This is a genomic window from Neorhizobium phenanthreniclasticum, assembly GCF_040066075.1.
Lineage (GTDB): Bacteria > Pseudomonadota > Alphaproteobacteria > Rhizobiales > Rhizobiaceae > Neorhizobium > Neorhizobium petrolearium.
In genome coordinates this window covers 1-100781 of record NZ_JBEAAL010000028.1, presented here as the reverse complement: position 1 = coordinate 100781, position 100781 = coordinate 1, and the positions used below count along the sequence as shown (strand labels likewise).

At 61.7% G+C, this 100781-nt stretch carries 100 protein-coding genes and 1 tRNA gene; 52 read left to right on the top strand and 49 right to left on the bottom strand.

The window, feature by feature from the left end:
- Positions 1-405 precede the first annotated feature (405 nt).
- Both ABK249_RS27265 and ABK249_RS27260 read right to left on the bottom strand, forming a co-directional pair.
- Positions 406-1269: a prephenate dehydratase gene (locus tag ABK249_RS27265; protein WP_348864595.1), complete on the bottom strand. Its 864-nt coding sequence runs from the start codon at positions 1267-1269 to the stop codon at positions 406-408.
- Positions 1270-1281: 12 nt separating this feature from the next.
- The gene (locus ABK249_RS27260; RefSeq protein WP_348864594.1) at positions 1282-2037 is read right to left on the bottom strand and encodes a 3-deoxy-manno-octulosonate cytidylyltransferase; all 756 of its coding nucleotides are present in this window, start codon (positions 2035-2037) and stop codon (positions 1282-1284) included.
- Positions 2038-2188: 151 nt separating this feature from the next.
- Here ABK249_RS27260 and ABK249_RS27255 point away from each other — a divergent pair, with 151 nt between their 5' ends.
- The gene (locus tag ABK249_RS27255) at positions 2189-2773 is read left to right on the top strand and encodes a c-type cytochrome (RefSeq protein WP_037151623.1); all 585 of its coding nucleotides are present in this window, start codon (positions 2189-2191) and stop codon (positions 2771-2773) included.
- A gap of 87 nt (positions 2774-2860) precedes the next feature.
- Here the strand turns inward: ABK249_RS27255 and ABK249_RS27250 are convergent, their stop codons facing one another.
- The gene (locus ABK249_RS27250) at positions 2861-3805 is read right to left on the bottom strand and encodes an AEC family transporter (RefSeq protein WP_348864592.1); all 945 of its coding nucleotides are present in this window, start codon (positions 3803-3805) and stop codon (positions 2861-2863) included.
- A gap of 366 nt (positions 3806-4171) precedes the next feature.
- Here ABK249_RS27250 and ABK249_RS27245 point away from each other — a divergent pair, with 366 nt between their 5' ends.
- A complete protein-coding gene (locus ABK249_RS27245; RefSeq protein WP_227704902.1) occupies positions 4172-5164 on the top strand; it encodes an adenosine kinase in 993 nt (330 codons plus the stop codon).
- A gap of 18 nt (positions 5165-5182) precedes the next feature.
- Here ABK249_RS27245 and ABK249_RS27240 read toward each other — a convergent pair whose 3' ends face one another.
- Positions 5183-5722, bottom strand: coding sequence for an SH3 domain-containing protein (locus tag ABK249_RS27240; RefSeq protein ID WP_037151613.1), 540 nt, complete (start codon positions 5720-5722; stop codon positions 5183-5185).
- A 155-nt stretch (positions 5723-5877) separates the two neighbouring features.
- Between ABK249_RS27240 and ABK249_RS27235 the strand changes: the two genes are divergently transcribed.
- Entirely contained in the window at positions 5878-6882 is a 1005-nt protein-coding gene (locus tag ABK249_RS27235) for a 2-hydroxyacid dehydrogenase (RefSeq protein WP_037151610.1), read from the top strand.
- Here ABK249_RS27235 and ABK249_RS27230 read toward each other — a convergent pair whose 3' ends face one another.
- From ABK249_RS27230 to recF, 3 genes are read right to left on the bottom strand one after another with little or no spacing between them, the layout of a single operon-like run.
- Complete coding sequence (locus tag ABK249_RS27230) at positions 6883-7356, bottom strand: GNAT family N-acetyltransferase (protein WP_348864591.1); 474 nt, start codon at positions 7354-7356, stop codon at positions 6883-6885.
- Positions 7353-8123: a molybdopterin-synthase adenylyltransferase MoeB gene (locus ABK249_RS27225; protein ID WP_348864590.1), complete on the bottom strand. Its 771-nt coding sequence runs from the start codon at positions 8121-8123 to the stop codon at positions 7353-7355. Before ABK249_RS27225 ends, ABK249_RS27230 begins: the two co-directional genes overlap by 4 nt.
- Positions 8124-8159: 36 nt before the next feature.
- On the bottom strand, positions 8160-9284 hold the full coding sequence (recF, locus tag ABK249_RS27220) for a DNA replication/repair protein RecF (RefSeq protein WP_037151602.1): 1125 nt from the start codon (positions 9282-9284) through the stop codon (positions 8160-8162).
- Positions 9285-10077: 793 nt separating this feature from the next.
- On the opposite strand from recF, the gene ABK249_RS27215 reads away from it, so the two are divergent.
- The 3 genes from ABK249_RS27215 (at position 10078) to ABK249_RS27205 (ending at position 12382) form a co-directional block, all read left to right on the top strand.
- Positions 10078-11577, top strand: coding sequence for a globin-coupled sensor protein (locus tag ABK249_RS27215; protein ID WP_348864589.1), 1500 nt, complete (start codon positions 10078-10080; stop codon positions 11575-11577).
- A 72-nt stretch (positions 11578-11649) separates the two neighbouring features.
- Positions 11650-12183 carry a cupin domain-containing protein gene (locus tag ABK249_RS27210; RefSeq protein WP_037151596.1) on the top strand — a complete coding sequence of 178 codons (534 nt, stop codon included), beginning with the start codon at positions 11650-11652 and terminating at the stop codon, positions 12181-12183.
- A complete protein-coding gene (locus tag ABK249_RS27205; protein WP_037151594.1) occupies positions 12176-12382 on the top strand; it encodes a SlyX family protein in 207 nt (68 codons plus the stop codon). The genes ABK249_RS27210 and ABK249_RS27205 overlap by 8 nt, the downstream gene beginning before the upstream one ends.
- A 5-nt stretch (positions 12383-12387) precedes the next feature.
- On the opposite strand, the gene ABK249_RS27200 is transcribed toward ABK249_RS27205, so the two are convergent.
- The 4 genes from ABK249_RS27200 to ABK249_RS27185 all read right to left on the bottom strand — a co-directional run bounded on the left by ABK249_RS27200 (position 12388) and on the right by ABK249_RS27185 (position 19622).
- Entirely contained in the window at positions 12388-13569 is a 1182-nt protein-coding gene (locus ABK249_RS27200) for a low temperature requirement protein A (RefSeq protein ID WP_348864588.1), read from the bottom strand.
- 317 nt (positions 13570-13886) lie between these two features.
- On the bottom strand, positions 13887-15026 hold the full coding sequence (gene dnaJ / locus ABK249_RS27195; protein ID WP_037151876.1) for a molecular chaperone DnaJ: 1140 nt from the start codon (positions 15024-15026) through the stop codon (positions 13887-13889).
- A gap of 95 nt (positions 15027-15121) precedes the next feature.
- The gene (dnaK, locus tag ABK249_RS27190) at positions 15122-17023 is read right to left on the bottom strand and encodes a molecular chaperone DnaK (RefSeq protein ID WP_348864587.1); all 1902 of its coding nucleotides are present in this window, start codon (positions 17021-17023) and stop codon (positions 15122-15124) included.
- 205 nt (positions 17024-17228) lie between these two features.
- Positions 17229-19622, bottom strand: coding sequence for a transglycosylase domain-containing protein (locus ABK249_RS27185; RefSeq protein WP_348864586.1), 2394 nt, complete (start codon positions 19620-19622; stop codon positions 17229-17231).
- 211 nt (positions 19623-19833) lie between these two features.
- On the opposite strand from ABK249_RS27185, the gene ABK249_RS27180 reads away from it, so the two are divergent.
- The 5 genes from ABK249_RS27180 (at position 19834) to ABK249_RS27160 (ending at position 21806) form a co-directional block, all read left to right on the top strand.
- A complete protein-coding gene (locus ABK249_RS27180) occupies positions 19834-20007 on the top strand; it encodes a hypothetical protein (protein WP_210050373.1) in 174 nt (57 codons plus the stop codon).
- A 130-nt stretch (positions 20008-20137) separates the two neighbouring features.
- Positions 20138-20320 (top strand): hypothetical protein, encoded by a 183-nt coding sequence (locus tag ABK249_RS27175; protein ID WP_037151584.1) that lies wholly within the window; start codon positions 20138-20140, stop codon positions 20318-20320.
- Between the two features lie 130 nt (positions 20321-20450).
- Positions 20451-20666 carry a hypothetical protein gene (locus tag ABK249_RS27170; protein WP_348864585.1) on the top strand — a complete coding sequence of 72 codons (216 nt, stop codon included), beginning with the start codon at positions 20451-20453 and terminating at the stop codon, positions 20664-20666.
- A 513-nt stretch (positions 20667-21179) separates the two neighbouring features.
- Positions 21180-21380, top strand: coding sequence for a hypothetical protein (locus ABK249_RS27165; protein WP_037151578.1), 201 nt, complete (start codon positions 21180-21182; stop codon positions 21378-21380).
- A gap of 78 nt (positions 21381-21458) precedes the next feature.
- Positions 21459-21806 carry a hypothetical protein gene (locus tag ABK249_RS27160; protein WP_037151575.1) on the top strand — a complete coding sequence of 116 codons (348 nt, stop codon included), beginning with the start codon at positions 21459-21461 and terminating at the stop codon, positions 21804-21806.
- A 78-nt stretch (positions 21807-21884) separates the two neighbouring features.
- Here ABK249_RS27160 and ABK249_RS27155 read toward each other — a convergent pair whose 3' ends face one another.
- On the bottom strand, positions 21885-22373 hold the full coding sequence (locus ABK249_RS27155) for a YbaK/EbsC family protein (protein ID WP_037151873.1): 489 nt from the start codon (positions 22371-22373) through the stop codon (positions 21885-21887).
- Between the two features lie 467 nt (positions 22374-22840).
- Between ABK249_RS27155 and ABK249_RS27150 the strand changes: the two genes are divergently transcribed.
- Positions 22841-23050, top strand: coding sequence for a cold-shock protein (locus ABK249_RS27150; RefSeq protein WP_037151572.1), 210 nt, complete (start codon positions 22841-22843; stop codon positions 23048-23050).
- Between the two features lie 435 nt (positions 23051-23485).
- Here ABK249_RS27150 and ABK249_RS27145 read toward each other — a convergent pair whose 3' ends face one another.
- Both ABK249_RS27145 and ABK249_RS27140 read right to left on the bottom strand, forming a co-directional pair.
- Entirely contained in the window at positions 23486-24874 is a 1389-nt protein-coding gene (locus ABK249_RS27145) for a dipeptidase (RefSeq protein WP_348864584.1), read from the bottom strand.
- Between the two features lie 169 nt (positions 24875-25043).
- On the bottom strand, positions 25044-25475 hold the full coding sequence (locus ABK249_RS27140) for a MarR family winged helix-turn-helix transcriptional regulator (RefSeq protein WP_348864583.1): 432 nt from the start codon (positions 25473-25475) through the stop codon (positions 25044-25046).
- Positions 25476-25891: 416 nt separating this feature from the next.
- Here ABK249_RS27140 and polA point away from each other — a divergent pair, with 416 nt between their 5' ends.
- Complete coding sequence (gene polA / locus ABK249_RS27135) at positions 25892-28882, top strand: DNA polymerase I (protein ID WP_348864582.1); 2991 nt, start codon at positions 25892-25894, stop codon at positions 28880-28882.
- Positions 28883-28893: 11 nt separating this feature from the next.
- Here the strand turns inward: polA and ABK249_RS27130 are convergent, their stop codons facing one another.
- From ABK249_RS27130 to phnG, 15 genes are all read right to left on the bottom strand, one after another.
- Positions 28894-29196, bottom strand: a complete 303-nt coding sequence (locus ABK249_RS27130) for a hypothetical protein (RefSeq protein ID WP_037151559.1) — start codon at positions 29194-29196, stop codon at positions 28894-28896.
- 79 nt (positions 29197-29275) lie between these two features.
- Complete coding sequence (gene phnN / locus ABK249_RS27125) at positions 29276-29869, bottom strand: phosphonate metabolism protein/1,5-bisphosphokinase (PRPP-forming) PhnN (protein WP_348864581.1); 594 nt, start codon at positions 29867-29869, stop codon at positions 29276-29278.
- Positions 29869-31008, bottom strand: coding sequence for an alpha-D-ribose 1-methylphosphonate 5-triphosphate diphosphatase (locus tag ABK249_RS27120; protein WP_348864580.1), 1140 nt, complete (start codon positions 31006-31008; stop codon positions 29869-29871). The genes phnN and ABK249_RS27120 overlap by 1 nt, the downstream gene beginning before the upstream one ends.
- On the bottom strand, positions 31005-31718 hold the full coding sequence (locus ABK249_RS27115; RefSeq protein ID WP_348864579.1) for a DUF1045 domain-containing protein: 714 nt from the start codon (positions 31716-31718) through the stop codon (positions 31005-31007). The genes ABK249_RS27120 and ABK249_RS27115 overlap by 4 nt, the downstream gene beginning before the upstream one ends.
- 110 nt (positions 31719-31828) lie before the next feature.
- Positions 31829-33334 (bottom strand): phosphonate ABC transporter, permease protein PhnE, encoded by a 1506-nt coding sequence (gene phnE, locus ABK249_RS27110; RefSeq protein ID WP_348864578.1) that lies wholly within the window; start codon positions 33332-33334, stop codon positions 31829-31831.
- Between the two features lie 12 nt (positions 33335-33346).
- Entirely contained in the window at positions 33347-34306 is a 960-nt protein-coding gene (gene phnE, locus ABK249_RS27105) for a phosphonate ABC transporter, permease protein PhnE (RefSeq protein WP_037151546.1), read from the bottom strand.
- Between the two features lie 77 nt (positions 34307-34383).
- Positions 34384-35289, bottom strand: coding sequence for a phosphonate ABC transporter substrate-binding protein (phnD, locus tag ABK249_RS27100; protein ID WP_348864577.1), 906 nt, complete (start codon positions 35287-35289; stop codon positions 34384-34386).
- Between the two features lie 85 nt (positions 35290-35374).
- Positions 35375-36232: a phosphonate ABC transporter ATP-binding protein gene (phnC, locus tag ABK249_RS27095; RefSeq protein WP_227704919.1), complete on the bottom strand. Its 858-nt coding sequence runs from the start codon at positions 36230-36232 to the stop codon at positions 35375-35377.
- 115 nt (positions 36233-36347) lie between these two features.
- The gene (locus ABK249_RS27090; RefSeq protein WP_227704920.1) at positions 36348-36965 is read right to left on the bottom strand and encodes a DapH/DapD/GlmU-related protein; all 618 of its coding nucleotides are present in this window, start codon (positions 36963-36965) and stop codon (positions 36348-36350) included.
- Positions 36962-37672 carry a phosphonate C-P lyase system protein PhnL gene (gene phnL / locus ABK249_RS27085; RefSeq protein ID WP_348864576.1) on the bottom strand — a complete coding sequence of 237 codons (711 nt, stop codon included), beginning with the start codon at positions 37670-37672 and terminating at the stop codon, positions 36962-36964. Before phnL ends, ABK249_RS27090 begins: the two co-directional genes overlap by 4 nt.
- Before the next feature lie 11 nt (positions 37673-37683).
- Positions 37684-38460 (bottom strand): phosphonate C-P lyase system protein PhnK, encoded by a 777-nt coding sequence (phnK, locus tag ABK249_RS27080; protein WP_227704922.1) that lies wholly within the window; start codon positions 38458-38460, stop codon positions 37684-37686.
- A 229-nt stretch (positions 38461-38689) separates the two neighbouring features.
- Positions 38690-39571 (bottom strand): alpha-D-ribose 1-methylphosphonate 5-phosphate C-P-lyase PhnJ, encoded by an 882-nt coding sequence (locus ABK249_RS27075; protein ID WP_348864575.1) that lies wholly within the window; start codon positions 39569-39571, stop codon positions 38690-38692.
- Positions 39568-40674: a carbon-phosphorus lyase complex subunit gene (locus tag ABK249_RS27070; RefSeq protein WP_348864574.1), complete on the bottom strand. Its 1107-nt coding sequence runs from the start codon at positions 40672-40674 to the stop codon at positions 39568-39570. Before ABK249_RS27070 ends, ABK249_RS27075 begins: the two co-directional genes overlap by 4 nt.
- A 93-nt stretch (positions 40675-40767) precedes the next feature.
- Entirely contained in the window at positions 40768-41370 is a 603-nt protein-coding gene (phnH, locus tag ABK249_RS27065; RefSeq protein WP_227704925.1) for a phosphonate C-P lyase system protein PhnH, read from the bottom strand.
- Positions 41370-41843 (bottom strand): phosphonate C-P lyase system protein PhnG, encoded by a 474-nt coding sequence (gene phnG, locus ABK249_RS27060; RefSeq protein WP_037151521.1) that lies wholly within the window; start codon positions 41841-41843, stop codon positions 41370-41372. The genes phnH and phnG overlap by 1 nt, the downstream gene beginning before the upstream one ends.
- Before the next feature lie 83 nt (positions 41844-41926).
- Here phnG and phnF point away from each other — a divergent pair, with 83 nt between their 5' ends.
- Positions 41927-42667 carry a phosphonate metabolism transcriptional regulator PhnF gene (phnF, locus tag ABK249_RS27055; RefSeq protein ID WP_037151518.1) on the top strand — a complete coding sequence of 247 codons (741 nt, stop codon included), beginning with the start codon at positions 41927-41929 and terminating at the stop codon, positions 42665-42667.
- A 62-nt stretch (positions 42668-42729) separates the two neighbouring features.
- Here the strand turns inward: phnF and ABK249_RS27050 are convergent, their stop codons facing one another.
- From ABK249_RS27050 to mepA, 7 genes are all read right to left on the bottom strand, one after another.
- Positions 42730-43365: a 2,3-bisphosphoglycerate-dependent phosphoglycerate mutase gene (locus tag ABK249_RS27050; protein ID WP_227704926.1), complete on the bottom strand. Its 636-nt coding sequence runs from the start codon at positions 43363-43365 to the stop codon at positions 42730-42732.
- Positions 43366-43387: 22 nt separating this feature from the next.
- On the bottom strand, positions 43388-44209 hold the full coding sequence (gene dapB / locus ABK249_RS27045; RefSeq protein WP_348864573.1) for a 4-hydroxy-tetrahydrodipicolinate reductase: 822 nt from the start codon (positions 44207-44209) through the stop codon (positions 43388-43390).
- Between the two features lie 23 nt (positions 44210-44232).
- The gene (locus ABK249_RS27040; RefSeq protein WP_348864572.1) at positions 44233-46017 is read right to left on the bottom strand and encodes an ABC transporter ATP-binding protein; all 1785 of its coding nucleotides are present in this window, start codon (positions 46015-46017) and stop codon (positions 44233-44235) included.
- Positions 46018-46203: 186 nt separating this feature from the next.
- A complete protein-coding gene (locus ABK249_RS27035) occupies positions 46204-46551 on the bottom strand; it encodes a hypothetical protein (RefSeq protein WP_348864571.1) in 348 nt (115 codons plus the stop codon).
- Between the two features lie 61 nt (positions 46552-46612).
- Positions 46613-47635 carry a glucokinase gene (locus tag ABK249_RS27030; RefSeq protein WP_348864570.1) on the bottom strand — a complete coding sequence of 341 codons (1023 nt, stop codon included), beginning with the start codon at positions 47633-47635 and terminating at the stop codon, positions 46613-46615.
- A gap of 8 nt (positions 47636-47643) precedes the next feature.
- A complete protein-coding gene (locus ABK249_RS27025) occupies positions 47644-48024 on the bottom strand; it encodes a methylglyoxal synthase (RefSeq protein WP_037151501.1) in 381 nt (126 codons plus the stop codon).
- Between the two features lie 119 nt (positions 48025-48143).
- Complete coding sequence (mepA, locus tag ABK249_RS27020) at positions 48144-49199, bottom strand: penicillin-insensitive murein endopeptidase (protein ID WP_415926491.1); 1056 nt, start codon at positions 49197-49199, stop codon at positions 48144-48146.
- Between the two features lie 197 nt (positions 49200-49396).
- On the opposite strand from mepA, the gene ABK249_RS27015 reads away from it, so the two are divergent.
- The 7 genes from ABK249_RS27015 (at position 49397) to pncB (ending at position 58094) form a co-directional block, all read left to right on the top strand.
- Positions 49397-51235: an extracellular solute-binding protein gene (locus ABK249_RS27015; RefSeq protein WP_348864569.1), complete on the top strand. Its 1839-nt coding sequence runs from the start codon at positions 49397-49399 to the stop codon at positions 51233-51235.
- A 146-nt stretch (positions 51236-51381) separates the two neighbouring features.
- The gene (locus tag ABK249_RS27010; RefSeq protein WP_348864567.1) at positions 51382-52464 is read left to right on the top strand and encodes a microcin C ABC transporter permease YejB; all 1083 of its coding nucleotides are present in this window, start codon (positions 51382-51384) and stop codon (positions 52462-52464) included.
- The gene (locus ABK249_RS27005) at positions 52464-53609 is read left to right on the top strand and encodes an ABC transporter permease (RefSeq protein ID WP_037151483.1); all 1146 of its coding nucleotides are present in this window, start codon (positions 52464-52466) and stop codon (positions 53607-53609) included. The genes ABK249_RS27010 and ABK249_RS27005 overlap by 1 nt, the downstream gene beginning before the upstream one ends.
- A 4-nt stretch (positions 53610-53613) precedes the next feature.
- Entirely contained in the window at positions 53614-55242 is a 1629-nt protein-coding gene (locus ABK249_RS27000) for an ABC transporter ATP-binding protein (protein ID WP_348864566.1), read from the top strand.
- A gap of 17 nt (positions 55243-55259) precedes the next feature.
- Entirely contained in the window at positions 55260-56210 is a 951-nt protein-coding gene (locus ABK249_RS26995; RefSeq protein ID WP_227704932.1) for a 2-hydroxyacid dehydrogenase, read from the top strand.
- A 79-nt stretch (positions 56211-56289) separates the two neighbouring features.
- Positions 56290-56622: a flagellar basal body-associated FliL family protein gene (locus ABK249_RS26990; RefSeq protein ID WP_052182868.1), complete on the top strand. Its 333-nt coding sequence runs from the start codon at positions 56290-56292 to the stop codon at positions 56620-56622.
- A gap of 164 nt (positions 56623-56786) precedes the next feature.
- On the top strand, positions 56787-58094 hold the full coding sequence (pncB, locus tag ABK249_RS26985; RefSeq protein WP_037151859.1) for a nicotinate phosphoribosyltransferase: 1308 nt from the start codon (positions 56787-56789) through the stop codon (positions 58092-58094).
- Positions 58095-58127: 33 nt separating this feature from the next.
- Here the strand turns inward: pncB and ABK249_RS26980 are convergent, their stop codons facing one another.
- Entirely contained in the window at positions 58128-58685 is a 558-nt protein-coding gene (locus ABK249_RS26980; protein ID WP_037151478.1) for a methyltransferase family protein, read from the bottom strand.
- A gap of 148 nt (positions 58686-58833) precedes the next feature.
- On the opposite strand from ABK249_RS26980, the gene ABK249_RS26975 reads away from it, so the two are divergent.
- From ABK249_RS26975 to ABK249_RS26965, 3 genes are all read left to right on the top strand, one after another.
- Positions 58834-59691 (top strand): alpha/beta fold hydrolase, encoded by an 858-nt coding sequence (locus ABK249_RS26975; protein ID WP_348864565.1) that lies wholly within the window; start codon positions 58834-58836, stop codon positions 59689-59691.
- A gap of 96 nt (positions 59692-59787) precedes the next feature.
- Positions 59788-60183: a response regulator gene (locus tag ABK249_RS26970; protein WP_348864564.1), complete on the top strand. Its 396-nt coding sequence runs from the start codon at positions 59788-59790 to the stop codon at positions 60181-60183.
- A 97-nt stretch (positions 60184-60280) separates the two neighbouring features.
- On the top strand, positions 60281-61288 hold the full coding sequence (locus ABK249_RS26965; RefSeq protein ID WP_348864563.1) for an NAD-dependent epimerase/dehydratase family protein: 1008 nt from the start codon (positions 60281-60283) through the stop codon (positions 61286-61288).
- A 41-nt stretch (positions 61289-61329) separates the two neighbouring features.
- Here ABK249_RS26965 and ABK249_RS26960 read toward each other — a convergent pair whose 3' ends face one another.
- On the bottom strand, positions 61330-62757 hold the full coding sequence (locus ABK249_RS26960) for a mannose-1-phosphate guanylyltransferase/mannose-6-phosphate isomerase (protein WP_348864562.1): 1428 nt from the start codon (positions 62755-62757) through the stop codon (positions 61330-61332).
- 16 nt (positions 62758-62773) lie between these two features.
- On the bottom strand, positions 62774-64216 hold the full coding sequence (locus tag ABK249_RS26955; RefSeq protein ID WP_348864560.1) for a phosphomannomutase: 1443 nt from the start codon (positions 64214-64216) through the stop codon (positions 62774-62776).
- Between the two features lie 294 nt (positions 64217-64510).
- On the opposite strand from ABK249_RS26955, the gene ABK249_RS26950 reads away from it, so the two are divergent.
- Positions 64511-64840 (top strand): hypothetical protein, encoded by a 330-nt coding sequence (locus tag ABK249_RS26950; RefSeq protein WP_037159626.1) that lies wholly within the window; start codon positions 64511-64513, stop codon positions 64838-64840.
- 54 nt (positions 64841-64894) lie between these two features.
- Here ABK249_RS26950 and ABK249_RS26945 read toward each other — a convergent pair.
- Positions 64895-64984: transfer RNA gene (locus ABK249_RS26945), tRNA-Ser, on the bottom strand.
- A 223-nt stretch (positions 64985-65207) separates the two neighbouring features.
- Between ABK249_RS26945 and ABK249_RS26940 the strand changes: the two genes are divergently transcribed.
- The 9 genes from ABK249_RS26940 to deoA all read left to right on the top strand — a co-directional run bounded on the left by ABK249_RS26940 (position 65208) and on the right by deoA (position 73946).
- Positions 65208-65534, top strand: a complete 327-nt coding sequence (locus ABK249_RS26940; protein ID WP_037159624.1) for a hypothetical protein — start codon at positions 65208-65210, stop codon at positions 65532-65534.
- Between the two features lie 258 nt (positions 65535-65792).
- Positions 65793-66785 carry a BMP family lipoprotein gene (locus ABK249_RS26935; RefSeq protein WP_348864559.1) on the top strand — a complete coding sequence of 331 codons (993 nt, stop codon included), beginning with the start codon at positions 65793-65795 and terminating at the stop codon, positions 66783-66785.
- 74 nt (positions 66786-66859) lie between these two features.
- Positions 66860-68383, top strand: a complete 1524-nt coding sequence (locus ABK249_RS26930; protein WP_348864558.1) for an ABC transporter ATP-binding protein — start codon at positions 66860-66862, stop codon at positions 68381-68383.
- Positions 68384-68459: 76 nt separating this feature from the next.
- Positions 68460-69566, top strand: coding sequence for an ABC transporter permease (locus ABK249_RS26925; RefSeq protein ID WP_227704941.1), 1107 nt, complete (start codon positions 68460-68462; stop codon positions 69564-69566).
- 15 nt (positions 69567-69581) lie between these two features.
- Complete coding sequence (locus ABK249_RS26920) at positions 69582-70553, top strand: ABC transporter permease (protein ID WP_037159611.1); 972 nt, start codon at positions 69582-69584, stop codon at positions 70551-70553.
- Positions 70554-70556: 3 nt separating this feature from the next.
- Positions 70557-70949 (top strand): cytidine deaminase, encoded by a 393-nt coding sequence (locus ABK249_RS26915; RefSeq protein WP_227704942.1) that lies wholly within the window; start codon positions 70557-70559, stop codon positions 70947-70949.
- The gene (locus tag ABK249_RS26910; protein WP_037159606.1) at positions 70946-71734 is read left to right on the top strand and encodes a purine-nucleoside phosphorylase; all 789 of its coding nucleotides are present in this window, start codon (positions 70946-70948) and stop codon (positions 71732-71734) included. Before ABK249_RS26915 ends, ABK249_RS26910 begins: the two co-directional genes overlap by 4 nt.
- A gap of 120 nt (positions 71735-71854) precedes the next feature.
- A complete protein-coding gene (deoC, locus tag ABK249_RS26905) occupies positions 71855-72625 on the top strand; it encodes a deoxyribose-phosphate aldolase (RefSeq protein WP_348864557.1) in 771 nt (256 codons plus the stop codon).
- A 10-nt stretch (positions 72626-72635) separates the two neighbouring features.
- Positions 72636-73946 (top strand): thymidine phosphorylase, encoded by a 1311-nt coding sequence (deoA, locus tag ABK249_RS26900; RefSeq protein ID WP_227704943.1) that lies wholly within the window; start codon positions 72636-72638, stop codon positions 73944-73946.
- Here deoA and ABK249_RS26895 read toward each other — a convergent pair whose 3' ends face one another.
- The 7 genes from ABK249_RS26895 to ABK249_RS26865 form a co-directional block, all read right to left on the bottom strand.
- Positions 73947-74459, bottom strand: coding sequence for a TIGR02281 family clan AA aspartic protease (locus ABK249_RS26895; protein ID WP_037159597.1), 513 nt, complete (start codon positions 74457-74459; stop codon positions 73947-73949).
- A gap of 118 nt (positions 74460-74577) precedes the next feature.
- The gene (upp, locus tag ABK249_RS26890) at positions 74578-75207 is read right to left on the bottom strand and encodes a uracil phosphoribosyltransferase (protein WP_037159594.1); all 630 of its coding nucleotides are present in this window, start codon (positions 75205-75207) and stop codon (positions 74578-74580) included.
- Positions 75208-75268: 61 nt separating this feature from the next.
- The gene (locus tag ABK249_RS26885; protein ID WP_037159590.1) at positions 75269-76273 is read right to left on the bottom strand and encodes an adenosine deaminase; all 1005 of its coding nucleotides are present in this window, start codon (positions 76271-76273) and stop codon (positions 75269-75271) included.
- Positions 76270-77490 (bottom strand): phosphopentomutase, encoded by a 1221-nt coding sequence (locus ABK249_RS26880; protein WP_348864556.1) that lies wholly within the window; start codon positions 77488-77490, stop codon positions 76270-76272. Before ABK249_RS26880 ends, ABK249_RS26885 begins: the two co-directional genes overlap by 4 nt.
- A 108-nt stretch (positions 77491-77598) precedes the next feature.
- Entirely contained in the window at positions 77599-78195 is a 597-nt protein-coding gene (locus ABK249_RS26875; protein WP_348864555.1) for a TadE/TadG family type IV pilus assembly protein, read from the bottom strand.
- Positions 78195-78806, bottom strand: a complete 612-nt coding sequence (locus ABK249_RS26870; protein WP_037159583.1) for a TadE/TadG family type IV pilus assembly protein — start codon at positions 78804-78806, stop codon at positions 78195-78197. Before ABK249_RS26870 ends, ABK249_RS26875 begins: the two co-directional genes overlap by 1 nt.
- 99 nt (positions 78807-78905) lie before the next feature.
- Positions 78906-79340, bottom strand: coding sequence for a pilus assembly protein N-terminal domain-containing protein (locus ABK249_RS26865; protein WP_081953035.1), 435 nt, complete (start codon positions 79338-79340; stop codon positions 78906-78908).
- A gap of 401 nt (positions 79341-79741) precedes the next feature.
- Here ABK249_RS26865 and ABK249_RS26860 point away from each other — a divergent pair, with 401 nt between their 5' ends.
- From ABK249_RS26860 to ABK249_RS26820, 9 genes are all read left to right on the top strand, one after another.
- On the top strand, positions 79742-79930 hold the full coding sequence (locus ABK249_RS26860) for a Flp family type IVb pilin (protein ID WP_037159579.1): 189 nt from the start codon (positions 79742-79744) through the stop codon (positions 79928-79930).
- Positions 79931-80045: 115 nt separating this feature from the next.
- Positions 80046-80570, top strand: a complete 525-nt coding sequence (locus ABK249_RS26855; protein WP_415926490.1) for an A24 family peptidase — start codon at positions 80046-80048, stop codon at positions 80568-80570.
- A 114-nt stretch (positions 80571-80684) separates the two neighbouring features.
- Complete coding sequence (gene cpaB, locus ABK249_RS26850; RefSeq protein ID WP_037160135.1) at positions 80685-81500, top strand: Flp pilus assembly protein CpaB; 816 nt, start codon at positions 80685-80687, stop codon at positions 81498-81500.
- Between the two features lie 58 nt (positions 81501-81558).
- Complete coding sequence (locus tag ABK249_RS26845; RefSeq protein ID WP_265105900.1) at positions 81559-83067, top strand: type II and III secretion system protein family protein; 1509 nt, start codon at positions 81559-81561, stop codon at positions 83065-83067.
- A gap of 6 nt (positions 83068-83073) precedes the next feature.
- Positions 83074-83799 (top strand): CpaD family pilus assembly protein, encoded by a 726-nt coding sequence (locus tag ABK249_RS26840; protein ID WP_348864554.1) that lies wholly within the window; start codon positions 83074-83076, stop codon positions 83797-83799.
- 21 nt (positions 83800-83820) lie between these two features.
- Positions 83821-85116, top strand: a complete 1296-nt coding sequence (locus ABK249_RS26835; protein ID WP_037159573.1) for an AAA family ATPase — start codon at positions 83821-83823, stop codon at positions 85114-85116.
- 3 nt (positions 85117-85119) lie between these two features.
- Positions 85120-86619, top strand: coding sequence for a CpaF family protein (locus ABK249_RS26830; protein ID WP_037159570.1), 1500 nt, complete (start codon positions 85120-85122; stop codon positions 86617-86619).
- Between the two features lie 19 nt (positions 86620-86638).
- A complete protein-coding gene (locus tag ABK249_RS26825; protein WP_037159567.1) occupies positions 86639-87652 on the top strand; it encodes a type II secretion system F family protein in 1014 nt (337 codons plus the stop codon).
- Between the two features lie 9 nt (positions 87653-87661).
- Positions 87662-88639, top strand: a complete 978-nt coding sequence (locus ABK249_RS26820) for a type II secretion system F family protein (protein ID WP_037159563.1) — start codon at positions 87662-87664, stop codon at positions 88637-88639.
- Positions 88640-89003: 364 nt separating this feature from the next.
- Here the strand turns inward: ABK249_RS26820 and ABK249_RS26815 are convergent, their stop codons facing one another.
- Positions 89004-89606 (bottom strand): dual specificity protein phosphatase family protein, encoded by a 603-nt coding sequence (locus ABK249_RS26815; RefSeq protein WP_320443045.1) that lies wholly within the window; start codon positions 89604-89606, stop codon positions 89004-89006.
- A gap of 21 nt (positions 89607-89627) precedes the next feature.
- Positions 89628-90458, bottom strand: a complete 831-nt coding sequence (locus ABK249_RS26810; RefSeq protein ID WP_348864598.1) for a tetratricopeptide repeat protein — start codon at positions 90456-90458, stop codon at positions 89628-89630.
- 150 nt (positions 90459-90608) lie between these two features.
- Between ABK249_RS26810 and ABK249_RS26805 the strand changes: the two genes are divergently transcribed.
- From ABK249_RS26805 to ABK249_RS26765, 9 genes are all read left to right on the top strand, one after another.
- On the top strand, positions 90609-92003 hold the full coding sequence (locus tag ABK249_RS26805) for a leucyl aminopeptidase family protein (protein WP_348864553.1): 1395 nt from the start codon (positions 90609-90611) through the stop codon (positions 92001-92003).
- Between the two features lie 68 nt (positions 92004-92071).
- Entirely contained in the window at positions 92072-92422 is a 351-nt protein-coding gene (locus ABK249_RS26800) for a MarR family transcriptional regulator (RefSeq protein WP_037159557.1), read from the top strand.
- Positions 92423-92428: 6 nt separating this feature from the next.
- Positions 92429-93277: a C40 family peptidase gene (locus tag ABK249_RS26795; RefSeq protein WP_348864597.1), complete on the top strand. Its 849-nt coding sequence runs from the start codon at positions 92429-92431 to the stop codon at positions 93275-93277.
- Positions 93278-93379: 102 nt separating this feature from the next.
- Positions 93380-93745 carry a hypothetical protein gene (locus ABK249_RS26790; protein ID WP_348864552.1) on the top strand — a complete coding sequence of 122 codons (366 nt, stop codon included), beginning with the start codon at positions 93380-93382 and terminating at the stop codon, positions 93743-93745.
- 144 nt (positions 93746-93889) lie between these two features.
- Positions 93890-95038: an isovaleryl-CoA dehydrogenase gene (locus tag ABK249_RS26785; protein WP_348864551.1), complete on the top strand. Its 1149-nt coding sequence runs from the start codon at positions 93890-93892 to the stop codon at positions 95036-95038.
- The gene (locus ABK249_RS26780; protein ID WP_348864550.1) at positions 95038-96645 is read left to right on the top strand and encodes a carboxyl transferase domain-containing protein; all 1608 of its coding nucleotides are present in this window, start codon (positions 95038-95040) and stop codon (positions 96643-96645) included. The genes ABK249_RS26785 and ABK249_RS26780 overlap by 1 nt, the downstream gene beginning before the upstream one ends.
- Positions 96646-96655: 10 nt before the next feature.
- A complete protein-coding gene (locus ABK249_RS26775; RefSeq protein ID WP_348864596.1) occupies positions 96656-98650 on the top strand; it encodes an acetyl/propionyl/methylcrotonyl-CoA carboxylase subunit alpha in 1995 nt (664 codons plus the stop codon).
- Positions 98643-99500 carry a hydroxymethylglutaryl-CoA lyase gene (locus ABK249_RS26770; RefSeq protein ID WP_037159542.1) on the top strand — a complete coding sequence of 286 codons (858 nt, stop codon included), beginning with the start codon at positions 98643-98645 and terminating at the stop codon, positions 99498-99500. The genes ABK249_RS26775 and ABK249_RS26770 overlap by 8 nt, the downstream gene beginning before the upstream one ends.
- The gene (locus tag ABK249_RS26765; RefSeq protein WP_037159539.1) at positions 99500-100291 is read left to right on the top strand and encodes a crotonase/enoyl-CoA hydratase family protein; all 792 of its coding nucleotides are present in this window, start codon (positions 99500-99502) and stop codon (positions 100289-100291) included. The genes ABK249_RS26770 and ABK249_RS26765 overlap by 1 nt, the downstream gene beginning before the upstream one ends.
- Positions 100292-100781: the final 490 nt, after the last annotated feature.

Sequence of the window (100781 nt, the reverse complement as noted above, 5' to 3'; positions counted from 1 at the left end):
TCCCGTTCACCCCCCCCCTTTCAACCCAGGCCTACAATCTTCGCGTTCCGTTTCGGCTACACCGGTTCAAGCATCGCCGGCGAGATGGGACCGGTGCCCTTTCGGTCTGCCGTTGATGCAGGCGGGTCGTCAGGGGCTGCGCAGAAAATGGTTCCCCTCTCGCCTCAAGGCGGGGCGTGCGTGTGTCGCACACAACCCGGTATGGCATCCGCAAGGACGTAAGACCATATCGCCGCAGAGGAACCGGAGTTGCGCAGCACAAGAACACTGAACGGGACACGTCTCGTGTCATTTATAAAAACTCAAATCGAGGCACCCGACGTGTCCCGGCCGAACTTGAAATTCCAACCATCGCCAAGGGGGGAATCCGTCCTTTGTCATGCGCGAGTTCACGCCGAACCGTTATTACCCCTTCTGCAGCGCCCCGCGCATCGGATGGCCCTTGTAGGTCCCAAGGATGCGGACCTTTTCAGAGAAGAACCTGAGCTCTTCCAGCGCCCGGCGCACCGGAGCGTCGTCCGGATGGCCTTCGATATCCGCATAGAACTGGGTGGCCACGAACTTGCCGCCGAGCTGATAGCTTTCGAGCTTGGTCATGTTGATGCCGTTCGTCGCGAACCCGCCGAGCGCCTTGTAGAGCGCGGCCGGAATATTGCGGACGTTGAATACGAACGTCGTCACGATCATATCGGTCGGATCGTTGCGCTGCACCCATTTTTCGTCGCGCGACAGGATCACGAAACGGGTGATGTTGTCTTCCGTGTCCTCGACATTCTCGGCCATGATTTCGAGGCCGTAGAGTTCCGCCGCAAGCCGGGGCGCGAGCGCGGCCATGGAGCGGTCGCCCTTTTCCGCGATCAGCTTGGCAGCACCGGCCGTATCGCCCGCCACGACCGCCTTCCATCCATTGGCGCGGATGATCTTGCGGCACTGGCCGAGCGCATGGATATGACTGTGGACGGTGCGGACTTCCTCATGTTTCACACCCGGCAGCACCATGAGCTGGAAGCGGATCGGCATGAAATATTCGCCGACGATATGCAGCCGCGATTCGGGCAGCAGATAGTGGATGTCGGCGACGCGGCCCGCGATCGTGTTCTCGATCGGGATCATCGCCAGATCGGCGTCGCCGTTTTCGAGCGCCTGGAAGGCATCCTCGAAGGTTGCGCAGGGCAGCGGTTCCATGGTCGGGAACATGTCGCGGCAGGCCATGTCGGAATTGGCGCCGAAGTCGCCCTGGAAGGCGATGCTATTGGTGGGAGCGTTCATGGGAAACATCCGTCAGGAAGCGCGGGCGGAAAGGATCGCGCGCGCCTTTTCAAGGTCGGCGGGAGTATCGACACCCAGAGGCATGGAGTCAACGATTTCGGCGTCGATGCGCATGCCCGCTTCGAGCGCCCGGAGCTGTTCGAGCGATTCTCGCTTTTCGAGCACCGAAGGCCCGAGCGACACGAATTTTTCGAGCGCGGCGCGGCGATAGGCATAGAGCCCGATATGGTGATAGAGCGGGCCGTTGCCGTATGGGGCCGTCGCGCGGGTGAAATAAAGCGCCCTCAGCCGCGTGGCGGAAAGCGGAGAGCCGACGATCTTGACGACATTCGGATTGGTTTTCTCGTGTTCGTCGGTGATCTCGACCGTCAGCGTCGCGATATCGGTCGAGGAATTTTCGAGGGGGCGGAGCGAGGCACGGACCGCCTCCGGTTCGATCGTCGGCAGGTCGCCCTGGACGTTGATGACGAAATCCATCTTCGCGTCCGGATCGGCCTTCTGGACGGCTTCGAATATGCGGTCGGAACCGGATTGATGATCCTGCCGGGTCATCACCACGTCGAAACCGGCGGCCGCCACCGCGTCGTAGACGTCCTGATGGTCGACCGCGACGATGATTCGGCCGGCTTCCGCTTCCTGGGCGCGTTTTGCTACCTGGACGATCATCGGCAATCCGGCAATATCAGCCAGAGGTTTTCCTGGCAGGCGCGTCGAGGCCATTCGGGCCGGGATCAGCACCAGCGTTCGGTCAAAAGCCGAATTCTTCATGGGGGACCCTTCTGTCCCGGCGGGAAAAGTGTCAAAAAGTCTCACGCGCGGGATGAATATCGTGTTGCAACAATGATGCAAAAGACATAGGTTCCGCGCAATTTCAAGATGGCTCGCCTTAGGACAGGCGGTTGCGAAGGAGCGGTTGCGGATGAACCCCTACGTAAACATGGCGGCAGGCGCCCTGCTTGCTACGGTCTTCGTCATGATGTCGGTGTCGATTGCCTCGGAAGGCATTTTTCATTCACCGACCCCTGAAAAGGAAGGCTTTGCCATTGTTGCGGCCGAGGAGCCTGCAGGGGGCGAAGCGGCTGAGGCGGCGCCGGCGGCAGTTCCGGTCGGACAGCTTCTTGCAAGTGCCGATGCAGCAGCCGGCGCGACGGTTTTCAAGAAGTGTCAGAGCTGTCATTCGATCGAGAAGGGCGGTCCGAACAAGGTCGGCCCCGATCTCTGGGGCGTTGTCGACCGTCCGGTCGCTTCGCATGAAGGCTTCGCTTATTCGGCTGCCATGAAGGATTTCTCCAAGGGCGGTTCGGAGCACTGGACCTTCGACAACCTCAACCATTTCCTGACGGCTCCGAAGAGCTTCATCAAGGGCACCGCCATGGGCTTTGCGGGTCTCAAGAACGATACCGAACGGGCCAACCTGCTCGCTTATCTGCGCGAACAATCTGACAGCCCGGCTCCGCTTCCGGACCCGAATGCAGCGCCGGCCGCTCCGCCTGCGACGAACTGATCGGTTCAGGCATGTTTTCCAATGAAAATGCCCGGCTTCGCCCGGGCATTTTGCGTTTGTGGTTGAGGGTCTCCGATTTGGGGCTGCTCAACTCAGCAGCCAGGCCCAGAAGCTGACGGTAATCACGCCGAAGGCCGTCGTGATGCTGATGACCGACGCCGCAAGGCTGTGGCCGGAACGGAAGCGCTGGGCAATCAGCCAGGCATTGATGCCGGTAGGCACCGAGGAGGTCAGCACGAGTGCTGCGGTCCAATCCTGTGGAAGACCCAGGAGATGGCTCATGAGAAAGACGACGGCCGGCAGCAACGTGAGCTTCAGGACGGCCGACATCCCGGAAAGCCCGATATCGCCGCGGATCGGATATTTCGTCAGCGCCATGCCGATCGATATCAATGCGACAGGACTTGCCGCTGCGGAAATCTGGTCCACGACCACGGCAACTGCCTGCGGCAGGTGCAGGCCGAGCAAATTGAAGGCCACGCCGACAAAAAGCCCTATCACCAGCGGGTTGCGGGCAAGATTCGAGCCTATCTGCACCAGGATGGCGGGAATGCTGCGTTTCTCCCCTCCATCGACCTTCGAGGCGGCACCCTCCATCAGGATGGTGCCGGCCACCATCATCAGCGGCAGATGAATGGCGAGCAGGATCGAGATCGCCACCAACCCATCTTTCCCGACGATGTGGGCGACGAGCGGCAGGCCGATGAAGACGTTGTTGGCGAACGAGGCGGACATTCCGGCAATGACACCGACTTTCGCATCACGCCGGAAGATGCGCGTGGCGATGAGATGGCCGGCCGTCCAGGTGACGGCGACGGCCAGGAAATAGGCCGCCCAGAGCCGGAACGGCGAAGCGCCTTCAAAATGCGCATCCGCCAGCGTCCGGAAGATCAGCATGGGCACGGCGATCTTGAAGACGAATTCACCGAGCGCGTCGCCGGTCTCCTCCTTCAATATTCCGGTTTTCGCCGACATCCAGCCGATGAGGATCAGGACGAAGACGGGCACGACATTCACGAAGACGGAGGACACGAAGGAGGCTTTCGGCAAAGGGAGGTTTTATGCGTCTAACGCATGTCGCGGGTGAGGACAAATGCGTTTACCGCAGAAGAGCCTTTCGAGGGAGGAAATGAGACGGCCTGGGTGCCAAACAAAAAAGCGGGGCAATCCCCGCTTTCGTTCCCGGTCTCATCCGGGATTCCGGAAGTCTGCCGCCAGTTCATCCGTGGTCGGCAACGCAACCGGATGGGCAAACACATAAACGTGGATCGTGACAGGGAGGTGACAGATGGAGGAAGGCCTGGTTTTGCGGGCATTGTCGTTATTTTCGCTTCCAATCACGTCAAAACCCGAATACCGGTTTTCGCGGACTAACCTGTTGAAGAGGATCAAGACCGGATGCCCAAATTCGACGTGCTGACCATCGGTAATGCCATCGTGGATATTCTTGCCCGGTGTGAGGACAGTTTCCTGAGCGAGAATGCGATCATCAAGGGAGCGATGAACCTGATCGATGCCGAGCGCGCCGAACTTCTCTATTCGAAGATGGGGCCGGCGGTGGAAGCCTCCGGCGGTTCGGCCGGGAACACCGCGGCCGGGATTGCCGGTTTCGGCGGCAGGGCTGCCTATTTCGGCAAGGTCGCCGAAGACCAGCTCGGCCAGATCTTCCAGCACGACATCCGTGCCCAGGGCGTGCACTACCATACAAGGCCGGAAGGCACCAATCCGCCGACCGCCCGTTCGATGATCTTCGTCACGCCGGACGGCGAGCGCTCGATGAACACCTACCTCGGCGCCTGTGTCGATCTCGGTCCGGAGCATGTCGAGGCGGATGTGGTGGCCGAATCCAAAGTCACCTATTTCGAGGGCTACCTCTGGGACCCGCCGCGCGCCAAGGAGGCGATCCGCGAATCCGCCCGCATCGCCCATGCGAACGGTCGCGAAGTCTCGATGACGCTCTCCGACCCCTTCTGCGTCGACCGCTACCGTGCGGAATTCCTCGACCTGATGCGTTCCGGCACGGTCGACATCGTCTTCGCCAACCGGCAGGAAGCGCTCTCGCTTTACGAGACGGATGATTTCGAGCTGGCTCTCGAAAAGATCGGCAAGGACTGCAAGCTTGCTGCCGTCACGCTCAGCGAGGAGGGCGCGATCATCATCCGCGGCGCCGAGCGCGTGAAGGTCGCTGCCTACCCGATCCGGGAACTGGTCGATACGACCGGTGCAGGCGACCTTTTCGCCGCCGGCTTCCTCTACGGCTATACCCAGGGACGCTCGCTTGAAGATTGCGGCAAGCTCGGTTGCCTGGCAGCCGCCATCTGCATTCAGCAGATAGGCCCGCGTCCGATGGAATCGCTCAAGGAAGCGGCGGCAAGCGAAGGCCTTGTTTAAGGCCTCGCCGGGAAAGCCTTATTTGAAGGCCTCGCCGGGATAGGCGCCCCAGACCTCGCCCTGTGCGATCCAGCCCTCGGTGCCGCTCGCTTCCGCGTGGCACCAGTCGCCATTGCATTCGTTGATCTTGAGCACGACGCCTGGCTCCAGCTTTGCGACGATGGCGGCGCTGTTCTGCGGGTCCCGGCGCATGTTGACGTAGATGTCCTTGCCCTTGCCGCGCATCCAGGGTGCCGCGAGTGCGGTGCGCTCGCCGGAAAGCAGCGCCTGGTTCACCCAGCCCTCGGTGCCGTCGGCATCGCGGACGCGCCGCCAGTTCTCGTACTCCTGGATGACCTCCATCGGCGTGCCGGATTTCATATACATCCATGAGACGGCATAATCCGTGCTCGGACCGATACGGATATTCACCTTCTTCGATTTGAGGCTGACGAACCGGGGGAGCGGCAGGCCGCTAGGCCCCTTCGCGCCTTGAGCGTAAGCTGGCGCGGAAACGGACAGGCAGGCGGCAAGACCGAGAGTCAGGGCAATGAAGGAACGAAGGATAACGCGGCGCATGGGTTGGTTCCGGCTGAAAGACCGTGGGGCGCCACGCGGACCCTGCGAGGTTTTGTTTGTCTTCGCCGACGGGTCTGGTAGAAAACGCCCTGGATGAACCGAATATCGCGCGACTTGGTTAAGGACATCCTAAAGGGCGCCGGATAGCGAAACTCATGACCGCAAAGAAAAAACCCAAGGTCTATATCACCCGCAAGCTGCCGGATGCGGTGGAAACCCGCATGCGAGAGCTGTTCGATGCCGAGCTCAATATCGACGATACGCCAAGGACGAGGGACGAACTGGCGGCCGCGATGAAGCTTGCGGACGTGCTGGTGCCGACGGTCACGGACAGGATCGACGAAGCGCTGATTGCCGAAGCCGGGCCGCAGCTCAAGCTGATCGCCAGCTTCTCCAACGGCTTCGATCATATCGATGTGGATGCGGCCGCAAAGCGGGGCATCACCGTCACCAATACACCGAATGTGCTGACCGAAGATACTGCCGACATGACCATGGCGTTGATTCTCGCGGTCAACCGGCGGCTGGTCGAAGGTTCGCGCGTGCTCACCGATCATCCGGGCGACTGGGCGGGCTGGAGCCCCACCTGGATGCTCGGCCGCCGCATCTGGGGAAAGCGCATCGGCATCGTCGGCATGGGTCGCATCGGCACGGCCGTTGCGCGTCGGGCCAAGGCCTTCGGCCTGTCGATCCACTATCACAACAGGAAGCGCGCCAATCCCGCGACGGAAGAGGAATTGGAGGCGACCTATTGGGACAGCCTCGACCAGATGCTTGCCCGCGTCGACGTCGTCTCGGTCAACTGCCCCTCGACGCCGGCGACCTTCCACCTGCTTTCGGCTCGCCGGCTGGCGCTGATGCAGCCGAGCTCGATCATCGTCAATACCGCCCGCGGCGACATCATCGACGAGGCGGCGATGATCCAGCTTCTGCGCGACAACAAGATCGCCGGCGCCGGCCTCGACGTCTATCAGAACGAACCGGCGGTGAGCCCGAAGCTCATCAAGCTTGCCCATCAGGGCCGCGTCGTGCTCTTGCCGCATATGGGCTCGGCGACGATCGAGGGGCGGATCGACATGGGCGACAAGGTGATCATCAATATCCGCACCTTCTTCGACGGCCACCGTCCGCCTAACCGGGTGCTGCCGGGTCGCAACTGATCATGCAAGCCGCTTCTGCATCTCGATCGAGGTGACGCGGTCAAAGCCCGGATGGGAATTCTCGGCGGTTCTCGAAAAGCCCCATCTGGCGAACGTCGCATGGTTGCCGGCGAGTTCGATGCGGGTTTCGAGCCTGAGCGATGGCAGTCCCTCTTTTCGGGCGACATCTTCGGCAATTGCCAGCAGCCGGCGGCCGAGACCCTTGCCCTGACATTCCGGCGCGATAGCGAGCTTGCCGAGATAGAGGAAGCCGGGCTCCGGTTTCAGGAAGACGCAGCCCGCGAGCTTGCCATCCTCGACGGCGCCGAAGGCGATTTCATCTTTCGCCTTTTCGGCCAATGACGCCAATGTCAGCCGATGCGCGGAGGAGGGCGGGTCGATGACGCCGTCCATATAGGCGAAGGAGGAGAGGATGAGCGCCAGAAGTTCGTCGAAGCGGCCGAAGTCTTCCCCAATGCGGATGATGTCGGTCATTCGGCGGCAGCCCTTGCGGTGCGGCGTTTGTATTTGATGATGTCGAAGCGGGCGACAAGCGAATCGTAGAGCATCAGCCTGCCGACCAGCGGTTCGCCGATCCCGACGATAAGCTTGATCGCTTCCATGGCCATCAGCGAGCCGATGACACCGGTCAGTGCCCCGACGATGCCGGTCTCGGCGCAGGAGGGGATCAGTCCTTCCGGCGGCTTTTCCGGGAAAAGATCGCGATAGGTGGGATTAGGCGCACCGTCCGGGCCGGTCTCATAGGGTTTCAGCACGGTCAGGGACCCGTCGAAACGCCCGACGGCGCCCGTCACCAGCGGGATTTTCGCAAGTTCCGCCGCGTCCGCCGCCGCATAGCGTGTGTCGAAATTATCCGAGCCATCGATGAGGAGGTCGAAGCGGGACAGGTTCCGCGACGCCCATTCGAGCGAAAAGCGCTCCTCGAAATCCACGACGCGCACATGCGGGTTGAGCCGCGCGATCGCCTCGCGGGCACTTCTCGTCTTCATCTCGCCGATCGTGCCGGTATCGTGGATCACCTGCCGCTGCAGGTTTGAGAGCGAGACCAGATCATCGTCGACGATGCCGATCGTGCCGATGCCGGCCGCGGCGAGATATTCGAGGACCGGTGTGCCGAGCCCCCCGGCGCCGATTACCAGAACGCGCGCGTCCTTCATCTTCTGCTGACCGGTGCCGCCGATTTCCGGCAGCAGGATGTGGCGGCGGTAACGTTCGATCTCGTCAGGTGTCAAGGTTTCCATGAAGGCATCATATCATCGCGAGACGAGGCGTGTAACTCAGGATGTGACGCTGCCATGGGCGACAGTAAAAAACTGCGCCCGGTCGGCGAGAGCGGAGAACATGCTTTTGTCCGTGCCGGTCATGAAGGACTGGCCGCCGAGCCCGTGGACAAGATCGAACAGCGCCGCGCGCCGGCCTTCGTCGAGATGCGCGGCGATCTCGTCGAGCAGCAGGATCGGCGTATGACCGGTCATGTCGGCGGTGAGACGGGCATGGGCAAGCACGAGGCCGATCAGCAGCGCTTTCTGTTCGCCGGTCGAGCAGCGTTCGGCTTCCATGTCCTTTTCGCGATGGCGGACAAGCAGATCGGATCTATGCGGCCCTTCCAGCGTACGACCCGCAGCAGCGTCGCGCCCGCGGCTATTCCGCAGCATCTGCAGGTATTCGTCCTCCAGTTCGGCGGCGGGCCGCTCCGTGGCGTGATCCATGAAGCCTTCGAGCGCCAGCACCGGTGTGGGAAAGGGCGTCTCGCCGGAACCGGCCGACAATGTCCTGAGGAGGCCGAGCATCTCCTGTCGCGCAGCGGCCATGGCAATGCCGAGGCTCGCCATCTGCGCTTCGATCGCGGAAAGCCAGGCGGGATCGAAACGGCCTTCGGAGAGCAGGCGGTTGCGGCTTCGCATGGCGCGCTCGAAATCGCTGGCGCGGCGGCCATGGGCGTGGTCGAGCGACAGTACAAGCCGGTCCAGGAAGCGCCGCCGGTCGGCGGCGGGGCCGGTAAAAAGCCCGTCCATGGCCGGCGTCAGCCACAGGACGCTCAGGTGGTCGGACAGTTCCTCCGTTGATTTCGCAGGCGTCCCGTTGATCCTGAGCTTGCGGGTGACGTTCTCGCCATCGGCAGGTTCGATGCCCGTGCCGATCGAGACTTCGCCTTCCATCCCGTCGACATCGGCGAAGATCGTGAAGCTGCCGGCAGCGCCGACGCGGGCGACATCGGTCAGGACCGCACGGCGTAAGCCGCGGCCCGGCGAGAAAAAGGAGACCGCCTCCAGGAGATTGGTCTTGCCGGCGCCGTTTTCGCCCGCCAGCACCACGTGGCGCCCGTCGAGAACGAGCGTCGCTTCCGCATAGTTGCGGAAATCGGTGAGCTTGAGCCGGGAAAGAGAGGTTTTCTGCGCCATCGGGAATCTTGGGTGTCGTTGTACAGGAGCTAAGGTTTTGGAGCGAGGAAGGCAAGCTTCGTCTGTAGATACCCCTCCGGCCAGGCGCCCTCCCAACGTTTCCGTCCACGCGCAGTCTCCTGCCGTGGTTTCAAAGATCGGAGAGCCCACACGAATGCGGCACCTCATTGGAATTGTATAAAGTGGCTCCGCATTCGCGTGGCCTTCGGCGTTCTTTCGGGGCTTCCGGCCCCTACAGGTGATCATCTCGCCTCGCTGCGTGGTCTCGTTCACGCTCGTCTTTTCGGGACAGGCTCACCACTTGCACGGCTCAACCGAACCGGACATGGCTGCCCGGGGGAGGCTTGATAGGAAGCGATCGGGTTTGTGGCCCGCTCTCTTCCATGGCTTTCACCTCTTCCACCTTTCCCGCACGTTACGGTTCCGATGGAAGCGCCGGCTCCCGCCTGCACGCGAACGTCTCGCGAAACACTCCGGCGACGGAAGCGAGGAGATTGTAGACACGGGTTGGAAGAGCGTGAAAGCGAAGGGGCTCAAGACATTGATGTCATTGGAGGAGGGGAGCGTTTCGCGCCTGCTTTGCACATTTCAGGTACGCCGACTGGCTGCATGCCTGCGCGGTGATCAGAGGTTCTGTTTTCCGGAGAATCAGTGCTTTTCAAAAGCAATGCTAATTTATGCATGCTGAAAATTCAGGGGGCATGGCTAACAGCGCGTTAAAACTCGATGACGAAAAGTAGCAATCAGCCAACCCTGTTTGGAACACCCCTTATCTCGCCGTCTCGGAGCCCCCATGACCGATCCAAACTTTAGCGCCGACTTGAAAGACCGCCTGGAATTTGCAGGTCTTGGTGAGGAAGAGCGACGTCACCTTGCCAATCTCCAGCCGATCATCAAGCAGGCCGTGGGAGGTTCGCTTGATGCCTTTTACCACAAGGTCAAAGCCAATCCTCATACAGCGAAGTTCTTCTCCAACGATGGCCACATCGCCCATGCGAAAAGCCGGCAGGCCAATCATTGGGCAGTCATCGCGTCCGGCAAGTACGACGGCGAGTACGTAAACGCCGTCTCTGCCATCGGCCGCGTTCACGCGCGCCTCGGCCTCGAACCACGCTGGTATATCGGCGGCTATGCGATGGTTCTGGACGGCCTTGTCCGCGCGGTGATCAAGGAGGAAATGAAGGGATTTTTTAAGGACAGGAAGGCAAAGGCCCTTTCCGAAAACCTCACGGCCATCATCAAGGCCGCGCTGATCGACATGGATTACAGCATCTCCGTCTACCTGCAGGCGCTGAATGAAGAACGTGAAAAGGCGGAGGCTGAGCGCGAAAAGGCGAAGGCCGAACAGGACACAGCGCTGGCCGCGCTGGACGGGGCGCTGAAGAGCCTTGCCGACGGCGATCTCACGGCGGAACTCTGGCAGGAGCTGGCGCCGCATTTTTCCGCCCTGCGGCAGAACTTCAACTCTTCCGTCGCCGAACTGGATACCGCCATGCGGGAGGTCAATACCTCGGTCGAGCAGGTGCGTGCCGAAGTGGGCGGCATTTCATCTGCTGCCGATAACATGGCCAAACGCACCGAACAGCAGGCATCGGCCCTGGAACAGACCGCGGCGGCGCTCGAAGAGATCACTACGATTGCGACTCAGTCGGCCAAACGCACGCGGGAGGTCCAGACGATCGTTCGGGAGTCGGCAACGGAGACCGTTCGCTCGGGCGAGGTGGTGGAAGAGGCCGTTGCCGCCATGGGCGACATCGAACAATCTTCCCAGAAAATGACGCAGATCATCGGCGTGATCGACGAAATCGCCTTCCAGACCAATCTGCTCGCCTTGAATGCGGGTGTCGAGGCCGCCCGCGCAGGCGAACAGGGCAAGGGTTTTGCGGTCGTCGCCCAGGAAGTGCGCGAGCTTGCCCAGCGCTCGGCCGCCGCCGCCAAGGAGATCAAGGAACTCATCGACCAGTCCTCGGCCGACGTGCACCGGGGCGTCGATCTCGTCAACCAGACGGGCCAGGCCCTTGTAGGCCTTGGAGGGCGCGTAAAGTCCATCGACGAACATATCAACTCCATCGCGCAATCGGCGCAGGAGCAGGCGTCGGGCATCAACGAGATCAATTCCGCAATCCGCAGCATGGATCAGATCACCCAGCAGAATGCCGCGCTGATGGAAGAGACCAATGCGACGGCCCAGAGCCTGGTCGGCATCAGCAACCGCCTGGCTTCGCTTGTCGCCCGTTTCAAGACGAAGGGCGCCCGGGACATGCGCGTGGAGCGGCCGCGCCTTCGAGCCTGATCTTCGAAATCCACATGGACCGCCCGGTCCCGGTCGGTTAGTGTCGGCCAATTTCCAAGGGGAGATTGCGCCATGACCGACAAGGACCGACCTTCCTGCATCGCCCATTGGGCCGAAGTCGAAAAGCCGACCGAGGGGCATTATCGGGGCGATGACGAACTGATGGGCTTTGGTGCGGCACTTGCCCGGCATTTCGGCCTGACCCGGCTCGGCATCCATCACGAGCGCCTGCCGCCCGGCCGCCGTTCCTCCTTCCCGCATGCAGAGAGCCTGGAGGAGGAATTCGTCTACGTCATCGAGGGCACGCCGGATGCCTGGCTGGACGGCGAGATCCATCGGCTGAAACCCGGCGACTCCGTCGGCTTTCCAGCGGGCACGGGGGTTGCTCATACTTTCATCAACAACACCGAAGCCGAAGTGCGGCTGCTGGTGGTCGGGGAAGCCAGCAAGCCGGAGAATCGTATTTTCTATCCGAAGAACCTGGACATGAAGCCGATCCGCTCCGACTGGTGGGATGATGCACCGGTACGCCCGCTTGGGAGGCATGACGGCATGCCCGATGCGGTGCGCGCCTGGAAGGCGGCGAAGGAAGCCAGCGATGAGTGACGAGGAAAGGCTGGTGAAGCTCGAGGAGCTTGCCGCCCATCAGGCCAAGGTGATCGAGGAACTGTCCGACCAGGTCGCCGGCCAATGGAAGGCGCTCGAGCAGGCCCGCATCAAGCTCGACCGGTTGACGGAGCGGTTCCTGGAGCTGGAGGAAGCCTCGAGGGAAGCGGCGCCGGTCACCAGGCCGCCACATTACTGAGGCGCTCAGGCGGCGGCGCGGCGAAACCGTTTCAGCGCCACATATTCCCATAGGGCGACGACAAGCAGGATCGTGCTCGCGAGTACCTGCGTGAGGAAATTCGCGATGAAGGGAACGAGCAGGAAGCAGGCGGCAAGCAGGATGATGCCGGTGACGTGCGAATAGGGGACGTAGCGTGAGGCCATGGTCTTCATCAAGGTCGTGCCGCCGAGAAACAGGATAGGGCCGCCGAGCAGCGCGAGAGCATGACTATACGATCCCGTTTCTTCGGGATGCGACAGGCTGAAATCCTCGCCGACCGCCGTCAGGATGATCCCTGCGACGATTGGCAGATGGCCGTAGGTGAAGAGCTGCTGGGCGATGATCTGCGGTTCGGCCGTCTCTTCCGCCTTGTCGGCGGCACGCTCCTGTCCGTCGTGGAAATAGATCCACCACATGAGCACTGTGGACAAAAATGCGCAGAGCAGGACCAGCGACGTGGCTTCGATCTCCAGATGGCCGGAGGCATTCTTGCCGGTGGTGATGATGGTCTCGCCAAGCGCGATGATGACGAACAACGCGCAACGTTCGGCGAGGTGTTCTCCGCTGATATCAAGCGTTTCCTGAGGCGAGGGACCGAGCCTCGGCAACCAGTAGCGCAGCACCGGACCGATATATTCGATGGCAAGTGCTGCAATCCACAGGATGACGCGCAGGCGCGGTTCCGAAAGACCGCCGGCGATCCAAAGGACGCTCGACAGAAAGAGCCAGACGGTGATCCTGAGGAGGGTCATGAACGAGGCGGTATCGCCCGCCTGCCGGAAGGCATAGAGCGCGAACAGCGAGCGGCCGATCTGCATCGCCGAATAGGCGAGCGCGAAGGCAAGGCCCATATCGGTAAAGGCGCGGGGAAGCGTGATCGCCAGCACGATGCCGAGGAACATCATGGCAAAGAGCAGCAGCCGGACCGGCGTGATCTCCGTGTTCAGGAGGTTAGTGATCCATGTCGTGTGAATCCAGACCCACCATAGCGCGAAGATGAAGAGAAGCGTCTCGGCGGCGATGCCGAACGTGAAATCGGCGGCAAGCGTCTCGGAGAGCTGGATCAGCGCGAACACGAAAACCAGATCGAAGAAGAGCTCCGGAAAGCTCGCCCTGGTGGCTTCCTGGTCGTCCTGCCGAAGCCATTGTTGTCCGCTCTCGGTCATGCGAGCTCCCTGCGCTGGATAACCGAGGTAGATAGGGCGCTGGGCCCGGACACAGGAGGGGCAACCGTGAAAGTCGAAACGATTGACCAAGGCCAACGAGGAAGTGCCTGGATATCTGGAGATCGAAAACGCGTTGGAACAGGCCACCAGCACGCTGATGGCGCTCGGAGGTGACGCCTGCAGCTGGGCAAGGCGCGGCCGCCTGCCTCTTTCTCTTCGCGATGGTACTCGCGAGTTCGTCCATCCAGTCGCCGGCATGAACGGAAAACGCCGGCCCTTTGGGGACCGGCGTATTTTCTTCGGCTCGGGCTCCGAACTCAGTTGTCGAAGAATTCCTTCATCCTGGCAAAGAAGCCGGTGGATTCCGGATTGTTCTCCTTCGACGAGAGGGATTCGAATTCCTGCAGGAGTTCGCGCTGCCGCTTGGTGAGCTTTTGCGGCGTCTCGATCTGGATCTGGATGTAGAGATCGCCCGTCTGGCTGGATCTCAACACCGGCATGCCCTTGCCCTTCAGGCGGAACTGCTTGCCGGGCTGCGTGCCTTCCGGCACCGTGACGCGGGATTTCGTTCCGTCGAGCGTCGCCACGTCGAACGTGCCTCCAAGGGCTGCCGTCGTCATGGAGATCGGCACGGCGCAATAAAGGTCCGCCCCGTCCCTTTGGAAGAACTGATGCGGCTTCACCGACAGGAAGATGTAGAGGTCCCCCGCGGGACCGCCGCGCGTGCCGGCTTCCCCTTCGCCCTGCAGGCGGATGCGGGTGCCGTCTTCGATGCCGGCCGGGATGTTGACCGACAGCGAACGTTCTTCCGTGACGCGGCCCTGGCCGTGGCACTTGGTGCAGGGATCGGTGATCGTCTGGCCGCGGCCGTGGCAGGTCGGGCAGGTGCGTTCGACCGAGAAGAAGCCCTGGCTTGCGCGCACCCGACCCGAGCCCTGGCAGGTGGGGCAGGTCTTCGGCTGCGTGCCGGGTTTGGCGCCCGAGCCGGAACAGACGTCGCAGGTGATCGAGGTCGGAACCCTGATCTGCGCCGTCTTGCCGGTAAAGGCTTCTTCCAGCGAAATTTCCATATTGTAGCGAAGGTCGGCGCCGCGCTCGCGACCGCCGGCCGAGCGCCGGGCACGCCCGCCGCCCATCATCTCGCCGAAGATGTCTTCGAAGATATCGGAGAAGCCGCCGGCCGAGGAGAAGCCGGCCCCGCCGCCGCCGAAGCCGCCGCCCATTCCGCCCTGCTCGAAGGCGGCATGGCCGAATCGGTCGTAGGCCGCGCGCTTCTGGGGATCCTTCAAGGTCTCGTAGGCCTCGTTGATCTCCTTGAACTTCTTTTCGGCCTCGGCATCATCCGGGTTCTTGTCCGGGTGATACTTCATGGCAAGCTTACGGAAGGCGCTCTTCAGTTCCTTCTCGTCAGCCGTTCTGCCGACACCTAGCGTTTCATAAAAGTCTGCTTTTGCCATGGAGGTAACCGGCTCCGGAAAGGATTCCGGCTGCACGAAGGCAGCCGGATACACTGTCAACTATGGTCGAGGTCTTGCCATCAGGCAACCGGCTATCAGGCGGACTTCTTGTCGTCCTTCACTTCCTCGTAGTCGGCATCGACGACGTCGTCGTCCTTGCCGCCTTCGGAGGAAGCGCCTTCCGCCTGCTGAGCCTCATAGATGGCCTGACCAAGTTTCATGGACACTTCCATCAGGGTCTGCGTCTTCGCCTGGATGTCGTCTGCATCCGGCTCGGAAGCCTCGACGGCAGTCTTCAGGGCAGCGATGGCGTCCTCGATGGCCTTGCGGTCGGTTTCGGAGACCTTGTCGCCGTATTCCGAAAGCGACTTTTCGGTCGAATGGATCAGGCTCTCGGCCTGATTCTTGGCTTCGACCGCGGCGCGGCGCTTCTTGTCGGCTTCGGCGTTCGCTTCGGCGTCCTTGACCATCTTCTCGATCTCGGCGTCGGAGAGACCGCCGGAGGCCTGGATGCGGATCTGCTGCTCCTTGCCGGTGCCCTTGTCCTTGGCGGAAACCTGCACGATGCCGTTGGCGTCGATGTCGAAGGTGACTTCGATCTGCGGCATGCCGCGCGGAGCCGGCGGAAGACCGACGAGGTCGAACTGGCCGAGCAGCTTGTTGTCGGCGGCCATTTCACGCTCGCCCTGCGACACGCGGATCGTCACGGCCTGCTGGTTGTCCTCGGCGGTCGAGAAGACCTGGGACTTCTTGGTCGGGATCGTCGTATTGCGGTCGATCAGGCGGGTGAAGACGCCTCCAAGCGTTTCAATTCCGAGAGACAGCGGGGTCACGTCGAGGAGCAGAACGTCCTTGACTTCGCCCTGCAGAACGCCGGCCTGGATCGCGGCGCCCATGGCGACCACTTCATCCGGGTTGACGCCCTTGTGCGGCTCCTTGCCGAACAGCTGCTTGACGACTTCCTGCACCTTCGGCATGCGGCTCATGCCGCCGACGAGAACCACTTCGTCGATCTCGGCGGCGGTGACGCCGGCATCCTTGAGCGCTGCCTTGCACGGAGCAACGGTCCGCTGGATGAGGTCGTCGACCAGGCTTTCGAACTTGGCGCGGGTGAGCTTCATCGTCAGGTGCTTCGGACCGGAAGCGTCGGCCGTGATGAACGGCAGGTTGATTTCGGTCTGCTGCGAGGACGAGAGCTCGATCTTGGCCTTTTCGGCAGCTTCCTTGAGGCGCTGCAGGGCAAGCTTGTCGTTCTTGAGATCGATGCCGTTGTCCTTCTTGAACTCGGCTGCGAGATATTCGACGAGGCGCATGTCGAAGTCTTCACCACCGAGGAAGGTGTCGCCGTTGGTGGACTTCACTTCGAAGACGCCGTCGCCGATTTCCAGCACGGAAATATCGAAGGTGCCGCCGCCAAGGTCGTAGACGGCGATCGTCTTGCCGTCCTTCTTGTCGAGGCCATAGGCGAGAGCAGCCGCGGTCGGCTCGTTGATGATGCGCAGAACGTCGAGACCGGCGATCTTGCCGGCATCCTTGGTGGCCTGGCGCTGGGCGTCGTTGAAGTAGGCCGGAACGGTGATGACGGCCTTTTCGACCTTCTCGCCGAGATAGGATTCGGCGGTTTCCTTCATCTTCTGAAGAACCATCGCGGAAATCTGCGACGGAGAATACTTCTTGCTCTGGGCTTCGACCCAGGCGTCACCATTGTCGCCCTTGACGATATGATAAGGAACCAGGCCCTTGTCCTTTTCGACGGTCGGGTCTTCGTAGCGGCGGCCGATCAGGCGCTTGACAGCGAAAAGCGTGTTCGTCGGGTTGGTGACTGCCTGGCGCTTTGCCGGCTGGCCGACGAGGCGCTCGCCATCATCGGTGAATGCGACCATGGAGGGCGTGGTGCGTGCGCCTTCAGCGTTTTCGATCACCTTCGCATCCTTGCCGTCCATGATGGCGACGCAGGAATTGGTGGTGCCGAGGTCGATGCCAATTACTTTTGCCATTTCTTCTCTCTCCTTTAAGCGAACCGTCGGAACCCCGTTCAGGCATTCCCTTGACAGTTCCTCGACTGGGATGGTCTTTCAGATTTCGCAGCACCAGCTGCGGTCATGCCGCGTATATAAGGACGGGTTTTTCCGACTGCAAGGCGAGAAATCGCCTGTATCTCAGCAAATATAAGACTTTGCTCCATCCTTTTGCGAGCGCGCTTCACTGGCCCATGAGGATGTCGAAGAGCGTCGTCTGTCGCGGCTGGCCGGTGGAGCCTGTGGCGCCGACCTCACCGGGTGGAACGGGGCCGCCGCCGACTTCCCCGGGTGGAACGGCAGCGGGCGCGTCATAGGGGCCGCGATACTGACGGTAGTCGCGCCCCGGCACATCGGCAGGCGGCACGAGATTGCCATAGGTGGGGTCGTTGTAGGGGGTGCGCTCGACGGAGGCGGAGTCCTGGGCGGGAGGCCTTGGCGCCGGCGGATAATCGGGAGGAAGTTCCTCCTGCGCACGGCGGGCGGATCCGGGAAGGATGCCGGAAATAATGTCTCCGATCGTCGTCGGCTCGGACGCCGGCTGGGCTGCGGGAGGCGGCAGGACAAGCCCGCGGCCGGTGCCGAAGAGCGGCGTCGGCGTATAACCCTTCATCGCCGCCGTCATGTATTCCTTCCAGGCCCTGGCCGGCAAGCCGCCGCCCGTCACCTTCTTCATGTATGCGCCGTCATCGTTGCCGAACCAAACGCCCGTCGTCATGATGCTGGTATAGCCGACGAAAAGCGCGTCACGGAACGATTGGGTCGTGCCGGTCTTGGCGGCGGCCTGCCATCCGTCCAGCCGCGCTGCTCTGCCGGTGCCCTCGTTGATGACGCGATTCATCATGCTGTTCATCGTTGCCGCCACGGGTTCGCTCAAGACGCGCGGCGGATTGGTGTAATCGGCCTCGTACAAAACCTTTCCGTCGGTATCGAGAATGCGTTTGACGATATGCGGGGTCGCCTTGTAGCCGCCGTTCATGAAGGAGGCGTAAGCCGAGGTGAGCTCGACCAGCGACACTTCCGATGTGCCGAGCGCGATCGAGGCATTGGCCTGCAGGTCGGAATCGATCCCCAGCCGATGTGCGAGGCTCACCACGTTCTCCGGTCCGACTTCCATGACGAGCTGCGCGGCAATCGTATTGAGCGACTGCGCAAGCGCCGACGCCAGCGTGACATCACCGCGATATTTCTCGTCGAAGTTCTCAGGCGTCCATTTGCCAATCTTCACCGGCGCGTCGTTACGGATGGAATCCGGCCGGGCGCCTGCCTCCAGTGCCGCGGCATAGACAAAGGGCTTGAAGGCCGAGCCCGGCTGGCGCTTCGCCTTGACCGCGCGGTTGAACTGGCTTTCCGCATAATCCCGGCCGCCGACCAGCGCGCGGATCGCGCCCGTCGCATCGACGGAAACGAGGGCCGCCTGCGATGCGTTGAGCTTGCCGCCTTCCTTCTTCAGGACATCGTTCAATGCCTTCTCGGCGGCTTCTTCAAGCCTGAGGTCGACCGTGGTCTCCACGACAATGTCGACCTTCGGTTCACCGATCAGGCCCTTCACTTCGTCGACGACCATGTCGGCTGCATAGTGCTGCGCGCCGGACCAGTAGCTTTTCGCCTTGGCCGGCGGTTGCGACATGGCGGTTTTGAGGTCGCTGTCGGTGATATACCCTTCTTCGCGCATGGCGCCGAGCACGACCTGGGCACGGGCTTCCGCTGCCTGCGGATCGCGGGCAGGCGACAGGCGGGAAGGCGCTTTGAGAAGGCCGGCGAGCGTCGCGGCTTCGCCGAGATTCACGTCGCGGGCGGATTTGTTGAAATAGCGCCGGGAGGCTGCTTCCACGCCGTAGGCATTCGAACCGAAGAAGACGCGGTTCAGATACATGGCAAGAATCTGGTCCTTGCTGAACTTGTGCTCCAGCCAGAACGAGAGCAGCACTTCCTGTATCTTGCGCTCGAAAGTGCGCTCCGGCGACAGGAAAAGGTTTTTGGCGAGCTGCTGGGTGATGGTCGAACCGCCCTGGATCGGCTGGCCCGTCAGGTTGTTGACAAGCGCTCGCGCAAGGCCGAACGGATCGACGCCGAAATGCGAATAAAAGCGCCTGTCCTCAATGGCGATTACCGCCTGCGGCAGGTAGGGCGACATTTCCTCGAGCGCCAGCGCCTCGCCGCCGGTCGAACCGCGGTTGGCGATGACGGAGCCGTCGATCGCCGTGATCTTCATGTTCGGTGGACGGTCCGGGATCGACCATGTGCTGGCGGCCGGCATCTGTGCCCCATAATAAAGGACAAGGCCGCCGACGCCTATGCCGCCCCAGATCGCAAGTACGATGCACCAGTAGACGAGGGAACGCAGTGGGCCGAAGAAGCCGCCGCCTCCCCGACGTTGAGACGCCTTCCTGCGGGAGGGGCGAGGACGTTCCGGGCGCTCGGCGCGGTCGTCTTCTCTTTCCGCTTTCGGCGGACGTCTGACAGGCCGTCCCGTGCCCACCATGCGCTCGTCCGCGTCGAGACGGATATCGTCACGCGCCCGCGGGCCCTCGAAGGACGGTTCAACGCGCCTGTCTGATCTGCCTCTGGCTGCCATGATGAGCCGGCGTACCCCCGTTACTCGCCTGTCAAAACAGGCCGTTACTCGATTGTCCGATCGCCCGGGCCTTCGCTGGACTCTAAATGCGGCGATTTAAGGAGGGGTAAAGGAAGGTTCTTTCACCACTCCAGCCATGAGAAGCTTGACATCGGTTCCGATTTATGAGAACAAAAAGAGAACAAAGGAGTTGCCGCAAAGGAAATCAAGGATGACCAGAGCCGAACAGGTGATTGAGCGCGCCATGGCCGCCGTTGCGGCATCCCGGGCAATCCGCGAGGCGGAGGCGGAGCGTCGGCGCGAGATATTCCAGAAGATTCAGGTCGCCAGCCAGCGTAAACCGAATATTCCGAAAGGTATCCAGCTTCCACTGGACCTGCATTGAGGCATCCGGGAGTTGTTTCCGGGTGGAGGTTCGGAGTTTTACTTCCCTCACCTTAAAAAAGCCGCTTCTGTATGGAAGATGCGGGCAGGGTCCGTGTTGTGATGGACTCCGCCCTGGAGGAGGGGAGGAAATGTACAAGATCGTCGAGGCGGTCGTCCGCAAAGGGGACGAGTTTGTTCCCGTTGGGCTTGTCAGTATCAAGCAGGCTCTTGAGATGCCCGAAAAGCCACCGTTTGAATTCAGCCATCCGGCTTATGAAGCCGGAAAGACGAATATATTCGTGAACCGCGAAACTCTTTCGAAATTGATGTAATTGGCCCGGCGTGAGCGACGGAGCAGGGAAAACGGCAGGATAATGGCACTCGAAGACGAAAATTCGTGATTTCGGGTTCATTGCATTGCGGGGTAACCTGCTCTCGCAATCACAGCGAAAGGAGAGTGACATGAAGACATTTCTCGTAATCGCCGCAGTGCTTGGTCTGTCGTCATCCGCAGCCCTTGCGGAATGCCCCAACCATAATGTGACGGCCTCCGCGAAGGTGGACAGGGAGGTTACCACGGCGAGCATCGCAATTCCGGCAACGGGCGCGCGCAATGAGCAGGCTGCGGTGCTGAAGCGCCGGCAGGCCGAAGGACAGAAGACCGAAGCCACCGAATAGTCGCCGCCCGCGCCGGCCCCCCCGCACGGCGCGGGTTCATCGTGCTTGCGGGAGAAACCGGCCGTCCCGCCCGGGTGCCGTCTCCAAAAGGAGATGGCCATGGGCAGAAAATCCTCGCGATGCCGGCTTGACGCAAGCAGGGCCGCAGAGCATGCCGCGCGCAAAAGTGTGCAGCGGTTTGCGATAACGATAGGCGGAAAACGGGGAGCTGAAGCGGGTCAAGCGAATCTGGAAGATCGCGGCGTGCTCTAGGTAGAAATCCCTACGCGTCTACCCTAATAATCTACCCCTCTTTAATTGTCGTTGCCAATTTATTAGGAAAGTCTCACGTTAGGCGGCCTTCGGTCGGAGACCTTGTCGCTCCTCGGGTGGCGGCAAGTTCGACGCAAGTCTGTCGCAAAAAGCCGCCGATGATCGTCTCCGGTTTTCTTGCGAAACAGGCCGAAGGGATATGTTTGCCGATCGGACGAGATGTAGCGAGGTCCTATGTCTGCACATTCGATGTCTACACAAATGATCCGCAAGCCTGTCAATCCGGATCAGCTCAACCTGCTGCAGCAGGTTTTTGACCAGGCCTGCGCTGAGCACCGGATCGACAAGACCAGCCCCGACGCCGAAGCGCTCGCGCTGATCCTCGTGAACTCCCTGCAAAAAGGCTCGGATGACAAGGAAAAGCTGGCGGCATTAGCCGAGGCCCTGGCCAAAAGCCGGTAGGCTCTTTTCCTGAAAAGAGGAACCTATCCGGCCTTCCGCAGTTGACCGATCTCTCGATCAACCCACAAGGAGGCCGGTATGGCAGAGCCAGTCAGAAATAGGTCGTCTTTCGACCACGAGCCCAGCGAAGACTTCGGCAACGAGATTGCAACCCTGCGCTCCGAGATCGCCAGCCTGCGCGAGCTTTTCGCTGAAAAGACCGGCATGGCCTACGGCAAGATCGCAGAACGTGCCAGCGGTGCGGCAAGTTACGTCCAGCACGAGGCCTCTTCGGTCGCAGGCACGATCAGGGAACATCCTGCCGCCACGACCACCCTCTTTACTCTGATCGGCGCGATCGGCTTTGCGATCGGTTATGTCGTCGCGACCGCCGCGGCCGACAGCAAACAGGCGTGGTACCGTCGTTATATCAACGACCGCTTCTAGCAAAAGAGGAAGTCGTTTCCGGATGGCAGGTGCGGAAAGACCGGAAACTGAAAGCGTGGCCCGTGACGCGGCGCGCTTTCAGGAGGTTGCTTCGCCGTTCGATGCCGGGTCCTGGCTGACATCGACCCAGATTGCTCCGGTCAGGTCCGCCATTCGGTCCGGGCTGATACAGACGGCGGCGTTGATCGCGCCCGCCGCCGGCACGACTTCGGAAAATTTTCGGAGCGAGACGTCGCAATAGACCGGCACCGGCGTTGCAAGTCCGAACGGGCAGACGCCGCCGACCGGATGGCTGGTGATCGCCATGACCTCTTCGCTGCCGAGCATCCGCGGCTTTGCGCCGAAACGATCCCGGAATTTCCGGTTGTCGAGCCGGCTTGTGCCTGACATGACGACAAGCGCCGTCGATTCGCCCGCGCGCACGCAGATCGTCTTGGCGATCTGTTCAGGTGCCACGCCATGGGCTTCGGCAGCAAGCGCCACCGTGGCGGAACTTTCCTCGGTGACGATGACTTCGATATCGGGAGCGCGGGTGGCGAAGAAGGCGCGGACGGATTCGAGACTCATGAGCGAAACATGGCCCAGGAAAAGGCGTATCGCAAGCAAGGAAGAAAGCTATGCAATTCTTGCATTGCTGCGGTGCAAAATTTTGGCTGTTTTTTGAGCTTCAATCCTGTATAACCAAATCATCGACGGGCGCACTCCTCCTCCCAAGCGCCCACGATGGGACCAGCAACACCTCCTCCTCCCGGTTGTTGGTCAGTTTCAGAAGCCCGGCGCACCTCCTCCCGCGCCGGGCTTTCTGCTTTTGGCGAAGCTGACGGCTTGTTATTTCAAGACATCTGCAAGTGTCAGCCGGCCTTGACGCGTGCCGCTGCGGGCACTAAATCCTCGACTATCGATATTTGTTTGATAGCCAGCACTTGGCTCATTTGCCTCGCCTGCGACGATCTCTCCTTCAAATACGAAACTTTCAACGTTCCTATGCGCCTAGGCGCGGAATAGTCGGTCATTTGCAAGAGAAAGGCATCGTTATGGCGACCGGTACTGTAAAGTGGTTCAACGCAACCAAGGGCTATGGCTTCATTCAGCCGGACGACGGTTCGCAGGACGTCTTCGTTCATATCTCCGCTGTGGAGCGCGCTGGCCTCGGTCAGCTCAAGGACGGGCAGAAGCTCTCCTACGAACTCGTCAGCGACAAGCGTTCGGGCAAGGTTTCGGCGGATCGCCTCCAGGCGGCCTGATCAGCGCGACAACCGACGCTTTTCGAAAGGCCGGCTTGTCCGGCCTTTTTTGATGTTTCCAGTTCGTCTCTTGCAGAAGCTGATGATCATCCCCATCTGTTGCTCAACAGCATTTCCGACGCACCGCATGGTCGGGGCTTGAGAAGGCCTGGCGATGATGTGTGTAACGGCAAATACGGGCGACCGTGCCGTCTCTAAAATGGTTTTCATGTCCGCGTTAACGGAATGTTTTCCATTTGGCGAGACGATGACCGCTGGAGCCGGAGTGATCTTACTGAAGATCGCAAGCGGCCGCGTCGGAAATGCTTGCCCCCATTTCGAGTGACCACGGATGTACTGGCACCGGTGAATGGGGTGGAAAGGTCGGGCTCGCCCGGCCTTTTTGTTTTTCAGACCCTGCCGCTTCCGCGGCAGGGTCTTTTCATGTCTTCGGAGTTACTTCGCAAGCGCTTCGATGATGCGCGCCCAGGAGCGGATGCCCTTGTGGAAGGACTTCAGGTCGTATTTCTCGTTCGGCGAATGAATTCGGTCGTCGCTGAGGCCGAAGCCGACGAGCAGCGACTCCATGCCGAGCATCTTCTGGAAATCTCCGACGATCGGGATCGAGCCGCCGACGCCGACGACGAGCGCCGGCTTCGGCCATTCTTCCGTAAGGGCGGTTTTGGCCTTGGTCAGCACAGGAGAATCATAGGCGAGCTGGATTGCCGGCGAACCGCCATGTTTCAGGAATTCCACCGAGCAATCGGCCGGGATCTTCGAGCGCACATAAGCGCGGAAGCTCTCGCGGATCTTTTCCGGGTCCTGTCCACTGACGAGGCGGCAGGAGACCTTTGCCGATGCCTTCGAGGCGATGACGGTCTTGAACCCCTGACCCTCGTAGCCCCCGCTGATGCCGTTGATCTCGCAGGTCGGCCGCGCCCAGAGGAGCTCGAGCAGCGAACGACCCTTTTCGCCGGCGAGTTCGGAAAGACCGACTTCGCCGAGGAAATCGCTGCGGCTGTTGCCCAGCGCTTCCCATGACGACTTGATGTTGGAGGGAGTTTCTTCGACGCCGTCGTAGAAGCCTTCGAGCGTCACGCGACCGGTTTCGTCATGGAGGCCGCCGAGGATCTTCGAGAGAATCTGGATGGGGTTGGCTGCTGCACCGCCATACATACCGGAATGCAGGTCGCGATTGGCGGCGGTGATGATGACTTCCTCGCCGACCAGGCCGCGCAGTGAGGCTGTAATTGCCGGTGTATCCGCGTCCCACATACCGGTATCACAGACGAGCGCGTAGTCGGCCTTCAGCTCGTCGGCATGAGCTTCGAGGAAAGGCTTCAATGAGGGCGAGCCCGATTCTTCTTCCCCTTCGAAAAGCACGGTAACCCGCACCGGCAGGTTGCCGTGCACGTCCTTGTAGGCGCGGCAGGCCTCCACGAAGGTCAGGAGCTGGCCTTTGTCATCGGAAACGCCGCGACCGGTGACGATCTTGCGGCCGTTGCCGAGGTCCTTGACCTTAGGGTCGAAGGGGTCGTCTTCCCACAGCTCGATCGGGTCGACCGGCTGCACGTCGTAATGGCCGTAGAAGAGCACGTGCGGCGCATCGGTCCTCGCGCCGGGATGATGGCCGACGACCATGGGATGACCGCTCGTATCGCGCACAGAGGCTTCGAAACCGATATTTTCAAGCTCCGCCACCAGCCATTCGGCCGCCTTGCGGCAATCGTCCTTGAAAGCGGGATCGGTGGAGATCGACCGGATGCGGACAAGGCCGAACAGGCGTTGGAGGCTGGCTGTAAGGTTCTGGTCGGCGCGGTCGAGAACGGAGGAAAGATCAGTCATGAAGAGATCCTGTCTTTGAAATGCGAGACCCTGAAGCCTCTCGGAAGCGGGTCTCTTGGAAAAACGTGTCAATCGTTACGGCGTCCGACTGTGTTAGCAAGCCTCCGCGGGTCGGCACAATGGCAAAGAGGAAAACTGCGGCCGCAGATGGGAGGCCTGCCGGGAGAGGCTAAAGTTTCCGCGCGTTCTCGACGATCATTCGCATGTACTCGATCATCAACTCCCGTTCGAAGCGCTTGAAGCCCGAAAAAAGGGCGGCATCCGCTTCGGCTGCGGCTTCCACGGCCTGGACCTCGAGATCGCGGCCAAGCTGGGTGAGTGTGATGATCTGCGCCCGGCGGTCACCGGGGTGGGGCGCGCGCTGGATGAGCCTATCCCGTTCCATCCGCGAAAGCGTATTCGCAAGCGTCGCCTGCTCCACGTCCAGCCTGTCAAGGAGTTGCTTCTGGGTAAGCCCGTCCTCCTGCCAGAGTTCGAGCAGGACGGGGAATTGGCCCGGGGAGAACCCCAGTGCCATCGACCGGCTCTGCAGGGAGCGTGCAAAACCCTTGGCCAATTGACTGGCCAGATAGGTGGCAGAATGCCGACGGTCGAATGTCATGATCTAGGTCTCCATCCCCTCCCTTGATGCGCCCTTCGAGATGTGAATCCAGCAGATATATCGCACGCCATGCTTTCGCCAAGCCTGTGCGAAGACATGCAGGATGACAAGTTTTTCGTTCTCAGGAAAATGAAAAACCGCCATGGCCGGGAGGGGACAGCCATGGCGGTTCTGATGGAGGGGCAAAGACCCGGAGAGGGGGATAGGTCTTTGCCCGGTCTGGTGCGGCGGGGGACAGGCCGGCTGCCAGACTGCGGCGTGATCAATCGCCGGTACACATGAGATGTGAGGCTGAATGCGGCTTTTCAAGGGAACCGTCTATTACAAATCAGTAACGTTCGGGTGAGGATCGGAAGCCGGGCGACAGGCGAAGTTTTCATGGACGGATGAAATGCCTCACGCTATTCCTTTGGCCCATGAAAAAAGGCGATCATCTTTTCCTTGTCGACGGTTCCGGCTTCATCTTCCGTGCGTTCCACGCGTTGCCGCCGCTCACTCGTAAATCCGACGGCCTGCCGGTCGGCGCCGTCTCCGGCTTCTGCAACATGCTCTGGAAGCTGCTGACCGATGCGCGTGACACATCCGTCGGTGTGACGCCGACGCACTTCGCGGTCATCTTCGATTATTCAGCGAAGACCTTCCGCAAGGACATCTATGACGCTTATAAAGCCAACCGGCAGGCGCCGCCCGAAGAGCTCATCCCGCAATTCGGGCTGATTCGCGAGGCCACCCGCGCCTTCAACCTGCCTTGCATCGAGACGGAAGGTTTCGAGGCGGACGACATCATCGCCACCTACGCGCGTCAGGCCGAGGCGATCGGAGCCGACGTGACGGTCGTCTCCTCAGACAAGGACCTGATGCAGCTCGTGACGCCGATGGTCCACATGTATGACAGCATGAAGGACAAGCAGATCGGCATTCCGGACGTCATCGAGAAATGGGGTGTGCCGCCGGAAAAGATGATCGACCTCCAGGCCCTGGTCGGCGATTCGGTGGACAATGTGCCGGGTATTCCGGGCATCGGTCCGAAGACGGCTGCACAGCTTCTCGAGGAATTCGGTGATCTCGATACGCTGCTTGCCCGTGCCGGCGAGATCAAGCAGGTGAAGCGGCGGGAAAACATCGTTGCCAATGCCGACCAGGCGCGCTTGTCGCGCCAGCTCGTGTCACTCAGGACCGACGTGCCGCTCGACCTGGCCCTCGATGCGCTGGTGCTGGAGCCGCAGAACGGCCCGAAGCTGATCGCCTTCCTGAAGGCCATGGAGTTCACCACGCTGACCCGGCGCGTGGCGGCGGCCTGCGATTGCAATGCCGAGGAGATCGAACCGGCCGTCCTGAAGATCGAATGGGGAGAGAGGGCCCACGGACCGGATCTCGATGCCGGGGTTCCGGCGAAAGCGCCGATCGATACCGGCGAGGCCGCGGCCGAAGCGCCGGCGAGTCTCCCCAAGGCGGCCGTCGCAAAGGGTGTCGGGGGCGCAACGCCCGCCGAACTGGCGCAGGCCCGCATCGAGGCTTTTGCCAAGGCCAAGCTCGACCCGAGTTGCTATGTGACGGTCCGCGATGTCGAGGTGCTCGACGACTGGATCAGGGCGGCGCAGGAGACCGGCCTTGTCGGCTTCGATACGGAAACCACTTCCCTTGATCCGATGCAGGCGGAACTCGTCGGCTTCTCGCTGGCAATCGCCGACAATACCGATAATCCGACCGGCCTTGCCGTTCGTGCGGCCTATGTGCCGCTGATCCACAAGACGGGAGTGGGTGACCTGCTCGGCGGAGGACTTGCGGAGAACCAGATTCCGACATCCGAGGCGCTTGCCCGCCTGAAACCGCTGCTTGAAGATCCATCGGTCCTCAAAGTTGCCCAGAACCTGAAGTTCGATTATCTGGTGATGAAGCGCCACGGCATCACGGTCGAAAGCTACGACGACACGATGCTGATGTCCTATGTCCTGGAGGCCGGCAAGGCCAACCACGGCATGGACGCGCTTTCGGAACGCTGGCTGAACCACAAGCCGATTGCCTTCAAGGATGTCGCCGGCAGCGGCAAGTCGGGCGTGACTTTTGACTATGTCGACATCGACAAGGCGACAGCCTATGCGGCGGAAGATGCCGATGTGACGCTGCGCCTCTGGATGGTCTTGAAGCCGCAACTGGCTGCCATGGGTCTGACCACCGTCTACGAACGGCTGGAACGGCCGCTGGTCGAAGTCCTGGCGCGCATGGAAGAGCGCGGCATCACGATCGACCGGCAGATCCTCTCGCGCCTTTCCGGCGAGCTTGCCCAGAAGGCGGCTGCTTTCGAAGACGAAATCTATCAGCTCGCGGGCGAGAAGTTCACCATCGGCTCGCCGAAGCAACTCGGTGATATCCTGTTCGGCAAGATGGGCCTGCCGGGCGGAGCCAAGACCAAGACCGGCCAATGGTCGACATCGGCGAGCGTGTTGGAAGACCTTGCGGCTACAGGCCATGAACTGCCGCGCAAGATCGTCGACTGGCGGCAGCTCACCAAGCTGAAGTCCACCTATACGGATGCGCTGCCGGGCTATGTCCATCCCGAGACGAAACGGGTCCATACCTGTTATTCGCTGGCGTCCACCACGACCGGGCGCCTTTCGTCCTCCGAGCCGAACCTGCAGAACATCCCGGTACGCACGGCGGAAGGACGAAAAATCCGCACGGCGTTCATCTCGACGCCCGGCCACAAGCTCGTCTCGGCCGACTACAGCCAGATCGAGCTGCGCGTGCTCGCCCATGTCGCCGATATTCCGCAACTGCGGCAAGCCTTTTCGGACGGTATCGACATCCATGCCATGACCGCGTCCGAAATGTTCGGCGTGCCGGTGGAAGGCATGCCGAGCGAGGTTCGCCGCCGCGCCAAGGCGATCAATTTCGGCATCATCTATGGCATTTCCGCCTTCGGGCTTGCCAACCAGCTCGGCATCGAACGTTCGGAAGCGGGCGACTACATCAAGAAATATTTCGAGCGCTTCCCGGGCATCCGCGACTATATGGAGAGCACCAAGAGTTTTGCGCGAGAGAACGGCTATGTGGAGACGATCTTCGGCCGCAGAGCGCATTATCCGGAGATCAAGTCCTCCAATCCCTCCGTGCGGGCATTCAACGAACGGGCATCGATCAACGCTCCGATCCAGGGTTCGGCAGCGGATATCATCCGCCGCGCCATGGTGAAGATGGAGCCCGCGCTCGCGAAAGCGGGCCTGTCGGCGCGCATGCTCCTGCAGGTGCACGACGAATTGATCTTCGAAGTCGAGGATGAGGAGATTGAACGGACATTGCCGGTGATCATTTCGACCATGGAGCAGGCGGCCATGCCGGCGATTGCCATGAAAGTGCCGCTGAAGGTGGATGCGCGCGCGGCGAGCAATTGGGACGAGGCGCACTGAGACGATTGGGCTCAGTGCTCGCGCGGAGAATCCGGGTAGAGGGAGAGGAGTGCCGTCGAAAGCAGTTGGTCGGCATAGGAACGGGCGGAAAGCCGTGCGTCCGCTGTCATTCCCATTTCGTCGCACCTCTGGCGCACGGTCTCCAGCACCAGACTGGCAATGCCGCGGGCATGCCCGACATCGGCATCTTCAGACGTGTCCATGGCCAATGCCAGCGCGGTCATGGAGAGGATTTCGAGAACGACGACACGCGCCTCAAGGTCGGTTGCCGCTCCGGCACGTCGCTGTCCGTCAATCGGTTTGGTCTGATCCATGCTTTGCCCTTTCGCCCACGGGAAAGCAAATAGAGCCATGCGGAGGACTTTAAAGCATTGTTGGGAGGGTTTTCGCGAATTATCTTCCGAACGCAACACAACGATGGAGCGCCTCGACCATGGCCTTGCCTGCCATTTCGATCGAGCAGCTGTTATCGACCGTCATGACCTCATAATCGCCTTCGACCGAAAGCGAGCTACGCTCAAGCCGGCGAAGGATTTCTTCCCGCGTCTCCCGGCCACGTCCCTCCAGACGGGCGGCAAGCACATCGAGGTTCGCTGTCACGTTGATCACGATGAGCCGTGAATATGCCGCCTTGAAACGGCCGAGGGCGGAGCGGGAACCATTGGCAACGACGAGCCATCCCTGGTCGACTGCCTCCTTCGTCTCGACGGGGATGCCGTAGCGTAAGCCATGCGCACCCCAGGACACGGCAAAACGGCCGGCCTTTTCAAGCGCTTCGAATTCGGCTTCCGACACGCTGTCATGGTCCTCGCCGCCGGCGGCTGCATCGCGGGTGATGACCCGCCGCACGAAGATGACTTCGTCGCGCCCCTCGAAGAACCGGGCGGCATAGGCCATCAACGTGTCCTTGCCGGCGCCGCTCGGACCGACGACGGCGACCATGCAGCCACGTGAGACCGGTTCGGCCCCTGTCGGCCTCGCGTCCATCAGGCTACCCGCCGTCCTTCCCGCCAGACCGCTCGGGCGACCGGAACACCCTCCATGCGGTGGACGCGCACGACATCGGCGCGCAGCCCGGTCGCGATCCGGCCGCGATCATCGAGGCCGACGGTGCGGGCCGGCGTCGCGGTCACCATCGCAAGCGCCTTCGGCAGGGAAATGCCTCCCACTTCGTCAGCCAGCACGAAGGGTGCGTGCAGCAGGCTGAGCGGCACGTAATCGGAGGAAAGCACGTCGAGCACGCCCCGTTCGGCGAGATCGCGGGCAGCGATATTGCCGGAGTGGGACTTGCCGCGCACGATGTTCGGGGCGCCCATCAGCACGCTCATGCCGGCCTCGTGCGATGCCTTGGCCGCATCGAAGCTGGTCGGGAATTCAGCGAGCCTGACGCCGTTTTCGATCGCCTCGTCCACATGGGTGAGCGTTGCATCGTCATGGCTTGCGACCGTGATGCCGCGCTCGGCGCAGACTTTGGAGATGGCGCTACGGTGCGGCCCCGAATTGCGGGCCGACTCCCCCTGGCGCTTGGCCACGAAGGCGGCAAAGGCCTCGTCGCTGAGACCCCGCTTCGTCTGGTAATAGAGGGTATACTGGTCCATCGTCTGGAATTGCCGCTGGCCCGGCGCATGATCCATCAGCGAAACAAGCCGGACATGCGGATCGTTCTCGAAATCGACAAAATGCTCCATGCAGTTGTCGGCCGAGACCTCGCAGCGCAGGTGGATGAAGTGTTCCGAACGCAGCCGGCCTTGCCGGCCGGCAGCCTGGATGGCATCGGCCATTTCGCGCATCTCGCCCCTGACAAAGCCGCCGTCTTCATCCGCGCCCATGCGCAGGCAGTCGAAAACGGTGGTGATGCCGGAGGTCGCGACCTGAGCGTCATGCGCCTGGATTGCGGCCGTCGTGTTCCAGCGCACGCCCGGACGGGGCGAATAGTGCTGTTCCAGATGGTCGGTATGCAGCTCGACAAGGCCGGGGATCAGGTAATCGCCCTCGAAATCCTCGCCGACCCGGACACTGCCTTCGGAAATGTCTGCGATCCTGCCGTCACGGATCTGGATGGTGCCGTGCATCGTGCCGTCCTCCAGCACGATACAGGCATTGGTGAGAACGAGTTCGGCGGTCATGATGCGATCTTTCTATTCTCGGAAACGGGTGCGAGCGGAAGCCAGCGATGGACGGTGAAGGGCGCGCCCCTCTCGGTCTCGATGAAGAGCGCAAGCCCGTCGATCGTGAGCGGCGCGTTTGCAAACTCGGAAAAGCGGCGGTCCAGCTCTTCCCGCATGGCCGGTGCATATTCGGGCGGCACCTGACCGGTCAGCGTCATGTGGAAGCGGAATTCGTCCATGACGTAAGGATAACCCCAGCGGTCGAGGTTGGCGCGGTGCGTGGCGCTCATGGTCTCCGGTTTGCGCCGCGCGATATCCGCATCCGAAAGCGGAGCGCGGAAAGATTCGAATTCCTCGACGACACGGGCGGCGAAATGCTGGAGATCGGGATAGACCGTGTCGGGAACGAGCGCGAAGAAACGCCCGAGCTGCCCGACGATGACGTTCGGAATGTCGAATGCCGGAGTGTCTGCGGCGAAGCGCTCGACGGCGGCGACCAGTTGCGCCTCGGTCTGGTCCGGATGCAGCTCGAACGGCGCCTTGAGCGTCGCATGGAAGCCGTAGCGGCGCGGATCGGCGGTCAGCTCATGGATAGTGTCCCTGGCCAAACCGTCCGCCTCCGGCGTCGGGAACGTCTCGCCGGTAAAGGCGTCGCGGCCGAGCCACTGCGTCGCCGCTTTCGTCAGCGGATTGGTTTCGGCGGGCGAAAAGTAAAGAGCATAGCGCAAGACAGGATTCCGGAATCAGAAGAAGCCGGCGGAAGACTACCCCGCCGCCTCACGTCAAAACAGGACCTCCGGCTAAAAGATTTCCATGACAGAATGATGATGCCGGCTGTTCAATGGTTCGTTTTACCGATGAGCCGGGAGCGCAGGGCATTCGAAATATTGTCGAACAGGAAGACGACGATCAGGATCAGCACCACCATATAGGCGACGTTCTCCCAGTCGGAATTGGTGCGCATCGCCTCCCAGAGCTTGAGGCCGATGCCGCCGGCTCCGACCGCGCCGATGACGGTGGCGGACCGGATATTGGACTCCCAGAAATAGAGCGCCTGCGACATGAAGACCGGCATGACCTGCGGCACGACGCCGAAGCGCTGCACGGCGGACGGCGGCGCCCCGACGGAGCGCACGCCCTCGCGTTGCTTGTCATCGATATTCTCCAGCGCTTCCGAATAGAGTTTGCCGAACGTGCCCGTATCGGTGAAGAAGATCGCCGAGATGCCGGCAAGCGGCCCGGGACCGAAGGCGCGGGTAAAGAACAGCGCCCAGATCAGCATGTCCACCGAGCGCAGGAAGTCGAAGAAGCGCTTGGTGATCTGGTTCACCGGCCGGTTGCGCAGGATGTTACGGGCGGCGATGAACGACAGCGGAAAGGCGAGCATCGTGGCGAACAGCGTGCCGATGAAAGCCATGACGACCGTCTGCAAAAGCTTGGTCCACACGTCCAGGTGCTGCCAGGACGGATTGTAGAGGATGTCGTTCCAGGCGAGCGACAGGTTGCTGCGCGACGGATCGAGCCGTTCGCCGGAGATGACGAGGCCCGCCACCTCGCCGGCGGATTTCCCGAAGAAGACGGAATTGGTGTCGAAGAAGAAGTTCTCCCAGCCGAGGAACCGCTTGCGCACGCGCACCCGCTCCGCGGATATTTCCGCCCAGCCGGAGAAGCCGAAATAGGCGACCACGCGAGCGCCCGGAGACCGTTGCTCGGCCCATTCGGGCAGGGGGCCGTCCGCGCGCACCTCGCCGGACGTGCGGTCGAGAATGAGGGTGACGGTTTCCGTGCCGCGTGTGAGAACGACCTCGTCCGGTTTCACGTCGATCGTGCGCGATGTCCCCAGTGTGACGAACGCATGCGTCACGATCTCTTCCTTGCGTGTCTGGCTGGCGGTCGCCGCTTGCGGGGCGGCCTGCCCCGGCTTCTGTGCCTGCGCCATGAAGCTGAAGCTGGATGAGGGGGCCGCGGACTGGGTGGAGGGTGCCGCCGGAGCCTCGATCGTGCGGGTTACCGTTTCGCGCGTGGCCTCGAGCCAGTCAGGGTTCGGATTGGGGCCAATCGGGTCGAAACGGGGATAGCTGATCCGCATGGCGCCGTCCGCGTCGATCTCGATATCCGGGCGGATTTCGTAGGAAATCCAGTCGGCCAGATAGCTGCCGGCAATCCCCCAGTTGGCATCGTTGATGACCTTGCCGACCGCGAAGAACCACCAGGAGAAAACCAGATAGACGGCAAACGAGAACACGATGATGGGAATGTGAAACCGTTGCCACAGGGTGCGCCTGAATATCTCGGGGTGGCGCTTCGCCAGCATTTCCATCTCGGCGGTATTGAGAAGAGTCATGGTGGCACCCGGTCAGATCACGTGGAAGGCCTGCTCGCCGACCAGTCTGCGGCGGAGCCAGGCGGAAAACTGGTCGACGGCGATGATCGTCAGAAGCAGCAGGAGGATGATCGCGAGCGTCTTCGCCTCGTGACCGCGTCCGATCGACAGGCGGAGTTGTTCGCCGATGCCGCCGCCGCCGACGGCGCCGATGATGGTCGAGGCCCGGACGTTGATCTCCAGGCGCAGCAGGAAGTAGCTCATGAAATTCGGCATGACCTGCGGCACCATGCCGAACCAGGCCCGCTCCACCCAGTTCGCGCCCACGGCCTTCAGGCCTTCCTCCGGCTTCATGTCGGCGTTTTCGATCACTTCGAAGAACAGCTTGCCAAGCGCACCGATGGTGTGGATCGCAACAGCGATCACCGCCGGCAGCGGCCCGAGAGACAGGATCGCCAGGAAGAAGCCGGCGAGCACCACTTCCGGGAAGGCGCGCAGGATTTCCATGAACCGGCGTGCCGTACCGCGTATCCAGACATTGGTGGTCATGTTGCGGGCGGCGAGAAATGACAGGAGAAATCCGAAAACCAGCCCGATCAGCGTGGCCAGAAGCGCGATGTTGAGCGTTTCCGCCATCTTGTAGAAATATTCGGGTATGTAGATGCTGCCGGTCACATATTGGCGGCCCTCCACATAGTCGTATTTCATGCTGCCGTCGTAATAGGGCGATGGAAGGTCGAATAGCGCCCGCCAGATTTCCATCCCGTCCCGCGGTACGAGCTCGCCGACGAAGTCGAAGAAATGCGGCAGCCGGTCGAAGAACTTGCCGGCATTGGTCTCGTTGGCGAACCACAGCGAGCCTGAAACCGTGATCAGCAGGATGACTGCGGTCAGCACGGTATAGAGGCGGCGCTGGCCCGCAAGCTGCTGCCAGTGGCGCTCGACCATCAGCCCGTTGTCGGTCAATCGCGGCTGCGATACGGAAGTCGGCATATGCTTTCCCTGATCCCGGCAGGCAAGATAAGGCCGTCGAGCGGATATCCGTTCGACGGCCGCTTCATCGGGCTTTATCAGCCGCCGATCGTTGCCTTGCGGGCGTCGACGATAGGCTTGTAGAAGTCGGCATTCACTTCGGCGAAGCCGGTAAAGTCACCGCCCTGAACGGCGGAGAAGCAGGCCGGATCGGCCTTCGGCAAATCCATCATGAACTGCTTGAACTTGGCCTTCATGTCGGTGTTCATCGACGTGCGGACGACGACCGGGCCGTTCGGGATGAGCGGCGATTTCCAGAGCTCGACGAGGTCGTCCATGTTGAGGATGCCCTTGTCGACCATCTTGCGCAGGTTGCCGGACGAATAGCCGTCCTTGAATTCGCCGACGCCCGAGCCCCAGGTCGTGCCGGCAGCAAACGTGCCCTTGACGACTTCGAGAACGAGGTTCTCGTGACCGCCGCCAAAGCCGGTTTCGCTGAAATATTCCTTGACCGGTGCGCCGATGGCTTCCGGAAGGGTAACGGTCGGGATGAGGAAGCCGGACGTGGAGTCCGGATCGGCAAAGCCGAGCTTCTTGCCCTTCATGTCGGAGAGCTTGGTCATGCCCGAATCCTTCCGGGCGACCATGATGGAGTAGTAGCCCATCGATCCGTCGGTCTGGACCGTGGTCAGGATCGGCTCGACGGCGGCCGGATTGGCAAGGTAGACCTTGGCATAGGCTGAGGCGCCAAGCTCGGCATAGTCGAGCGTGCCGCCGAGCAGGCCCTGAACGACGCCGTCATAGTCGGCGGCCGGGAAGAGCGAGACTTTTTCGACGCCCAGAGCGGCCGGCAGCTTGTCGACCATGCACTGGAAATTGCGCAGGCGGTCGGCTTCATTCTCGCCGCCGAGGATGCCGATGCGGAATTCCTTGAGGTCTTCGGCCGCGGCGGAACCGGCGACCGCGATGAGTGCGGCCGCTGTGAGAAGGGCTTTCTTCAACATGAGTTCATCTCCTGGTTTTCCGGGATTACCGGAAGCTTGGTTCAGAAAGGGTGCCCTTGACGCGGGCAGACGATCCTGGTGCGGCTCAGGCCCTGGCGGTCGCCAGTGCCTCGATGCCGGCAGATAGCGGCTTGCCGGCGGGGCTTGCTGCGCCGGAAATGTCGATGCTGGTGGATGTCATGGTTTCATCGATGCCGGCACCGTCCCTGTCGGAGCCGTAGATTTCGCGCACTGCCGCTGCCGTCAGCTCCTGCGGCGGACCGTCGAAAACGACATGGCCCGCTGCCATGCCGATGATGCGTTCGCAATAGTTTCGCGCCGTATCGAGCGTATGCAGGTTGGTGATGACGGTAATGCCTTCGCGCTCGTTGATGTCGCGAAGCGCATCCATCACGATCTTGGCGTTGAGCGGATCGAGCGATGCGATCGGCTCGTCGGCGAGCACCATTTTGGGATCCTGCATGAGTGCACGGGCGATCGCGACCCGCTGCTGCTGCCCGCCCGACAGAGTTCCGGCCCGTTGCAGCGCCGTCTGTTCGATGCCGAGACGCTCCAGGGCGGCGATCGCCATGAGCCGCTCTTCCCGGCTGAAGATGTTGAGAAGGCTCGTCACCGTCGAACGGTGATTCAGTCGGCCGAGCAGCACATTGGTGAGCACATCCAGGCGCGGCACCAGGTTGAACTGCTGGAAGATCATCGCGCAGTCACGCTGCCAGTTGCGGAGCGCCGCACCCTTGAGCGAGGACACCTCGATCCCACCAAAATGGATGGAGCCGGAGCTTGGGTCCTGAAGGCGGTTGATCATGCGCAGGAGGGTGGATTTGCCGGCGCCGGAGCGGCCGATGACGCCGACCATCTGGCCCTGGGGAATTTCCACGCTCACGGCATTGACCGCGATACGATCGCCAAAACGGCGGGTGACCTTCCTCAGTTCGAACTTCATGCTCTCTTGCCCGTCCAACCCTGTTATACAGTTTCGATTAGCGGGGGTTCATGAAGCCTGAATGTCGGTTTTATGTCGGTATTGTTACAATCCCCCGGTGTTTGTAACGGTTGTGTTACGCCGCATGGCGGGACAGGAATTCTTCCGCTGAAAGTGCCCGGAAATCCTCAAGTGCGGCTCTCAATTTCAGGTGGTCCCAATCCCACCAGGCGAGCCTGTCCATGGCCTCGCCGACCGCTTTTGTAAAGCGCTCGCGAATGAGTTTAGCTGGCACGCCGCCGACGATCGTGTAGGGCGCGACATCCTTCGAGACGACCGCACCGGCGCCGATCACCGCGCCGTTGCCGACGGTGACGCCGGGCAGGACGGTTGCGCCATGGCCGATCCAGACGTCATGCCCGATCACGACGCGATGGTCGCGCCGCCATTCAAAGAAGCTTTGTTCGTTTTCCGCGTCGTCCCAGTAATTTGCAGCGCGGTAGGTGAAGTGATGCAGCGTCGCCCGCCAGGTGGGGTGATTGGTGGCGTTGATGCGCACGGAAGCGGCCATGTTGACGAACTTGCCGATCGTCGCGCACCAGATCGACCCGTCCTGCATGATGTAGGAATAGTCGCCGATCTCGGCCTCGTCGATGCGGCAGCGTTCGGAGACTTCCGTATAGCGGCCTAGCGTGGAATTGTTGACGCGGGCGCTTGGATGGATAGCCGGCTCAAGACCAAGCTTCTTGCTCATGCTGCGACTGCCTTTCGGGGAGAGAATTGCGTGACGTCGAGAATGCGGTCTGCCACCGCCTCGCGCACTTCCTCGTCGTGGAAGATGCCGAGAAGGGCCACGCCCTCCCGCTTCTTCCCTGCGATCATCTCGACCACGACCTGCCGGTTGACGGCATCGAGCGAGGCGGTCGGCTCGTCGAGGAGCAGGATGCGGTGGCTGGTGATGAAACCGCGCGCGATGTTGACGCGCTGCTGTTCGCCACCGGAGAACGTGGCGGGCGGCAGCGACCAGAGCTCCTGCGGCAGGTTGAGCTTGGCGAGCAGTTCCGCGGCTTTCTCCCGGGCTTCGGCTGCCGCAACGCCGCGTGCGACGAGTGGTTCGGCGACGACATCGATCGCCGCCACGCGCGGCACGGTGCGCAGGAACTGGCTGACATAGCCCATTGTATGCCGGCGGACATCGAGAACTGTGCGTGGATCGGCACGGGCGATATCGATGAGCCGGTCCTTGTGGTCCACGAGAATCTGTCCGGAGTCGACGGCGTAGTTGCCGTAGAGCATCTTCAGGATCGAGCTCTTGCCGATGCCCGAGGGACCGCCGAGCACGACGCACTCGCCGCTTGCGACGGAAAAGCTCACGTCGTTGACGACCGGCAGCTTGATGCCGTCGCGCAGGTGCATGGTGAAGCTCTTGAAGACTTCCGAAACGACGAGGGGAGTTGCCATTGATCTTCTCCTCAGACCTGAAGAATGGAAGAGACGAGCAACTGCGTATAGGGCTCGCGCGGGTCGTCGAGCACCCGGTCGGTCAGCCCATGCTCGATCACGTGGCCGTCCTTCATCACCATCATCCGGTGCGACAGCAGGCGTGCAACTGCAAGATCATGGGTGACGACGATCGCCGACAGGCCAAGGTCGTTGACGAGGCCGCGCACCAGGTCGAGCAGGCGGGCCTGCACGGAAACATCGAGCCCTCCGGTCGGCTCGTCCATGAAGACGAGGCGGGGATGGGTGACGAGATTGCGGGCGATCTGCAGGCGCTGGCGCATGCCGCCGGAAAAAGCGCGCGGCTGGTCGTCGATGCGGTCGGTCGAAATTTCGACGCGGGCGAGCCAGTCGCTCGCCGTCTCGCGGATCTTGCCGTAATGCCGGTCGCCGACCGCCATCAGCCGCTCGCCGACATTGGCACCGGCGGAGACCGTCATGCGCAGCCCGTCGGCCGGGTTCTGGTGCACGAAGCCCCAATCCGTGCGCATCAGGAAGCGGCGCTCCGCCTCGCCCATGTGGTAGAGGTCGCGGAAATTGCCGTCGCGCATGCGGTATTCGACGCTGCCGGTCGTCGGGATCAGCCGGGTCGAAAGGCAATTCAGGAGCGTCGTCTTGCCCGAGCCGGATTCTCCGACGATGGCGAGCACTTCGCCCGGCCAGAGCTCGAAGGAAACATCCTTGCAGCCGATGCGGCTGCCATAGAATTTCGAAACGCCGCTGACTTTGAGGAGGGGGGTATCGGTCATGGCGTATTGTCCTTGAATGCCGATGCGCAAAATTCACCCCCCTCTGTCCTGCCGGACATCTCCCCCTCAGGGGGGGAGATCGACAAGCGGGGAAGCCTTAGTCTCAAATGAGGTCGGGCTTTCTGGCAAACGATGTTTTCGAGAGCTGTCGAGCGAGTGCGCCTATCCGATCTCCCCCCTTGAGGGGGAGATGTCCGGCAGGACAGAGGGGGGTAAATCACCCATCCGGTCATTCTGCTGCCTCTTTGTTGGGCGCCAGCATCGCGCCGGCATGGCGGTGTTCGCGGCGCTCTTCGCAATGGTCGGTGTCGGAGCAGACGAACATGCGGCCGCCCTTGTCGTCGAGCACCACCTCGTCGAGATAGACGCCCTCGGCGCCGCAGAGCGCACAGGGCTGTTCGAATTTCTGGATCTCGAACGGATAGTCTTCGAAATCAAGGCTCACTACGTCGGTATAGGGCGGCACGGCATAAATGCGCTTCTCGCGGCCGGCGCCGAAAAGCTGCAACGCTTCCGACAGATGCATTTTCGGATTGTCGAATTTCGGCGTTGGCGACGGGTCCATGACGTAGCGCCCGGCGACCTTCACCGGATAGGCATAGGTCTTCGAGATGCGGCCGTTATGCGCGATGTCCTCGTAGAGCTTCACATGCATGAGCCCGTATTCCTCCAGCGCGTGCATCTTGCGCGTCTCGGTCTCGCGCGGTTCGAGGAAGCGCAGCGGCTCCGGGATCGGCACCTGGTAGACGAGGATTTGGCCTTCGGCGAGCTTCTGCTCGGGAATGCGGTGGCGCGTCTGGATGATCGTCGCATCCTTGGTATGGGTGGTGACGGCGACGTTCGCGACCTTCTGGAAGAAGGCACGGATCGAAACCGCGTTGGTCGTGTCGTCGGCGCCCTGGTCGATCACCTTCAAGACGTCGTCGGGGCCGATGATCGAGGCGGTCACCTGCACGCCGCCGGTACCCCAGCCATACGGCATCGGCATTTCGCGGGAGGCGAAGGGCACCTGGTAGCCGGGGATGGCGATTGCCTTCAGGATCGCGCGGCGGATCATCCGCTTCGTCTGCTCGTCGAGATAGGCGAAGTTATAGGTGGCGAGGTCGGTCACTCGGCAGCCTCCTGCAGGTCCTTGCCGCTGTTGCGGGCGGCTTCGATATCGGCGCGCATCTTGCGCACCAGAGCGAGTTCCGCCTGGAAGTCGACGTAGTGCGGAAGCTTCAGGTGTTCGACAAAGCCGGTGGCCTGCACGTTGTCCGAATGGGAGATGACGAATTCCTCGTCCTGGGCCGGCGCGGTGATGTCTTCGCCAAGCTCCTCGGCACGCAACGCGCGGTCGACCAGCGACATAGACATCGCCTTGCGTTCGCTCTGGCCGAAGACCAGGCCGTAGCCGCGGGTGAACTGCGGCGGCGCCTTGGAGGAGCCCTTGAACTGGTTGACCATCTGGCATTCGGTGACGCGGATGCGCCCGAGCGAGACGGCAAAGCCGAGTTCCGCGACCTCCATTTCCACCTCCACTTCGCCGATGCGGATTTCGCCGACGAACGGGTGGTTTCGGCCGTAGCCGCGCTGGGTGGAATAGCCGAGGGCGAGCAGAAAACCCTCGTCGCCGCGGGCAAGCGCCTGCAGGCGCAGGTCCCGGCTCATCGGAAATTCCATCGGTTCCCGCGTCAGGTCACCGGCCTGATGATCCGCGGGAAACTCACCGTCCGGCTCGATCAGGCCTTCATGGGCAAGGATGTCGGAAACCCGCATGATGCGTTCATCCGAAGCATCCTTCCGCTTCGGCTCATCGACCGGCTCGTCGGCGAGCAGCGAGGGGTCGAGCAGGCGGTGCGTGTAATCGAAGGTAGGCCCGAGAAGCTGGCCGCCCGGCAGATCCTTGTAGGTCGCCGAGATGCGTCGCTCGACTTTCATGGTTGCGGTATCGAGAGGAACAGAAGCGCCGAAACGAGGCAGTGTCGTGCGATAGGCACGCAGGAGGAAGATCGCCTCGATCAGGTCACCGCGTGACTGCCGGACGGCAAGGGCTGCGAGCGCCCGATCATAGAGCGAAGCTTCTGCCATCACCCGGTCGACGGCAAGCCCGAGTTGCTCGATGATCTGACCGATGGTGACGGAAGGAAGGGAGCGGTCGCCCCGGCGCCGGTCGGCCAGCAACTCGTGAGCGTTATTGATGGCGGCCTCGCCACCCTTGACAGCAACATACATGGTTTCACTCTCCTGCCCATCGTCCGGCATCCCCGCTAGATGCCGGAAAGGGTTGGTCACTCTGCCTCAGGGGCTGAAAAATCAGACACCCGTTCACTGGACTGCGATCTTGGTCGTTCGCGGCAGGCACAACAGGGTCTTGCCGGCCGTCAGGATGACGTCGATGCCGCGCGGGAAGAGCGCCCGGTTCTCGGCCCACAGTCTCGGAAAAACGTCGGGAAGTCCTCTGACCCTGGCGGTCGTGGCGTCCTGGATGCCGGGGCCGGTCAGTGTAAGCTGCTGGCCCTCGTCGAGAGCTGCGACCTCGATCATCAGCGTCGTGGAACGGTCCGGATATTCCTGAGTGCCGGCGGCAAACAGGCCGAAGGAGGCGAGCGTTGCGCCAGCCTCGACGAACGCGAACCGGGCCTCCGCTTTCTCGCGGGTAACCGGCGCGCCAGTGTGGAACACCATCCATTCGCCGACGGAGGATTTTGCAAGGCCGGCGCTCAGCCAGACCGGCGTCTCGTGGTCGCAGAGGGTCAGCGCGATTGCGCCTGCCGCTCCTCCCAGAGGTTCAGGCTGGCCGACATCGGAGCTCACGGTGCGGATCATCCCCGGCCGCGCCATGCCGTCCATCAGCAGGCGGAACATGCTCTGGGATTCGAATACCGGTTCACCGAACCCGCCGGAAAACGCTTGCGGCTTGATGCTCATCAATCCTCCCCCCGTACCATTGTGAAGAAATCGACCCGGGTTGCTGCGGTCTCCTCCGCCTTTTGCCGGTCCTCCGCGGCAATGCGTGTCTCTATGGGGGCAAGCAAAGCGGCCTCCACGAAAGCGCGCGTCTCCGCTTCCTGCCAGAGCGCGTCGAACACGGCGGCAAGCCGCGCCTTTTCCTTATCGGTCCCGAGCGCTTGCGCGTGGCCCGCCGTGCCGGATGCGAGCAGCACCGTTGCGCGGGTCACCGTCGCCTCGCCGAGGTTGAAGGGGGCGCCGCCGCCGCCGATGCGCCCGCGCACCATGACGAGCCCGGTCTCCGGCCCTCGCACGGGCTTCACATCCGGTTTTGTCGGAAGCTCCTCCCAGGCGGTGTTCAGTTCGACCGTCTTTGCGCGCGCGAGGAGGTTGGCCGCGCGGCGGCGTCCGGCCATTTCTTCACTCGCCTCGATTTGTTTTGCTAGGTCCATTGCCAAGCCCTCAAATGTCTATTAATATAGACAACCATACAAATCATATTATTCATAACTCTCGGATATAACAAGCGTGTGACATGGATGTGGGACAGATAAACGTCCAACGGCAGAATGGCGTGGCGCTTTGGCGGCAGATCGCCGATCGCATCCGGGCTTCGATCGCCAACGGTGAATACGACGCGACCGGCATGGTGCCGCCCGAGATGGTGCTGGCCGCCCAGTTCGGCGTAAACCGCCATACGGTGAGGAGCGCGCTTGCGGCGCTGGCCCAGGAGGGCATCGTCCGTGCCATGCAGGGACGCGGCACGCTGATCGAGCGCAAGGAGCGTTTGAATTTCCCGATCTCCCAGCGTACCCGTTTCACGGAGGGTATCGGCGATCAGGCGCGGAAAAAGGAAGGCTTGCTGTTGAGCTCGGCGGAGGAGCCGGCATCGGCCGCTCTTGCCGCAAGCCTGCGCATTGCAGAGGGTGCTCCGGTCATCCGGCTGGAAACGCTGAGAAAGGCCGACCGGCGACCGGTCTCGCGCTCGACCAACTGGTTCCCGGCCGGCCGTTTCGCCGGAATGAAGGAGGCTTATGAGGCCAGTGGTTCGATCACTGCGGCCTTTCAGGCACTCGGCCTTTCCGATTACTGGCGCTTTTCGACGGAGATCACCGCAACCCATGCCGATGGGGCAGACCTTGCCGACCTGCAATTGTCGCCCGGGGCCATCATCCTCGTCGCCCGGGCGTTGAACGTCGATCCGGACGGGGTGCCCGTGCAGTATGCCGTCAGCCGTTTTCCGGCGGATATGGTCCAGTTCACGATCGCGAATTGAAAACGCCGGCCCCTGTACGAAACAAAGGCCGGCATCCAGAATAGAAGAAGCGGCGCTCGATGTCAGTGCGCGCCGGACATGTCGCCTAGAACCTGCTTGGAGGCGACTGTCGAGTCGGGGTTGAGCTTGTAGACCATCGGTACGCCGGTCGCGAGGTTGAGCTTCAGGATCTCTTCCTTGCTGAGCCGATCGAGCACCATTACCAGCGCACGCAGGGAATTGCCGTGTGCGGCGACGAGAACCGTCTCTCCTCGCAGTACGCGCGGCAGGATCTCCGTCATGTAATAGGGCCAGACGCGGGCGCCGGTGTCCCGCAGGCTCTCGCCGCCCGGCGGCGGCACGTCATAGGAACGGCGCCAGACATGCACCTGTTCCTCGCCCCATTTGGCGCGGGCGTCATCCTTGTTGAGGCCGGAAAGATCGCCGTAGTCGCGTTCGTTGAGCGCCTGGTCGCGGATCGTTTCGAGGTCAGGCTGGCCGACCTTTTCAAGCACGATGCGGCAGGTTTCCTGGGCGCGCTTCAGCGCTGACGTGAAGGCGATATCGAACTTGATGCCAGTGTCGGCGAGCGCCTGCCCGCCCGTCTCGGCTTCCTGGATGCCGAGCGGGGTGAGATCGACGTCACGCCAGCCGGTGAACAGGTTTTTGAGATTCCAGTCGCTCTGGCCGTGACGGACAAGGACGAGGGTGCCGCTCATGAAAAGAAATCCTCCGGAAAGTTCAGCGGGAAAGCCCGAGCACGTCGAGCATGGAATAAAAGCCGGGCTTCTTGTCGCGCGCCCAGAGCGCCGCCGCAACCGCGCCGCGCGCGAAGATGGAGCGGTCGCGCGCGCTGTGCGACAGCGTGACGAGTTCGCCTTCGCCGGCAAGGATGATGGAATGGTCGCCGACGACCGAACCACCGCGAAGCGTCGCAAAGCCGATCGTGCCGACAGGGCGTGGGCCCGTATGGCCATCGCGGACCCTGACAGACTGGCTTGCCAGATCGATCCCGCGCCCCTTGGCCGCCGCTTCGCCGAGCAGCAGCGCCGTCCCGGACGGTGCATCGACCTTGTGCTTGTGATGCATTTCCATAACCTCGATATCCCATCCCGTTGCGGGAAGGGCTCTCGCCGCCTGTTCGGTAAGCACGCCAAGCAGGTTGACCCCGAGGCTCATATTGCCGGACTTGACGACGCGCGCATGACGGGCGGCGGCCTTGAATTTCTCCTCGTCCTCTACCGAGCAGCCGGTCGTGCCGATGATATGGACGATACGGGCCTGGGCGGCGAGGCCGGCGAATGTGACGCTTGTTGCCGGGGTGGTGAAATCGAGCACGCCTTCGGCATCGAGAAAGGCCTGCAGCGGATCGGTGCTCACGGGCACGCCGAGCGGGCCGACACCCGCGATCTCGCCCGCGTCCTTGCCGATGAATGCCGACCCCTCGCGTCCCACCGCCGCATGCAGCATCACGCCCTCGGTTTCATGGATAACCCGAATCAGGGCTTGGCCCATCCGGCCCGCCGCGCCGACCACCACCAGTCTCATGTCATTTGCGGCCATGTGCGACGTAGTCCCTAGTTTCGTCAGATGCGCTTTTCAGGCGATTGCAGATTGTTGAGCCGAGCGTAAAGACCGTCCTTGCGCTGTGCAAGCACATCGTGGGTACCTTCCTCCACGACGCGGCCTTCATGCATGACGATGATCTTGTCGGCCTTGACAACGGTCGAGAGACGATGGGCGATGACGATCACGGTGCGGCCGCGCATGGCCGTGTCGAGCGCTTTCTGGACGGCCGCTTCGGATTCGTTGTCGAGCGCGGACGTGGCCTCGTCGAGAAGCAGGATCGGCGCGTTGCGCACCAGTGCCCGGGCGATCGAAAGGCGCTGCCGCTGGCCGCCGGAAAGCGTCATGCCATTTTCGCCGACCGGCGTTTCATAGCCCATGGGCTGCGCGAGGATGAAGTCATGCGCATAGGCAAGCCGCGCGGCTTCCTCGACTTCCTGATCGGTCGCATCCGGCCGACCGTAGCGGATATTGTCGCGGATCGAGCCCTCGAAGAGATAGGGCTGCTGCGAGACATAGGCGAGCTGGCGGCGTAGCGATTGCCTGGTGACGTCGGCGATGTCCTGTCCGTCGATCAGGATGCGGCCTTCCGTCGGGTCGTAGAAGCGCGGGATGAGGTTGATGATCGTCGATTTGCCGGCTCCCGATTGACCGACCAGCGCGGTCGTCTTTCCGCCCTCGGCGACGATATCGACACCCTGAAGAATCGGGCCGCCATTGGCATAGGAGAAGGTGACGCCTTGCAGTTCGACGCGGGCATCTTTAACGACGAGATCCCTGGCGCCCGGCTTTTCCCGCTGGTGCGGTTGCATGTCGAGCAAATCATAGATCATTCGAGCGTTTACAACCGCGCGCTCGATCTGGACTTGCATTTTGGCAAGCCGCCGGGCCGGGTCGTAGGCCATCAGGAGCGCCGCCACAAAGGCGAAGAAAGCTCCGGGCGGAATATTGTCATAGATCGAGCGGAAGGCCGCATAGGCGACTACGCTGGAAATAGCGAGACCTGCAAAAGTCTCGGTCAATGGCGACGTGCGCTCCGAAAGCCGGGCTATGCGGTTGCTGCGACGTTCCGCCGTGTCGATGATGCGATTGACCTTGCGGTTGAGCTCATCCTCCATGGTAAACGCCTTGACGACGGTAATTCCCTGGATTGTCTCCTGCATGGCGCCGAGCACCTGGCTGTTGACTTCCACCGACTCCCGCGTTGCTGCGCGAAGACGTCGTGAAACATAGCGCAGGGCATAAAGAAGCGGCGGAGCAACGGCGAACACGATCAGCGACAGAACCCAATCCTTGGAAACCATGACAGCGATCAAGGCAATGAGCGTTAGCAGGTCGCGCGCCGTAGACGTAACCGTCAGGTTCAGCACGTCGCGGATGCCGGAGATATTCTGGTTGAGCTGAGCTGCAAGCTGGGCCGAGCGCTTTTCGGCGAAAAAGCCGACCGAGAGCGCCATGAGGTGTCTATAAATGCGCTGCTGATATCTGGCGACGATGTTGTTGCCGATTTTCGAGAGAGTAACGGCCTGACCATAAGTCGCAAAGCCGCGAAGCAGAAACGCCAGGAAAATCGAGCCGCAGATCCACCATACGATATCGGCTCGCTTGTTGGCGAAGGCCTCGTTGACGACCGACTCCATGATCCAGGCGGTGAAAGCGGTGGAAAGCGACATCGCCACGAGACACAGAATCGCAAAGATGTAGCCACGAACGTGATCCTTGCCATTCTCAGCGATGACGCGTTTTAGAACGCTGGCGGCTGTGCCCGAATCGATATGGTGTCTTTTGTCCTTGGCAGCTTTCAAAGGTTTTCCCGTACCGGCTTTAAAGATGCGATATCCGTGCGGGGCGTATTAAACGCTCAGGAACGCTTTTGAAAGCGGCAGGTCCCAGATTCGAGTGTGCTGTTGCATTCCGGCATGGGCCGAGACCAAAATCGGCGGCTTGTGTAATTATGATCCTTGCAGGCGGGTTTGGTTCCGCGTTGTTCCTTACGAACCGCGAAGAACCCGGGCCATGGTGGGAGTGAGTTCGCCTTGGCTGAAGCTCTGCACGTCTTTGTAGCTTAGCCGACCGGAAGCGATGGCATTGACGTACCGCTGGCAGACGATCCGAGGGGTCTTCGCATCGGCACTATTGGCGAACCATCCGAGTGCTTCACGCATTTCGGCATTCCAATCGATCGGTTTGCCGACGCATTTTTCGACAGCTTTCGCCCGCAATCCCGGATTCGATTTCAGCGCTGCCGCAAGCTCCTTGAACTCCTTTTCGGTCGTGCAACTCGCGAGACCTATGCAAATGACGACAACGCCCAAATTACGAAAAATATTAGAAAACATGAAGATAATGCCCCCAAAAAGTGGATACCGTCTCCATCAAAATCGGAGGGAAGGCAAGAGGTCATTTAAGCCAGCGGCGGCCATCCATGGAGATCCCATAGGCGGAGGGCGTGCGGGCAAAGCTTGCAAGCCCGGCGAGAGCCGCCTGCGGATGGGTGACCACGAAGGTGGGGATCGTGCGCATCAGCTCGGTATGCGGTGCCTTGTCCTCGAATGCTGTGCGGAATTCCGGGCCTTTCAGCGCCGGGATGATCTTCTGCGAGATGCCGCCGGCGAGATAGACGCCGCCGCGCGCCATGAAGATGAGCGCCATGTCGCCCGCCACGCGACCGAGATAGGTGGCAAAAAGCGCAAGCGTTTCGACCGCCTGCGGGTTCTCGCCGTTGAGGCCATGCGCCGTGATGTCGGCCGGATCGGAAAACGCCGGCTCCAGCCCATCGGCCGCACAGACAGCTTGATAGATGTTCACGACGCCGCGGCCGCTCAATATCTCTTCGGCGGAAACGCGGCCTTCGATCCTCCTGAGATGCGGAAAGATCTCGAAATCACGCTCCGAACGGGGCCCGACATCCACATGCCCTCCCTCGCCGGGAACCGGAAACCACATGTGCCGGGCGTAGACGAGGCCTGCGACGCCGAGTCCTGTTCCGGGGCCTAGCACGACGCGGGAGGCGAGATGCGGCTCGTCATTGGGGCCTAGCGCTTCGCGATATTCCTCCGGCAGCGCGGCGATCGCGAGCGCCTGCGCCTCGAAGTCGTTGACGACCAGCACGTCCTCGAAGCCGAGATTGGCGATCATCATCTTCGGGCGGACGATCCAGTCGCAATTGGTCAGGTCGATCTCGTCACCGTCGATCGGCCCGGCAACGGCAAGGATTGCCGAACGCGGCTGCACCGAAGTCTTGTCCAGCACGACCGTCTGGATCGCGTCATCGATCGTGGCATAATCGGCGGTGCGGACATGCGGGAAGGGCTTCGGCTCGGCATAGGCGTCGATCAGGATCGAAAAGCGGGCGTTCGTCCCTCCGATGTCGCCGATCAGGATCGGAAAGGGCAGTTTGTCGGTCTTCATGCTATCGGCCATCGGGGAGCTCAGTCCTTCTGAAAGTCGATGAGTTTTTCGGCTGTAGCACGGTTGAGTGCCATGGGTATATCGTAGACGGTCGCAAGTCGCGTCAGCGCTTTCACGTCGACGTCATGGGGCAGCGCGCTCAAGGGGTCGATGAAGAAGATCAGCATATCGACCTCGCCGGTGGCGATCATCGCGCCGATCTGCTGATCGCCGCCGAGCGGGCCGCTCTTCAGCCTGGTGACCTCAAGCTCGGGGCAGGCGTCCTGGACCCGCCCGCCCGTCGTGCCGGTCGCGACGATGCGGAAACGGGCGAGCGCGTCCTGATGATGGCGGGCAAAATCGGCCATGTCGTCCTTCTTCTGATCGTGCGCGATCAGTGCGATGCAGGCTGTGGCCGACATGAGGGGGATCCTTCCCGAAAGCGACTTTCAATCGATTTGCAACGCGTTCTAGCGCGCCAACTCATCCTTGGGAAGGTGGAGGAGGGGCCGGCGCTTTCAACCGCCGGCCAGTTCGATGATTATTGTAGCGGGCGCGGCACAGGAATCGGCACATTGGCGGCGGCGACGGGCGGATCGTTGATGATCGCCTCGATGTTTTTCACGGGCGAGGGTGCGGCCGGCTGATCGGTGTAGGCCATGGCGCTGCCGCCGAAGGTCGCTTCGTCTTCGGAACGCGAGGAGGAGGCAAGCACGGCCGCACAGGCTTTCGGAAGGTCGGACAGGGTGACCGGGCGCGGTTTGACCGGCTTCTTGTTCGGATCGGGCTTCGGCGGCGCCCATGGCTCCTTGGTGAACCACCAGGCAAACGCCTTGCTGCTGCAGTCGTCGTCCTTCGGTACCGCGGCCTGCTTCCGGCAGCTCGCGGAACCCGGCGGGCAGGAAATGCGGATGTGGAAATGTTCGTCGTGGCCGTAGATCGGCCGCACCTTGCCGAGCAGGCTGCGATCGCCGGCCCAGGTCTCGCAGAGCTTCTTCTTGATCGCCGGATTGACGAAGACGCGTTCCACCTGCGGATAGCTTGCCGCCTGCATGACCACCCGCGCATGGGTGTTCGTCCATTTCTTCGGATCGACGGTGAGGAACTTGCTCTTGTCGAGCATGGAGGTGAAGGGCATGCTTTCGCGCTCCTGCGGCGAAAGCGGCTGCGCCGGCTTCGGGGTGAACCAGACATCCGCATCGAGGCCGATCTGGTGCGAGGAATGGCCGGAAAGCATCGGGCCGCCGCGAGGTTGCGAAATGTCGCCCACGAGGATGCCCGATCCCCAGCCGAGCTTCGCGGCATCGCGGGAGAATTGCTCCAGAAGCGCGATCATTTCGGGATTGCCCCAGCGGCGGTTGCGCGAAAGGCGCATGGCCTGCCAGGTCGGCCCGTCGGTGGGCAGCGCAACCGCGCCGGACATGCAGCCCTTGGCGTAGAAACCGAGCGGCTCGGCGTCGGCGGCGCTTGGAAGTTTCGCGGCGCCGAAAAGCTGCTTTGCCGGTGTCGCTTCCTGAGCCGTCGTGGGCCCGGTGAATGTACCGCAAAGGAAAGCGGCCATGGTCAGCCGCAGAATTGTACCCGAAATCAAAGTCATGCCCGTCCGCCGCAAATCACCCGATGGCTTCGAATCTACCGTGAAACAAGATTTTGGTGAAATGGAGATCAGGCCGGAAGCGGCAATTTCACGCGATTTCCGAAGCGGATAAAATGGATGTGAGTGGTCAACTCCTGTTTTTTGCCTGCTTTTGCCCTATGCTTCACCGCAACAAACAAACCAATAAGGGGTTATGGATGAGCTTCGCCCGGCTGAAGATGGGGTTTGCAGTCGTTCTCGCGACGACTGTTCTTGTGGCATCGGCAACGACGGCCCAGGAACCGAAATGGCGCCACGGCATGGCTGTCATCGGCGACCTGGAACTGCCGGAAGACTTCAAGCAACTCCCCTATGTCGACGCGAATGCGCCGAAGGCCGGCGAATTGCGCCTCGGCGACGAAGGCACTTTCGACAACCTCAATCCCGTGATCGACCGTGGCGCAGTGGCTGCGGGCGCCGGCATAATTTACGACACGCTCATGAAGCGGTCGGAGGACGAGGTTTTCGGTACCTATGGTCTTCTGGCCGAGGCTGTGTCCTATCCGGACGACATGTCTTCGGTCACCTTCCGGCTGAGGCAGGAGGCAAAATGGGCGGATGGCCAGCCGGTCACGCCGGAAGACGTGATCTTCAGCATGGAGAAGCTGAAGGAGCATAGTGCCTTTTATTCCGGCTATTACCGCCACGTCACCGGCGTGGAAAAGACCGGCGAGCGCGAGGTGACCTTCCGTTTCGACGAAAAGAACAACCGCGAACTGCCCTCCATCGTCGGCGATTTTCCGGTTCTGCCGAAGCACTGGTGGGAGGGCAAGGATGCGCAGGGCAAACAGCGCGATATTTCCCGCACCACGCTCGAGCCGCCGATGGGGTCGGGGCCTTACAAGATTGCATCCATCCAGCCCGGTTCGACCATCCGCTATGAGTTGCGGGATGATTACTGGGGCAAGAACCTGCCGATCAATATCGGCCAGTACAATTTCCGGACGGTCAGCTACACCTATTTCGCCGACTCCGACGTGGAATTCGAAGCCTTCCGCGCCGGCACGATCGATTACCGTCAGGAGAACAGTTCGAGCCGCTGGGCGACCCGTTATGATTTCGACGCGGTGAAGGACGGCCGGATCACGAAGGAAGCGCTGACCAATCCCTTCAAGGCCACCGGCGTCATGCAGGCGATGGTGCCGAACATGCGCCGCGAAATCTTCAAGGACGCGCGGGTGCGCGAAGCGCTGAATTACGCCTTCGACTTCGAGGATATGAACAAAAACCTCGCTTATGGTGGCTTGAAGCGCGTCGATAGCTTCTTCTGGGGCACCGAACTCGCCTCCTCGGGTCTGCCGCAAGGCCGCGAGCTGGCGATCCTGCAGGAGCTGAAAGACAAGGTTCCGCCGGAAGTCTTCACCACGCCCTATACCAATCCCGTCGGTGGCGATCCGAACAAGGTGCGCGACAACCTCCGCACCGCCGTCAACCTGTTCAAGGAGGCCGGCTGGGAGCTGAAGGGCAATCGCATGGTCAATGTGAAGACAGGCCGACCGATGAGCTTCGAGATATTGCTCAACAGCCCGTCGTTCGAGCGATCCGTCAACCCGTACGTAGCCAGCCTGAAGAAGATCGGTGTCGAGGCCCGCATCCGCACGGTCGATGCCTCGCAATATATCAATCGCGTCAGGAGCTTCGATTACGACATGATATGGGGCATTTGGGCGCAGACCATGAACCCCGGCAATGAACAGTCGGAATATTGGGGTTCAGAATCCGTGGATCGTCAGGGCTCGCGCAACTATGCGGGCATTGCCGATCCGGCGGTCGACACGTTGATCCGCAAGATCGTCTTCACGACCGACCGGGAAGAACAGGTTGCCGCCGTCAGGGCGATGGACCGCGTACTCCTGGCCAACCACTATGTCATTCCGCTCTTCTATTCCGGCGAGGCGAAAATTGCCTATTGGAACCGCATAACGCATCCGGAAAAGCTGCCGGAATACGGCATCGGCTTTCCCGATATTTGGTCGTCCAAAGCCGCCGCGAAGTGAAGGTATGGAGCGCGGGCTTGCGCCGGCCACCGGCACCTGTTCCAAATGAGCCCGATGATTCGCAAGAGAGAACGAGGGAAAAGCCATTTGATTTGCGCTGAGATACGCGGTGAGGCAAAGCTCGTAGCGTCTGGCAGGGAATTCTGATGGGCGCCTATATCCTCCGCCGTCTCCTGCTGATGATCCCGACCATTGTCGGCATCATGGCGATTTCCTTCCTCGTCGTGCAGTTCGCCCCCGGCGGTCCTGTCGAGCAGATCATTGCGCAGATCCAGGGCCAGGATACCGGCGACCGGCTTTCCGGCGGCAGCAATGACCTCGCGGTCCAGGGTGGCGGTGAAGAAAGCCGCTATCGCGGCGCCCAGGGCCTCGATCCGGAATTCATCAAGAAGCTGGAGCAACAATTCGGTTTCGACAAGCCGCCGCTGACGCGCTTCGTCGACATGTTGTGGAATTATATCCGCTTCGATTTCGGCGAGAGCTTCTTCCGAAACACGTCCGTTCTCGACCTCATCATCGACAAGTTGCCGGTGTCGATCTCGCTCGGTTTCTGGATTCTGATCATTTCCTACGTGATCTCGATTCCGCTCGGCATCCGCAAGGCGGTGAAGGACGGGTCGACCTTCGACGTCTGGACTTCCGGTATCATCATCATCGGCTATGCGATTCCGAGCTTTCTGTTCGGCATCCTGCTGATCGTGCTTTTTGCCGGCGGCTCGTTCCTGGATTGGTTCCCGCTACGCGGCCTGGTGTCCGATAATTTTGCCGAGCTTTCCTGGTGGCAGAAGATCATCGACTATTTCTGGCACCTGACCCTGCCGCTGATCGCGCTGTCGCTCTCGGCCTTCGCCACCACGACGCTTCTGACCAAGAATTCCTTCATCGACGAGATCAAGAAACAATATGTGACGACCGCGCGTGCCAAGGGCCTCAATGAGCGGCAGGTGCTTTATGGTCACGTATTCCGCAATGCCATGCTGATCGTCATTGCCGGTTTTCCAGGGGCTTTCATCTCCGCCTTCTTCACCGGTTCGCTGCTAATCGAGAACATCTTCTCGCTGGATGGACTCGGGCGGCTCGGCTACCTCTCGATCATCAATCGCGACTATCCGATTGTCTTCGGCACGCTCTACATCTTCTCGCTGATCGGTCTGGTGGTGAACCTCATTTCCGATCTCATCTATACCTGGATAGATCCACGTATCGATTTCGAACGGAGGGACGTGTGATGGAAGCGTCCGCCGTTACGACGACACCTCTGGCACCTCCGCGCAAGCGGCCGTTCCTGTCGCCGACCAACAAGCGCCGGCTTGCCAACTTCCGTGCCAACAAGCGCGGCTTCTGGTCCTTCTGGCTATTCATGGTCCTTTTCGTGCTCAGCTTGCTGGCCGAATTCATTGCGAACGACCGGCCGATCATCGCCTCCTACAAGGGCGAAATCCTCTATCCGGTCTTTGTCGATTATCCGGAGGAAAAGTTCGGCGGTTTCTTGGCGACGACCGACTACCGCTCCGACTATATCCAGCAGGAAATCGAGGCGAACGGCTGGATGATCTGGCCCCCCATCCGCTATTCCTACCAGACGGTCAATTCCAACATCCCGCATTCAGCTCCGACCAAGCCCTTCTGGCTGATGGAGAAGGGTGATCGCTGCAAGGCCTATCCGCAGGGCGATCAGGACCCGAATTGCACTCTCGGCAACCTCAACTGGCTCGGTACCGACGATCAGGCGCGCGATGTCACCGCCCGCATGATCTACGGCTTCCGCATCTCTGTTCTATTCGGGCTGGCGCTCACCATCTGTTCGGCGATCGTCGGGGTCGCCGCTGGCGCGGTGCAGGGCTATTTCGGCGGCTGGACCGACCTTTTGATGCAGCGTTTCATCGAGATATGGTCCGCCATGCCGGTTCTCTACATCCTGTTGATCATCGCCTCGATCCTGCCGCCCGGCTTCTTCATCCTGCTTGGCATCCTGCTGCTCTTCTCGTGGGTCAGCCTGGTCGGCGTGGTGCGTGCCGAATTCCTCAGGGCGCGCAATTTCGAATATGTCAGGGCTGCGCGGGCGCTCGGCGTCGGCAACTGGACGATCATGTACCGGCATCTCTTGCCGAATGCCATGGTGGCGACCCTGACCTTCCTGCCGTTCATCCTGTCCGGTTCGATCGCGACGCTGACCTCGCTGGATTTCCTCGGGTTTGGCCTGCCGCCCGGTTCGCCCTCGCTTGGGGAAATGATCTCGCAGGGCAAGAACAACCTCCAGGCGCCATGGCTGGGTTTCACGGCCTTCTTCACCATGTCGATCATGCTGTCGCTGCTGATCTTCATCGGGGAAGCGGTGCGCGATGCCTTCGATCCCAGAAAGACGTTCGGGTGAGCCGATGACTGATCCTTTGCTCTCCGTCCGCAATCTCTCCGTCGCCTTTCATCAGGGCACAGACGCTACCCTTGCCGTCGATGGGGTTTCCTTCGATATCCGGCCGGGGGAAGTCCTGGCACTGGTCGGCGAATCCGGTTCCGGCAAGTCGGTGACGGCAAACTCCATCCTGAAACTGCTGCCCTATCCGTCCGCCAGCCATCCTTCGGGGGAAATCCTGTTCGAGGGCAGGGATCTGCTCAAAGCTTCCGAGCCTGAATTGCGCCGCGTGCGCGGCAACGATGTTACCATGATCTTCCAGGAGCCGATGACCTCGCTCAATCCGCTACACGCGATCGAGAAGCAGATCGGCGAAATCCTCGAACTGCATCAGGGCATCACCGGGCAAGCGGCCCGCATCCGCATTCTGGAACTTCTGAACCAGGTCGGCATCCGTGAGCCGGAAAAGCGGCTGAAGGCTTATCCGCACGAGCTTTCCGGCGGACAGCGCCAGCGCATGATGATCGCCATGGCGCTCGCCAACCGTCCGAAGCTCCTGATCGCGGATGAACCGACGACGGCGCTCGACGTCACGGTACAGGCGCAGATTCTCGATCTTCTGCGGGGTCTCAAGGGTGAGCATGGCATGTCCATGCTGTTCATCACCCATGACCTCGGCATCGTTCGCAAGTTCGCGGACCGTGTCTGCGTCATGACCAAGGGCAAGATCGTCGAAGCCGGGGCGGTCGAAGACGTTTTCACTAATCCGCAGCATACCTATACGCGCCATCTGCTCGCTTCCGAGCCGAGGGGCGAGCCGCCGCAGGCTGATCCTTCGAAACCGGTGGTCATGGAAGGCAAGGACATCCGCGTCTGGTTCCCCATCAAGGCAGGGCTGTTGCGCAAGGTCGTCGATCACGTGAAGGCTGTGGATGGTGTCGATCTGACACTGCGCGCCGGCGAAACGCTGGGTGTCGTAGGCGAATCTGGCTCCGGCAAGACGACGCTTGGATTGGCGCTTGCCCGCCTTATCTCCTCGCAAGGGCGCATTGTCTTCATCGGCAACCAGATCGATCAGTTCTCGTTCAAGGAAATGCGGCCGTTCCGCGACCGGCTGCAGGTGGTCTTCCAGGACCCCTATGGATCGCTCAGCCCCCGCATGTCGGTGGGCGATATCGTCGCGGAGGGGTTGAAGGTGCACGAGCGAGCTCTTTCTGCCGACGAACGCGATGAGCGTGTCGCCTGGGCGCTGACGGAAGTGGGGCTCGACCCCGCTACGCGCTGGCGGTATCCGCACGAATTTTCCGGCGGTCAGCGGCAGCGCATCGCGATCGCCCGCGCCATGGTTCTGAAGCCGCGTTTCGTGATGCTCGATGAACCCACTTCGGCGCTGGATATGACCGTGCAGGCGCAGGTGGTCGACCTGCTTCGCGACCTGCAGAAGAAACACGATCTCGCCTATCTCTTCATCAGTCACGACCTCAAGGTCGTGAAGGCGCTCGCCAACCATGTCATCGTCATGCGACTCGGCAAGGTGGTGGAGGCAGGGCCGTCGGAGCGGATTTTCCGTGCGCCGAAGGAGGATTATACCCGTGCGCTGATGGCGGCCGCCTTCAATCTCGAAGCCGTCGAGACCGGCGCCGTCAGCCAATAATCGTCAAGGGTAAGCTCATGTCTGCGAAAAAACCGGTCGTCATCGATCTCAAGTTCGAACGCCGCGAGGTGGATGCCGCACTCGCCAGTGCCTTTCCCGGCCGGACGGTGCTGCATGCCTCGGATCCAGACCTCGATCTTTCGGAAGCACGTTACGCAGTCATCTGGAAACCGGAACCGAACCTCTTTGAGCGCGCGCCGAAGCTGGAAGTTCTCTTTTCGGGCGGTGCGGGTGTCGATCACATCCTGTCCATGCCGAACCTGCCGGACATCCCGATCGTTCGTTTCGTCGACGAGAGCCTGACCACCCGGATGAGCGAGTGGGTCGTGCTGCAATGCCTGAGCCATCTGCGGCAGGCGCCGGCCTATCTGAAACAGCAGCGCGAACACCACTGGCGCGAGCTTTCGCAGCCGGAGGCGAAGGATCTCACCGTGGGGGTCATGGGGCTCGGGGTGCTTGGCCAGGATTCCGTGAAAAAGCTGAAGGTCATGGGCTTCGACGTGATCGGATGGTCGCGCAGCAGGAAGACGATCGAAGGTGTCGAAACATTCGACAGCGGCGAGCTGGACGCCTTTCTGGCGAGGACGGACATTCTCGTCGGCCTCCTGCCGTTGACGCCGGATACCCGCGGCATCTTCGATGCGTCGCTTTTCGCAAAGCTTCGGCAAGGCGGCGCGCTTGGCAGGCCCGTCTTCATCAATGCCGGTCGCGGTGGCAGCCAGGTAGATGCCGATCTTGCTGCAGCGCTCGGGAAAGGCATCCTCGGCGGCGCTTCGCTTGACGTTTTCGAGCAGGAGCCTTTACCGACCGACAGCCCCTATTGGGCGATGGAAAATGTCATCGTCACGCCGCATGCAGCTTCGGCTTCCGATGTCAGGGCCCTGTTCCGCAATGCCGAGGCCCAGATGGAGCGGCATGAAGCGGGTCAACCGCTTCAGCACGTGGTGGACCGCAGGACCGGCTACTAGGCGCGCCGGAACATTCGCATCCGCCAGCCGTTTCTTGTCCATGGGCCGGGGTAGTCCGGCTCGGACAAGGAGCGAATTCATGGATACCCGTCCCGATCCAAAAGGCCCCGAGAAGCGTCATCCGAACCCCATCGGCTCGCCGGTAGAGGAACCGATGAGCCCGACCGAAGCCCGCCAGGGGCGAAGGGGTTTTCCCGTCCTGATGGTGCTGATTGCGGGTCTCATCCTGGCGATGCTCGCTTGGGGCGGTGCCGAATGGTGGGGGGAAACCACTGCGCCTCCGCCTGAACAGACGGCAACGCCACCTGCGGGAAGCACGGCGCCGCAGAATCCGGACGCAGCACCCTCTGCCGATCCGGCCAATCCGCCGGCACCCACGCCGCCCGCAGGCAACGCGCCGGCCAACAACTGACAGCCAGGATAGAGTCTCTCGGCCGCGATCTTCGCGGCCGAATTGTGTTCTGGACTTCCTCGGCATTTTTTTCGATAAAACTGCCGGAGGTTGATCAGCCGTTGCCTCCGAATGCATCTCAGGCGGTGGAGCCGGTCTTCTCACAGATCGGGGCAAGGGCAGGCATGACAACCAAGACCGATATCGCGACCAGGGTTTACAACCACACTTGGAAGCTCGACCCGATCATCCGCAGCTTGATCGATACGGATTTCTACAAACTCCTGATGCTGCAGATGATCTGGAAGCTCTATCCGCAGATCGACGCGACCTTTTCCGTAATCAACCGCACGACCAGCGTCAAACTGGCCGAGGAGATCGACGAAGGAGCACTGCGCGAACAGCTCGATCACGCCCGCACGGTGAGCCTTTCCAAGAAGGAGATGATCTGGCTCGCAGGTAACACCTTCTATGGCCGCAAGCAGATTTTCGAACCGGAATTCCTGAACTGGCTCTCCACCTATAAGCTGCCCGAATACGAACTCTCCAAGCGGGACGGTCAGTATGAGCTGAATTTCTACGGGAAATGGATGGAGACGACGCTTTGGGAAATTCCCGCGCTGGCCATCATCAACGAACTGCGTTCACGTGCCGCCATGCGCTCGTTCGGCTATTTCACACTCGACGTGCTCTACGCACGGGCGAAGGCCAAGATGTGGGAGAAGGTCGAGCGGCTAAGGAAACTTCCTGGCTTGCGCATCTCCGATTTCGGCACCCGCCGGCGCCACAGCTTCCTCTGGCAGCGCTGGTGTGTCGAGGCATTGAAGGAGGGTATCGGCCCGGCTTTTACCGGTACGAGCAATGTGCTGCTCGCCATGGATTCCGACCTCGAAGCGGTCGGCACCAACGCCCACGAACTGCCGATGGTCGCCGCGGCACTCGCCAGGAGCGATGAGGAATTGCGCAATGCACCCTATCAGGTTTTGAAGGACTGGAACCGGCTTTATCACGGTAACCTGCTCATCGTGCTGCCGGATGCTTTTGGTACAGCAGCCTTCCTGCGCGATGCACCGGATTGGGTGGCCGATTGGACCGGCTTCCGGCCGGACAGTGCACCACCGATCGAAGGCGGCGAGATGATCATCGCCTGGTGGAAGAAGATGGGCCGCGATCCGAAAAACAAGCTGCTGATCTTTTCCGACGGACTCGATGTCGATGCGATCATCGACACCTACAAGCATTTCGAGGGTCGGGCCCGCATGAGCTTCGGCTGGGGCACCAATCTCACGAACGACTTCGCCGGCTGTGCTCCTCGCGAGATCGCCGGTCTGATGCCGATCTCCGTGGTATGCAAGGTCAGCGAGGCGAACGGCCGCCCGGCGGTTAAGCTTTCGGACAACCCCCGCAAGGCGACCGGCGATCCGGCCGAGGTGGAACGCTACCTGAAGTTCTTCGGCCAGGAAGGCCGGCACGACCAAGCCGTCCTGGTTTGAGGATTCGTCAAAACCAAACAGGTCGGGAGAAAATCAGTCCCGGCCGATGCGCGGGATGAAAAATCCCGTCCTGCGCTTGTATTCCCGGTATTCGTCGGCAAGCTGCGAGGTCTCGAAATTGCGCTCCTCCATCTTCGCCGCGGCGATATAGACGATCGCGAAGAAGATCACGGGAACCGGCGACCAGATCGACGACCAGGAAGCCAGCGCCCATCCGGACCAGAACATCAGGTAGGAACTGTAGAAGGGATGGCGGAGATAGCGGTAGGGGCCATCGGAAACGATGCCGTGGGGCAGGGCGGGATCGAAAGCGAACCGCAGGCGGGCCTGGCGCGAGGCCCAGATCGCCCACCAGAAGAGGGCGGCGGCGGCGATCTCGATGATCAGGCCAACGGCCTGCACCCAGAGCAACTGCGTCCCTGTCCATTGCAGGTAAAGGAAAAGCAAAGTCGTCAGTATCACCGCCGCGGATATGAGGCGCGCTCTCCAGGTCATGGCAGCCGACGTGAAGTGATTCTTCAGCGACCACGTATAAAAGCCGATGACCGTAAGACTGGTGATGGTAATGAGGGTATCCAAAACGCCTTGCATAACTCTGTCCCCCGCGAGCGATGCAGAAACTAACGATCCGTTCATCCTGTTACAAGGCAGTTTGGTGCTCGCTTTCAAAGTTTAAAGCTTTCTTTGTGAAAAAGCCCCAGACTTTATCGATGTTATATCTGAAGTCAGGAATGACGGCGTGAAGGCCGCGGAACGAACGATCACGACCCGGCATGGGCGCATCCGAATAAGCGATACGCAGGGCGCTGGCCTTCCGTTGCTCTTCCTGCATGGCTCTTCCTCCTCACGGAAGGTTTTCGAGCGGCAATATGATCCGAGGCTCCTGGAGAAGACGCGCATCCTGGCCCTCGACCTGCCCGGACACGGCGAATCCGACGATGCGGCTGACCCTGACATCGCCTATACGATGACCGGCCTTGTCGAGACGGTAGAGGACGTTCTCGGCAAGCTTGGCATTCATCTGCTCACGGTATTCGGCTGGTCGCTCGGCGGTCACCTCGCGATCGAATTGCTGGCCCGCAACCATGCGGTGGAGGGGATACTCATCGCCGGCACTCCGCCGGTCGCGCCGGGCCTGATCGGGATGCTGCGAGGGTTCCACCCGTCATTCGACCTCATGCTGGCCTCGAAGCCGAACTGGTCCGAACGGGATATCGATCGCTTCGAAAGCATCTGTTTCGGCCGGAGCGCGACACCCGACATCCGCAATGGGCTCATCCGCACGGATGGCCGGTTGCGGGCGGTCTTCTCGCGAAGCATGCTGCGTGGCGACGGCCACAATCAGCGCCGTGCCGTGCTGGATGCCGATGTGCCGGTGTTCCTCGTCAATGGCGGGGACGATCCGTTCATCCGCCAAAGTTATGTCGCCGGCTTCGAGGATCGCGCTCGCGGTCATCATGTCGAAGTGATCGAAGGCGCCGGACATGCGTTGTTTCGGGAGAGGCCGGAGCCTTTCAACGCGATCCTGGAGCGCTTCGTCGATACCGTGCTCGTGAGACGTACCTTGCAGACACCGCGTGCCGCCTCTTCATCTTGAGAGCTGCGATCAAAAAAACACGTCCGGTTCGCCGGCCCCATTGCCAATGGTCGATCGGAATCTATTTGCCTCCTTGAAGCCGGGGAGGATCTGGCCATGGAATACCGTTTCCTGATTGTCGAGGACAGCCCGCTGGTGGCCATGGACATCGAGGATGCGATTCACCGAAGCGGGCATGAGGTCGTCGGCATCGCGCCCGACATGACGGGCGCGCTGAACTATACGCGTGAGACGGATATCGCCTTCGTGGATGTACATCTTGCCGATGGTGAAACCGGTCCCGAGATCGCAAGGGCGCTTGCCGAATACGACATCGTCGTGATCATGATTACCGGCAATCCCGGCTTGGTCGCGTCCGGGGTCTCGGGTGCGGTCGGCGTCATGGCGAAGCCACTCTCCGACCAGGCCTCCATGGACCTGATCCAGTTCGCGGTCGATCGAAAGAACGGCCGACCGGGAACCCCGCCGGCAAGATTGCGGCTTTTCCATTAAATTCTGCCTGCCCGACCAAAACAGGTTGTTCAATCCGTTGATGACAGGCTATGGCAGTCAACGGATTGGGATACATCCAGGCAGCAGCGGGCTCACAATGCGTTATTTCATCACCGGAACGGCAGGCTTCATCGGTTTCCATCTGGCGCGGCGCCTGCTTGAACAAGGGCATGAGGTGCTCGGCTTCGATGGCATGACTCCCTATTACAGCCTGCGCCTCAAGGAGGCACGCAACGCGGGATTGGCGCAGTTTCCATCATTCCGTCCCGTCATGGGCATGCTGGAAGACAAGATGCTGCTGGAAAGATCCTTGGCCGATTTCAAGCCGGATATCCTGGTCCACCTCGCCGCGCAGGCAGGCGTGCGTTACAGTCTCGAAAATCCCAAGGCCTACCTCGATTCCAATCTTGTCGGGTCCTGGAACATCCTGGAAATCGCCCGCACCTATGGTGTGGGACACCTGATGCTCGCCTCGACCTCTTCGGTTTACGGTGCCAATCCCGAGGTTCCGTTCCGGGAGACCGACAAGGCCGATGAGCCCCTTACTTTCTATGCGGCAAGCAAGAAGGCCATGGAGGTGATGGCCCACAGCTACGCCCACCTCTATAAGGTGCCGACCACCGCATTCCGCTTCTTCACCGTATACGGCCCGTGGGGCCGGCCAGACATGGCGCTCTTCAAGTTCGTCAAGGCGATAATCGAGGATCGCGAGATCGAGGTCTACGGCGAAGGCAGGATGAGCCGGGATTTCACCTATATCGATGATCTGGTGGATTCGATCGTCGATTTGTCGCGCATCCTTCCCGGCGAGGATAACCGCGTCCCCGAGGTCGACACGCTGTCCAGTCAGGGGCCGTTCCGTGTCGTCAATATCGGCGGTGGCCAGCCGGCTGGCCTCCTCGACTTCGTTGAGACGATCGAACGGATCATGGGAAAGCCGGCAAATCGCAAGATGCTGCCGATGCAGAAAGGTGATGTGCCGCGGACCTTCGCAAGCCCGGATCTGCTTGTTGCGCTCACCGGCAGGAAACCCGAAACGAACCTGGAAGAGGGCGTCAGAGCTTTTGTTCAGTGGTACCTGGATCATCGGCACGAGATCGACTGATCGGTGCCGATGATCCGGAACCGCCCGAGGACGCGATCGCCTCAGCCCCTGCCGAATTCGTCAGTTATGCGGATGATGTCGTCTTCTCCGAGATAGGAGCCGGTCTGGACCTCGATCATTTCGAGGGTGATCTTACCGGGGTTGGCGAGGCGGTGGACTTCGCCCTGAGGGATGTAGACGGATTCGTTCTCACGCACGATCCTGACCTCGTCGCCGATCGTCACTTCCGCGGTGCCCTTGACGCAGATCCAGTGTTCGGACCGGTGGTGATGCTTCTGCAGCGAAAGCTTCTTGCCGGGGGAGACGAACAGCCGCTTGACTTGGAAACGGTCGCCGTTGAGCACCGAGGTATAGCCGCCCCAGGGACGATAGGAGGTGGGATGGGTCTCCGTCAGTGCGGCGGTCGCCCGTGCGGCGGCGAGCTGCTTGACAAGCGCGCCGACATTCTGGCTGTCGTCCAGCCGGCCGACATAGACGGCATCCTCGCTGGCGATGACGGCGACCCCATCGAGCCCCTGGACGGCGAGATGGCTGGTGCGCGACATGACGAGCGAATTCTTCGTATTGACCAGTGTCGCCTTGCCGGTGGCGACATTGCCGGCCGCGTCGCGGGTGCCGAGCTTCCAGACCGCATCCCAGCTGCCGAGGTCCGACCAGGTGAAGGAGGATGGCACGACTGCGGCGTTGGCGGTCTTCTCCATGATCGCGTAGTCGACCGAGATGTCCGGGCTGGCCGAAAACGCCTCCGCGTCCAGGCGGGTGAAGTCGAGGTCGCCGGAGGCCTTGGCCACGGCGACGCGGGCCGCCCTGTCCACCTCGGGGGCAAAGGCGGCCATCTCCTTCAGTACCTGTCCGGCGGTAAACATGAAGATGCCGGAGTTCCAGGCGAACCCGCCGGCCGCCAGCATGTGCTCCGCCTCCGCCAGGGCCGGCTTCTCGACGAAGCGCCTCACCTTGCAGGCGCCGGTTTCCAGCGCTTCACCGATCTCGATATAGCCGTAGCCCGTGGCCGGTTCCGTCGGTGTGATGCCAAAAGTGACGAGCTTGCCGGCAAGGGCGGTCTCCCGTGCGATGCGGATCGCCCCGAAATACCCTTCATCGGCGACGATCTCGTGGTCGGAGGCCAGCACCTGCAGGATGGCGTCCTCGCCGAACCGGCTTGCCGTAAAGGCGGCCGCCGCGGCCACCGCAGGCGCAGTGTTGCGGGCCACCGGCTCGAGCAGGATGCCGGAAAGCCTGATGCCGAGCTCGCGGGCCTGTTCGGCGACCAGGAAGCGGAAATCCTCGTTGGTGATGACCACCGGGGCCTCGTACAGCGTCGGATCCGAAACGCGCGACAGGGTGGCCTGGAACAGCGTCCGGTCGCCGACGAACTGGATGAACTGTTTGGGCGCACTCGCACGCGACAGCGGCCACAGCCGCGTCCCCTTGCCACCGGCCATGATGACGGGGATGATCTTGGTCTTCATCGAAACGATCTCCGGTTCATTCGTTCGTCGTCGGGCGCAGCGTCCGCTGCCCGGCCCATTCGCGGATCAATGAAAGGCCCTGGTCGAGCAGGGCCTTCGCTGCGTCTTCCGTCCGGGCTTCCACGTAGCAGCGCATCTCCGGGGCATTGCCGGACGGTCGGAAATGGATGATCCGCCCGTCGTCCAGCCTCACCCTCAGGCCGTCGATATCGCTTTTGTCCGCGATCGCGCCGAGCGGCCGAAGGAAGGCGGCGAGATTATCGTCGGAGGCGCGCAGATGTGCCATCAGCGCCGCGCTCGTCTCGACCGGAAAATCCTCCAGCCGGTCGGCGGCCGCAAACGGTAGCCGGAAAGAGGCGGCGATCTCAGACAGCGGTTTCTTCTCCGCTGCGGCAAGCGAAAGTGCGGCGAGCAGCGGCAGGAAACTGTCGCGGGTCGGCAGCGGATGGAGCGATGCGCCATCGACCACGAACGGCGAGGCGGTCAAAAGGCCGCCATTGGCTTCGAAGCCCATGATGCCCGTCTTCCCGGCCCGCAGCGCTTCCAGCATGCCGGCGATCACGAAGGGCGAGCCGACTTTCGTGCGGATGACGGCAAAATCCCCCGCCGCCTCGATGCCGGAATTGGAGGTGATCGGCGTCACCACCACCTTCGCCTCCAGGAACCTGGCGGCGATCAGGCCGAGAAGATCGCCGCGCAGCACCTCTCCCGTCTCGTCGGCCATCAGCGGTCGGTCGCCGTCGCCGTCGGCCGAGACGATCGCATCGAGCTTGTGTTCCGCCGCCCAGCCCTTCAGGAGGACGGCGGTCTCAGTCGAGACCGCTTCCGTGTCGACGGGGATGAACTCCGCGGAGCGGCCAAGCGGCACGACATCGGCGCCATGACCTTCAAGCATCGTCACGAGCAGGTCGCGGGCGACGGTGGAATGCTGGTAGACGCCGATCCTGAGGCCGGCGAGCTCGCGCTGCGGCAAGAGCCCGGCATAACGGGCGAGGAAAAGCGCCTCGGCCTCCGCCGAGCGATCCGGTGCCGCGCCGGGTGTCGCATCGATCTCCTGCCCGTCGAGCCGGGCGGCGATCGCGCCGATGCGGACCTCGTCCTGCTTATCGATCTCGCCGTCGGGGCGGTAGAACTTGATGCCGTTGCGGTCGGCCGGGATATGCGAACCGGTGACCATCAGCGCGGCGGCGCCGAGCTTCAACCCGTAAAGCGCCAGTGCAGGCGTCGGCACTGCGCCGCAATCGACCGGCGACAGGCCGGCACGCTGCAGGGCGCCAATAACGGTCTGAGCAATCCCCGGACTCGATGCCCGGAAATCACGACCGACCAGCACGACGTCACCCGCCTTTGCCGCACCTGTTTCGATCAAGCGCCGCGCAAACGCCTGCGTATAGAGCGACGACGCCCGGCCCTCCAGGGCCGTCACAAGTCCACGAAGACCACTTGTGCCGAACTTCATGAAGTACCCATATGAAAATTACAGCCCTCATCATTCCAGGGTTCGTTTCGCATGGAAATAAAGCCGAAACTCGCGACGCCGTAAACTGTCATTACTGACCTAATCTATACCAGGATTGTCTTTGAAATCATTATATATACCGTCATGAGTGCCAATCAGTCTTCCCTCTCCCGCAGCGCTTGGCCGGATTCGGATAATGGTGTTATCTTGTTTTTGTAAATAAGCCTATCAGGATTGCCTGACTGATTGATGTCGGCCGAATGCACTGCTTCGGCTTTCCAGGGATGGAACCCTATGGGACTGAATGTCTTCAAGTCTGTCGCCTTCGTCGTCCCGCTTGCCGGCCTAGCGTTTCTCATGGAGTTCGGAGAGAAGACGGATGAGAGTGCCTGCTCCGGAACTCTTGCCTTCGAGAAGGCACGGCAGCTTATGGAAGACCGCCCGGAGGTGATCGACATGTCCTTGAAAGGCTTTCGGTGGGTGGACGATTGCCGTTTCGCCATGAATGGTTATGCAGATGTCGAGACCGGCGCAGGTCCGGACCGCCTGGGTTTCGAACTCTTGGTGGCTTTCGATCCGCAAGCGCGCCGATGGCAGCAGGCCGGCTTTTCGATGACGCGTTAGACCGCGCCGAGGACTCCCGGGCGCCCGGATCTTCAGTAGCGGATAAAGGGAGAATGGCGGACAGAGAGGGATTCGAACCCTCGATACGCTTTCACGTATACACGCGTTCCAGGCGTGCGCCTTCAACCACTCGGCCACCTGTCCTTGGAGTAAGGGCTGCATTGAAATCGGGGCAACGCAGCGGTCGGGCGCGATATATACCGATGAATTCTCAGGGATCAACCGGAATCTGAACGATTTTTGACACCGGCCCACAAAAGCTTCGCCGCCTCGTTGCCAAGCCCGCCGAACCTGCCTTATTTCTGCGGGGCGGATTGCGGCCGGACAGTATCGGGTGGGCCGCAGATAACGAACGGCTTTGTCTGGAATGAGAATCGTCCGGGGTATCTTCCATCTGTTGAGTGCTTTTGCGCTTCTGGCCGCGATCGTTGCCGGCGTGCTGGATTCGATCCAGTCGGTTTCAGCTTCGTCGGTCGTGGTGACGAGCCTCGGCAACGCCTGGCTCAATCTTGATCCGGAAAGCCTGACGCTCGCCGAGATCTCCGCCGAGACCTATGTCAGCCCCGATATCTGGCGGCCCTTCGTGACACCGGTGCTGGCCCAGCCGGCTTTTGCCGTGTTCCTGGTGCTGGCGCTTCTTTTCTGGATGGCCGGATATCGCAAGCCGCGCTTCGCCGGGCGGTTTTCCGCCTGACGGGGATAACGCCCTGCCTATCGATGGTCCATGAAAGTCGCCCGGAGCTGCGAATTTATGCAGTTTCGTCAACTCTTTGGATAAGTTTTCGGCAATTCGTTCGTTTTTTACCAGTTGAAAAAAATCTCGTGAATTTTTCCGAAACCCGTGCAAGAGTGGCCGGAGCCGGACCCTTGGAAAAGAGGGCAGGTGGCCGCAGATGTACCCGGGGAACGGGCTTGCGGGAGGATCCAAACAGCTAAAAAACAGGGCTGCACAATGAAGAAAACCCTTTTGAGCCTCATTGCCTTGGCTGCCATGTCGGCAACGGCGCTTGCCGCAGAGGTCAAGCCGGCACTGGTCTACGGTACCGGCGGCAAGTTCGACAAATCCTTCAACGAGGCCGCCTTTGCGGGCGCCGAACAGTTCAAGAAGGAAACGGGCATCGAGTTCCGGGATTTCGAGCCCACCAATGACACCCAGGGCGAACAGGCCATCCGCAACTTTGCAAGCCGTGGTTTCAATCCGGTCGTGGCCGTCTCGTTTGCGTGGACCTCGGCCATGGAAAAGGTCGCAGCCGAATATCCTGACACCAAGTTCGCGATCGTCGATTCCGTCGTCGACCTGCCGAACGTCCGCTCCGTCCTTTATAAGGAAGAAGAGGGCTCCTATCTCGTCGGCCTTCTCGCCGGCATGGCCTCCAAGACCGGCAAGGTCGGCTTTATCGGCGGCATGGACATCCCGCTGATCCGCAAGTTCGGCTGCGGCTATGTCCAGGGCGTCAAGGCTGCCAAGGCCGATGCTCAGGTCTTCCAGAATATGACCGGCACGACGGGTGCGGCCTGGAATGACCCGGTCCGCGGCGGCGAGCTCACCAAGAACCAGATCGACCAGGGCGCCGACGTGATCTATGCGGCAGCCGGTGCGACAGGCCTCGGCGTGCTGCAGACGGCGGCCGACAACAAGAAGCTTTCGATCGGTGTCGACTCCAACCAGAACCACCTGCATCCGGGTTCCGTCCTGACCTCAATGGTCAAGCGCGTCGATCTTGCTGTCTACAATGCGTTCAAGGATACCAAGGACGACAAGTTCTCGGCCGGCATCCAGGCTCTGGGCGTCAAGGAAGACGGTGTCGCCTACGCACTCGACGACAACAACAAGTCGCTCATCACGCCGGAAATGAAAACCGCCGTTGAAAAGGCCAAGGCCGACATCATTTCGGGCGCCGTCAAGGTGCATGACTACATGTCGGACAATTCCTGCCCGAACTAAGGACGGTTGCAGGGGCGCATGGCGACGGGAATCGCCATGCGCCCTTTTTGCATATCAAGCGGAAAGGCGGACGATTGAGCCTCGACTTCTCCAATGAGCCCGCGATCGAGCTTGTCGGCATCGACAAGCGGTTCGGTGCGGTGCATGCGAACAAGAACATCAATCTGACGGTTGCCAAGGGCTCGATCCACGGCATCATCGGGGAAAACGGTGCCGGAAAATCGACGCTGATGTCGATCCTCTACGGTTTCTATCATGCCGACCAGGGTGAAATCCGCATTTCGGGCAAGCCGATCACCATACGCGACAGCCAGGCGGCAATCGCCGCCGGCATCGGCATGGTGCACCAGCATTTCATGCTGGTCGAGAACTTCACCGTCCTGGAAAACGTCATGCTCGGCGCCGAAGGCGGCCAGTTGCTTCGCAAGGGCGTTGCGAGTACCCGCCAGGAGCTGAAGCGCCTGGAGGACGACTACGGCCTGGAGGTCGATCCGGACGCGGTCATCGAGGAACTGCCGGTCGGCAGCCAGCAGCGCGTCGAAATCCTGAAGGCGCTTTATCGCGGCGCCGAGATCCTCATTCTCGACGAACCGACGGGCGTGCTCACCCCGGCTGAGGCGGACCACCTTTTCAAGGTGCTGCGGGTGCTGCGCGACCAGGGCAAGACGATCATTCTGATCACCCACAAGCTGCGGGAGATCATGGCGATCACCGACACGGTTTCCGTCATGCGCCGGGGTGAAATGGTTGCGACCCGCAAGACGGCCGGGACGACGGTGGAAGAACTCGCCGAGCTGATGGTCGGCCGCCGGGTGCTGTTGCGGGTCGAAAAGGGCGAGGCCAAGCCCGGCAAGGTCCTGCTCTCCGTCAGGAACCTGACGGTCAAGGACAGCCGCGGCGTTACCATGGTGGACGACGTCTCTCTGGAGGTTCGCGCCGGTGAGATCGTCGGCATTGCGGGCGTCGCCGGCAACGGCCAGTCGGAGCTTCTGGAGGCGATTGCCGGTATCCGCAAGCCGGCCTCCGGCGAGATCTTCCTCGATGGCAAACCGGTCGCCGGCGTCGGTCCGGCCGAATTACGCAGTCTCGGCCTTGCCCACATCCCGGAAGACCGTCACCACATGGGCCTTGTGCTGAAATTCGAGGAATACGAGAACTCGATCCTCGGCTATCACCGCGACCAGCGTTACGGGCGTGGTGCGTTGCTGGACCTCGATGCCATCCGCAAGGATGCGGAGGAGAAGATCGCCAAATACGATATCCGTCCGCCGAACCCGCGATTGAGGACGGCGAATTTCTCCGGCGGCAACCAGCAGAAGATCGTCGTCGCGCGCGAGATCGAGCGCGATCCGAACGTCCTGATCATCGGTCAGCCGACCCGCGGCGTCGATATCGGTGCGATCGAATTCATCCACAAGCGCATCATCGAGATGCGCGATGCCGGCAAAGCGGTGCTCCTGGTTTCGGTCGAGCTCGATGAGATACGCTCTCTCTCCGACCGCATCCTGGTGATGTTTGCCGGCAAGGTCGTCGGCGAAAAGTCGGGCGAGGCGGGTGAGCAGACGCTGGGCCTGATGATGGCCGGGATCGCCGCATGACCGTTGAAGGATCGATCTGTTTGAACCATGAGATGCTGAGCGCCATGACGGCGGCCGGAAAAGTGCGGGAGGAGGTATGAGCACCGCATCCGTTCCGCTTCCTGCCTGGATCAATTACGGCGTCATCCCGCTCCTCAATCTTGTCCTTGCCTTCTTCTTCTCGGGACTTGTCGTCTGGGCGATCGGGGAAAATCCGTTCGAGGCGCTGCAACTTCTGTTGATCGGCGCGCTCGGCCGCGGGGAGGGCATAGGCTTTACCCTGTTCTACACGACGAGCTTCATCTTCACCGGTCTGTCCGTAGCGGTCGCCATCCATGCGGGTCTGTTCAACATCGGTTCGGAAGGGCAGGCCTATCTCGGTGGTCTGGGGGCGGCCCTGGTGGCGCTCTCGCTGGACCATTACGTCCCCTGGTACGTCACCATGCCGTTTGCGGTGATCGGAGCGGCATTGTTCGGCGCGGCCTGCGCCGCCGTTCCCGCCTGGCTTCAGGCCAAGCGGGGCAGCCATATCGTCATCACCACGATCATGTTCAATTTCATCGTCTCGTCGCTGATGAACTACGTGCTGGTGCGCGTGCTGATCGTGCCGGGCAAGATGGCGCCTGAAACCCGCACCTTTCTGCCCGGCGGGCAACTCCCCAAGCTCGACTGGCTGATCTCCATGTTCGGCGGCAAGCTGGGGGCGGCACCGCTCAACTTTTCCTTCCTGATCGCGCTCGTCATGTGTTTCCTGGTCTGGGTGCTGATCTGGCGCACCAGGCTGGGCTACGAGATGCGCACGCTCGGCATCAGCCCGAGTGCTGCGAGCTACGCCGGCATCCCCTATGCGAAGATCGTCATGATCACCATGCTGATTTCCGGTGGCCTGGCCGGCATGATGGCGCTCAATCCGGTCATGGGCGCGTCCGCTCGCCTGCAGATCGAATTCGTCGGTGGCGCCGGCTTCGTCGGCATCGCCGTGTCGCTCATGGGCCGAAACCATCCCGTCGGCATCATCTTGTCGGCGCTGCTTTTCGGCATTCTCTATCAGGGTGGCGCGGAACTCTCGTTCGACATGCCGAAAGTCACCCGTGATATGATCGTCGTCATCCAGGGCATGGTGATCCTGTTCGCCGGTGCATTGGAATATATGCTCCGCCCGGCCATCGTCCGGTTCTACCAGCAGGCCGTAGGCGGCAAATAGGCGGGAACGAGGCTCATGGATTATTTCGATATTCTCATCAGTATTCTCGGCTCGGCGATCCGCCTGTCGGTCCCGCTGCTGTTCACCGCGCTTGCCGGACTGTTTTCCGAACGCGCCGGCATTTTCGATATCGGGCTGGAAGGCAAGATGCTGGCGTCCGCCTTCGCATCCGCCTGCGTGGCCTACTGGACCGGCAATGCTTGGCTCGGCCTCCTTGCGGGCATCGGCATATCGATCGTCTTTTCGCTCGTGCACGGCTTTGCCTCGATCACCAATCGCGGCAATCAGATCGTCTCCGGCGTGGCATTGAACTTCGTGGCGGCCGGCCTGACGATCGTGCTGGGCCAGGCCTGGTTCAACCAGGGAGGACGAACGGGGCAGGTGCCGCCCGAAGGTCGCTTCTCCTCCATCGTCCTGCCCGGTGCGGATGCCATGCGTGAGGTGCCGATCATCGGGCCGCTTTATGCCAACGTCATTTCCGGCAATAATATCCTGACCTATATCGCCTTCCTGATGGTGCCGGTTTCCTGGTGGGTGCTTTATCGCACGCGCTTCGGTCTTAGGCTGCGGGCCGTTGGCGAAAATCCGGGCGCGGTGGATACGGCCGGCATTTCCGTGAGCTGGCTGAGATATCGCGCGCTGATCGTGGCGGGCTTCCTCTGCGGCTTCTCGGGGACCTATCTGGCGATTGCCCAGTCGGCCGCCTTCATCAACAACATGTCGGCCGGCAAGGGCTATATTGCGCTTGCCGCGCTGATCTTCGCCAAGTGGAAGCCGGTGCCGGTCATGCTGGCCTGCCTGCTTTTCGGTTTCCTGGATGCCTTCGCCAACTTCATGCAGGGAAAATCGGTGCCGCTGGTCGGAGAAGTGCCGGTTCAGATTTTCCAGGCGCTGCCCTATATTCTGACCTGCGTGCTGCTGGCGGGCTTCATTGGCATCGCCCGTCCGCCCAAGGCGGGCGGCGTGCCCTATACGAAGGAGCGTTGATCGATGTCTCATGAGCTTTTCGAAGCCGCTCGCGAGGCGATGACCAAGGCCTATGCGCCCTATTCGAAATTCCCGGTGGGCGTGGCGATCCGGGCCGACGATGGAAAGGTCTATCTCGGCGCCAATATCGAGAACCTTTCCTTTCCCCAGGGGTGGTGTGCCGAGCCGACCGCGATCGGTGCGATGATCATGGGTGGAGCTAAGAAGATCGAGGAACTCGCCGTGATCGCTGAAAAGCTGCCGCTCTGCACGCCATGCGGCGGCTGCCGGCAGAAGATTTCGGAATTCGCGGCGGCCGATACCCGTATCTATCTTTGCGACGATGCCGGCGTTCAGAAGACGGTCACCATGGCCGAGCTTCTGCCCTACGCCTTCGAAACGGATGTGATCGGATGAGAGAGGTTGTCGACCTGCTCGTGGATCGCCTTGGTGGCCTCATGCCGCGCCATGCGATCGTGCTTGGCTCCGGCCTGGGTTCGCTGGTCGATGAGGTGAAGGGGCAGGTCCGCATTCCTTACGGAATGCTGGAAGGCTTTCCGGTCAGCGGTGTCACCGGTCACGCGGGCGAACTGGTCGCCGGCCGCCTGGGTGGCACGCCGGTCATCATGCTTTCGGGCCGGGCCCATTATTATGAACATGGCGACGCGAAGGCGATGCGCTTTCCGATCGAGGTCTTGAAAGGGCTCGGCGTCCGGTCGCTGATCCTCACGAACTCGGCGGGATCGCTCCGCGAAGACATGCCGCCCGGTTCGGTCATGCAGATCACCGACCACATCAACTATTCCGGCATGAATCCGTTGATTGGAGAGAAGGGCGACCGCCGTTTCGTCGGGATGACCAGTGCCTATGACGCGGGCCTTGCTCTGGACATGCGCAATGCAGCCATTCGCTGCGGTATTCCCCTGTTTTCCGGCGTCTATATGTGGTTCTCCGGCCCGAGCTTCGAAACGCCGGCGGAGATCCGCATGGCGCGAATCCTGGGTGCCGATGCGGTCGGCATGTCGACGGTGCCGGAAGTCATTCTCGCGCGCTATTTCGGGCTAAAGGTTGCGGCCGCTTCGGTCATCACCAATTTCGGTGCGGGCATGACCGGCGCGGAATTGAGCCACGAGGAGACCAAGGACATGGCGCCCGTCGGCGGGCAGCGATTGGCCGCGATCCTGAAAGAAATCTTGGCTTGATTACACGATGGATTTCAAACGGATACGCTCGGTGTGGCGATCTGCCCTCAGGCTGCGGGTTGCATCTAATCGTTTGAACGATAAATATACCGGCTGATTTAAGCCGGGGAGGCACACGAAATGGAACTCCTGAGCCCACGCGAGGTGGCAGCCTTCGCGCTCTCACTTCTCGACCTGACGAACCTGCGCGACGATTGCGACAATGCCGCGATCGAGAAACTGTGCCTGCGCGCCGAGACGCCCTACGGCCATACCGCGGCCATCTGCATCTGGCCGCGTTTCGTTGCGCATGCGCGCGCCATCCTGGGGCCTGAGCATGCGGTCCGCATCGCCACCGTGGTGAATTTCCCGTCGGGCGACCTGGCCGTCGCGACTGTCGTGGAGGAAACGAAGAAGGCGATCGAGGACGGTGCCGACGAAATCGACATGGTCATCCCCTATCGCAAGTTTCTGGCCGGCGACGAGGCTGCCGTGACGGAGATGGTCGAGGCTGTGCGCGCCGCATGCCCGAATGCCTGCCTGAAGGTGATCCTCGAGACGGGGGAACTGAAGGACAGCGGCTTCATCCGCCGCGCTTCCGAGCTCGCAATCGCCGCCGGCGCGGATTTCATCAAGACCTCCACCGGCAAGGTCGCCGTCAATGCGACGCTTGAAGCGGCCGACATCATGCTGCAGGCGATCCGGGATTCCAAAAAGCGCGTCGGCTTCAAGCCCGCGGGCGGCATCGGCAGCGTTGCCGATGCCGATCTCTACCTGCGCCTTGCCGAAACCATCATGGGTCCGAACTGGATCATGCCGTCGACATTCCGTTTCGGGGCGTCCGGCCTGCTCGACGATATCCTGGGCGTCCTGAGCGGCAGCACCGCCATTCGCGCGTCGGGCGGCTACTGAAGAGAAGATCATGATCCCGCAGGAAATCATCCGCCGCAAACGCGACGGGCAGATTCTTTCCGCTGAAGAGATCGGAGCCTTCATCGCAGGCCTGACGAAGGAGGAAATCACCGAGGGTCAGGCGGCGGCCTTCGCCATGGCTGTCTTCTTTCGGGGTATGTCCCGTAATGAGACAGTGGCGCTGACGCTCGCGATGCGTGATTCCGGCACGGTTCTGGATTGGCGCGGCCTCGATCGTCCCGTGGCGGACAAGCATTCGACAGGCGGCGTCGGTGACAACGTTTCCTTGATGCTGGCGCCGATCGTCGCGGCCTGCGGCCTTGCGGTCCCGATGATTTCTGGCCGTGGGCTGGGGCACACGGGCGGCACGCTCGACAAGCTGCAGTCGATCCCCGGTTATGATGTCATGCCGGAAGAGGCTCTCTTCCGGAAGGTCGTCGATGAGATTGGCTGTGCCATAATAGGACAGACCGCCGAGCTTGCGCCCGCCGACCGGCGTCTCTATGCGATCCGCGACGTCACCGCGACGGTGGAGTCCGTGCCGCTGATCACCGCTTCCATCCTGTCGAAGAAGCTTGCCGCGGGTCTTGGCAGTCTGGTGCTCGACGTCAAGGTCGGCAACGGCGCCTTCATGGAAAGTCTGGAGGAAGCCGAGACACTCGCCCGCTCTCTGGTCGAGGTGGCGAATGGTGCAGGTGTCAGGACCGCCGCATTGCTGACCAACATGAATGAACCGCTTGCCGATGCGGCCGGTAACACGCTCGAGGTCATCAACTGCCTCGATTTTCTGGCTGGACTGAAGTCTGGCACGCGGCTGGAAACGGTTGTCATCGCGGAAGCCGCCGAAATGCTGGTTCTGGCCGGCATTGCCGACGATCGGCCGGAAGCGGAGGAGAATGCCCGACAGGTTCTGGCATCCGGCGAGGCGATGGAGCGTTTCGCCCGCATGGTGCATGCGCTGGGCGGGCCATCTGATTTTTGCGAGCGCCCTGATGCCTATCTTGAGCGTGCACCGGTGCGGCTGCGCGTTGAGGCGCCGCAGGACGGATATCTTACGGCTTGCGAGACCCGTGCTCTCGGTCTGGCCGTGGTCGAACTCGGCGGCGGACGCAGGCGCGCGGCGGATGCGATCGATCATCGTGTCGGCATCAGCGAACTTCTGCCTTTAGGCACACGGGTTTCAAAAGGCGAGCCGATCGCCATGGTGCATGCGAAAACCCGGGAGGATGCGGAGCGGATCGCGAAGGACGTGGCTCGTTTCTACACGATCGCCGACACGCCGCCTGAACCATCGCCGGTCGTCATCGAGCGCATCGGCTGATCATTGGGTGAGCTTCAGGATTCCGCGTTCCACCTGGAAGGCTTTCAGCCTCTTGAGAAAGCTCATTCCGACCAGCGTGCCCGAGAGTGCCTCGTCGCGCAGCACGAAGGCATCGACGTCCTTCACCCGCACGCTGCCGATCTCGATCCGGTCGAGCACGACATGCGCGGCTTCCGTGCCGCCGTTGGCGGTATTGGCGGTATGGCGGAAATCCAGGCTGTTCACGCCGAAGCCGAGCCTTCTCGCCGTGCTTTCGTTGATCGCCACCAGGGAAGCGCCGGTATCCACCAGACCGTCGATGGATTTGCCGTTGATGCGGAACATGCCGATGAAATGGCCACGCCCGTCGGCCTTCAGGGAGACGCTGCCCGGCGCGATCGCTACGGGCTCGGGCCTCGCCGGCACCTCGACTGCCGGGGCCTCCTGCGGCTGGCCGTCGAACTTGATCATCGCGGGAATCTGGGTGGCGATGAGCGTTACGATGGCTGCGAAAATGACTGTGCGCAGAAGCATGACCGTCCCCTCGGCATGAATCGGTATCGTCTTCCGATAGCGCGAAATCCATAAGAAAACGGCCCATGGAGCTTCCACGGACCGTTCATTTCAAAGTTTGGTAAGGAAACTCTGAAGTCTACTTTGTGCCATACATGCGGTCACCGGCGTCGCCGAGGCCGGGCACGATATAACCCTTCTCGTTGAGATGGCTGTCGATCGCAGCGGTATAAATCTTGACGTCCGGATGGGCGCCCTGGAAATTCTTGATGCCTTCCGGAGCGGCTAGCAGGCAGAGGAAGCGGATGTTGTGAGCGCCGCGCTCCTTCAGCTTGTCCACCGCCGCGATCGAGGAATTGCCGGTCGCCAGCATCGGATCGACCACGATGATGAGCCGTTCGGCAATGTCTTCCGGCGCCTTGAAGTAATATTCGACCGGCTGCAGCGTTTCGTGGTCGCGATAGACGCCGATATGCGAGACGCGTGCCGAAGGCACAAGTTCGAGCATGCCCTCCAGAAGGCCGTTGCCGGCGCGCAGGATGGAGGCGAAGACGAGTTTCTTGCCTTCGACGACGGGCGCCTGCATTTCGGTAAGCGGCGTCTCGATCGTCTCCATGGTCAGTTCGAGGTCGCGGGTCACTTCATAGCAGAGCAGCATGGAAATCTCGCGCAGCAGCCGTCGGAAGCCGGCCGTCGAGGTTTCTTTCTTGCGCATGATCGTCAGCTTGTGCTGCACCAGCGGATGATCGATGACAGTGACGCCGTCCATGAGCTTCCCCTTATTCCTGCCTGTTCCTTCTTTTGAGGAAAAAGCCACGTTCCGCAAGCCGTCAGGCGCGTTTTGCGGCCTCGTCCCCAGCCTGTGCGTCGAAACGCGCCAGCAACCTGCAGCGCGTATCCTCGTCGACGAAGGCGGCCTCGAGCGCCGTGCGTGTCATGGTATCGATCTCCTGATCCGAAAATCCCATGATTTTCGAGGCAATCTCGTATTCGTGGGCCAGTGACGTACCGAAGAAGGGTGGATCGTCGGAATTGAGGCAGACACGCACGCCGGCGGCCTTGAGCCGCCTCAGCGGATGACTGTCGAAGTCCGGGAAGACGTTCAGAGCGATGTTGGAGCCCGGGCAGACCTCCAGCACGATGCCGAGATCGGCAAGACGCGCCACCAGCACCGGGTCTTCGATCGCACGCACGCCATGCCCGATCCGCGAAGGTTTTACGAGATCGAGTGCATCGGAGACACTGAAGGCACCGCAGACTTCTCCGGCATGGATCGTCAGCCCGAGTCCCGCATCGCGGGCGATGTCGAAAGCGCGCGCATAGTCGGCGACTCGGCCCATGCGCTCTTCGCCGGCCATGTTGAAGCCCGTCACCAGCGGGTTCTTTGCCCGTGCGGCATATTCTGCGGCGGCGATTACCCGGTCCGGACCGAAGTGCCGTTCGCCGGTGACGATGATGCGCGCCTCGATACCGGTCTTTTCACGCGCGGCATGGATACCGTCCGAGATGCCGGCAAGGTAGGCGTCGGCCCCGAGCCCGATCCGGTCGCCATGGTCCGGCGAGACGATGATCTCGCTATAGATCGCATTGGCGTCGGCAAGCTCCGTCAGGTAGGTCTCGGTCAGCAGTGCATAGTCGTCGGCCGTCTTGAAGAGGGCAGCGACTGCGTCATAACAGATGAGGAATTCGGCAAAGTCCGACCAGACATAGGCGCCGTTGCGCAAAATGTGGCTCGTATCGACGCCGTATTTTTTGGCCTGCGCTGCGGCAAGTGCCGGCGGCGCCGCGCCTTCGATGTGGCAATGGATTTCGGCCTTGAGAAGGTGCGCAGTCAAAGGAAGCTCCGTCCGTGCGGTCCCGGCGGGATGGAGAGGTGGGCGGCGATCGTCTCCGCGATATCCGCATAGGTCGACCTCAGCCCGATGGAACGGGAGCGTATTCCGGGGCCGAATGCCATGATCGGCACCCGTTCGCGGGTATGGTCGGTTCCGCGCCAGGTCGGATCGCAGCCGTGGTCGGCGGTGAGGATCACCAGATCGCCGGGCTTCAGCCGTCGGTGAATGTCCGGCAATGCGCGATCGAAGGCTTCGAGCGCCGCCGCATAGCCGGGAACGTCGCGGCGATGGCCGTAAAGCATGTCGAAATCGACGAAATTGGTGAAGACGAGATCGCCGACGGCTGCCTCGTCCATCGCGGAAAGCGTCGCGTCCATCAGGGCCGCATTGCCGTTTGCCTTGATCACGCGCGATACGCCTTGATGGGCAAAGATATCGCCGATCTTGCCGATGGCGTGTACCGATCGTCCCTCCTGGATCAATCGGTCGAGGAGTGTCGGTTCGGGCGGGGGAACGGAAAAGTCGCGGCGGTTGCCGGTGCGCTCGAAGGTTTCCGCCGTTTCGCCGACGAAGGGGCGCGCGATCACCCGGCCGATGTTGAGCGGGTCAAGCAGTTCGCGCACCACCTGGCAGAGCTTGATGAGCCGGTCGAGGCCGAAATGGGTCTCGTGGGCGGCGATCTGGAACACGGAGTCGCTTGAGGTATAGCAGATCGGTTTTCCGGTGCGGATATGTTCCTCTCCCAGGCGTGCGATGATCTCCGTGCCTGAAGCATGGCAATTGCCGAGAATGCCCGGAATATTGCCTTCCCGGCAGATCGCCTCGATCAGTTCGGGCAAAAACGCATCGCCCTCGCCCGGGAAATAACCCCAGTCGAACATCACTGGAGTTCCGGCGATCTCCCAATGCCCGGATGGCGTATCCTTGCCGCGGGAAACCTCGTTTGCCGCGCCATAGAGGCCGAAAACGCGCTCGGGCATCGGCATGCCGTCCGGATAGTTGCCGCTGGCAAGCTTGGCGATTTCGAGAAGTCCGAGCGAAGACATGTTCGGCAGGTGCAGCGGACCTTCCCGAAGGCCGGCCCGGTTGCCGGCGCCAGCGGCACAGAATTCCGCGATATGCCCGAGTGTGTTGGAACCCAGATCGCCGTAGTCTTCCGCATCGCGGGCGCCGCCCACGCCGAAGGAGTCGAGAACGAACAGGAAGGCACGTGCCATTGGTCACCCGGGTACTGAGATGCAATTCGGCCGGCATTTCTCAACCGGCATGGATTGCGACTCATATAACCGCAGACGTGGCTTGGCAAAGGGGATGGTGTTTCCCGGTCACCCGCAATCGGTACAGGAAATGCTGTCTCCGAAACGCTGGCGATAGAAAAATTCCTGGCTGATCGGGATTTCCTGCAGGTTTGTCGGCACGAGGCCGGACATGAACAGCAGGAGGTCGTGTTTCACCAGAACCTCGGATCGTATCAGGAAGGAACTGCCAAGGCGCATCTTCTCGGGGACATCGACCGGCGAGCCGACGGCATAGGGTGCGCCCTCGCCGTTCTGCCAGGACCATGCGACGATCGGGTTGCCGTCGGCATCGATTGTGACGCCGGTAATCTTGATGCTCAATTTGTTCGGTGTGTAGGGCACGAAAATGCTTGCGGCCAGATGCGGCATCGTCGCGAGAAAGGCCGTGTTCACGCTCGCCTCGCGGGCCACGAGGTCGGCGATGGTGTCGGCACTGTGCGTCACTCTCTTCGAGACGCTGAATCCGATCGTCAGCTCGAAGGAGGTGATGTAGAGGCTCAAGAGAAGCGGCGCGATAAGCGCGAATTCGACGGCTCCGACGCCGCGCCGGTCGGCAATGAACTGCCTGAGCGCGATGAGGAAGCCCTGTGGCCGCTTCTGCGATTGCGGTTTTTGCCCTTCCATCACGGATAGTCCTCGTTTCGGACGGTGGATGTCTGCACGATCAGGAAATAGTTGTCGCCGCTGGCGGGCTGGACATTGGTTATCAGGGGCCGGATCAGGTCTGTGATGACGTCCCAGCGATAGTAGGCGCGCACCATGTTGATGGTCTTCTGCGCGCCCGGCGAATAGGCGAACGCGGATGTATCCAGGTCACCGTCCGGCGTGAGAGGGACAGAGTCCGGTACATCCTCGAAGTCCGTGAAACTGCGGACGTCGAGCCATAGCTTGTTTGGCGTGCCGATCTCCGCCTCGCTGCACTTGATCATGATCGACACTTCGTCGCAGAAAGCGCGCCGGAATTCGGTGCTGCTGGTGTTGCCCGCGGTGATACTGCCGGTTCTGATCCTGCGCGCCATCGTGTCGACGGCGTTCCCTACGAGCTGCTCGCCGGTATAGGCGATGAAGGTCTCGATGATCGCGAAAATGATTATGAAGTAGGGGATGGCGAGCAGGGCGAATTCGATCGCCGCCGCACCGTCCCGCGAGCGGAGGATCCGCCGCCACGCTCCCTTGCGCCTGTTCCTCGCCGGCACAGGCGCACCCTCTCTGGTCTCGTCATGATCCTGGCACATGCTTTCCGCCCGACAGCCCTTTTGAGCGTCCGGATCGTACGTGGGGATTGTTGAGATTCCGTTGCCGCGATGGCTGGGAGTTTAACGACCTGTCCCCGATCAGGGCGAGGCGCTGCTGTTGCTGCTGGTGTCGTTCTTGAACTCCGCGTGCTGTTCGCAATTGGGCGTGCAGGACAGGACGGAACGGGCTGTCTGCCGGTAGACGCGCACGGTATTTCCCTCGTCGATCGAAACGAGGATGCGCTCGTCGGCAATCGCATTGCCTTCCGTATCGAGCAGCACGAGGTTCGTCGTCCCGAAGCTGCGGCCCGTGAGCACGATCGTGGTGGGATCCGCAACCGTGGCGTCGGCGACGTTCGAATTGCCGACGATGACCTTGCTGACCGGCCGGTCGAGCTTCAGCACGCGCGCGTGATTCATGAAGACGCGCAGCAGGCCGCTTTCCTGCTCTTCTTGTGCAGCGGCTTGTCCCGCAACGGCAGAGACCAGGCCGCCAAGGACGGCAAGTCGAAGCATGACGCTACGGAACAGCATGGAAGGCGGCCTTTGGATGCAGTTTATGGTTCGCAAAGAATGGATGCGATTGGTGAATGAAGAGTTAAGCGGCACATCTGGGCGACTTTGACATCTTCTTAACTTTCCGAATGGCCAATTGACCGGAGCAAGTCGCACCGGATCCTGATCGGAAAAAGTTCGTTAAGTCGCTGTAAAACAACTGATATTAGAAGTGACGATAGTCAATTCCCACCGCTCGAATGCCGCCTTTTTTCTTCTTCCTTCATTTACCACCCGAAGGGCAAATCCGCCGTTAACCGGATGGTAACACTGTTCCTTAAGCCGTTGGAAATCGTCGCTGTCTAGATTGCGTCCATCCGAACAACGGAAACAGTTGTCGGGAAGTGCTGAACAACAATCGTCGAGTATAGGAGAGTTCCATGTCCAAGATTTTCGCTCGTTTTTTGAAAGATGAGTCTGGCGCGACTGCCATCGAGTATGGTCTGATCGCTGCTCTCATCTCCGTCGCCCTGATTGCCGGTGCATCCACGCTTGGTGATAGCCTTGATGCGCAGTTCGAGCGTCTCGGAGGCATTGTGGCTGACCCTGAAGCTGCTGCTGCCGATTAAGCCCAGCAGATCCATCGCAATTCAGAGCCGCCCTCATTGGGCGGCTTTACTGCATTTGACGCCGGACCAATCCTCCGGTTTGGACAAAGACGCATTCTTGAAGGAGGGCGTACCTATGGCAAGCATGGTTGTTGCAGCCTTGGTCTTTTGTATCCTCCCTCTGGGACTGGCGCTTGCCGCCATCAGCGACCTTTTCACGATGACGATCCCCAATCGGATATCGATCGTGTTGCTGGGAGGCTTTTTGATCCTTGCGCCGCTCTCGGGCCTTGCCTGGCCGGACATCGGCATGAGCCTTGTCGCTGGTCTTGCCGTCTTCGGCGGCTGTTTCGCGCTTTTCGCGCTGAATGTCATGGGCGGGGGGGATGCCAAGCTCCTGACTGCCTCGGCCGTCTGGTACGGCTTCAATCATTCGCTTCTGGCCTTCCTGGTGACCGTCGGTTATGTCGGCGGCGCCGTCACGTTGATCTTCCTTCTGCTGCGCGTGCGGGCGAATTCGGTCATGGCGATGGGAATTCCGCTGCCGGCCTCGCTGGTGACGGCGAAGAAAATCCCTTATGGCATTGCTATTGCGATTGCCGGCTTCCTGACTTTTGAACAGGCGCCCATTTATTCGCTGGCCATGAATGCTTTCCAGTAAAGGTTAGTGCGATGGAAAGATCGCGTTAACCAGAATTGTAAGCTTCTCATTAACCATAATTACACCATTGGAGGCCATTCTCCGGAGGAATTAATGTTCCCCCAAGGAATGGCCATGAAGCCAACCCGTATCATCATTCTCGCGGTCGCCGTGGTGGCGGCGGGCCTCGCCGGCCTGCTGGCCGTGCGCCTTGCCGGCAAAAAAGGCTCCGAGCTGGTGGAAACCGTGATCCAGAAGGAGCCGACGGTCAGGGTTCTGGTTTCCGCCGAGAACCTGCCGGTCGGCAGCCGTTTGACCGAGAAGGCGGTCCATTGGCTTTCCTGGCCGAAGAACGGCATTGTCGAAGGCTTCATCACCGACGACAAGCGGCCGGATGCCATCACGGAACTGCAGGGCGTGGTCGTGCGCATGCCGCTGTTCAAGGGCGAGCCCGTCCGCGCCGAAAAGATCGCCGATTCATCGAGCCGCATCATGTCTTCGCTTCTGCCCTCCGGGAAGCGTGCCGTCGCCACCGAAATTTCGGTCGCCACGGGCGCCGGCGGCTTCGTCCTGCCGAATGACCGCGTCGACATCATCATGGTGCGCGAGGGCAGGGAAGGTGGCGGCTACATCACCGAAAACATCCTGAACAATATCCGTGTGCTGGCGATCGACCAGCAGATCCAGGAGAGCGAGGACGGCAAGAAGGCGGTTGTCGGCACGACTGCGACGCTTGAGCTCACGCCGGATCAGGCCAAGGTCATCGCAGTTGCCCAGCAGATGGCGTCGCGGCTGACGCTCGCGTTGCGCTCCGTGGCGGATTCGCAGGAAGCCGATACGGCCGCGGCCGACTACCTGTTGCATGGCGGCGATGGCAAGGCGGATATCCAGGTCATCAAATCGGGCGCGATCGTCGGGAGCACGGCGACGGCGGCGGCGCAAGCGAAATGAACGGAGCGGTCACGTGGGAAATCTGAAACGCAGGATTCGCAGCTCGGCAGCGGCGGGCATGGCTTTCTGCCTTGCCTTTTCCGGCGTTCCGGCCGATGTCGCGCCGGTCAGCCTCGCGCCGGCTCGGGCTCTTGCGGCAGATGCCAGCATTGTTCGCATAACCGATGGCGGACCCGGAACCCGCAAGCGACTGCAACTCGGCCTCAACAAGGCGCTGGTGGTGGATCTGCCGTCGGACGCTCATGACATTCTCGTCGCCGACCCCTCCATGGCCGATGCAGTGACGCGCACCTCGCGGCGCATCTATCTTTTCGGCAAGGCGGTGGGGCAGACCAATATCTTCGTTTTCGGGTCGCATGGCGAGGAGATCGTCAGCCTGGACGTGGAAATCGAACGCGACATCTCCGGCCTTCAGCAGAACCTTCGCCGCTTCCTGCCGGATTCCGATATCAAGGTCGAAATCATCTCCGACAACATCGTGCTCTCCGGCACGGTCCGGACGCCGCAGGATTCGGCCCAGGCGGAAAAGCTTGCCTCCGCCTTCCTGAGGGGCGGCGAGGCGACCACCCGAAACATCACCGCCCAGGGTAACTATGGTGATGCGGACATCTTCGCCGAAGACCGGCAGGTCTCGCAGATCGTCAATCTCCTGACGATCGAAGGCGAGGATCAGGTCACGCTGAAGGTCACCGTCGCCGAAGTCAGCCGCCAGGTGCTGAAACAGCTCGGTTTCAACGGGTCGGTATCGGGGCCTGACGGCTCGATCGCCTTCTCCAATCCTTCCAACCTCGGCAATGCGATCAACACCTTCGGGATGGCCTCCCTCGCTGGCACGATCGGCAACACCAGCCTTGCCACCTATATGAACGCCATGGAGCAGGCGGGTGTCATGCGCACGCTTGCCGAGCCGAGCCTGACGGCCATCTCCGGCCAGCAGGCGAAATTTTATGTCGGCGGCGAATTCCGCCTGCCTGCCGAACAGGAGGTCGGCCGCGACGAGGACACCGGCGCGCTGACCGTGACCCGCACGACCAACTCGGTCGATTACGGCATCGAACTCAATTTCAAGCCGGTTGTGCTGTCTCCGGGCCGCATTAGCCTGGTGATCGAGACCAATGTCTCCGAGCCGACCTATGAAGGCTCGGCCGTCACCGGCAATGGCAGCTCGCTTAGCGTTCAGGGCAACACCTATATGTCGATCCGCAAGCGCGAGGCTTCGACCACCGTCGAATTGCCGTCCGGCGGCTCGATCGTGATCGCCGGTCTGGTGCAGGACAATATCCGCCAGGCCATGTCCGGCCTTCCGGGCATCTCCAAGATTCCGGTCTTCGGCACCCTGTTCCGCAGCAAGGATTTCGTCCGCAACGAGACGGAACTCGTCATCATCGCGACGCCCTATCTCGTCCGTCCCGTTGCCCGCAGCGAAATCGCCCGGCCGGATGACAACTTCAACCCGGAAAACGATGCGGCAATGTATTTCCTCAATCGCGTGAACAAGATCTACGGCCGCAAGGAACCCGTCGCGGCGGGCCAGTACCACGGGGCGGTCGGTTTCATCTACAAGTGAGCGGTCATGGCTATTGAAACGAAGAAAATCTCCGCCGAAGGACAGGATGTCATGACCCAGGGCACGGTGAGGTCCCATCATAGCAGGATTGCCGCCGCCGCCGTGCTTGCGGCATCTGCAATACTCCTCTCGGCTTGTGGCAACGGCCAACTCACCACAGGCTCGATCCCCGATGATTATCGCACCCGTCATCCGATCGTGCTGGCGGAAGGCGAATATACCCTCGATATCCCCGTGGCTTCCGGCGATGCCCGGCTTTCGACGGGCATGAAGGACACGGTGCGGGGGTTTGCGCAGAGTTTTGCGTCCTCGCCGGCCGGCATAATGCAGATCCAGGTGCCGCACGGCTCCTACAATGCCGGCGCGGCCCAGCATCTGGCGGCTGAAATCCGTCGCACGCTGACAGCAGCGGGCGTCCAGCCCCACAAGATCCTGATGAGCAGCTATGCGGCCTCTCCGAACGGCGACGCAGCGCCCATCCGGCTCGCCTATGTGACGACCAAACCGATGACGAACCAGTGCGGCGAGTGGCCGGCGGATCTGTCGGACAGCACGTTCGGCAACAAGAACTGGTACAATTTCGGCTGTGCCAGTCAGAATAACCTAGCCGCCCAGGTCGCCAATCCCACAGACCTCATCGCGCCGCGCGGCATGACACCGATCGATGCGACGCAGCGCGCAAAGGTCATCAGCGATTATCGCGGCGAATCGACCAGCAACACGACACCGTAGGCCAGGAGACCGGAGAAGAAGATGAGTCCGATCAACTACGAGATCCGAACTCCCGGTGAAGACGAACGGTTTGCCGAGGAGGCCGAGCGCCAGGGAGATCTGGACACGCTGCGTCCGCTTCCGCGCATATCGATCCACGCATTCTGCGAAAGCGAGGCCATGCAGCGGATGATGGACCGCATGGCGCGCGATCGCCGCATGGCCAAGGTCAATCTGCGCGTGACGATCGGCGGCACCGACGCCGCGGCCAACATGTTCGCGTCCACCCCGACGCCGAACCTGATCATCCTCGAAACCGAGACCGATCCGAAAAACCTGCTCGATGAACTGACACCGCTTGCCGAGGTCTGCGATCCCTCGACACGGGTCATCATCGTCGGCCGCTATAACGATATCGCTTTGTACCGCGAGCTTATCCGCAACGGCATTTCCGAATATCTCGTCGGGCCGGTGCAGATGCAGGACATGCTGGCATCGATCTCTGCGATCTTCGTCGATCCGGAAGCCGAGCCGCTCGGCAGGTCGATCGCCTTCATCGGCGCAAAGGGCGGCGTGGGGTCCTCGACCATTGCCCATAACTGCGCCTTCGGTATTTCGAACCTCTTCTCGACCGAGACCATTCTCGCCGACCTCGACCTGCCTTTCGGCACGGCCAATATCGATTTTGACCAGGACCCGGCCCAGGGTATTGCGGAAGCCGTTTTTGCGCCCGAACGCCTCGACGAGGTCTTCCTCGACCGTCTGCTCACCAAATGCTCCGAGCATCTGTCTCTGTTGGCCGCGCCTTCGCTGCTTGATCGCGCCTACGATTTCGAGCGAGGCGCCTTCACGCCGATCATCGAGCTGCTGCAGCGCAGCGCGCCGGTCGCGGTGCTCGATCTCCCGCATGGCTGGACGGAATGGACGCGCGCCGTCCTGTCCGAAGTGGACGAAGTGGTGATCTGCGCCGTTCCCGATCTCGCCAACCTGCGCAATACCAAGAACATGATCGACGCGCTGAAGAAGCTCCGGCCGAATGATCGCCCGCCGCACCTCATCCTCAATCAGGTCGGCATGCCGAAGCGCCCGGAAATTGCGCCCGTCGACTTCATCGAGCCGTTGGAGATCGAGCCGATCGCCATCCTGCCTTTCGATGTGCAGCTTTTCGGCAACGCCGCCAATAGCGGCCGGATGATTTCCGAGATCGATGCGAAATCGCCAGCCGCCGAAACCTTCTCGCAGATCGCTCATATCGTCACGGGTCGTGTAGCGATGAAGAAGGCAAAGAAGGGCGGCCTCGGCAATATTCTCGGGATGCTGTCCCGCAGGAAGGCATAAGGCATGTTCGGAAAACGCGGAAACGAGGGGTTTGGGAAAAGTGCGGCCGGGCTTGCGCCGCCGCCGACTGTCACGTCCACTCCGGCCACGCCCGCAATGGCAAGGCCTCTGGCCCCGGAAGTCCTCGCCGAACCCATGCGGGACCCGGCCGTCCAGCGCCAGCCGGTTTCATCGCCGACGCTCGCTCCCCAGGCTCCGGCCCGCAGGAAGCCGGTTCGCACCGAGCTCTATTACGATACGAAGAGCCAGGTTTTTTCGGCGCTGATCGATACGATCGACCTTTCCCAGCTTGCCAAGCTGGATGCCGAGAGTGCGCGCGAGGAAATCCGCGACATCGTCAACGACATCATCACGATCAAGAATTTCGCGATGTCGATTTCCGAGCAGGAGGAACTGCTCGAGGACATCTGCAACGACGTTTTGGGCTACGGTCCGCTGGAGCCGTTGCTCGCCCGTGACGACATCGCCGACATCATGGTGAACGGTGCCGGCCAGACCTTCATCGAAGTCGGCGGCAAGACGATCGAATCCGATATCCGCTTCCGCGACAACGCCCAGCTTCTGTCGATCTGCCAGCGCATCGTCAGCCAGGTGGGCCGTCGTGTCGACGAATCCTCGCCGATCTGCGACGCGCGCCTGCCGGACGGTTCGCGCGTAAACGTCATCGCGCCGCCGCTTGCGATCGACGGCCCGGCGCTCACCATCCGCAAGTTCAAGAAGGACAAGCTGAACCTCGACCAACTCGTCAAGTTCGGGGCGATCACGCCGGAAGGCGCGGTCCTGCTGCAGATCATCGGGCGGGTTCGCTGCAACATCGTCATCTCCGGCGGCACGGGCTCGGGCAAGACGACGCTTCTGAACTGCCTCACCAACTACATCGACAAGGAAGAGCGGGTCATCACCTGCGAGGATACGGCCGAACTTCAGCTGCAGCAGCCGCATGTGGTGCGCCTGGAAACCCGTCCGCCGAACATCGAAGGCGAGGGCGAGATCACCATGCGCGACCTCGTGAAGAATTGCCTGCGCATGCGTCCCGAACGCATCATCGTCGGCGAAGTGCGTGGACCGGAAGTCTTTGATTTGCTGCAGGCGATGAACACCGGCCACGACGGTTCGATGGGCACGATCCACGCCAACACGCCGCGCGAATGTCTGAGCCGCATGGAATCGATGATCGCCATGGGCGGCTATTCGCTGCCAGCCAAGACAGTGCGCGAGATCATCACCGGCTCGATCGACGTTATCATCCAGGCCGCCCGCCTGCGCGACGGTTCGCGCCGCATCACCCAGATTACCGAGGTGATCGGCATGGAAGGCGACGTGATCGTGACCCAGGATCTGATGCGCTACGAGATCGAGGGTGAGGATGCGAATGGCCGGCTGATCGGCCAGCATGTGTCGACGGGCATCGCCAAGCCGCATTTCTGGGATCGCGCCCGCTATTTCAATGAGGAAAAGCGCCTGGCCGCGGCGCTCGACGCGATGGAACGGTCCAAGGACTGAAGGCAGAGGAGAACACGCCATGTTCGGGCTGGATATCACTGTCGTAGCGATCATCGCCCTCGTGGCAATCGCTGCGGCTGCGGTCTGTTACGGCCTCCTGTTCTCCCGCATGGAAGTGGAAAAGAAGGCCGATACGCGGCTGAGCCGGGTCAAGGCCGCCGAGACGGACTTTGCCAAAGCCAACGCGGCCCGCGATCGCGTTCAGGAACTCTCCAAGCGCCGCAAATCCGTGCAGGATTCGCTGAAGGATCTCGAGAAGAAGCAGGAAGAGAAGAGCAGGAAGCTGGGCGATGGCAGCTTGAAATCCAGGCTCGCCCAGACAGGTCTGCCGCTGACCGTGGGGCGCTTCTATGTGTTCAGCGCCCTTTTCGGCGTTTTCGTCTTTCTGGTGACCCTGATAGCGGGCCTGCCCATGCTGGCGGCGATCGGAGCGGCTTTCGTCTCGACCGTCGGTCTGCCGCGCTGGGTGATCGGCTACCTGGTCAAGCGCCGCCAGCGGAAGTTCCTCGACGAATTCCCGAATGCGCTTGATGTCATGGTGCGCTCGATCAAATCCGGCCTGCCGCTCAACGATGCGCTGCGCCTGATCGCATCCGACGGCCAGGAGCCGGTGAAGGCGGAATTCCGCCGGGTGGTGGAATCCCAGCAGGTGAGTTTGAGCATTCCCGAAGCCTGCACGCGCATGATGTTGACCATGCCGCTGCCGGAGGTGAATTTCTTTTCCATCGTCATCACCATCCAGAGCCAGGCAGGTGGCAACTTGTCCGAAGCGCTTGGCAATCTTTCGAGGGTGCTGCGCGACCGCAAGAAGATGAAGGCCAAGGTCAGCGCCCTTTCCATGGAAGCGAAAGCCTCGGCGGTTATCATCGGCGCGCTGCCCTTCATCGTGGCGCTGCTCGTCTATCTCACGTCGCCCGACTATATCGCGATCCTCTTCACGGATCCGCGCGGCCACCTGATCCTCTTGTTTTCCGGTGTCTGGATGTCGATCGGCATTTTCGTCATGCGCAACATGATCAATTTCGACATCTGAGGAGGGGCCATGAAGGGACTTGCGACCACGCTGACCGATCCGACCCTGCTTCTGGCCGTCCTCGTGGCGGTTGCGGTTTTCGCGACGCTCTACACGCTGGCGAGCCCGTTCCTTGAAAAGGGAAATCTCGAAAAGCGCATGAAGGCCGTTTCCACCGAGCGAGAGCAGATCCGCGCCCGCGAGCGGGCCCGGATGAATGCCGAGCAATCGAAGACGTCGCTGCGTGCACAGAACAACCAATCCGTCCGCCAGATCGTCGAGCGTTTCAACCTGCGCAAGGCGCTGGTCGATGACAACACGGTCAACAAGCTGCGCGCCGCGGGTCTCCGGTCGCAGAATGCCCTCAACATCTTCCTGGTGGCGCGCTTCCTGCTGCCCTTCGTCTTTCTGACGGCAGCGGTGATCTGGATCTTCGTGCTTGGCAATCTTGCCTCACGCCCGTTCCCGATTCGCATGCTGGCGGCGATCGGTTTTGCCTATGTCGGCTTCTACGCACCGAACATCTACGTCACCAACCTCATGAACAAACGCCAGCATTCCATCAAGCGCGCCTGGCCGGATGCGCTCGACCTGATGCTGATCTGCGTCGAATCGGGGATTTCCATGGAAGCGGCCATGCGCCGGGTCGCAGAGGAAATGGCGCAGCAGTCGCCGCCGCTTGCCGAGGAAATGGTGCTGACGATGGCCGAGCTCTCCTTCCTGCAGGACCGTCGTACCGCTTTGGAAAATCTTGGGCTGCGTACCCAGCTCGATATCGTGAAGTCTGTCACCCAGGCACTCATTCAGGCGGAACGCTACGGTACGCCGATCGCCCAGGCGCTCCGTGTGCTCGCCCAGGAGGGCCGCGACGAGCGCATGAACGAGGCGGAGAAGAAGGCGGCGGCCCTGCCGCCGAAGCTCACCGTGCCGATGATCCTGTTCTTCCTGCCGGTGCTGATCGCTGTCATTCTCGGTCCTGCCGGCATCCAGGTTGCCGACAAATTCTGACCCTTTCGGCCCTATGCCCCTGCATCCCGGTTGCCGGGTCGCCTGAACATGAGCTGAATTCCGGTTTCAGAACGCATTCAGGAGCGTCTTGCTAGTGTCCTCACAGGTCGCGGCAATCCCGGTCCCATCGGCCAGAGCCGTTGAACGCGACATCGAATTCGGAGGAATCACTCATGCTGACAAGGCTTTGCATAAACCTCGTCCTGATCGGCGGCATCGTCACCGTGGTCTCGCGTCTTCTCTGACGGCGGCGCCACGTGAGCGTTGGCAGAAGAGATCGGTAGGACCTGCCAATATGATCGCCTGCGGGACTCGGCCGGAGCATTGCCAGGGTCTCGCTGCCTGTCCGTGTGGTGTGTTGATCCTAGCTCGGCAGGCCGAAGATCTTTTCAAGCCCTTCCCAGGTCTCGTCCATCGCATAGGCTCCGAGGAAGGGCAGGCCCACATGGCCATAGAGAAGCGAGAGCTGCCATTCCGCTGTTTCTTCATCGATATTGGCGACCTGCTGCAGGTAGATCACGGAAGCGAGGCCGGTGCGATCGGCGCCGCCCTGGCAATGGATCAGGATCGGCTTCGGTGCATCGTGCAGCAGGGCGATGAGCTTTTCGCTCTCCTCGGGAGAGAGCTGCCGCATGGCCGACATGCGGAAATCGATATGCTGGACGCCGAGACGGTCGGTAGCGGCAACCTCGTCCTTGTACCATTCCCTTTGGCTGGAGCCCCGCAGATTGAGGACGGTCTTGATGCCGTACCGCTTGATATAGTCGGTGAGGGCGCTCGCCGTGGGCTGTGCCGAGCGATAGAGCTGCCCGGGCAGAACTTCATGGAAGTTGCCGGTCAGTTGGAGAATGCCGAGATAAGCGCCGGTCGACAGCAGGATTGCTGCAGACAGCATTGCAGATCGCTTGAAGAATTTCCACATGGCCACCGTCCCTTTGGCGACGACCATCGTAATGGATTGCGGCAATTTTAGAATGGTTCTTGAATATTAATTTGTGGCGGTTTTTGCCTTGCTGTCCTTGTCGGCGAGCTTGGCCCAGGAACTCCGCTGCGAAAGCATTGCGCGCAGGTAGGTGACGTTGGCATCCGCCTGCTGCTGCGAGAGCTCCCGGCGGGCGATCTCTTCGGCTTCCGCAAAACGGCCCTGCAGGCCGACGACGAGCGCAAGGTTCTGGCGCACCCGGCTATCGGCGGCTGGTTGGCCGGCGGCGTTGCGCATATAGGTTTCGGCCGTCCTGAGGTCGCCGGAGAGCACGTAGGACATGCCGAGATTGGAGATCACGCTCGGCTCGTTCGGCTGCGCATCGAGCGCCAGACGATATTTCTGGCGCGCCTCTTCCGAGCGGCCGAGCTGGTCGAGCACGGCGCCTTCCGCCGAATAGAGTCTCCAGTCGGGATGATCCGGCGTCTGGGCCCGGTTGATCGTCGCGAGTGCCTGTTCGAGCTGGCCGGCGGCGGCCTGCGCCTTGCCGTAGGCGGCAAGCACGTCGCGGTCGGCCGGATGGGCGATCGCCACCTGCTGCATCACGGCAAGCGCCTGCGAGGTCTTGCCCGTCATGCCGAGCACGGTTGCGTATCTCAGGCCGATCTCCTTGTTTTTCGGATCACGGACATAGGCGGCACCGATCGATTTCTCCGTGTTCGAAAGCTCCGTTGCATTCATCCCTTCCAGCGACGCGGCGGAAATCCGCGGGATCGAGCCGGTCGTCCGCGCGTCCGGCTTTGTGGCGCAACCTGCAACCGAAAGCGCCAGAAGTGCGATTGCGGCCGTCCGGGCGAAGCAGGTCTTGCGGAATGTCGGGGCGGCAGGGGCGGTCATCGTGCGGGTCTCGTCGTGGTCCGGTGCCGGCGCTTTTTCGTTTTTCGATCCGGCGGCGGGCGTATGGCGCATTTCCACTCCAGCAATAAACTGTTAACCCTAACAGACCGTTAAACCCAACGATTCCAGACGCTTCCGAAGGCTCGCCCCATGACCCCCTATCAGTATATCGAACGTCCGTCTCCCTTCAGCGCGAAAGGCGCGGTGACAAAGCCGGTTCATGCCGTCACGCCCGCAGATCTGGAAGCGGGGAAATTTAATCCCGCAGCGCTTGCCTGGGCGAAAGCGGCGGGTTTCAAGGCGGAGGCCGGCGCGCTTCTTCTCGTGCCGGGTGGTGATGGGGAGGTCGCCAGTGCCTTCTTTGGCCTCGGCAGTGATCCGTCGGAAGCGCCCTTCATGACCGGGAAGCTTTCAAAACTCCTTCCGCCCGGAGACTGGCATGTCGAGACGACGGCGCTGGCCGCGGATCATCTCGCTCTCGGCTATGGTCTCGGCACCTATGGCTTCAACCGCTACAAGTCCGACAAGCAGAAGGATGTCCGGTTTTCCGTATCGGAAGCGGCCGATTCCGCCGATATCGAGCGTCAGCTCGCGGGTGTCTTCCTGGCCCGCGACCTCGTCAACATCCCGACGAACGAAATGGGCCCGGCCGAGCTGGAAGCGGCTTTCCGGGCGCTTGGCGAGCACTATGGTGCAACCGTCACCTCGATCGTCGGCGAAGACCTCTTGAAGCAGAATTTTCCGCTGGTCCACACGGTCGGTCGCGCCAGCGTTTCGCCGCCGCGTCTGCTCGAGCTGCGCTGGGGCGAAAAGGGCCATCCGCGTGTGACGCTGGTCGGCAAGGGCGTCTGCTTCGATACCGGCGGCCTCGACATCAAGGGCGCCGCGAACATGGCCCTGATGAAGAAGGACATGGGCGGCGCCGCCAATGTCATGGGCCTTGCCCTGATGATTATGGATGCCGGCCTGAAGATCGATCTGCAGGTGTTGGTGCCGGCGATCGAGAACGCCATTTCCGGCAATGCCTTCCGTCCCGGTGATATCTACAGGAGCCGCAAGGGCGTCACCGTGCAGATCGACAATACCGATGCCGAAGGCCGGCTCATCCTTGCCGATGCGCTCGCCTATGCGGACGAGAACCCACCGGACCTGATGATCGACATGTCTACGCTAACGGGGGCTGCCCGCGTCGCGCTCGGCACGGAGCTTGCGCCCTATTTCACGGATGACGAAGCGCTCTCGGCGAAACTCATGGAAGCTTCGAAGGAGGAAGTCGATCCCATGTGGCGCCTGCCGCTCTGGATGGGCTACGACAAGGATATCCGCTCCCGCGCCGCCGATATTACCAACTCCCCTTCCGGCGGCATGGCCGGCGCCATTACCGCGGCACTTTTCCTGAAGCGGTTCGTCACGGCGACGAAAAGCTGGGCGCATTTCGATATCTACGCCTGGGTTCTGGCCGACAAGCCGCATGTACCCGTCGGCGGCGAAGCCTTTGCCATCCGCGCACTCTACAAGGTGATCCGCGGCATGGCGGCAAGATGATTCGCCAGCGAAACGAACCGGTAAGACCTTCGCTCTAAAATTCGAGGGATTTGGATCAGAGGGCGAAAATGCCGGTTGAACTGACGGCGACGGAAGCTTTGGGCCTCTGGCGCCGGGTCTCGCTGGAGCAGGTGCGGCATGACGGGCGCGATCTGACATTGCGCCAGATGTCCATCCTGCTGCATATTTATCTCGTGCCGCCGCCGCATACGGTGCGCGGGCTCGCCGCCACGCTGGGCGTTACCAAGCCAGTCGTCACCCGCGCGCTGGATACGATGGGCGAGATGGGCCTGGTGGACCGCGAACGCGACGAGCGCGACCGCCGCAACGTCGTCATCAAGCGCACGGTGGCTGGTGCACTGTTTCTTGAAAAACTGGGTGACCTGATCATCCGGGAAGGCCGCAAGCCCGGAGCTTGAAGAATGATGGAAATACTCGACAGACGCCTGCATGCCTTCCGCCCCGATCTCGCCGACGAGACGTTGAAAGGAAGTGTCGAGGCCGCGAATTTCGTTCGTGGCGAGCCGGCTCGTATTGCAGTGCCGGTGGCGCAACTGCGTCCCGGACCTGATCTTGCTCGCGGCATCGATACCGAACTTCTGTTCGGTGAAACTGTGCGGGTTTTCGACCGCGCCGGCGGTTTTGCCTGGGTTCAGGCGGATCAGGACCGCTATGTCGGTTACCTGCCGGAAACGATGCTCGGCAGCCCGGAGGAGCCGACCCATCGCATCGCCGTCCAGCGAACGTTCCTTTATCCCGAGCCGGAATTGCGAAAGCCACCGACCGCAACCCTCTCCATGGGCAGTCGCATCACGGTGGTCGGCGATGTGGAGACCCGTGGCACCCGCTATTTCGTGCTTTCGACCGGCGAGGCGGTGATTGCCCGTCATTGCCTGCCTGTCGCCGAGACCATGGGCGACGACTATGTCGCGGTGGCGGAGAAATTCATCGAGACCCCCTATCTCTGGGGTGGCCGTTCCGGCTTCGGCCTCGACTGCTCGGCCCTGGTGCAGCTTTCGCTGATGATGGTCGGAAAATCCGCACCGCGCGATTCCGACATGCAGGTTTCGATCGGCTCGGCCATCACCCGCGAGGAACTTCGCCGCGGCGACCTGGTTTTCTGGAAGGGTCATGTGGGCATCATGGAGAACGAGCAAACGCTTCTTCATGCCAACGGCCATACGATGAGCGTCGCCCGCGAAGGCTTCGAAGAGGCGGTGAAGCGTATCGGGTGGCTGTACGAACAGCCGACAGGCTATCGCCGTTTGGGATAACCGGCGATGATCACGCAAACGTGGGAACAGTCCCATGGAATGAAAACCTTGCCGTCCATATCTTGGATTCATCCGTGGGTTTCGCGGATGAGGAGTGAGATCGTGATGCTCAAGGGTGCGTGGATATTGCCGGCCGTGATGTTCGTGGCACTGCTTGTTGCCGCGCTTTTCCCCATGGATGTCTTTGCCGCGGATCGCGATGAATTCCGCAGGAGCCAGCCGACCTATTTCAAGAACCTTCCGGGCGTGGTGCCGGAGGAAGAGCGCGTAAGGCGTGATTCCTACACCTGCTCCAGCGATATCGAATATGTCTATCGGCCGCGCGGCAGATACGACATCCTCTATGGCGACGTTGCACCGACCCGCATCTATCGTTGCAGGACGGAAGGTGGCGCAACCTTTTCCGGAACCGATTTGCCGAATACCCAATGGGTTCCGGGCCTGAACCCGCGCCATCTGCCCGAATAGGGCAATCTTTTTTCAAAGCCCGCTTCGGAAAAGACCGGATATTGCGATCTCTCGCGAGGTCATTGACGATGTCTCGCGGCTGCCCCACAACCTTCTGATAGTAAATTTGGTGCACCGGGAGGAGACGAGGTGTTCCACGCAAGCATGAAATTCGCCCTTGGCGAGGAGGTCGAGGCCGTGCACGAGACGGTTCATCGTTTCGCGCAGGAGAAACTGGCGCCGCGCGCCGAAGAGATCGATCGCAGCAACGAATTCGCCCGCGATCTCTGGCCGCAACTGGGGAGCCTCGGCTTGCTCGGCATCACTGCCAATCCGGATTTCGGCGGCTCGGGCCTTGGCTATCTTGCCCATGTCGTGGTCGTCGAGGAGCTCGCCCGTGCTTCCGCCTCGACCTCGCTCAGCTATGGCGCCCATTCCAACCTCTGCGTCAATCAGGTCAACCGCAACGGCAATGCCGAGCAGAAGGCGCGCTACCTGCCGAAACTCTGCTCAGGCGAACATGTCGGCGCGCTCGCCATGTCGGAGCCCGGCGCCGGCTCGGACGTCGTGTCCATGAAGCTCAGGGCGGAAAAGCGCGGTGACCGTTACGTGCTGAACGGCAGCAAGATGTGGATCACCAACGGCCCGGACGCGGATGTGCTGGTGGTTTATGCCAAGACCGACCCGGCTGCGGGACCAAAGGGGATTACCGCTTTCCTCATCGAGAAAGGCTTCAAGGGGTTCTCGACCGCCCAGAAACTCGACAAGCTCGGCATGCGAGGCTCCAATACCTGCGAACTGGTATTCCAGGATTGCGAGGTGCCGGCCGAAAACGTCATGGGCATGGAAGGCGGCGGCGTCAGGGTTCTCATGTCCGGCCTCGATTACGAGCGCGTCGTGCTCGCCGGCATCGGTGTCGGCATCATGCATGCCTGTCTCGATGTGGTCATGCCCTATGTCCATGAGCGAAAGCAGTTCGGCCAGCCGATCGGCGAGTTCCAGCTCATCCAGGCCAAGGTCGCCGACATGTATACGGCGATGAATTCCGCCCGCGCCTATGTCTATGCGGTCGCCGGCGCCTGCGATCGCGGCGAGGTAACGAGGCAGGATGCCGCCGCCTGCTGCCTTTATGCCTCGGAACAGGCGACGCAACAGGCGCTCCAGGCAATCCAGGTGCTCGGCGGCAACGGTTATATCAACGACAATCCGACCGGCCGGCTGCTGCGCGACGCCAAGCTGATGGAGATCGGTGCCGGCACGTCCGAAATCCGCCGCATGCTGATCGGCCGCGAACTCTTCAGGGAGACCGCCTGATGGCCGTCATTCGCTCGCAGGTCAATTTGAGGAGCGAGCTGGCCGAAGCCAATCGCGCCGCCATGCATGCGAAACTCGTGGAGATCGAGGCCGCCGTGGCGCTGGCCGAGGCTGGTGGCGGCGAGGAAGCGCGGGCGCGGCATGTCAAACGCGGCAAGCTTTTGCCGCGCGAGCGCATCGCAAGGCTTCTGGATCACGGCTCGCCGTTCCTCGAAGTGGGCGCCACCGCGGCGCACGGGCTTTATGGCGGCGCCAGCCCTTCGGCCGGCATCGTCACCGGCATTGGCCGGGTCGAGGGCCGCGAGGTGATGATCGTCGCCAACGATGCGACGGCTAAGGGCGGCACCTACTATCCGATGACGGTGAAGAAGCATCTGCGCGCCCAGGAGATCGCCGAGGAAAACCGCCTGCCTTGCGTCTATCTGGTCGATTCCGGCGGCGCCAACCTGCCGAACCAGGACGAGGTCTTTCCGGACCGGGATCATTTCGGCCGCATCTTCTACAATCAGGCGCGCATGTCGGCCAGGGGCATTGCCCAGATCGCCGCGGTCATGGGTTCCTGTACGGCGGGCGGAGCCTATGTGCCTGCCATGTCCGACGAGGCGATCATCGTCAGGGACCAGGGCACGATTTTCCTGGCCGGCCCGCCGCTGGTGAAGGCGGCGACAGGCGAGGAGGTGAGCGCCGAAGATCTCGGCGGCGGTGATGTCCACACAAGGCTTTCCGGCGTTGCGGACCATCTTGCCCGCGATGACGCCCATGCGCTGGCGCTGGTCCGCCGCGCGGTCGCCGGCCTCAATATCCGCAAGCCGGAAACCGTCGTGCTGGAAAAGCCGGAGGAGCCTCTCTACGATCCGGAAGAGATCGCCGCGATCGTACCGGCCTCTCTTTCGACGCCTTATGACATCCGTGAGGTGATCGCCCGGATCGTCGATGGCTCCCGTTTCGATGAATTCAAGGCGCGGTACGGCACGACGCTGGTCTGCGGTTTCGCCCACGTCTTCGGAATTCCCGTCGGCATCGTGGCCAACAACGGCGTGCTCTTCTCCGAAAGCGCGCAGAAGGGCGCGCATTTCATCGAACTCTGCTCGCAGCGGAGAATCCCGCTCGTCTTCCTGCAGAACATCACCGGCTTCATGGTCGGGCGGCGCTATGAGGCGGAAGGCATTGCCAAGCACGGCGCCAAGCTGGTGACCGCTGTCGCCACCACGTCGGTACCGAAGGTAACGATCCTGGTCGGCGGCTCCTTCGGCGCCGGCAATTACGGCATGGCGGGACGTGCCTATTCGCCGCGTTTCCTCTGGACCTGGCCGAACAGTCGCATCTCGGTCATGGGCGGCCCGCAGGCGGCCGGCGTGCTGGCGACGGTCAGGCGCGAGGCGATCGAACGCGGCGGCAAGTCGTGGAGTGCCGAAGAGGAGGCGGCGTTCAAACAGCCGGTGCTCGACCGGTTCGAGGAGCAGAGCCACCCGCTCTATGCCTCCGCAAGGCTTTGGGACGACGGCATCATCCATCCGGCGAAGACGCGACAAGTCCTGGCTCTCAGCCTCTCCGCCGCGCTCAACGCGCCGATCGAGGACACACGCTTCGGCGTGTTCCGCATGTGAGGCGCTGATGATGATCAGGAAAGTCCTCATAGCCAATCGCGGCGAGATCGCCTGTCGGATCATCCGCACCTGCCATCGTTTGGGTGTTGCGACGGTTGCCGTCTATTCGGATGCCGATCGCGATGCGTTGCATGTCGCGTTTGCCGGCGAGGCGGTGCACATCGGCCCGTCGCCTGCGTCTGAAAGTTACCTGAGCGGCGACAGGATCATCGAAGCGGCCTTCCGCGCCGGCGCCGATGCCATCCATCCCGGCTACGGGTTTCTCTCGGAGAACCCGGACTTCGCCGAAGCGGTCACGGCCGCCGGCCTCCGCTTCATCGGTCCTTCCGGCGCGGCCATCCGCGCCATGGGCCTGAAGGATGCCGCCAAGGCGCTGATGGAACAGGCGGGCATGCCGGTGGTGCCGGGTTATCACGGGACCGATCAGAACCCGGATTTCCTGCTGGGCGAGGCCGAGCGCATCGGCTTCCCCGTCCTCATCAAGGCGCGCGCCGGCGGCGGCGGCAAGGGCATGCGACGGGTCGAGAGCGCGGCGGCCTTCAGGGATGCCTTGGCGTCTGCCCAGCGCGAGGCGCTGGCCGCCTTTGGGGATGCCTCCTGCCTCATCGAAAAATACATTACTCATCCGCGCCATATCGAGATTCAGGTGTTCGGCGACGACCACGGCAATGTCGTGCATCTCTTCGAGCGCGACTGCTCGCTCCAGCGTCGCCACCAGAAGGTCATCGAGGAAGCGCCGGCTCCCGGCATGCTGGAGGATATGCGTCGCGTCATGGGCGAGGCGGCGGTCAAGGCGGCGCAAGCGATCGGTTACTCCGGCGCCGGCACGGTCGAGTTCATCGCGGACAGTTCCGAGGGGCTGAAACCCGACCGCTTCTGGTTCATGGAGATGAACACGCGGCTGCAGGTGGAGCATCCGGTGACGGAGGCGATCACCGGGGTCGATCTGGTCGAGTGGCAGTTGCGCGTGGTATCCGGTGAGCCGTTGCCGAAGCGGCAGGACGAGCTTTCGATCGATGGCTGGGCCTTCGAGGCGCGGCTCTATGCCGAGGATGCCGAACGCGGTTTTTTGCCCGCCATCGGCATGCTGGCCCATCTCGATCTGCCGGAGGATCTGGCTCGCATCGACAGCGGCGTGCACGCTGGCGACCATATCTCGCCTTTCTACGATCCGATGATCGCCAAGGTGATCACGCACGGACCGGATCGCGCCACAGCCTTGTCCCGGCTTTCGACGGCCCTGGCCGAAGTCCGCGCCACCGGTGTCGAGACCAATGCATCCTTTCTCCGCCGGCTGGCGAACGAGCCGGATTTCGCGGAAGGCAATCCCGATACCGGCCTGATCGAGCGTCATCTGGCCGAACTGACGATGGCGCATCCTGCCCCTTCCGAGGTCGTCGCATTGGCCGCGCTCAGCCTTTCGGGTGCCCTGGAGCCGGCCGCTCCCAATGATCCCTGGGCAAGACTGCCAGGTTTCCGCCTGTGGTCCGAAGCGGCCGATTTCGTGACGCTCGACCATCGCGGGCATCACGTTGCGGTCTCGTTCAGCAGGAGAGGCGAGGGCGCCTATGCCGCGACCGTCGATGGCAGAGACATCGACCTGCATCCCGGCCGTTCGGGCGACGCGTATCTCACCGAAACCGATGGTCGAAAACATCGGCTGCATGCGATCCGGGGCGACCGTGACGTCACCGTTTTCAAGGGTGGCGAGAGCTGGCATTTCAGTCTTGTCGATCCGCTTGCCGGCGATCAGGAGGAGGCGGGGGCAGGCGACCGGATCGTCGCGCCCATGCCGGGACTTGTGAAGCTCCTGCGGGCGGCGGTGGGAGCCGATGTCTCCAGGGGAGAGACGCTGGCGGTGATGGAGGCGATGAAAATGGAACTGGCGCTTTCCGCCCCCCGCGACGGCAGGATTGCCGAAGTGCTGGTCGCGGAAGGCGAGCAGGTGCTGGAAGCAGCGGTCCTGCTGGTGCTGGAGCCACCCCCGGAGACAGACCATGGCTGAGTTCGTCCGCATCCACGAAGTCGGACCGCGCGACGGGTTGCAGAACGAAGAGCGGATCATCCCGGCGGCCGACAAGATCCGGCTGGTCGACATGCTCTCCGCCTGCGGTTTCGAGAGGATCGAGGTGACGAGCTTCGTGCGCGCCGACCGGGTGCCGCAGATGGCGGATGGCGCGGACGTCATGGCCGGCATTAGCCGCCGGCCCGGCACGCGCTACACCGTGCTGACGCCCAACCTGCGCGGCTACGAGGCAGCACTTGCCGCGAGGGCGGACGAAGTCGCGGTCTTCGCCTCCGCTTCGGAAGGCTTCAGCCGGAAGAACATCAATTGCAGCATCGCCGAGAGCTTCGAGCGTTTCGCGCCGCTGATCTGGAGGGCAGGGGCGGATGGCGTTCCGGTGCGCGGCTACGTCTCCTGCGTCGTCGACTGCCCCTATGACGGCCCGACGCCGCCGGCGCAGGTCGCGGAGGTGGCCGAGCGGTTGCGGCGTCTCGGCTGCTGCGAAATCTCGCTCGGCGATACGATCGGCACGGGCACGCCGGAACGTGTCGCCGCCATGCTCGACGCCGTGCTGGAGCGGCTGCCGGCGCTGGAATTGGCAGGGCATTTCCACGACACCAACGGCCGCGCCATCGACAACATCACGGTCGCGCTCGAAAAGGGGCTCAGGGTCTTCGATGCGGCGGCGGGCGGGCTCGGCGGCTGCCCGTATGCGCCGGGCGCCGAAGGCAATGTCGCGACAGGCAAGACGGTCGATCATCTGGTGGCTCTCGGCTTCGAGACGGGGATCGATCGCGACCGGCTGGCGGAGGCGGAAGCCTTTGCCCGCAGCTTGAGGGGAGCGCGCTGATGAGCGGCTACGACACGCTGATGCTGGAGACGGATGCGCGCGGCGTAGCAATGCTGACGCTGAACCGCCCGGACAAGCACAATGCGATGAACGCCGCGATGATCGCGGAACTTGCCGATGCGGCGACAAGGCTTGCGGCGGACGAGGCGGTGCGGGTCGTGGTGCTGGCGTCCTCCGGCCCGACCTTCTGCGCCGGCGGAGATCTGCAATGGATGCGCGATCAGGCGCGGAAGGACCGGCAGGGCAAGATCGAGGGCGCGACGGCGCTGGCACTGATGCTGAAGGCGCTGGACGAGCTGCCGAAGCCGTTGATCGGCCGGGTGCAGGGCAACGCTTTCGGCGGCGGCATCGGCCTGATGGCGGTCTGCGACATCGTGATCACTGTGGAAGGTGCCGAGTTCGCGCTCACCGAAACGCGGCTCGGACTGATCCCGGCGACGATCGGCCCCTATGTCGTGCGCCGCATCGGCGAGGGCCATGCGCGCCATCTCTTCCTCAACGCCCGCCGTTTTGACGCGGTCATGGCCCGCGAGATCGGCCTCGTCTCGGCTGTCCACCCCACGGGTGAACTCGATGTGCCGGTCGAGGAGGAGGTCGAGGCCTTTCTGGATTGTGCGCCCGGCGCGGTTTCCAGCGCCAAGAGCCTCGTGCGGAGCCTTGCCAGGGGAACCGCCGGCGATCCGCTTGCCTGCAGCATCGGCCTGCTCGCCGACCGCTGGGAAAGCGATGAAGGCCGCGCCGGCATCGATGCCTTCCTGAACAGACGTCCGATGCCCTGGGCACCGAAGTGAGACCCGATTGCTGCCGGGCGATATCATCGGGCAGACTCGTCCCTTGGTGATGGTCGGTTTTCTTTCGTCATCCTCGGGCGAACGATCCTCGGGTTGAACTCGAGGAGAGACCCGAGGATCGGACGGGGCGCTGAAAGCTGCCTCTTAAGTTTTAGTTTTGGGTAGCACCTCTCAGCGCCCCGTTCGGCGGTTTATGCCCGCGACTCCGGTCCCTCTGCGATGACGGGGTTTGTGGGAACGGTGGCGTGTCCCTCCTTGAAAGGAAGGCGTCATGCACGCCCTTGTACTTACAATGCCGCAGGCCATGACTACCCCAGGCACGTCTTCCACCTGCGCCGCGCGGCCCGGGTTTAGAAAAACCCTCGGACGCCGCATGGCGCTGTCCCGTCACCCTCCAATGCCTCACAGGCACGCCCGGCGCATAATGCAAGGAAGCGAAACGAGACGTCGGCCCGACAGCGTCTCATCCGCCCCACGTCGCCGGAGGGAG

What these genes read in the sequence shown, in the direction of transcription:
- dnaJ (WP_037151876.1), bottom strand. Translation starts at nt 15,026, where the DNA reads ATGGCAAAAGCAGACTTTTATGAAACGCTAGGTGTCGGCAGAACGGCT.
- ABK249_RS26940 (WP_037159624.1), top strand. Translation starts at nt 65,208, where the DNA reads ATGAGAATCGTCCGGGGTATCTTCCATCTGTTGAGTGCTTTTGCGCTT.
- ABK249_RS26860 (WP_037159579.1), top strand. Translation starts at nt 79,742, where the DNA reads ATGTCCAAGATTTTCGCTCGTTTTTTGAAAGATGAGTCTGGCGCGACT.
- ABK249_RS27235 (WP_037151610.1), top strand. Translation starts at nt 5,878, where the DNA reads ATGACCGCAAAGAAAAAACCCAAGGTCTATATCACCCGCAAGCTGCCG.
- phnN (WP_348864581.1), bottom strand. Translation starts at nt 29,869, where the DNA reads ATGGACGCGAGGCCGACAGGGGCCGAACCGGTCTCACGTGGCTGCATG.
- ABK249_RS26845 (WP_265105900.1), top strand. Translation starts at nt 81,559, where the DNA reads ATGGCTTTCTGCCTTGCCTTTTCCGGCGTTCCGGCCGATGTCGCGCCG.
- ABK249_RS27230 (WP_348864591.1), bottom strand. Translation starts at nt 7,356, where the DNA reads ATGACCGACATCATCCGCATTGGGGAAGACTTCGGCCGCTTCGACGAA.
- ABK249_RS26910 (WP_037159606.1), top strand. Translation starts at nt 70,946, where the DNA reads ATGAGAGAGGTTGTCGACCTGCTCGTGGATCGCCTTGGTGGCCTCATG.
- cpaB (WP_037160135.1), top strand. Translation starts at nt 80,685, where the DNA reads ATGAAGCCAACCCGTATCATCATTCTCGCGGTCGCCGTGGTGGCGGCG.
- ABK249_RS26805 (WP_348864553.1), top strand. Translation starts at nt 90,609, where the DNA reads ATGACCCCCTATCAGTATATCGAACGTCCGTCTCCCTTCAGCGCGAAA.
- ABK249_RS27025 (WP_037151501.1), bottom strand. Translation starts at nt 48,024, where the DNA reads ATGTCGGCCACAGCCTGCATCGCACTGATCGCGCACGATCAGAAGAAG.
- ABK249_RS27050 (WP_227704926.1), bottom strand. Translation starts at nt 43,365, where the DNA reads ATGAGCGGCACCCTCGTCCTTGTCCGTCACGGCCAGAGCGACTGGAAT.
- phnD (WP_348864577.1), bottom strand. Translation starts at nt 35,289, where the DNA reads ATGTTGAAGAAAGCCCTTCTCACAGCGGCCGCACTCATCGCGGTCGCC.
- deoC (WP_348864557.1), top strand. Translation starts at nt 71,855, where the DNA reads ATGGAACTCCTGAGCCCACGCGAGGTGGCAGCCTTCGCGCTCTCACTT.
- recF (WP_037151602.1), bottom strand. Translation starts at nt 9,284, where the DNA reads ATGGCGCAGAAAACCTCTCTTTCCCGGCTCAAGCTCACCGATTTCCGC.
- ABK249_RS26780 (WP_348864550.1), top strand. Translation starts at nt 95,038, where the DNA reads ATGGCCGTCATTCGCTCGCAGGTCAATTTGAGGAGCGAGCTGGCCGAA.
- ABK249_RS26870 (WP_037159583.1), bottom strand. Translation starts at nt 78,806, where the DNA reads ATGTGCCAGGATCATGACGAGACCAGAGAGGGTGCGCCTGTGCCGGCG.
- ABK249_RS27225 (WP_348864590.1), bottom strand. Translation starts at nt 8,123, where the DNA reads ATGGAAACCTTGACACCTGACGAGATCGAACGTTACCGCCGCCACATC.
- ABK249_RS26775 (WP_348864596.1), top strand. Translation starts at nt 96,656, where the DNA reads ATGATCAGGAAAGTCCTCATAGCCAATCGCGGCGAGATCGCCTGTCGG.
- ABK249_RS27120 (WP_348864580.1), bottom strand. Translation starts at nt 31,008, where the DNA reads ATGACCGCCGAACTCGTTCTCACCAATGCCTGTATCGTGCTGGAGGAC.
- ABK249_RS27205 (WP_037151594.1), top strand. Translation starts at nt 12,176, where the DNA reads ATGAGTGACGAGGAAAGGCTGGTGAAGCTCGAGGAGCTTGCCGCCCAT.
- phnK (WP_227704922.1), bottom strand. Translation starts at nt 38,460, where the DNA reads ATGACCGATACCCCCCTCCTCAAAGTCAGCGGCGTTTCGAAATTCTAT.
- ABK249_RS26800 (WP_037159557.1), top strand. Translation starts at nt 92,072, where the DNA reads ATGCCGGTTGAACTGACGGCGACGGAAGCTTTGGGCCTCTGGCGCCGG.
- ABK249_RS26765 (WP_037159539.1), top strand. Translation starts at nt 99,500, where the DNA reads ATGAGCGGCTACGACACGCTGATGCTGGAGACGGATGCGCGCGGCGTA.
- ABK249_RS26840 (WP_348864554.1), top strand. Translation starts at nt 83,074, where the DNA reads ATGGCTATTGAAACGAAGAAAATCTCCGCCGAAGGACAGGATGTCATG.
- ABK249_RS27130 (WP_037151559.1), bottom strand. Translation starts at nt 29,196, where the DNA reads ATGGATCAGACCAAACCGATTGACGGACAGCGACGTGCCGGAGCGGCA.
- polA (WP_348864582.1), top strand. Translation starts at nt 25,892, where the DNA reads ATGAAAAAAGGCGATCATCTTTTCCTTGTCGACGGTTCCGGCTTCATC.
- ABK249_RS27145 (WP_348864584.1), bottom strand. Translation starts at nt 24,874, where the DNA reads ATGACTGATCTTTCCTCCGTTCTCGACCGCGCCGACCAGAACCTTACA.
- ABK249_RS26920 (WP_037159611.1), top strand. Translation starts at nt 69,582, where the DNA reads ATGGATTATTTCGATATTCTCATCAGTATTCTCGGCTCGGCGATCCGC.
- ABK249_RS26970 (WP_348864564.1), top strand. Translation starts at nt 59,788, where the DNA reads ATGGAATACCGTTTCCTGATTGTCGAGGACAGCCCGCTGGTGGCCATG.
- ABK249_RS27260 (WP_348864594.1), bottom strand. Translation starts at nt 2,037, where the DNA reads ATGAAGAATTCGGCTTTTGACCGAACGCTGGTGCTGATCCCGGCCCGA.
- ABK249_RS26960 (WP_348864562.1), bottom strand. Translation starts at nt 62,757, where the DNA reads ATGAAGACCAAGATCATCCCCGTCATCATGGCCGGTGGCAAGGGGACG.
- ABK249_RS26965 (WP_348864563.1), top strand. Translation starts at nt 60,281, where the DNA reads ATGCGTTATTTCATCACCGGAACGGCAGGCTTCATCGGTTTCCATCTG.
- ABK249_RS27255 (WP_037151623.1), top strand. Translation starts at nt 2,189, where the DNA reads ATGAACCCCTACGTAAACATGGCGGCAGGCGCCCTGCTTGCTACGGTC.
- ABK249_RS26795 (WP_348864597.1), top strand. Translation starts at nt 92,429, where the DNA reads ATGGAAATACTCGACAGACGCCTGCATGCCTTCCGCCCCGATCTCGCC.
- ABK249_RS27245 (WP_227704902.1), top strand. Translation starts at nt 4,172, where the DNA reads ATGCCCAAATTCGACGTGCTGACCATCGGTAATGCCATCGTGGATATT.
- pncB (WP_037151859.1), top strand. Translation starts at nt 56,787, where the DNA reads ATGACAACCAAGACCGATATCGCGACCAGGGTTTACAACCACACTTGG.
- ABK249_RS27240 (WP_037151613.1), bottom strand. Translation starts at nt 5,722, where the DNA reads ATGCGCCGCGTTATCCTTCGTTCCTTCATTGCCCTGACTCTCGGTCTT.
- ABK249_RS27015 (WP_348864569.1), top strand. Translation starts at nt 49,397, where the DNA reads ATGAGCTTCGCCCGGCTGAAGATGGGGTTTGCAGTCGTTCTCGCGACG.
- ABK249_RS27070 (WP_348864574.1), bottom strand. Translation starts at nt 40,674, where the DNA reads ATGTATGTTGCTGTCAAGGGTGGCGAGGCCGCCATCAATAACGCTCAC.
- ABK249_RS27030 (WP_348864570.1), bottom strand. Translation starts at nt 47,635, where the DNA reads ATGGCCGATAGCATGAAGACCGACAAACTGCCCTTTCCGATCCTGATC.
- ABK249_RS27200 (WP_348864588.1), bottom strand. Translation starts at nt 13,569, where the DNA reads ATGACCGAGAGCGGACAACAATGGCTTCGGCAGGACGACCAGGAAGCC.
- ABK249_RS26770 (WP_037159542.1), top strand. Translation starts at nt 98,643, where the DNA reads ATGGCTGAGTTCGTCCGCATCCACGAAGTCGGACCGCGCGACGGGTTG.
- phnF (WP_037151518.1), top strand. Translation starts at nt 41,927, where the DNA reads ATGGATGTGGGACAGATAAACGTCCAACGGCAGAATGGCGTGGCGCTT.
- ABK249_RS27160 (WP_037151575.1), top strand. Translation starts at nt 21,459, where the DNA reads ATGGCAGAGCCAGTCAGAAATAGGTCGTCTTTCGACCACGAGCCCAGC.
- ABK249_RS27010 (WP_348864567.1), top strand. Translation starts at nt 51,382, where the DNA reads ATGGGCGCCTATATCCTCCGCCGTCTCCTGCTGATGATCCCGACCATT.
- ABK249_RS27180 (WP_210050373.1), top strand. Translation starts at nt 19,834, where the DNA reads ATGACCAGAGCCGAACAGGTGATTGAGCGCGCCATGGCCGCCGTTGCG.
- ABK249_RS26995 (WP_227704932.1), top strand. Translation starts at nt 55,260, where the DNA reads ATGTCTGCGAAAAAACCGGTCGTCATCGATCTCAAGTTCGAACGCCGC.
- ABK249_RS26950 (WP_037159626.1), top strand. Translation starts at nt 64,511, where the DNA reads ATGGGACTGAATGTCTTCAAGTCTGTCGCCTTCGTCGTCCCGCTTGCC.
- ABK249_RS27000 (WP_348864566.1), top strand. Translation starts at nt 53,614, where the DNA reads ATGACTGATCCTTTGCTCTCCGTCCGCAATCTCTCCGTCGCCTTTCAT.
- ABK249_RS26895 (WP_037159597.1), bottom strand. Translation starts at nt 74,459, where the DNA reads ATGCTTCTGCGCACAGTCATTTTCGCAGCCATCGTAACGCTCATCGCC.
- ABK249_RS27265 (WP_348864595.1), bottom strand. Translation starts at nt 1,269, where the DNA reads ATGAACGCTCCCACCAATAGCATCGCCTTCCAGGGCGACTTCGGCGCC.
- ABK249_RS26875 (WP_348864555.1), bottom strand. Translation starts at nt 78,195, where the DNA reads ATGGAAGGGCAAAAACCGCAATCGCAGAAGCGGCCACAGGGCTTCCTC.
- deoA (WP_227704943.1), top strand. Translation starts at nt 72,636, where the DNA reads ATGATCCCGCAGGAAATCATCCGCCGCAAACGCGACGGGCAGATTCTT.
- ABK249_RS27170 (WP_348864585.1), top strand. Translation starts at nt 20,451, where the DNA reads ATGAAGACATTTCTCGTAATCGCCGCAGTGCTTGGTCTGTCGTCATCC.
- phnL (WP_348864576.1), bottom strand. Translation starts at nt 37,672, where the DNA reads ATGGCAACTCCCCTCGTCGTTTCGGAAGTCTTCAAGAGCTTCACCATG.
- ABK249_RS26785 (WP_348864551.1), top strand. Translation starts at nt 93,890, where the DNA reads ATGAAATTCGCCCTTGGCGAGGAGGTCGAGGCCGTGCACGAGACGGTT.
- phnE (WP_037151546.1), bottom strand. Translation starts at nt 34,306, where the DNA reads ATGCCGACTTCCGTATCGCAGCCGCGATTGACCGACAACGGGCTGATG.
- upp (WP_037159594.1), bottom strand. Translation starts at nt 75,207, where the DNA reads ATGGACGGCGTCACTGTCATCGATCATCCGCTGGTGCAGCACAAGCTG.
- ABK249_RS26820 (WP_037159563.1), top strand. Translation starts at nt 87,662, where the DNA reads ATGAAGGGACTTGCGACCACGCTGACCGATCCGACCCTGCTTCTGGCC.
- ABK249_RS27215 (WP_348864589.1), top strand. Translation starts at nt 10,078, where the DNA reads ATGACCGATCCAAACTTTAGCGCCGACTTGAAAGACCGCCTGGAATTT.
- ABK249_RS27210 (WP_037151596.1), top strand. Translation starts at nt 11,650, where the DNA reads ATGACCGACAAGGACCGACCTTCCTGCATCGCCCATTGGGCCGAAGTC.
- ABK249_RS26925 (WP_227704941.1), top strand. Translation starts at nt 68,460, where the DNA reads ATGAGCACCGCATCCGTTCCGCTTCCTGCCTGGATCAATTACGGCGTC.
- ABK249_RS27035 (WP_348864571.1), bottom strand. Translation starts at nt 46,551, where the DNA reads ATGTTTTCTAATATTTTTCGTAATTTGGGCGTTGTCGTCATTTGCATA.
- ABK249_RS26990 (WP_052182868.1), top strand. Translation starts at nt 56,290, where the DNA reads ATGGATACCCGTCCCGATCCAAAAGGCCCCGAGAAGCGTCATCCGAAC.
- ABK249_RS26935 (WP_348864559.1), top strand. Translation starts at nt 65,793, where the DNA reads ATGAAGAAAACCCTTTTGAGCCTCATTGCCTTGGCTGCCATGTCGGCA.
- ABK249_RS26865 (WP_081953035.1), bottom strand. Translation starts at nt 79,340, where the DNA reads ATGCTGTTCCGTAGCGTCATGCTTCGACTTGCCGTCCTTGGCGGCCTG.
- ABK249_RS26830 (WP_037159570.1), top strand. Translation starts at nt 85,120, where the DNA reads ATGTTCGGAAAACGCGGAAACGAGGGGTTTGGGAAAAGTGCGGCCGGG.
- ABK249_RS26915 (WP_227704942.1), top strand. Translation starts at nt 70,557, where the DNA reads ATGTCTCATGAGCTTTTCGAAGCCGCTCGCGAGGCGATGACCAAGGCC.
- dnaK (WP_348864587.1), bottom strand. Translation starts at nt 17,023, where the DNA reads ATGGCAAAAGTAATTGGCATCGACCTCGGCACCACCAATTCCTGCGTC.
- ABK249_RS26855 (WP_415926490.1), top strand. Translation starts at nt 80,046, where the DNA reads ATGGCAAGCATGGTTGTTGCAGCCTTGGTCTTTTGTATCCTCCCTCTG.
- ABK249_RS27175 (WP_037151584.1), top strand. Translation starts at nt 20,138, where the DNA reads ATGTACAAGATCGTCGAGGCGGTCGTCCGCAAAGGGGACGAGTTTGTT.
- mepA (WP_415926491.1), bottom strand. Translation starts at nt 49,199, where the DNA reads ATGACTTTGATTTCGGGTACAATTCTGCGGCTGACCATGGCCGCTTTC.
- ABK249_RS26880 (WP_348864556.1), bottom strand. Translation starts at nt 77,490, where the DNA reads ATGGCACGTGCCTTCCTGTTCGTTCTCGACTCCTTCGGCGTGGGCGGC.
- phnE (WP_348864578.1), bottom strand. Translation starts at nt 33,334, where the DNA reads ATGACTCTTCTCAATACCGCCGAGATGGAAATGCTGGCGAAGCGCCAC.
- ABK249_RS26810 (WP_348864598.1), bottom strand. Translation starts at nt 90,458, where the DNA reads ATGACCGCCCCTGCCGCCCCGACATTCCGCAAGACCTGCTTCGCCCGG.
- ABK249_RS26835 (WP_037159573.1), top strand. Translation starts at nt 83,821, where the DNA reads ATGAGTCCGATCAACTACGAGATCCGAACTCCCGGTGAAGACGAACGG.
- ABK249_RS27140 (WP_348864583.1), bottom strand. Translation starts at nt 25,475, where the DNA reads ATGACATTCGACCGTCGGCATTCTGCCACCTATCTGGCCAGTCAATTG.
- phnH (WP_227704925.1), bottom strand. Translation starts at nt 41,370, where the DNA reads ATGAGCATCAAGCCGCAAGCGTTTTCCGGCGGGTTCGGTGAACCGGTA.
- ABK249_RS27185 (WP_348864586.1), bottom strand. Translation starts at nt 19,622, where the DNA reads ATGGCAGCCAGAGGCAGATCAGACAGGCGCGTTGAACCGTCCTTCGAG.
- ABK249_RS27155 (WP_037151873.1), bottom strand. Translation starts at nt 22,373, where the DNA reads ATGAGTCTCGAATCCGTCCGCGCCTTCTTCGCCACCCGCGCTCCCGAT.
- ABK249_RS27005 (WP_037151483.1), top strand. Translation starts at nt 52,464, where the DNA reads ATGGAAGCGTCCGCCGTTACGACGACACCTCTGGCACCTCCGCGCAAG.
- ABK249_RS26955 (WP_348864560.1), bottom strand. Translation starts at nt 64,216, where the DNA reads ATGAAGTTCGGCACAAGTGGTCTTCGTGGACTTGTGACGGCCCTGGAG.
- ABK249_RS26980 (WP_037151478.1), bottom strand. Translation starts at nt 58,685, where the DNA reads ATGCAAGGCGTTTTGGATACCCTCATTACCATCACCAGTCTTACGGTC.
- ABK249_RS27165 (WP_037151578.1), top strand. Translation starts at nt 21,180, where the DNA reads ATGATCCGCAAGCCTGTCAATCCGGATCAGCTCAACCTGCTGCAGCAG.
- ABK249_RS27090 (WP_227704920.1), bottom strand. Translation starts at nt 36,965, where the DNA reads ATGAGCAAGAAGCTTGGTCTTGAGCCGGCTATCCATCCAAGCGCCCGC.
- phnG (WP_037151521.1), bottom strand. Translation starts at nt 41,843, where the DNA reads ATGGACCTAGCAAAACAAATCGAGGCGAGTGAAGAAATGGCCGGACGC.
- ABK249_RS27150 (WP_037151572.1), top strand. Translation starts at nt 22,841, where the DNA reads ATGGCGACCGGTACTGTAAAGTGGTTCAACGCAACCAAGGGCTATGGC.
- phnC (WP_227704919.1), bottom strand. Translation starts at nt 36,232, where the DNA reads ATGAAGTTCGAACTGAGGAAGGTCACCCGCCGTTTTGGCGATCGTATC.
- dapB (WP_348864573.1), bottom strand. Translation starts at nt 44,209, where the DNA reads ATGGCCGCAAATGACATGAGACTGGTGGTGGTCGGCGCGGCGGGCCGG.
- ABK249_RS26825 (WP_037159567.1), top strand. Translation starts at nt 86,639, where the DNA reads ATGTTCGGGCTGGATATCACTGTCGTAGCGATCATCGCCCTCGTGGCA.